The sequence below is a fragment of the Bradyrhizobium sp. USDA 4506 genome (genome assembly GCF_054058795.1).
Genome location: NZ_JBSSBM010000002.1, coordinates 2,119,788 through 2,234,311, shown reverse-complemented (window position 1 = coordinate 2,234,311; position 114,524 = coordinate 2,119,788). Strand labels below are relative to the sequence as shown.

The 114,524-nt window shown below is 62.7% G+C and carries 99 protein-coding genes and 7 pseudogenes (2 of these 106 cut by a window edge); 50 read left to right on the top strand and 56 right to left on the bottom strand.

All coding sequences use genetic code 11. The annotated features are described in order from the left end of the window. A protein-coding gene (locus ACVIHF_RS12525) for an SRPBCC family protein (protein WP_057019819.1) crosses the window boundary here: on the bottom strand, positions 1 to 301 show its 5' portion. It extends 158 nt beyond the left edge of the window; the window shows 301 of its 459 coding nt (coding positions 1–301); it begins with the start codon at positions 299 to 301; its stop codon lies off the left edge, out of view. 77 nt (positions 302 to 378) lie between these two features. Here ACVIHF_RS12525 and ACVIHF_RS12520 point away from each other — a divergent pair, with 77 nt between their 5' ends. Next, positions 379 to 1,470, top strand: coding sequence for an adenylate/guanylate cyclase domain-containing protein (locus tag ACVIHF_RS12520; protein WP_253608970.1), 1,092 nt, complete (start codon positions 379 to 381; stop codon positions 1,468 to 1,470). A gap of 5 nt (positions 1,471 to 1,475) precedes the next feature. Here the strand turns inward: ACVIHF_RS12520 and ACVIHF_RS12515 are convergent, their stop codons facing one another. After that, entirely contained in the window at positions 1,476 to 1,724 is a 249-nt protein-coding gene (locus ACVIHF_RS12515) for a hypothetical protein (RefSeq protein WP_051002888.1), read from the bottom strand. Between the two features lie 92 nt (positions 1,725 to 1,816). On the opposite strand from ACVIHF_RS12515, the gene ACVIHF_RS12510 reads away from it, so the two are divergent. Beyond that, a complete protein-coding gene (locus tag ACVIHF_RS12510; RefSeq protein ID WP_456780692.1) occupies positions 1,817 to 3,037 on the top strand; it encodes a helix-turn-helix domain-containing protein in 1,221 nt (406 codons plus the stop codon). A 133-nt stretch (positions 3,038 to 3,170) separates the two neighbouring features. Then, positions 3,171 to 3,818: a Vgb family protein gene (locus tag ACVIHF_RS12505; protein ID WP_253608972.1), complete on the top strand. Its 648-nt coding sequence runs from the start codon at positions 3,171 to 3,173 to the stop codon at positions 3,816 to 3,818. 28 nt (positions 3,819 to 3,846) lie between these two features. Here the strand turns inward: ACVIHF_RS12505 and ACVIHF_RS12500 are convergent, their stop codons facing one another. Both ACVIHF_RS12500 and ACVIHF_RS12495 read right to left on the bottom strand, forming a co-directional pair. Next, a complete protein-coding gene (locus ACVIHF_RS12500) occupies positions 3,847 to 5,064 on the bottom strand; it encodes an MFS transporter (RefSeq protein WP_253608973.1) in 1,218 nt (405 codons plus the stop codon). 135 nt (positions 5,065 to 5,199) lie between these two features. Continuing rightward, complete coding sequence (locus ACVIHF_RS12495; RefSeq protein WP_253608974.1) at positions 5,200 to 6,366, bottom strand: ABC transporter substrate-binding protein; 1,167 nt, start codon at positions 6,364 to 6,366, stop codon at positions 5,200 to 5,202. A gap of 213 nt (positions 6,367 to 6,579) precedes the next feature. Between ACVIHF_RS12495 and ACVIHF_RS12490 the strand changes: the two genes are divergently transcribed. Continuing rightward, on the top strand, positions 6,580 to 7,146 hold the full coding sequence (locus tag ACVIHF_RS12490) for an AAA family ATPase (RefSeq protein ID WP_456780693.1): 567 nt from the start codon (positions 6,580 to 6,582) through the stop codon (positions 7,144 to 7,146). Positions 7,147 to 7,154: 8 nt separating this feature from the next. On the opposite strand, the gene ACVIHF_RS12485 is transcribed toward ACVIHF_RS12490, so the two are convergent. Continuing rightward, entirely contained in the window at positions 7,155 to 7,706 is a 552-nt protein-coding gene (locus ACVIHF_RS12485) for a carboxymuconolactone decarboxylase family protein (protein ID WP_057019813.1), read from the bottom strand. A gap of 136 nt (positions 7,707 to 7,842) precedes the next feature. Continuing rightward, positions 7,843 to 10,353: an outer membrane protein assembly factor BamA gene (gene bamA, locus ACVIHF_RS12480; protein WP_456792155.1), complete on the bottom strand. Its 2,511-nt coding sequence runs from the start codon at positions 10,351 to 10,353 to the stop codon at positions 7,843 to 7,845. Positions 10,354 to 10,637: 284 nt separating this feature from the next. Between bamA and ACVIHF_RS12475 the strand changes: the two genes are divergently transcribed. Beyond that, positions 10,638 to 11,360 (top strand): response regulator, encoded by a 723-nt coding sequence (locus ACVIHF_RS12475; protein WP_253608978.1) that lies wholly within the window; start codon positions 10,638 to 10,640, stop codon positions 11,358 to 11,360. After that, positions 11,357 to 12,700 carry an ATP-binding protein gene (locus ACVIHF_RS12470; RefSeq protein ID WP_253608979.1) on the top strand — a complete coding sequence of 448 codons (1,344 nt, stop codon included), beginning with the start codon at positions 11,357 to 11,359 and terminating at the stop codon, positions 12,698 to 12,700. The genes ACVIHF_RS12475 and ACVIHF_RS12470 overlap by 4 nt, the downstream gene beginning before the upstream one ends. 190 nt (positions 12,701 to 12,890) lie before the next feature. Here ACVIHF_RS12470 and ACVIHF_RS12465 read toward each other — a convergent pair whose 3' ends face one another. Next, on the bottom strand, positions 12,891 to 13,358 hold the full coding sequence (locus ACVIHF_RS12465; protein ID WP_253608980.1) for a MarR family winged helix-turn-helix transcriptional regulator: 468 nt from the start codon (positions 13,356 to 13,358) through the stop codon (positions 12,891 to 12,893). Positions 13,359 to 13,504: 146 nt separating this feature from the next. Here ACVIHF_RS12465 and ACVIHF_RS12460 point away from each other — a divergent pair, with 146 nt between their 5' ends. Together ACVIHF_RS12460 and ACVIHF_RS12455 are read left to right on the top strand one after the other, a co-directional pair. Beyond that, positions 13,505 to 13,906, top strand: coding sequence for an Ohr family peroxiredoxin (locus tag ACVIHF_RS12460; RefSeq protein ID WP_253608981.1), 402 nt, complete (start codon positions 13,505 to 13,507; stop codon positions 13,904 to 13,906). A gap of 96 nt (positions 13,907 to 14,002) precedes the next feature. After that, entirely contained in the window at positions 14,003 to 14,407 is a 405-nt protein-coding gene (locus ACVIHF_RS12455) for a cupin domain-containing protein (protein WP_456794087.1), read from the top strand. A gap of 51 nt (positions 14,408 to 14,458) precedes the next feature. Here the strand turns inward: ACVIHF_RS12455 and ACVIHF_RS12450 are convergent, their stop codons facing one another. Beyond that, positions 14,459 to 15,976, bottom strand: a complete 1,518-nt coding sequence (locus ACVIHF_RS12450; RefSeq protein WP_456792154.1) for an MFS transporter — start codon at positions 15,974 to 15,976, stop codon at positions 14,459 to 14,461. A gap of 214 nt (positions 15,977 to 16,190) precedes the next feature. Here ACVIHF_RS12450 and ACVIHF_RS12445 point away from each other — a divergent pair. Then, positions 16,191 to 17,100, top strand: a pseudogene (locus ACVIHF_RS12445) (LysR family transcriptional regulator). 181 nt (positions 17,101 to 17,281) lie between these two features. Here the strand turns inward: ACVIHF_RS12445 and ACVIHF_RS12440 are convergent. Further along, a complete protein-coding gene (locus ACVIHF_RS12440; protein WP_456780697.1) occupies positions 17,282 to 18,193 on the bottom strand; it encodes a LysR family transcriptional regulator in 912 nt (303 codons plus the stop codon). Positions 18,194 to 18,317: 124 nt separating this feature from the next. Here ACVIHF_RS12440 and ACVIHF_RS12435 point away from each other — a divergent pair, with 124 nt between their 5' ends. Then, a complete protein-coding gene (locus tag ACVIHF_RS12435; protein WP_456792153.1) occupies positions 18,318 to 19,757 on the top strand; it encodes an MFS transporter in 1,440 nt (479 codons plus the stop codon). A gap of 20 nt (positions 19,758 to 19,777) precedes the next feature. On the opposite strand, the gene ACVIHF_RS12430 is transcribed toward ACVIHF_RS12435, so the two are convergent. From ACVIHF_RS12430 to ACVIHF_RS12420, 3 genes and pseudogenes are all read right to left on the bottom strand, one after another. Next, positions 19,778 to 20,968, bottom strand: coding sequence for an MFS transporter (locus tag ACVIHF_RS12430; RefSeq protein ID WP_253608986.1), 1,191 nt, complete (start codon positions 20,966 to 20,968; stop codon positions 19,778 to 19,780). After that, positions 20,965 to 21,548 (bottom strand): annotated as a pseudogene (locus ACVIHF_RS12425) (N-acetyltransferase family protein). Before ACVIHF_RS12425 ends, ACVIHF_RS12430 begins: the two are co-directional and overlap by 4 nt. A gap of 87 nt (positions 21,549 to 21,635) precedes the next feature. Beyond that, a pseudogene (locus ACVIHF_RS12420) lies at positions 21,636 to 21,752 on the bottom strand (GNAT family N-acetyltransferase); the annotation flags it as partial. Positions 21,753 to 21,855: 103 nt separating this feature from the next. Here ACVIHF_RS12420 and ACVIHF_RS12415 point away from each other — a divergent pair. Then, the gene (locus ACVIHF_RS12415) at positions 21,856 to 22,755 is read left to right on the top strand and encodes a LysR family transcriptional regulator (RefSeq protein WP_229159697.1); all 900 of its coding nucleotides are present in this window, start codon (positions 21,856 to 21,858) and stop codon (positions 22,753 to 22,755) included. A gap of 129 nt (positions 22,756 to 22,884) precedes the next feature. On the opposite strand, the gene ACVIHF_RS12410 is transcribed toward ACVIHF_RS12415, so the two are convergent. Beyond that, complete coding sequence (locus ACVIHF_RS12410; protein WP_456780700.1) at positions 22,885 to 23,682, bottom strand: DUF899 domain-containing protein; 798 nt, start codon at positions 23,680 to 23,682, stop codon at positions 22,885 to 22,887. 217 nt (positions 23,683 to 23,899) lie between these two features. Between ACVIHF_RS12410 and ACVIHF_RS12405 the strand changes: the two genes are divergently transcribed. The 6 genes from ACVIHF_RS12405 (at position 23,900) to ACVIHF_RS12380 (ending at position 29,693) form a co-directional block, all read left to right on the top strand. Beyond that, on the top strand, positions 23,900 to 24,409 hold the full coding sequence (locus ACVIHF_RS12405; protein WP_253608990.1) for a MarR family winged helix-turn-helix transcriptional regulator: 510 nt from the start codon (positions 23,900 to 23,902) through the stop codon (positions 24,407 to 24,409). Then, the gene (locus tag ACVIHF_RS12400; RefSeq protein ID WP_456780701.1) at positions 24,406 to 25,266 is read left to right on the top strand and encodes a DMT family transporter; all 861 of its coding nucleotides are present in this window, start codon (positions 24,406 to 24,408) and stop codon (positions 25,264 to 25,266) included. The genes ACVIHF_RS12405 and ACVIHF_RS12400 overlap by 4 nt, the downstream gene beginning before the upstream one ends. A gap of 165 nt (positions 25,267 to 25,431) precedes the next feature. Then, entirely contained in the window at positions 25,432 to 27,528 is a 2,097-nt protein-coding gene (locus ACVIHF_RS12395) for a YncE family protein (RefSeq protein WP_253608992.1), read from the top strand. 91 nt (positions 27,529 to 27,619) lie between these two features. Further along, the gene (locus ACVIHF_RS12390; RefSeq protein ID WP_456792152.1) at positions 27,620 to 28,087 is read left to right on the top strand and encodes a carboxymuconolactone decarboxylase family protein; all 468 of its coding nucleotides are present in this window, start codon (positions 27,620 to 27,622) and stop codon (positions 28,085 to 28,087) included. A 165-nt stretch (positions 28,088 to 28,252) separates the two neighbouring features. Further along, the gene (locus tag ACVIHF_RS12385) at positions 28,253 to 29,125 is read left to right on the top strand and encodes a bifunctional helix-turn-helix transcriptional regulator/GNAT family N-acetyltransferase (protein ID WP_141342111.1); all 873 of its coding nucleotides are present in this window, start codon (positions 28,253 to 28,255) and stop codon (positions 29,123 to 29,125) included. Between the two features lie 70 nt (positions 29,126 to 29,195). Then, positions 29,196 to 29,693 (top strand): peptide deformylase, encoded by a 498-nt coding sequence (locus ACVIHF_RS12380; protein ID WP_253608994.1) that lies wholly within the window; start codon positions 29,196 to 29,198, stop codon positions 29,691 to 29,693. A 125-nt stretch (positions 29,694 to 29,818) separates the two neighbouring features. Here ACVIHF_RS12380 and ACVIHF_RS12375 read toward each other — a convergent pair. Then, a pseudogene (locus ACVIHF_RS12375) lies at positions 29,819 to 31,082 on the bottom strand (serine hydrolase domain-containing protein). A 188-nt stretch (positions 31,083 to 31,270) separates the two neighbouring features. Next, positions 31,271 to 31,744 (bottom strand): VOC family protein, encoded by a 474-nt coding sequence (locus ACVIHF_RS12370; protein ID WP_253608996.1) that lies wholly within the window; start codon positions 31,742 to 31,744, stop codon positions 31,271 to 31,273. Between the two features lie 479 nt (positions 31,745 to 32,223). Here ACVIHF_RS12370 and ACVIHF_RS12365 point away from each other — a divergent pair, with 479 nt between their 5' ends. Both ACVIHF_RS12365 and ACVIHF_RS12360 read left to right on the top strand, forming a co-directional pair. After that, positions 32,224 to 33,060 carry an IS5 family transposase gene (locus ACVIHF_RS12365; RefSeq protein WP_253608194.1) on the top strand — a complete coding sequence of 279 codons (837 nt, stop codon included), beginning with the start codon at positions 32,224 to 32,226 and terminating at the stop codon, positions 33,058 to 33,060. A gap of 44 nt (positions 33,061 to 33,104) precedes the next feature. Next, the gene (locus ACVIHF_RS12360) at positions 33,105 to 33,758 is read left to right on the top strand and encodes a glutathione S-transferase family protein (RefSeq protein ID WP_253610030.1); all 654 of its coding nucleotides are present in this window, start codon (positions 33,105 to 33,107) and stop codon (positions 33,756 to 33,758) included. 80 nt (positions 33,759 to 33,838) lie between these two features. On the opposite strand, the gene ACVIHF_RS12355 is transcribed toward ACVIHF_RS12360, so the two are convergent. After that, the gene (locus ACVIHF_RS12355) at positions 33,839 to 35,026 is read right to left on the bottom strand and encodes a serine hydrolase domain-containing protein (protein WP_253608997.1); all 1,188 of its coding nucleotides are present in this window, start codon (positions 35,024 to 35,026) and stop codon (positions 33,839 to 33,841) included. Positions 35,027 to 35,399: 373 nt separating this feature from the next. Here ACVIHF_RS12355 and ACVIHF_RS12350 point away from each other — a divergent pair, with 373 nt between their 5' ends. Further along, positions 35,400 to 36,545 carry an NAD(P)/FAD-dependent oxidoreductase gene (locus ACVIHF_RS12350; RefSeq protein WP_253608998.1) on the top strand — a complete coding sequence of 382 codons (1,146 nt, stop codon included), beginning with the start codon at positions 35,400 to 35,402 and terminating at the stop codon, positions 36,543 to 36,545. Between the two features lie 375 nt (positions 36,546 to 36,920). Beyond that, entirely contained in the window at positions 36,921 to 37,157 is a 237-nt protein-coding gene (locus ACVIHF_RS12345) for a hypothetical protein (protein WP_253608999.1), read from the top strand. Between the two features lie 281 nt (positions 37,158 to 37,438). On the opposite strand, the gene ACVIHF_RS12340 is transcribed toward ACVIHF_RS12345, so the two are convergent. Next, a complete protein-coding gene (locus ACVIHF_RS12340; RefSeq protein WP_253609000.1) occupies positions 37,439 to 38,335 on the bottom strand; it encodes a LysR family transcriptional regulator in 897 nt (298 codons plus the stop codon). 316 nt (positions 38,336 to 38,651) lie between these two features. Between ACVIHF_RS12340 and ACVIHF_RS12335 the strand changes: the two genes are divergently transcribed. Continuing rightward, positions 38,652 to 39,386 carry an SDR family NAD(P)-dependent oxidoreductase gene (locus tag ACVIHF_RS12335; protein ID WP_253609001.1) on the top strand — a complete coding sequence of 245 codons (735 nt, stop codon included), beginning with the start codon at positions 38,652 to 38,654 and terminating at the stop codon, positions 39,384 to 39,386. Between the two features lie 30 nt (positions 39,387 to 39,416). After that, positions 39,417 to 40,016 (top strand): NADPH-dependent F420 reductase, encoded by a 600-nt coding sequence (locus tag ACVIHF_RS12330; protein WP_253609002.1) that lies wholly within the window; start codon positions 39,417 to 39,419, stop codon positions 40,014 to 40,016. A 191-nt stretch (positions 40,017 to 40,207) separates the two neighbouring features. On the opposite strand, the gene ACVIHF_RS12325 is transcribed toward ACVIHF_RS12330, so the two are convergent. Next, the gene (locus ACVIHF_RS12325; RefSeq protein WP_253609003.1) at positions 40,208 to 40,861 is read right to left on the bottom strand and encodes a glutathione S-transferase; all 654 of its coding nucleotides are present in this window, start codon (positions 40,859 to 40,861) and stop codon (positions 40,208 to 40,210) included. Positions 40,862 to 40,968: 107 nt separating this feature from the next. Here ACVIHF_RS12325 and ACVIHF_RS12320 point away from each other — a divergent pair, with 107 nt between their 5' ends. Beyond that, on the top strand, positions 40,969 to 41,532 hold the full coding sequence (locus ACVIHF_RS12320) for a TetR/AcrR family transcriptional regulator (protein WP_253609004.1): 564 nt from the start codon (positions 40,969 to 40,971) through the stop codon (positions 41,530 to 41,532). 137 nt (positions 41,533 to 41,669) lie between these two features. Here ACVIHF_RS12320 and ACVIHF_RS12315 read toward each other — a convergent pair whose 3' ends face one another. The 3 genes from ACVIHF_RS12315 to ACVIHF_RS12305 all read right to left on the bottom strand — a co-directional run bounded on the left by ACVIHF_RS12315 (position 41,670) and on the right by ACVIHF_RS12305 (position 46,960). After that, complete coding sequence (locus tag ACVIHF_RS12315) at positions 41,670 to 42,572, bottom strand: HNH endonuclease (RefSeq protein WP_456792151.1); 903 nt, start codon at positions 42,570 to 42,572, stop codon at positions 41,670 to 41,672. 549 nt (positions 42,573 to 43,121) lie between these two features. Beyond that, positions 43,122 to 46,328, bottom strand: coding sequence for an alpha/beta fold hydrolase (locus ACVIHF_RS12310; RefSeq protein ID WP_456792150.1), 3,207 nt, complete (start codon positions 46,326 to 46,328; stop codon positions 43,122 to 43,124). Positions 46,329 to 46,597: 269 nt separating this feature from the next. After that, positions 46,598 to 46,960, bottom strand: coding sequence for a hypothetical protein (locus ACVIHF_RS12305; RefSeq protein WP_456780704.1), 363 nt, complete (start codon positions 46,958 to 46,960; stop codon positions 46,598 to 46,600). Between the two features lie 614 nt (positions 46,961 to 47,574). Between ACVIHF_RS12305 and ACVIHF_RS12300 the strand changes: the two genes are divergently transcribed. Further along, positions 47,575 to 48,498 carry a glycosyltransferase family 2 protein gene (locus ACVIHF_RS12300; RefSeq protein WP_456792149.1) on the top strand — a complete coding sequence of 308 codons (924 nt, stop codon included), beginning with the start codon at positions 47,575 to 47,577 and terminating at the stop codon, positions 48,496 to 48,498. 145 nt (positions 48,499 to 48,643) lie between these two features. Here ACVIHF_RS12300 and ACVIHF_RS12295 read toward each other — a convergent pair whose 3' ends face one another. From ACVIHF_RS12295 to ACVIHF_RS12280, 4 genes and pseudogenes are all read right to left on the bottom strand, one after another. Further along, the gene (locus ACVIHF_RS12295) at positions 48,644 to 50,071 is read right to left on the bottom strand and encodes a hypothetical protein (RefSeq protein ID WP_456792148.1); all 1,428 of its coding nucleotides are present in this window, start codon (positions 50,069 to 50,071) and stop codon (positions 48,644 to 48,646) included. Between the two features lie 615 nt (positions 50,072 to 50,686). After that, complete coding sequence (locus ACVIHF_RS12290) at positions 50,687 to 51,340, bottom strand: hypothetical protein (protein ID WP_456780706.1); 654 nt, start codon at positions 51,338 to 51,340, stop codon at positions 50,687 to 50,689. A 519-nt stretch (positions 51,341 to 51,859) separates the two neighbouring features. Next, positions 51,860 to 52,059, bottom strand: a pseudogene (locus ACVIHF_RS12285) (glucose dehydrogenase); the annotation flags it as partial. An 11-nt stretch (positions 52,060 to 52,070) separates the two neighbouring features. Then, positions 52,071 to 53,546 carry an FAD-binding oxidoreductase gene (locus ACVIHF_RS12280; RefSeq protein WP_456780707.1) on the bottom strand — a complete coding sequence of 492 codons (1,476 nt, stop codon included), beginning with the start codon at positions 53,544 to 53,546 and terminating at the stop codon, positions 52,071 to 52,073. A gap of 103 nt (positions 53,547 to 53,649) precedes the next feature. Between ACVIHF_RS12280 and ACVIHF_RS12275 the strand changes: the two genes are divergently transcribed. Further along, positions 53,650 to 54,600 (top strand): oxygenase MpaB family protein, encoded by a 951-nt coding sequence (locus ACVIHF_RS12275; RefSeq protein WP_456792147.1) that lies wholly within the window; start codon positions 53,650 to 53,652, stop codon positions 54,598 to 54,600. A gap of 135 nt (positions 54,601 to 54,735) precedes the next feature. Then, positions 54,736 to 54,969, top strand: a pseudogene (groEL, locus tag ACVIHF_RS12270) (chaperonin GroEL); the annotation flags it as partial. Between the two features lie 302 nt (positions 54,970 to 55,271). Here groEL and ACVIHF_RS12265 read toward each other — a convergent pair. The 4 genes from ACVIHF_RS12265 to ACVIHF_RS12250 all read right to left on the bottom strand — a co-directional run bounded on the left by ACVIHF_RS12265 (position 55,272) and on the right by ACVIHF_RS12250 (position 59,687). Then, a complete protein-coding gene (locus tag ACVIHF_RS12265) occupies positions 55,272 to 56,324 on the bottom strand; it encodes an aminotransferase class V-fold PLP-dependent enzyme (RefSeq protein WP_456792146.1) in 1,053 nt (350 codons plus the stop codon). Then, positions 56,321 to 57,388 carry a tryptophan 2,3-dioxygenase family protein gene (locus ACVIHF_RS12260; RefSeq protein ID WP_456780710.1) on the bottom strand — a complete coding sequence of 356 codons (1,068 nt, stop codon included), beginning with the start codon at positions 57,386 to 57,388 and terminating at the stop codon, positions 56,321 to 56,323. The genes ACVIHF_RS12265 and ACVIHF_RS12260 overlap by 4 nt, the downstream gene beginning before the upstream one ends. A gap of 148 nt (positions 57,389 to 57,536) precedes the next feature. Continuing rightward, the gene (locus ACVIHF_RS12255) at positions 57,537 to 58,676 is read right to left on the bottom strand and encodes a CapA family protein (protein WP_456780711.1); all 1,140 of its coding nucleotides are present in this window, start codon (positions 58,674 to 58,676) and stop codon (positions 57,537 to 57,539) included. A gap of 3 nt (positions 58,677 to 58,679) precedes the next feature. After that, positions 58,680 to 59,687, bottom strand: coding sequence for a ribonuclease Z (locus ACVIHF_RS12250; protein WP_456780712.1), 1,008 nt, complete (start codon positions 59,685 to 59,687; stop codon positions 58,680 to 58,682). 222 nt (positions 59,688 to 59,909) lie between these two features. Between ACVIHF_RS12250 and ACVIHF_RS12245 the strand changes: the two genes are divergently transcribed. After that, positions 59,910 to 60,359: a YbhB/YbcL family Raf kinase inhibitor-like protein gene (locus ACVIHF_RS12245; protein ID WP_157341714.1), complete on the top strand. Its 450-nt coding sequence runs from the start codon at positions 59,910 to 59,912 to the stop codon at positions 60,357 to 60,359. A gap of 445 nt (positions 60,360 to 60,804) precedes the next feature. Here the strand turns inward: ACVIHF_RS12245 and ACVIHF_RS12240 are convergent, their stop codons facing one another. Then, positions 60,805 to 61,521, bottom strand: a complete 717-nt coding sequence (locus ACVIHF_RS12240) for an SAM hydrolase/SAM-dependent halogenase family protein (protein ID WP_456792144.1) — start codon at positions 61,519 to 61,521, stop codon at positions 60,805 to 60,807. A 238-nt stretch (positions 61,522 to 61,759) separates the two neighbouring features. On the opposite strand from ACVIHF_RS12240, the gene amrS reads away from it, so the two are divergent. The 4 genes from amrS to ACVIHF_RS12220 all read left to right on the top strand — a co-directional run bounded on the left by amrS (position 61,760) and on the right by ACVIHF_RS12220 (position 66,670). Next, complete coding sequence (gene amrS, locus ACVIHF_RS12235) at positions 61,760 to 62,881, top strand: AmmeMemoRadiSam system radical SAM enzyme (RefSeq protein ID WP_456792143.1); 1,122 nt, start codon at positions 61,760 to 61,762, stop codon at positions 62,879 to 62,881. A gap of 50 nt (positions 62,882 to 62,931) precedes the next feature. After that, entirely contained in the window at positions 62,932 to 63,288 is a 357-nt protein-coding gene (locus ACVIHF_RS12230) for an Mth938-like domain-containing protein (RefSeq protein ID WP_456780715.1), read from the top strand. Positions 63,289 to 63,881: 593 nt separating this feature from the next. Next, positions 63,882 to 64,334: a (2Fe-2S)-binding protein gene (locus tag ACVIHF_RS12225; RefSeq protein WP_157341720.1), complete on the top strand. Its 453-nt coding sequence runs from the start codon at positions 63,882 to 63,884 to the stop codon at positions 64,332 to 64,334. A gap of 2 nt (positions 64,335 to 64,336) precedes the next feature. Then, positions 64,337 to 66,670: a molybdopterin cofactor-binding domain-containing protein gene (locus ACVIHF_RS12220; protein WP_456794086.1), complete on the top strand. Its 2,334-nt coding sequence runs from the start codon at positions 64,337 to 64,339 to the stop codon at positions 66,668 to 66,670. A 175-nt stretch (positions 66,671 to 66,845) separates the two neighbouring features. On the opposite strand, the gene ACVIHF_RS12215 is transcribed toward ACVIHF_RS12220, so the two are convergent. The 3 genes from ACVIHF_RS12215 to ACVIHF_RS12205 all read right to left on the bottom strand — a co-directional run bounded on the left by ACVIHF_RS12215 (position 66,846) and on the right by ACVIHF_RS12205 (position 69,739). Then, positions 66,846 to 67,427, bottom strand: coding sequence for a QcrA and Rieske domain-containing protein (locus tag ACVIHF_RS12215; RefSeq protein ID WP_157341724.1), 582 nt, complete (start codon positions 67,425 to 67,427; stop codon positions 66,846 to 66,848). A 17-nt stretch (positions 67,428 to 67,444) separates the two neighbouring features. Further along, on the bottom strand, positions 67,445 to 67,900 hold the full coding sequence (locus ACVIHF_RS12210; RefSeq protein ID WP_456780716.1) for a hypothetical protein: 456 nt from the start codon (positions 67,898 to 67,900) through the stop codon (positions 67,445 to 67,447). 108 nt (positions 67,901 to 68,008) lie between these two features. Then, entirely contained in the window at positions 68,009 to 69,739 is a 1,731-nt protein-coding gene (locus ACVIHF_RS12205) for a PQQ-dependent dehydrogenase, methanol/ethanol family (protein ID WP_157341956.1), read from the bottom strand. Positions 69,740 to 71,069: 1,330 nt separating this feature from the next. Between ACVIHF_RS12205 and ACVIHF_RS12200 the strand changes: the two genes are divergently transcribed. From ACVIHF_RS12200 to ACVIHF_RS12155, 10 genes are all read left to right on the top strand, one after another. Beyond that, entirely contained in the window at positions 71,070 to 72,452 is a 1,383-nt protein-coding gene (locus tag ACVIHF_RS12200; protein ID WP_253609060.1) for an ABC transporter substrate-binding protein, read from the top strand. Between the two features lie 221 nt (positions 72,453 to 72,673). Beyond that, positions 72,674 to 74,959 carry a hypothetical protein gene (locus tag ACVIHF_RS12195; protein WP_456780717.1) on the top strand — a complete coding sequence of 762 codons (2,286 nt, stop codon included), beginning with the start codon at positions 72,674 to 72,676 and terminating at the stop codon, positions 74,957 to 74,959. After that, entirely contained in the window at positions 74,956 to 75,846 is an 891-nt protein-coding gene (locus tag ACVIHF_RS12190) for a branched-chain amino acid ABC transporter permease (protein WP_157341733.1), read from the top strand. The genes ACVIHF_RS12195 and ACVIHF_RS12190 overlap by 4 nt, the downstream gene beginning before the upstream one ends. Beyond that, the gene (locus ACVIHF_RS12185) at positions 75,843 to 76,853 is read left to right on the top strand and encodes a branched-chain amino acid ABC transporter permease (protein ID WP_253609062.1); all 1,011 of its coding nucleotides are present in this window, start codon (positions 75,843 to 75,845) and stop codon (positions 76,851 to 76,853) included. The genes ACVIHF_RS12190 and ACVIHF_RS12185 overlap by 4 nt, the downstream gene beginning before the upstream one ends. Next, a complete protein-coding gene (locus ACVIHF_RS12180) occupies positions 76,850 to 77,623 on the top strand; it encodes an ABC transporter ATP-binding protein (RefSeq protein ID WP_253609063.1) in 774 nt (257 codons plus the stop codon). The genes ACVIHF_RS12185 and ACVIHF_RS12180 overlap by 4 nt, the downstream gene beginning before the upstream one ends. 2 nt (positions 77,624 to 77,625) lie before the next feature. Continuing rightward, on the top strand, positions 77,626 to 78,345 hold the full coding sequence (locus ACVIHF_RS12175; protein ID WP_157341740.1) for an ATP-binding cassette domain-containing protein: 720 nt from the start codon (positions 77,626 to 77,628) through the stop codon (positions 78,343 to 78,345). Between the two features lie 54 nt (positions 78,346 to 78,399). Then, positions 78,400 to 79,539, top strand: coding sequence for a hypothetical protein (locus tag ACVIHF_RS12170; protein WP_456780718.1), 1,140 nt, complete (start codon positions 78,400 to 78,402; stop codon positions 79,537 to 79,539). Between the two features lie 54 nt (positions 79,540 to 79,593). After that, complete coding sequence (locus tag ACVIHF_RS12165) at positions 79,594 to 79,932, top strand: hypothetical protein (protein ID WP_456792142.1); 339 nt, start codon at positions 79,594 to 79,596, stop codon at positions 79,930 to 79,932. Between the two features lie 52 nt (positions 79,933 to 79,984). Further along, on the top strand, positions 79,985 to 82,585 hold the full coding sequence (locus tag ACVIHF_RS12160; RefSeq protein WP_456792141.1) for a hypothetical protein: 2,601 nt from the start codon (positions 79,985 to 79,987) through the stop codon (positions 82,583 to 82,585). 987 nt (positions 82,586 to 83,572) lie between these two features. Then, positions 83,573 to 84,190, top strand: a complete 618-nt coding sequence (locus tag ACVIHF_RS12155) for a class I SAM-dependent methyltransferase (protein ID WP_456780721.1) — start codon at positions 83,573 to 83,575, stop codon at positions 84,188 to 84,190. 9 nt (positions 84,191 to 84,199) lie between these two features. Here the strand turns inward: ACVIHF_RS12155 and ACVIHF_RS12150 are convergent, their stop codons facing one another. The 4 genes from ACVIHF_RS12150 to ACVIHF_RS12135 are packed head-to-tail and all read right to left on the bottom strand — an operon-like array spanning position 84,200 to position 87,031. Continuing rightward, entirely contained in the window at positions 84,200 to 84,694 is a 495-nt protein-coding gene (locus ACVIHF_RS12150) for an aminotransferase class V-fold PLP-dependent enzyme (RefSeq protein WP_456780722.1), read from the bottom strand. Beyond that, entirely contained in the window at positions 84,654 to 85,031 is a 378-nt protein-coding gene (locus ACVIHF_RS12145) for a GFA family protein (RefSeq protein ID WP_456780723.1), read from the bottom strand. The genes ACVIHF_RS12150 and ACVIHF_RS12145 overlap by 41 nt, the downstream gene beginning before the upstream one ends. Then, complete coding sequence (locus ACVIHF_RS12140; RefSeq protein WP_456780724.1) at positions 85,028 to 86,287, bottom strand: MFS transporter; 1,260 nt, start codon at positions 86,285 to 86,287, stop codon at positions 85,028 to 85,030. Before ACVIHF_RS12140 ends, ACVIHF_RS12145 begins: the two co-directional genes overlap by 4 nt. A 3-nt stretch (positions 86,288 to 86,290) precedes the next feature. Beyond that, a complete protein-coding gene (locus ACVIHF_RS12135; RefSeq protein WP_456792140.1) occupies positions 86,291 to 87,031 on the bottom strand; it encodes an MBL fold metallo-hydrolase in 741 nt (246 codons plus the stop codon). Between the two features lie 73 nt (positions 87,032 to 87,104). Here ACVIHF_RS12135 and ACVIHF_RS12130 point away from each other — a divergent pair, with 73 nt between their 5' ends. The 5 genes from ACVIHF_RS12130 (at position 87,105) to ACVIHF_RS12110 (ending at position 89,999) form a co-directional block, all read left to right on the top strand. After that, entirely contained in the window at positions 87,105 to 87,773 is a 669-nt protein-coding gene (locus ACVIHF_RS12130) for an ArsR/SmtB family transcription factor (RefSeq protein ID WP_253610460.1), read from the top strand. 20 nt (positions 87,774 to 87,793) lie between these two features. Next, positions 87,794 to 88,618, top strand: a complete 825-nt coding sequence (locus ACVIHF_RS12125) for a nucleoside phosphorylase (protein ID WP_456780726.1) — start codon at positions 87,794 to 87,796, stop codon at positions 88,616 to 88,618. 105 nt (positions 88,619 to 88,723) lie between these two features. Next, entirely contained in the window at positions 88,724 to 89,041 is a 318-nt protein-coding gene (locus ACVIHF_RS12120) for an ArsR/SmtB family transcription factor (protein WP_183231859.1), read from the top strand. Beyond that, positions 89,038 to 89,523: an SRPBCC family protein gene (locus ACVIHF_RS12115; protein ID WP_456780727.1), complete on the top strand. Its 486-nt coding sequence runs from the start codon at positions 89,038 to 89,040 to the stop codon at positions 89,521 to 89,523. Before ACVIHF_RS12120 ends, ACVIHF_RS12115 begins: the two co-directional genes overlap by 4 nt. Positions 89,524 to 89,561: 38 nt before the next feature. After that, positions 89,562 to 89,999 (top strand): MAPEG family protein, encoded by a 438-nt coding sequence (locus tag ACVIHF_RS12110; RefSeq protein ID WP_456780728.1) that lies wholly within the window; start codon positions 89,562 to 89,564, stop codon positions 89,997 to 89,999. A 769-nt stretch (positions 90,000 to 90,768) separates the two neighbouring features. Here the strand turns inward: ACVIHF_RS12110 and ACVIHF_RS12105 are convergent. From ACVIHF_RS12105 to ACVIHF_RS12080, 6 genes are read right to left on the bottom strand one after another with little or no spacing between them, the layout of a single operon-like run. After that, positions 90,769 to 91,149 (bottom strand): PaaI family thioesterase, encoded by a 381-nt coding sequence (locus tag ACVIHF_RS12105; protein WP_456780729.1) that lies wholly within the window; start codon positions 91,147 to 91,149, stop codon positions 90,769 to 90,771. Continuing rightward, complete coding sequence (locus ACVIHF_RS12100) at positions 91,149 to 92,342, bottom strand: CaiB/BaiF CoA transferase family protein (protein ID WP_456780730.1); 1,194 nt, start codon at positions 92,340 to 92,342, stop codon at positions 91,149 to 91,151. Before ACVIHF_RS12100 ends, ACVIHF_RS12105 begins: the two co-directional genes overlap by 1 nt. 2 nt (positions 92,343 to 92,344) lie before the next feature. After that, entirely contained in the window at positions 92,345 to 93,145 is an 801-nt protein-coding gene (locus ACVIHF_RS12095) for an enoyl-CoA hydratase/isomerase family protein (RefSeq protein ID WP_456780731.1), read from the bottom strand. 1 nt (position 93,146) lies between these two features. Beyond that, positions 93,147 to 93,971 carry an SDR family NAD(P)-dependent oxidoreductase gene (locus ACVIHF_RS12090; RefSeq protein WP_456792139.1) on the bottom strand — a complete coding sequence of 275 codons (825 nt, stop codon included), beginning with the start codon at positions 93,969 to 93,971 and terminating at the stop codon, positions 93,147 to 93,149. After that, the gene (locus ACVIHF_RS12085) at positions 93,905 to 95,056 is read right to left on the bottom strand and encodes a thiolase family protein (protein WP_456780733.1); all 1,152 of its coding nucleotides are present in this window, start codon (positions 95,054 to 95,056) and stop codon (positions 93,905 to 93,907) included. Before ACVIHF_RS12085 ends, ACVIHF_RS12090 begins: the two co-directional genes overlap by 67 nt. Further along, the gene (locus ACVIHF_RS12080; protein ID WP_456780734.1) at positions 95,053 to 95,454 is read right to left on the bottom strand and encodes a Zn-ribbon domain-containing OB-fold protein; all 402 of its coding nucleotides are present in this window, start codon (positions 95,452 to 95,454) and stop codon (positions 95,053 to 95,055) included. The genes ACVIHF_RS12085 and ACVIHF_RS12080 overlap by 4 nt, the downstream gene beginning before the upstream one ends. 139 nt (positions 95,455 to 95,593) lie before the next feature. On the opposite strand from ACVIHF_RS12080, the gene gcvA reads away from it, so the two are divergent. Beyond that, a complete protein-coding gene (gcvA, locus tag ACVIHF_RS12075; protein ID WP_456780735.1) occupies positions 95,594 to 96,532 on the top strand; it encodes a transcriptional regulator GcvA in 939 nt (312 codons plus the stop codon). Between the two features lie 41 nt (positions 96,533 to 96,573). Here gcvA and ACVIHF_RS12070 read toward each other — a convergent pair whose 3' ends face one another. The 4 genes from ACVIHF_RS12070 to ACVIHF_RS12055 all read right to left on the bottom strand — a co-directional run bounded on the left by ACVIHF_RS12070 (position 96,574) and on the right by ACVIHF_RS12055 (position 102,586). Then, a complete protein-coding gene (locus tag ACVIHF_RS12070) occupies positions 96,574 to 97,788 on the bottom strand; it encodes an iron-containing alcohol dehydrogenase (RefSeq protein WP_456780736.1) in 1,215 nt (404 codons plus the stop codon). Positions 97,789 to 97,852: 64 nt separating this feature from the next. Further along, positions 97,853 to 99,331 carry an aldehyde dehydrogenase gene (locus tag ACVIHF_RS12065; RefSeq protein WP_456780737.1) on the bottom strand — a complete coding sequence of 493 codons (1,479 nt, stop codon included), beginning with the start codon at positions 99,329 to 99,331 and terminating at the stop codon, positions 97,853 to 97,855. Between the two features lie 77 nt (positions 99,332 to 99,408). Then, positions 99,409 to 101,031: an MFS transporter gene (locus ACVIHF_RS12060; RefSeq protein WP_456794085.1), complete on the bottom strand. Its 1,623-nt coding sequence runs from the start codon at positions 101,029 to 101,031 to the stop codon at positions 99,409 to 99,411. A gap of 127 nt (positions 101,032 to 101,158) precedes the next feature. Beyond that, positions 101,159 to 102,586 (bottom strand): FAD-binding protein, encoded by a 1,428-nt coding sequence (locus ACVIHF_RS12055; RefSeq protein ID WP_456792138.1) that lies wholly within the window; start codon positions 102,584 to 102,586, stop codon positions 101,159 to 101,161. 346 nt (positions 102,587 to 102,932) lie between these two features. Here ACVIHF_RS12055 and ACVIHF_RS12050 point away from each other — a divergent pair, with 346 nt between their 5' ends. Then, positions 102,933 to 103,880 carry a D-2-hydroxyacid dehydrogenase family protein gene (locus tag ACVIHF_RS12050; RefSeq protein ID WP_456780740.1) on the top strand — a complete coding sequence of 316 codons (948 nt, stop codon included), beginning with the start codon at positions 102,933 to 102,935 and terminating at the stop codon, positions 103,878 to 103,880. A 56-nt stretch (positions 103,881 to 103,936) separates the two neighbouring features. Here the strand turns inward: ACVIHF_RS12050 and ACVIHF_RS12045 are convergent, their stop codons facing one another. After that, positions 103,937 to 104,329: an ArsR/SmtB family transcription factor gene (locus tag ACVIHF_RS12045; RefSeq protein WP_456780741.1), complete on the bottom strand. Its 393-nt coding sequence runs from the start codon at positions 104,327 to 104,329 to the stop codon at positions 103,937 to 103,939. Here ACVIHF_RS12045 and ACVIHF_RS12040 point away from each other — a divergent pair. Then, positions 104,289 to 105,656, top strand: a complete 1,368-nt coding sequence (locus ACVIHF_RS12040; RefSeq protein WP_456792137.1) for an MFS transporter — start codon at positions 104,289 to 104,291, stop codon at positions 105,654 to 105,656. The genes ACVIHF_RS12045 and ACVIHF_RS12040 overlap by 41 nt on opposite strands. A gap of 792 nt (positions 105,657 to 106,448) precedes the next feature. On the opposite strand, the gene ACVIHF_RS12035 is transcribed toward ACVIHF_RS12040, so the two are convergent. From ACVIHF_RS12035 to ACVIHF_RS12000, 8 genes and pseudogenes are all read right to left on the bottom strand, one after another. Continuing rightward, positions 106,449 to 108,152 (bottom strand): amidohydrolase, encoded by a 1,704-nt coding sequence (locus tag ACVIHF_RS12035; protein ID WP_456792136.1) that lies wholly within the window; start codon positions 108,150 to 108,152, stop codon positions 106,449 to 106,451. Between the two features lie 479 nt (positions 108,153 to 108,631). Then, positions 108,632 to 109,600 (bottom strand): AraC family transcriptional regulator, encoded by a 969-nt coding sequence (locus ACVIHF_RS12030; RefSeq protein ID WP_456792135.1) that lies wholly within the window; start codon positions 109,598 to 109,600, stop codon positions 108,632 to 108,634. 92 nt (positions 109,601 to 109,692) lie between these two features. Beyond that, positions 109,693 to 110,238 (bottom strand): carboxymuconolactone decarboxylase family protein, encoded by a 546-nt coding sequence (locus ACVIHF_RS12025; RefSeq protein WP_456780745.1) that lies wholly within the window; start codon positions 110,236 to 110,238, stop codon positions 109,693 to 109,695. A 38-nt stretch (positions 110,239 to 110,276) separates the two neighbouring features. Then, the gene (locus ACVIHF_RS12020; protein WP_456780746.1) at positions 110,277 to 110,951 is read right to left on the bottom strand and encodes a nitroreductase family protein; all 675 of its coding nucleotides are present in this window, start codon (positions 110,949 to 110,951) and stop codon (positions 110,277 to 110,279) included. Positions 110,952 to 111,236: 285 nt separating this feature from the next. After that, positions 111,237 to 111,877, bottom strand: a pseudogene (locus ACVIHF_RS12015) (nitroreductase family protein). A gap of 132 nt (positions 111,878 to 112,009) precedes the next feature. Beyond that, positions 112,010 to 112,549, bottom strand: a complete 540-nt coding sequence (locus ACVIHF_RS12010; RefSeq protein ID WP_456780747.1) for a carboxymuconolactone decarboxylase family protein — start codon at positions 112,547 to 112,549, stop codon at positions 112,010 to 112,012. Positions 112,550 to 112,731: 182 nt separating this feature from the next. Next, positions 112,732 to 113,727 (bottom strand): cupin domain-containing protein, encoded by a 996-nt coding sequence (locus tag ACVIHF_RS12005; RefSeq protein WP_456780748.1) that lies wholly within the window; start codon positions 113,725 to 113,727, stop codon positions 112,732 to 112,734. A gap of 74 nt (positions 113,728 to 113,801) precedes the next feature. Next, positions 113,802 to 114,524: the 3' portion of an NADP-dependent oxidoreductase gene (locus tag ACVIHF_RS12000; protein ID WP_456780749.1), read on the bottom strand. It continues 222 nt past the right edge of the window; 723 of the gene's 945 nt are visible here — the last part of the coding sequence; its start codon lies off the right edge, out of view; the stop codon is at positions 113,802 to 113,804.

Sequence of the window (114,524 nt, the reverse complement as noted above, 5' to 3'; positions counted from 1 at the left end):
CCTGCTCCATCAGGTCGATCTCGATCAGGCTCGATCCCGGCGGCACTTCCTCGCTGCCCTCCCAGCCGAAGCTGTAGGCCAGACGATGCACCGGCACGACCTCGCGGAACGCACCGCGCGCGGCGCGGCTGCGATCGCTGCCGAGCCCCTTGAGGAAGTAGAGGCCCCCGGGATGCGTCTCGGTCGCGGCTTCGAGCCCCATCCAGCTCACGATCTTCTGCGGATCGGTCAGAAAGGCGAACACGGTTGCAGCCGGGGCTGCGATCTGGATCTCGCGTTGAACGATGAAGGCTTCAGTCATCGATCCATGCTCCATTGACAGTCGGTGCTCAGGGATAATTCGTGACAAGAGTGGTGCGTCAACCCCATGATGGCGTAATGCAATTGTCCTCGACGTTGAGCTGGCTGGTCGACGCCGCCGCCGAGACCGCGGGCGCCAACCGGTTGTTGGCGGACCTCGGTAGCCACCTTATCACGGATGGCCTGCCGCTTGCCGGCGGCGCTCTGACGCTTGAGGTTCCGCACCCCCTGATTGCAAGACGAACCTGGCTGTGGCGTGCCGACAATGGCGAGGTCATCGAAGCGCTCGGATTCGCACCGGAACAACCTTTTGCGATGCCCGATATGGTGGGATCCGGCGACGCCGGCCGGCGCTGGCTCGGAACTCTCGCGCCCGGCCCGATCCACGAGGGCACGATTGGAACGCGGCCGGATGGCCCGACCCTCGGCTGGATCGGGACACGCGCGTTCACACCTGCCGAGGCGGATCAATTGCGCGAGGCGGCGCGGTTCACGGCCGCGCCGCTCGCCGCGCTCGCGGCGCGCGCGACACTGACGGCGGCGCTGGAGGCCTATCTCGGCCGGCGCAGCGCGGCGCGCGTGCTGGCATCGCCATTGCGGCGCAATACCGGCGAAACCATCCGGGCGGCACTGCTGTTTGCCGACCTTCGCGGCTTCACCTCGCTGTCGGAAAGCCATCCGCCTGCCGAGGTGATCGCGGCGCTCGATGCCTGGTTCGACCGCATCGCCGGCGCCATCCACGCCTTCGGCGGCGAGGTGCTGAAATTCATCGGCGACGGCCTGCTTGCGATCTTTCCGGTCACGACCAGCGCGCGCAGCGCATCCGAGGCGGCATTGCGCGCGGTGTCGGCGGCGCGCGTCGGCATGGCCCATCTCGATGCAGAGCGACGCAAGCAGGGCTTGCCGCCGTTGCCATTCGGCGCGGCGCTGCATCTCGGCGAGGTGCACTGGGGCAATATCGGCGCCGCCGACCGCCTCGACTTCACCGCGATCGGTGCCGCGGTCAATCTGGTGAGCCGGCTCGAAGGGCTGTGCAAGCCGCTGGAGCAGACCGTGCTGGTTTCGGGCGCCCTCGCCGCCGAGACCGAGACGCCGCTGGTCGCGCTCGGCAGTCATGAATTGCGCGGCATTGCGCGGCCATGCGCGGTCTTCACTTTGCCGGAGGGGTGAGCCGATCATCTGAACAGGCGCAGCCACGGCGCCAGATGAAATGCGCTCATCAGCGCGTACATCGGGACCATACCCTGCAATGACAGCGGTCCCTGCATCGCGCCGCAGATCATGTCGGCCGGCGCCATCGCGGCAATCAGCGCCATCACGGCGAAGGTCGGCGCCGCCGCCAGCGACAGAAAGCGCGCCACGATGGGCCCGCGTCCACTGAGCCGCCCCCTCACCCAATCTTCTCGTGTTTCAATACCGGCCATCGTTCGATCTCTCTGGAGATGATCCATGTCGTCATGTGCTAGGTTAGGACCGAGCCTCGGAGGGTGAGAGTGACAAGTGTGTCGGGATTCGAATGGACTCGCTGATAACGGCTGCGGCGCGCGCGCTCGCGGCGGGTGATCCCCTCGGCGCACTGAAACGGGTGGCCCTGCGCGACGATGCGCCGGCGCTGGCGCTGCGCGGCATCGCGATGGCCCGGCTCGGCGATTTCGTCCGCGCCAAGGAGCTGTTGCGGCGCGCAGGACGCGCCTTCGGCCCGCGCGAAGCGGTCGCGCGGGCGCGCTGCGTGGTGGCGGAGGCCGAGATCGCGCTGGTGTCGCGCGACCTTTCCTTTCCCGGCAAGAGCCTCGCCGCGGCGCGCGCAACGCTCGCAGCACGAGGCGATGCACTCAATGCCGCCCATGCCGGCTATCTCGAAATCCGCCGCCTGCTGCTGATCGGGAGCCTCGATGCGGCCGAGCGCATGCTTGATGGCCTCGACCCAGCACCGTTTCCGCCGGCGCTGCGGGTCGGCCATGAACTGGTCGTCGCCGGAATCGCGATGCGGCGGTTGCGGACCAAGCCGGCACGCGAAGCGCTGGCCCGCGCGAGGGAAGCCGCGCGCCGCGCCGGCATCGCCGAGCTCGCGGCCGAGGTCGAGAGCACCGCGCGCATGCTCGCCACACCCGCGGCGCGCCTGATTGCGCGCGGCAGCGAGCAGCCGCTGCTGCTCGAGGAGGTCGAAGCGCTGATGGCGTCGAAGGCGCTCGTCGTCGATGCCTGCCGCTATGTCGTGCGCGATATCGGCACGACGGTCTCGCTGACCCGACGGCCGGTGCTGTTCGCGCTCGCCCGCGCGCTGGGCGAAGCGTGGCCGCAGGACGTGTCCCGCGGCACGCTGATCGCGCGGGCGTTTCGCGGCAAGCACGCCGATGAATCACACCGGGCGCGGCTGCGGGTCGAGATCGGACGGCTGCGCCGGGCGCTGCGGCCGCTGGCCGATCTCAGCGCGACACCGGACGGCTTTGTGCTCCAGCCGCATGGCCGGCGCGAGGTGACCGTGCTGGCGCTGCCGGTCGAGGAGGAGCATGCCGCGGTGCTGGCTTTTCTCGCCGACGGCGAGGCCTGGTCGAGCTCGGCGCTGTCGGTCGCACTGGGGGCGAGCCAGCGCACCGTGCAGCGCGCGCTCGACGCGCTGGCCGCCACCGGTAAGGTGCAGTCGGTCGGCCGTGCCCGCGCCCGGCGCTGGATGACGCCGCCGGTGCCTGGATTCACGACGACGTTGTTACTCCCTGCCCCGCTGCCGAACGGCTAGCATCAGGACACAATTGGAAGCGTTTTCGAGCGAAGCGGATACCGGTTCGCGTGAAGAAAACGCGTCAAAACAGGATTCTGGAGCCTCGATTCTGATTCAATCAGAATTGAAGCTCCAGGCGACGGGAGCGCACATGAAAAAGGCCACGGCCGAGATCATCCGGGAATACGGCCCCTTCGACGGCGTCGAGAACGTCGGCGGCGTCAGCTTCGACGGCGAGCAGGTCTGGTTCGCGGCCGGCGATCGCCTGGTCGCCTTCGATCCCGACAGCGGCAACACCACCCGCACCCTCGATATCGCGGCTCATGCCGGCACCGCCTTCGACGGCAAGCACCTCTATCAGATCGCCGAGGACCGCATTCTGAAGATCGAGCCGAACAGCGGGCGCGTGATATCCACCATCCCCTCACCCGGCGGCGGCCGCGACTCGGGCCTCGCCTGGGCGGAGGGCTCGCTGTGGGTCGGCCAGTATCGCGACCGCACCATCGTTCAGATCGATCCGGAAACCGGCAAGGTTCTGCGCACCATCGAAAGCAACCGGTTCGTCACCGGCGTCTCCTGGGTCGATGGCGAACTCTGGCACGGCACCTGGGAAGGCGATGAAAGCGACGTGCGGCGGATCGACCCGCAGACCGGCGAAATCATGGAAAAGCTGGAGATGCCGCAGGGCGTGTTCGTCTCTGGCCTCGAGTCCGACGGCGCCGACCGCTTCTTCTGCGGCAGCGGTTCCGCCAACAACAAGGTGCGTGCCATCCGGCGACCGAAGCGCAGCCGCGCGTGAAGTGGATCGCTTCACGCGCGCACCGGCCTCATGCCGGCGCCGGCACCGCGGTGGGCCGCGCCGCCGGCATCGGGCGGAACGTCATCATGATCAGGAACGCGCCGATGCCGACCGCCCAGGAGCCGACATAGAGCCACGTGTAGCTCGCGAAGGTGTCGTAGATCAGCCCACCGGCGAGCGGTCCGGTCGCCATGCCGAGGCTGCCGGCCATCGCGGTGCCGCCGATCACCGTACCCATCATCCGCAGCGGAAAATTCTCGCGGATCAGCACGGAATACAGCGGCATGGTGCCGGCATAGATGAAGCCGAAGATCGCCGCGACCGCGTAGAATGCGGCGAGCTCGCGCACGAAGACGTAGCCGAGCGCGCCGAACGCCTGCGCCAGCAATCCGAGCACCAGCACGCGCTTGGCGCCGAAGCGGTCGCCGAGCAGGCCGAAGGCGATGCGGCCGCCCATCCCGGCGAGCCCTTCGACGCTGTAGATCGTCACCGCAGCAACCATCGGAATGCCGCAGGTGACCGCGTAACTCACGGTATGGATGATCGGGCCCGAATGGGTGGCGCAGCAGAAGAAATTGGTCGCGATCAGGATGATGAATTGCGGCGAGCGCAGCGCCTGCGCCAGCGACATCGGCGGTTCGCCGTTTTCGGAGATCGCTTCAGCGTGGTCGCCCTGCAGCGCCGGCGGGCGGCGCACCAGGAACGAGACCGGGATCATGATCGCGCCGACCACGCCCGAGACGATCAGCATCGCGGTGCGCCAGTCGTGGTGGGAGATCAGCCAGGCCGCAAGCGGCGACATCGTCATCGGCGCCATGCCCATGCCGGCCGACACCAGCGAAACGGCGAGGCTTCGATGGGTGTCGAACCAGCCGGTGACGCAGGCCATCATCGGCGCGAAGATCGCCGCCGTTGCCGCGCCGACCACCGCGCCGAACACGAACTGAAAGGCCAGCAGCGATGTTGTCTGGCTGGCCAGCGCGAGGCTTGCCGCCAGCACGACCGATCCGGTCAGCACCACCGGAAGCGGCCCGAAGCGGTCGGACAGCGTGCCCCAGATCATGCTGGTGAAGGCCATCGCGAGAAAGCCGATCGTCATCGCGCTGGAAATGCCGGTCACCGACCAGCCGGTCTCGCGCGCCATGGGCTGGAGGAACACCGGCAGCGAGAACATGCCGCCGATCGCGACACAGCCGAGCAGGCCGCCGGCCGCGACGATCACCCAGCGATAGGTCGAATTGCTCATTCCGGAACTCCCGTTCAGCTCATTCTGGCTGGAAGACGAGCGGGAGGACGCGAAACCGACAGCTGACGAGCGCGCCAGCTCACTTTTTTGCGAGCATCGCGGGCTCGAGCGCCGCTACCGAAATATTCCTCCTGGTCAGCGGCCAGCGGGACTGCACCCCGGCTCCGGCGCGATCTCGCCGAGTGCTCGCACCTGCACGAGTTCCGAACCCTGCGTCCTGGCAATGAACATGTTCATCGCCGCGTGATGATCCTGACCGAGCGCGACAGGGCCGGTCGGCGACGGAATGGCGAGGCCCGCCATCGCGTCGATGATCGCCTCCTTGTCGAGCTTGCCGGCCCTCTCGGCCGCCGCCTTGAGTGCGATCAGCGTGTTGTAATGCGTCATCACATAGTTCGACATCGCGACACCCGGCTCTGCGGCGGCGCGCGCCTTCGCCACGAACGCCTTGACGGCCGGATCCTCGCTCGCCGCGACCGCCGGCACCACTGTGACCATGTTCTGGCCCTTGCCGCGGAAGATGCCGAGGTCGACCTCGGACAGTCCGAGGAATGCCACGGTGATGTCCTTTAGCAATCCGGCCTCGTCGGCCTGCCGGATGAAATCCATCCCGTCGCCCTTCAGCGCGAACAACAGCACCTTGGCCTTGCTCGCCGCGACCTCCTTGATCAGCGGTGAAAAGTCGGTCTCCGTCCCCAGCGTGTATTTGGTCGCGACCACCTTGCCGCCGAGCTTCTCGATCAAGGGCTGCGCGATGTCGAACATCTGGTGCGGCCAGACCCGGTCGGCGCCGAGCAGGAAGTACGTGTTGCCGAAGGCTTGCGTCATGTAGGGCAGCAGCTGGCCGAGCTCCTGGTTCGGCACCGCGCCGAACGAAAACAGATAGCGGCTGCATTTGCCGCCCTCGTAATTGGTGGCATAGAGCAGCGGCGTCTTCGAGCTCTCGGCAAGCGGCACCAGCGCATTCAGGTTGCGCGAGGTGATCGGACCGACCACCGCCAGCACGCCGTCCTTGTCGACCAGCGAACGCATGGCGTCAGTGGCCGCCTCCGGCCGCGTCTTGTCGTCGGCATAGATGATTTCGACCGGCCGGCCGAGAATGCCGCCGGCCGCGTTGATGTCCTTGGCGGCGAGATCGAGCCCCAGCCGCGCCTGCTGGCCGTAGAGCTCGACACCGCCGGAAAATGGCAGCACCGCGCCGACGCGGATCGGTTCGCCGGATTCCGCGGCGCGCGAAGGCTGAAGCAGCGCACCGCAGAGCAGAAGCGCGAGCGTCGTGCAGATGATCGAGCGTGATGCCATATGTGTCGTCCCTTCAAGCTTGATACAACCATGCTTGATCGAGGTTATCGGCGTGGCACTGAAGAATTCGTCAAGCGCCCCCCATTTGCGTCACATTCGAGGCTATGCTCACTCCGCGCGTCGAGACATTTCCGCGCGCCTTCTTCCCCAAAATTTCTGGCCTATCCGGCAACCCGCATCCGCGGAGTGCCGGCCCACGCCTTGTCATGATCGATGAAAGGACACCCTTTGCAAAACCGCTTCGTCCTGATCTCCGGCTGCTCCGGCGCCGGAAAATCGACGCTGCTGGCCGATCTGCGTGCGCGCGGCTATCCGGTCGTCGAGGAGCCCGGCCGCCGTATCATCGCCCATGAGCTCGCGTCCGGCGGCAAGGCGCTGCCGTGGGTCGATGCGGCAGCATTCCTGCATCGCGCCATTGACGTCGCACTGAAAGATATGGAGATGGCCAAAGCCCATTCCGGATGGGTGTTCTTCGATCGCGGCCTCGTCGACGCGGCGTCGGCGCTCCAGGCGTTGACAGGCGAGCCGGTGCTGCACCCGAATTGCTCCATCCATCGCTACCACGGTCGTGTGTTCATGACGCCGCCATGGCCTGAGATTTACGTTACCGATTCGGAGCGGCGGCACGGCTTCGAAGCAGCCACGGCGGAGCATCGGCGGCTGATGGAGACGCTTCCGACGCTCGGCTACGACGTCATCAGCCTGCCGAAGCTATCGCCATCCGCGCGGGCCGATTTCGTGCTGGCGACGCTCGGCGGCGGCGTCCTACCTAAGGCCTGATCAGGCCGTCATTCCGCGGCCTCACGCTGCGGAACGCCCTGCTCGACATCGAGCTGCAAGATGTCGTTGAAGCGATTGAACGCGCCGCACAGCGCGATCCGCCATGTCAGCTCGACGATCTGCGCTTCCGAGAAATGTTCGCGCAGCCGTGCGAATATCTCGTCGCGGGTCTTGTTCCAGTTGTTGGTTACGGCGATCGCATATTCGACCACGAGCTTGTCGAGCGCATCGAGCTCGGGATGATCCTGATAGTCGAGCAGCCGTTCGGCGCCCGCTTCCGAAACTCCCTGGATCGCGAGCTTCGGCGCATGGTGCGACACGCAATAATCGCACTTGTTGAGCAGCGACACCGTCACCAGCGCGAGCTCGAGATGCCGCTTCGAGACCACCGCCTCGTCGGCGAGATCGACCAGCAGCGACCACATGTGCTTGAAGATCGGCGGGCGCTGCGCCATGACGCCGGCCTGGTTCTCGAACGCGCCATAGGTGGTCATCTTGTCCCACAGCGGCTTGAGCTCGCTCGGCAGGTCGTTCCTGGTCTTGATTGACACGCGTGACATGGATTGCCTCGGATCGGAAATTGAACCAATGCAGCCTGCCCCGCTTCGCCTGATACCGCAAGCCGCAGGGCGGCATGGCAGGCGTCACGCTGGCCGCAATCCGCGGCGCGGTCCGGCAAGCGGAGCGACTGTCGGTTCAGAACGACGTCCCGCCTCCGAACCGGAACTCCTGCACGATGTCGTACTTGCCCTTCGTGATCGGCACGGCGTAATCGAACCGCAGCGGGCCGAACGGCGAGGCCCAGATCAGGCCGACACCGACCGAGGTTCGCACCACGTTCCCATCGTCGTATTGAAGGCCGCATTTGCAAGCAGCCGTATTCACCTCGCCGGTTGCGGCCCACGACGTCGGGCCTTGATAACCCCAGAGCGAGCCGGCGTCCGCATAGACGGCCCCCTTCAGCCCAACCTCGGAGGGCAGGAACCAGAACGGCATCTGCAGCTCCATCGACGCGCCCCAATATTTGGTGCCGCCGAGCGCGTCTCCGACTGCGCCAAGGCTCGCATAGGTGATGTCGCGCGGGCCGATGCCGTTGGTGGCAAAGCCGCGCACCAGGTTCGGCCCCATCTGGAAATGGTCCAGCATGCGCAGATCATTGTCGCCGACCTTGGTGAGCAGGCCGCCCTGCAGGTGGATCAGTCCGATCAGGTCGGACACCAGCGGCGTGTAGTATTTCGCGTCGACCGCGCTCTTCAGATATGTCACGTCGCCGCCGACGCCGGCAAAGTCCTGCTTGAAGTCGATCAGCAGGCCGTCGGTCGGGTTCTTGTTGTTGTCGAGGGTGTTGTAGCTCAGGGTGTAGCCGATCTGCGAGGTCCAGGTCGCCCCTGCGGCCAGCTCCTTGCGCACCGGCAAGGTGGATTCTCCGTCGCCATAGCAGCCATACCCATAGAGCCCTGACGAGACCGAGTTCGTGGGATCGACGCCGCCAAGCACACTCTGGATGTAGGCAGGCGTCGGATTGAACGCGAGCGACGGGTTGGACGGATTGTTGTTGCAGTTCGCGTAGGCGCTATCGAGCGAGATTTCCTGCTGATAGAGCGAGTATCGCAACTGGAGGGTCAGGTCTTCGCGCAAGGCCAGGCCGAGCCGCGGCGAGAACCCGATCGTCTTCACGCCATAGGTCGTGTAGTCCGTCGGCAATTGCTCCTTGTAATACGCATCGAGCCCGAGCGCGACGCGATAGTCGAGCAAATACGGTTCGACAAAGGACAACGACAGGCCGCGCGAGTACTGGCCGTAGCTGACCGTTGCCTTGGCAAACAGGCCACGGCCGAGCAGATTTCGCTCCGAGATGCTGACCTCGGCGAGCGCGCCGTCCGTCGTGGAATAACCGCCAGACACGGAGAAGTCGCCGGTCGACTTTTCCTCCAGGTTGACGATCAGAACGACGCGATCGCTCGTCGAGCCGGGCTCGGTGGTGATCTTGACCGTCTTGAAATAGTCGAGATTCTTCAGCCGCCGCTCGGCGCGATCGACCAGCGCACGGTTATATGCATCGTCCTCGGAGAGATCGAACTCGCGCCGGATCACGTAGTCTCGGGTGCGGCCGTTGCCGCGAATGTCGATCCGCTCGATATAGGTGCGCGGCCCCTCCTCCACGCGAAACATGATCCCCACCGTGTGGGCCTCGAAATTCCGGGCGCCGTCCGGACGAACCACCGCGAAGGCGTAACCGCGGCGCGACGCCTCGATCTGCATGTCCTCGACCGATTTCTCGACCGCCTCGACATTGTAGAGCGAGCCTTCGCCGACGCGCGACAATGAACGCAGCGTCGTCGGATCGAAGCCCGCAATGTTCGAACGGAAACCGACCGTCGCAACGCGGTACTGCTGCCCCTCATCGATCTTGAACGTCACCTGAAAGCCCTTGCGCGCCGGATCATACTCGGCGAGCGCTGCCACGACCTGGACGTCCGCGTAGCCGTGCTTCAGATAGAAGCGGCGGATCAGGTCACGATCGGCCTCGACCCGATCCGGGTCATAGATGTCGGCGTTGCCGAGAAAGCTCAGGAAGTTCGTCTCATGGGTCTTGATCACGTCCTTCAGGCGCACCGCCGAAAAACTGTTGTTGCCCATGAACTCGATGGTCTTAATGCCGGTCTTCGCTCCCTCATCGACGGTGAAGACGAGATCGACGCGGTTGTTCGAGCGTTCGATGATCTCCGGCGTGACGTGCACGTCGTAGCGGCCTGAGCGCCGATAAATCTCGGCGATCCGCAGTGCATCCGACTGCACCATCGACCGCGACAGGGTGCCCCGCGGCTTGGACTGCATTTCGGCCGAGAGCTGCTCGTCCTTGATCTTTTTGTTGCCCTCGAACACGACGCGGTCGATCACCGGATTCTCGATCACGGAAACGACGATCCTGCCGCCCGCCTGATTGATCTTGACGTCCAGGAACAACCCCGTCCCGACCAGCTCCTTGAGCCCGTCGTCGATGGCAGCCTGATCGAGATGGCCGCCAGGTCCGGACCTGAAATAGGAGCGGATGGTCTCCGCCTCTACTCTCCGGTTGCCTTCCACCGTGATCGCGTCAACCGATTGGGCCGCCGCCGGAGTCAACAATGGCCATATCACGGGCGTCCCCGGGATCGAAAACCCCGACAGCACGATCGCCGCGACAAAGCCCCGCCACGTCTTCATTCCACACCTCGCGAACAACAAGCTCGTTGTGACGGGATGGTGATGGCTGCGGTGTGGCTGCCGGATTGCGGGATTATTTCCAGTGGTTTGGGACTGTGAGCGCGATGCGACGCGGCCAGCATCGCGGATTGCTTTGGGCTGCGAGCGACGCTTACAGTTCAGAAACATTATGCTTACGAAAAGGCGCAATGCCGCCCACAAGCGACGCGTATGCTGGTCAATTGGTGGCTGAGCGCGCTGGAACGCGCGCCAATGACGTTATGATGAGGACCCAGTCGCGGATCATGCTTGCACACACTCCGAAGATCCTGATCGTCGAGGACGATCTGCCGACCAGAGACTTGATCGCCCGCTACCTGCGCGACCAATCCTGCCTGGTGGCCACGGCCTCGAACGGCAGGGAAATGGATCGTTACCTTGCCGGGCATTCGCTCGATCTCGTCGTCCTCGATCTGATGCTGCCCGGAGAGGATGGACTGACCCTGTGTCGCCGCCTGCGCGGCGACTCGACGATCCCGATCATCATGCTCACGGCAAAGGGCGAAGACCTCGACCGGATCCTCGGGCTCGAGATGGGCGCGGATGATTATCTCGCCAAACCGTTCAATCCGCGCGAGCTGCTGGCGCGGATCAACGCGGTGCTGCGCCGCCAGGCCCAGGCCGGCCTTGCCGGGCGCTCGGGCCAGAGCGCCGCCCGCCTGCGCTTCCAGGACTGGACCATCGATCTTCGCCTGCGCGAATTGCGCGATCCCGACGGCGCCCAGGTCCCGTTGACCAGCGCGGAGTTCGACCTGCTGCAGGTGTTCTGCGAGCGGCCCGGCCGGATCCTGACGCGGGATGGCCTCTTGACCATGACGCGCAGCCGGCCGGCCAGTCCGTTCGGGCGCAGCATCGACGTCTTGGTCAGCCGGCTTCGCCGCAAGCTCGATACGAGCGAAGGATCGTCGGTGATCCGGACGGTGCGCACCGGCGGCTACATCTTCACGCCGCATGTGGAGGACGCATGAGCGGGACCCGCAGGATTGCCGCGCTTTTCAGCTTCCACCGGATCAGTGGCCAGATCGCCGCGCTGATCCTGCTTTCTCTGGTGCTCATCCATGCGCTGATCGGGCTTTATTTCGTCAGCCAGAAGCCGAGATCGTTCGCGGACAGGCCGATCCATCAGTTCCAGCTGGTTGCCAAGCTTCTGGCCGAGGCCCCTGCGGCCGATCGCGCAACGCTGTTGCGCGCGGCCGATCGAGCCTTTCCTCGCCTGCACCTCACATTGCGCGACGCAGGTCCGGGCTCGTCTGACGGTGCTTCGTCAGAGCCGCCCGGCGTCGACGATATCGACGAGTTTTCCTCGAAGACCGCGCCGGCGGCGGCTCGGTTGCCGGACGGAGTCCTGTTCGAAGCGACGATCGGCCCGACGAAAATGCCGCCGTTCTTCGGCGGATTCTGGGTCAGCACGTTCCTGTTCCTGTTCGTCAGCGTCACGCTGCTCGGCGTGTGGGCCGGCCGCGCGCTCAGCGCGCCGCTGTCCGCGTTCGCCCGCGCCGCCGAGAATTTCAGCATCAGCCAGGCGGACGCGCCGCTGCCGGAGACCGGCCCGGAGGAAATCCGCGCCGCAGCGGTCGCGCTCAATCGTATGCGCGAACGCATCACCACCTTGATGAATGACCGCACGCGCATGCTCGCCGCCATCAGTCACGACCTGCGCACACCGATCACCCGGCTGCGGCTCAGGTCCGAATATATCGAAAACGATGCCCAGCGTGCGGAGACCCTGCACGACCTCGACCAGATGCAGGCCATGCTGGAATCCGTGCTGTCATTCCTGAGCGGCGGCAGCGCGGCGAAGCCGACGCTTGTGAACGTCGCTGCGCTGCTGCAGACGATCTGCGAGCAATTCTCCGATTGCGGTCATGTCGTGCGCTACGAGGGCCCGACCAGGGCTTCGCTCCTGATCCGCCCGAGCGAGATCAGCCGCACCGTGACCAACCTGGTGGAGAACGCCCTGAGGTTCGGCAGCGAAGTCGATATCCGGCTGACCGCGTCAACCGATAGGGTCACTATCGATGTCTCGGACGACGGTCCGGGGATTCCAGAGCACCGCCGGGCCGAAATGCTGAAGCCGTTCGTCCGCGGCGACGAGGCCCGCACCATGGACGAGAAAAGCGGCTTCGGACTTGGTCTTTCGATCGCTCAGGCCATGGTGTGCGGGCATGGCGGCGAGCTGTCGCTGCACGACAACACGCAGCACGGCCTTCTTGTCCGCATCAAATTGCCGGGGCCCGTGCACCTCGGATCGGATCGAAGCGGGACGAGCGCGTCGCGACCCGTACTTCCTGAGCTCGTGTCCGGTTAAAGCAAGATTCAGAATCGCTTGCCCCTGCCACCCGGCCGCTTTTGATCAGACCCGGACTGCCGGCGTGACGCGGCAATCGCCGTTCTCCTCCGCGTCATCCCTGAAGCGGCGCGGAGTTGTCGGTCGCGCCGTGGCGAAAATGCGGAAGGGCGCGGCGCGGATACAGCGCGTTACAATCTGGCCCGCAGGATCAGCCCTTCTTCGGATCGGTGCGCGTGTTGCGCAGCAGATTGTCGCGCAGCCTCGCGACGGTCTTCTGCACGACGGGAAATTCGTCTCCGAGCCCGGTGGCTTCGACCAGGGACACATTGATGTCCTTGTCGAGCAGGCGCCGGCCCGCCGCCGTCAGGCTCACCCGAACCTGCCGCTCATCGGCGGGATCTCTGACGCGGCTGATATAGCCGCTCTGCTCGAGCTTCTTGAGGATCGGCGTCAGCGTGTTGGATTCCAGAAACAGCTTCTCGCCGAGCGCGCTGACGGTCTGCTCGTCCTCTTCCGACAGCGCCACCATGGCGATGTATTGGGTGTAGGTCAGGCCGACCGCATCCAGGATCGGCTTGTAGGCGCGGCCGAAGGCCAGATTGGCCGAATAGACCGCAAAGCACAGAAAATTCGAGAGTTTTCGGCCCTTGGTCTCGGCCTTGGAGGTGCGGGTCACGGACGTCTCCGGAGTTTGTGATGTCGCAGTCCATATAAATCGCATCCGATTAAATCGGAAGTGCTTGACACGATCAAGCCTGAAGCCTATTTCGACGCGCACACGATTAGATCGGATACGATCTATATTCACCAAAGGAGCTCGCCATGACCACCAATGCAAAGGTTCTCGTCACCGGAAAGACCCACGTCACCGCCGGCCCGAACGGCGCCGCCCGCTCGCGCGACGGCTTCCTCGACGTCAAGCTGCCGCAGCCGCACCCCGCCGCGGAAAACCTGTTCGCGGCCGCCTGGTCGGCCTGCTACATCGGCGCGATCCAGCTCGCCGCCGGTCAGCGCAAGGTCAAGCTCGCGAGCGAGCCCGAAGTCGACGCCGAGATCGATCTGAACCAGGCCGGCAGCGCCTTCTTCCTGAGCGCCCGCCTCAACGTCCACGTCCCCGGCGTCGAGCGCGAGGTCGCGCAGGAGCTGATCGAAGCCGCGCACGGCATCTGCCCCTACTCCAAGGCGGTCCACGGCAACATCGATGTCACGACCACCCTCGTCTGAAACGAGCACATGACGATCTCCGACGCGGGCCGGCCGCTTGCCGGCTCGCGGTCGGGCAAGTCCAGAAGACTGGAGTTCAAGATGACCAGCAAGCTGATGAAGGCAACGCGCCTGCTCGCAAGGACGGCCTTGTTCAACGCAAGCCTCCTGACCATACCGAGCGCACAGGCGCAGCAACCGACTGGTTTCACGCGAACCGACCTGCAGCGCCACGACCTCAGCGTCGGCGGGCATGAAGCCGTGCAGGTGCGGGTCGACATCGCGCCGGGCAAGGCCTTCGGCCGCCACACGCATCCGGGCGAAGAAATCATCTACGTGCTCGCCGGCACCCTCGAATACGACGTCGACGGCAGGCCGCCGGCGAGGCTGAAGGCCGGCGACGTGCTGTTCATTCCCGCCGGCACGGTCCATGCGGCGAGGAATGTCGGCGACGTCACCGCCAGCGAGCTTGCGACTTACATCGTCGAGAAGGACAAGCCGCTGCTGACCCTCGTGAAGTGACCGGTACCGCCTACCCGCCCCGGCGCCTGGGCAGGCACGGCGACATCGTGTTCACTTCGTGCCGTGAGCCTCGGCCTGCCGCACCGGCCACGCATTGAAGATCAGGAAGCTGAGCGCGGCCATGACCCACACCCCGATGCCGCCATAGAGCATCACCCAGCCGAAGCCGCTCGCGAGTGCCTGATGCACGACCGGGCCGGTCAGCTCCGGCGCGGCTGCGACGTCGCCGGCCGCGATCCGCTCGCCGATCGCGCGAAGTTGCGCGCCGTCCAGCGCCGGTAGCACCGCCTTCAGATGCGCCAGCACGCCGCTTGCCAGGATGAAGCCCATCAGCGCGATGTTGACCGAAAGCGAAACCATCCGCGCGCTCATGTCGATGCCCGAGGCCATGCCGGCGCGGTCGTTCGAGACCGAGCCGGTCGTCGTGTTGGTGACCGGCGTGTTGGTGATGCCGAGGCCAATTCCGGCGAGCAGGCAGCCGGGCAGCATCGTCAGCCAGTCCGGCTGCGCGGCGGCGCTGGCGAATTTCATCAGCATGAATCCGGCGCCGATCGTGAACAGCCCCACCGGAATGATCAGTCCGGGCTGATAGCGCAGCGACAGTCGTTCGGCGAACGGCGGCATCACCAGCGTCGGCAGCGTGTAGGCAAGCAAGGCAAGTCCCGCGGACACGCTGTCATAGCCGAGGCCTGCATGAAACCAGATCGGCAGATAGATCATGAAAGGCCAGTAGCTGAGGTTCATCGCCGCCGAGCCGACGATCGAACCGGAGAAAGCCGGGATCCGAAAGACAGAGAAGTCGAACATCGGCCGCCGGCTGATTCTCTCGGCAACCAGGAACGCGGCGAAGCTCGCCGCGGAGACGCCGAGGATCACAAGCCCCTTCAAGCTGACGAAGCCGAGATCCGGCCCCTGCGTGATGTAGAAGGCGAGGCAGAACACCGCGACCGACATCGTCACGATACCGGCGACGTCGAGGCTGCTGGCCTTTGGGTCCCTCGATTCATGCACACCGCCGATCGTGAGCACGAACGCCGCGGCCGCGAACAGCACGTGGACGAGGAACACCCACTCCCAGCTCAGCACCGCGACGACGGCGCCGCCGATGATCGGGCCGAAGCCGAGGCCGATGCCGAAGATGACGCCCCACCAGCCCCAGGCGACGGCGCGCACCCGGCCGCCCTGGAATTCGTGCGAGAGCACGGCGATCTGGCAGATCAAGAGCGCGCCGCCGCTGAGGCCCTGCAGGAACCGGGCGACAATCAGCGTTTCGACGCTCGAGGCGACGCCGCAGATCAGCGAGGTGATGCCGAATGCCGCGATCGCGACCAGGAAGATGCGCTTGCGGCCGTAGCGGTCCGCCACCGTCCCGATCGCCATCAGCACCGTGGTGACCGCGATCGTGTAGGCGTTCATGATCCATTGCAGCGCCTTGAAGTCGGCATGCAGCACCCGCTCCAGCGTCGGCAGGATCGCGGGGATGCTGGAAATCTCCAATCCGAACATCAGGCAGGCAAGGCATACGGCAGACAGCACGACAGCGCCGCGGCGGCTCAGTTCAGTAGACATGATCAGGCCTTTTGTTGTGGCAAGCCAACGGAGTACCGCACGCTGTTGCCAGGGTGCTGGCAGCAGCGTCGGTCGATCGACTCACGATGTATTGAGGCAGCAGCGGCAGGAATCGGGTGGCCACGGCGCTTCACAACGCAAAGCTAGTCATGGCTTGAGCAGTGGTGAATTGGATGACTAGATATTTCAGAGACAACAAATCCGGATGACTGACATGACCACGCTCGACGTCGACGCCGTGAGGACATTCGTGACCATCGCCGATCTCAAGAGCTTTACGCGCGCCGCTGAAACGCTCGGCACCACGCAGGGCGCGATCAGCGTCAAGTTGAAGCGGCTGGAAAGCCAGCTCGGCCACAGGCTGATCGAACGGACACCGCGCCTGGTGCGCCTGTCGGCGCAGGGCGCAGCTTTCCTCGCCCCGGCGCAGGAATTGCTCGCCGCGCATGATCGCGCCGTCGCGGCGTTGTCGCCCGTGCGCCCGCGTCGCTTCTCGCTCGGCATTGCCACCCATGTCGGAGGCGCGGAGGTTCCGACCTTGCTGACGCGGCTGCATGCGCACGACCCGGCGCTCACCATCGAAGTAAGGCTCGAGGATTCCCGCGACCTGCTCGACGCCTTCGACCGCGGCGAGATCGATGCCGCCATCATCCGCCGCGAGGACGACCGCCGCGACGGCGAGATGCTGGCGACGGACCACTATGGCTGGTTCGCCACGCCGGACTTCGTCCATCGCGCGGGCGAGCCGCTGCGGCTCGCCGCCTCCTCGCCGTCCTGCGGCGTGCTCAACATCGCGACGCGCGCGCTGGCGGCGGCGAACATCCCGTGGACGGAAAGCTTCCTGGGCTGTGGGTCCTTTTGCTGTCGCCGATGCGGTCGCCGCAGGCCTCGCTACGTCGGTGTTCTCCCGCCGGCTCGCCCCGGCCGGGACGATCGAGGTCAGCCGGCGGCTCGGCCTGCCTGCCCTGCCGCCGTCCGAGATCATGCTGCTGTCGGCGCTGTCAGATGCAAAATCACGCGCGGTCCTGAAGACGATCGTTGGTGCCTTTCGCGAGCATCATCGGATGCCTGCGAATCGCGCGGCAGAGGACATCCATACCGTCACGGAAGTTGTCGGCTCCTGAACGGTCTGCGCGCCGGCCGGCTAGTGTGCTGAATGCGAAGTTCGTGCGATTTCGCGGCAGCCACTTTCACGAACTTCGCATTCACAAAGCACACTAGAATCATAAGTTTGCTAGTGTCCTTATCGAATCCGAAGTTCGCTCCGAAGGTGCGGCAAATGATGCGAACTTCGGATTCGGGACACTAGCGGCGCGCCCTTCCGGCGCGCTTTCCCTCGAACAGCGCACGCTCCGAGGCGAGCGCCCTGGCGAGAAAATCGAGCGTCGCGCGGATGCGCGCGGTGCGCTTGAGATCGTCATGCGTCAATAACCACAGCGCCGAGCGCGGCTCCGCCAGTGCTTTCGGCGTCAGGCGGCGCAGCGTGGGCGCGAGATCGCCGACATAGCAGGGCAGCAAGGCAAGCCCCAATCCCGCCGCAGCAGCATCGCGCAGCGCCGGAAGCGCATCGACCCGGCAGGTGATCCGCACCGAACGCACGTTCTCGCGCATCCAGCCGGCGATGACGGTCCCCGCCAGCGCATCGTCGAGCCCGATCCAGTCGTGCACCGACAGATCCCCGTCGACGCGGCGGGCGAGATAGGCGCGCGATCCGTAGACCGCATGGGCAATATCGGCAATGCGCCGTCCGACCAGCAATTCGGATGGCGCCGGCGTCGGCCGGATCGCGATCTCGGCCTCGCGGCGCGTCAGGTTCGCCATCGCATTCGAGATGATGATCTCCGGCTGGATCTCCGGATGCGCGGCGCGCATCGCCGGCAGATGCCGCATCAGCACCGCGCCGAGCGTGTCCGTCGTCGTGATCCGCACCGGCCCCGACGGCCTGAGGTCCTGCCCCGCCAGCTTGCGCTCGAGCGCAAGCACTTCGTCCTCCAGCCGGGCTGCCGACGCCGCCGCGATCTCGCCCGCCGGCGTCGGCGCGTAGCCGTCGCGGAAGCGCTCGAACAGCCGCGTTCCGATCGCATCCTCGATCGTGGCGAGCCGGCGAAACACGGTGGAATGCGTGACGCCGAGCCGGCGCGCCGCCCCCGAGAGGCTGCCTTCCCGCGCAACCGCAAGGACAAGGCGAAGGTCATTCCAGTCAAGCGGGCTGTTCATTTTTGCAAACTCAATTGGCAGAGTTGGCGAATACCTTATCACGGACAAACAGGCCATCTTCCCGAAAAGTTCGGCCGACGGGCGCACCTCGTGTGCCGCGCTGGCAACGCAGAGGAGCTGGCAGGTGACAAGCGAGACTACCGAGACGTTGCAATTGCACGACACGCGGCCCTCGGCGATCGATCCGCGGCGATGGCTGGCGCTGCCGGTGCTGCTCACCGGCGCCTTCCTGCCGATCCTCGACTTCAACGTCGTCAACCTCGCACTGCCGGTCATTCGCGACAATCTCGGCGCCAGCCCGAGCGAGGTGCAGTTCGTGATCTCGGCCTATGCCGCGACCTATGCGGTCTTCCTGATCACCGGCGGCAGGCTCGGCGATCTCCTGGGGCGGCGGCGGATGTTCCTGACCGGCGTCGCCGGCTTCACGATCGCATCCGTGCTGTGCGGCATCGCGTGGTCACCGGCCATGCTGGTCGCCGGACGAATCCTGCAGGGCCTGACCGCGACCGTGATGGCGCCGCAGGTGCTCGCCTCGATCCGCGTGCTGTTTCCGGCGGCCGAACAGGGCCGCGCGCTCGGCTTCTATGGCGCTTCCTTCGGCCTTGCTAATATCTGCGGCCAGCTGCTGGGCGGCGTGCTCGTCTCGGCGCATCCGTTCGGACTGGCCTGGCAGGCGATCTTCCTGATCAACGTGCCGATCGGCCTCGCCGCCTTCGTCTGCGGCCTGCTGTTCTTGACCGACTCGCGCGCCGCGCACGCGCAGCGGCTCGACGTCGGCGGCGTCATCCTGCTGTCGCTCACGCTCGGCCTTCTGATCTATCCGCTGATCGAGGGCCGGGAATCCGGCTGGCCTATCTGGATCGTCGCGATGCTGTTGGCCTCTCCGCTGATGCTCGACGCTTTCGTCCGCTTCGAGGCGCGCCTCGAAGCCCGTGGCGGCGATCCGCTGGTCGCGCCGCATCTGCTGCGCAACAGCGATTTCGTGATCGGGCTGGTGATGGCGCTCGCCTTCTACATGCTGTCGTCGTTCTATTTGACCTTCGCGGTCTACCTGCAAAGTGGCCTGCACCAATCTCCGTTGGAGGCCGGCCTTGCCACCCTGCCCTTTGCCGCCGGCTTCTTCGTCAGCTCGCTGGTATCATCGCTGGTGATGCAATGGCTCGGTGCCCGCACGCTGACGCTGGGCTTTGCGCTCCAGGTCACAGGCTTCGGTGTCGTGATGCTGTCGGTCGGTGGCGCGCTTCCGCAAAGCCTCGAATTCGGCCTGATCTGCGGCGGGCTCGGCTTCGGCACCGTGATGCCCTCGGTGATCAAGGCTGTGATCGGCAGCATCGATCCACGCCATGCCGGGCTGGCATCGGGGATGATGATCTCGACCTTCCAGATCGGCGCCGCACTCGGCGTCGCGATTATCGGCGGCGTCTTCTACAGCCTGCTCGGGCCGCATCCGCAGGCCGACGACTACGCGCACGCCTTCACGATCGCGCTCGGCTGCAATGTCGCGCTGCTGGCGCTCGGCGGCTGGCTGTCGCTGTGGCTGCCGCGCGAGCCGGCGGCGGGTTGAGATCGACACCGCCGACGCGGCTATTGCTTCGCGGCCGCGAGCGGCGGCGGAAACAGCAGCTTGAGCAGGATGGCGGCAAGCAGCGTCACCAGGGCGAGACCGGTGGAGAGATAGAGCGCGCTCGCATCGCCGAACCGGTCGATCACGATTGCATAGATCAGCGGCGCCGCCGCCGGCAGGATGAAGCTCGGGACAATGAGCCGGCCGACCAGCGTGCCATAGCTGCGATGATCGAACAGGATGAGCGGCAGCGTTCCCCTGGTGATGGTCAGAATGCCGTTGCAGGCGCCGTAGAGCAGCGCAAACGCAATCCCCATCTCCCGCGCCGATCCGCTGAACAGGCCGGCGATGAAGGAGAGCGGCATGATCAGGCAGGCCATCAGGTTGAGCGCAAGCGGATCGATCCGGACGCCGAACAGGACTTCGCAGAGGCGCGCGGCGGATTGCCCGATCCCCCGCAGCGTTGCGATCCAGACCGCAACGGTGACGGTAAGCCCGAGGCCGGTGAGCACCGCAATCATGTGCGCGGACATGCCGGCGTTCAAAAAGTTCGCGCCGGTCATGGTCACGGCATAGAGCCCGCTCGCCGCTGCAAGCTGCCGCCGCCCCACCGCGCGCGGTTGCCTTGATGCCACCGCAGAGCCCGGCACGCCGGCAAATCGCTGGTTCGGAATCAGCAGATGCAGCGGGATCGTCAATAGCGCAATGCCGGCATAGACCAGCACCGCGATGCGCCAGCCGAAATGGTCCGAGAGCGCATGGCCGAGCGGCCAGAACACGGTGGCGGCCAAGCCACCAAGCAAGGTGATCCCGGACATCGCACGGCGCGCCTCCGGCCCGCCGATCCGGGCCAGCGCCGCGAAGGCGGCATCGTACAGCGTCAGCCGCATGCCGAGGCCAAGAACGATCCAGGATGCGAAATAGCTGCCGATCTGGTGCGAGACCGCGAGGCCGGCGCAGCCGAGCGCATTGATCGCGGCGCCCGCGACCATGACCTGCCGGCCGCCGCTTCTGTCCACCCACCTGCCCGCAAGGGGCGACGTCACGCCCATCACCAAGAGCGCCGCGGCAAATCCGCCGTAGACGATGTCGCGGCTCCAGCCGAGATCCGCGGCGATCTGCTCGCCGAACCCGCCGACCAGATAGTAGGTCGCGCCCCACGAGATCAGTTGAGCCAGCCCGAGGGCAATCACGACCCGGCGTGCGATCACCGGGCCGTTTCCCTGTCTGACGGAAGCGTGGAAGCGCCCGGCCCCAGCGGCCGCTGCGTCAGCACGGTGTCGACCCATTGCCCGAGCTTGAAGCCCACCGACCTCAACGTTCCGACCATCTCGAAGCCCATGCGACGGTGCAGCGCGATCGATCCGGCGTTGCCGCTGTTACCGATCACGGCGATCATTTGCCGCCACGGTCCCGCCTCCGACCGTTCGATCAGCGCCCGCAGCAGCGCCGCGCCGACGCGGCGGCCACGCAGGGCTTCCGACACGTAGACCGAGTCTTCAATGGTGTTGCGATAGGCCGGCCGCGGCCGGTACGCTGTCGCGTAGGAGTAGCCGGCCACCGGCCCCGTCCGTCGATATCGGCCACGATATATGGCAGCCCAGCGGCCAGCACGGCGGCACGGCGCCCGAGCATCTCGTCGAGTGTCGGCGGCACTTCCTCAAAGGTTGCCAGCCCGTTGAGCACGTGGTGCGCGTAGATGCGCTGCACCTCCGCCATGTCGACCTCTGTGGCGTCGCGGATCACGGTGTCTTCGTTGTCTCTCATCCTTGCCTCGTCTAGCGGCATCATGCCCGTGCTTCGACGGCGCGTCGGTGCACGTTGCGGGCACCACGGGCTCATCTCGACATCGCTGCGCGACAGTCCGACATCCGCAAGCAGGCGATCATCGAGCTCGCGCAGCGCCTGCCGGCGGCGGATGCGCGAATGCGGCGAGACCGCAAGATAGCGCCCTAGCTCGACGATGACACCGCCAATGGACTTGAGGCCGGACAATGCCTGCTCCCGGTCTGCCGAAGCCGTCGCTTGCCGGACTATGCGCCCCGCCGTTATATAAGTGAAGCTTTGACAGCTTATGCGCGGTATAAGAGATACTTTGATGAAGAACCTCAACCTCGATTATCTCGAAAGCTTCGCTGTCGTGATCGACTGCGGCAGCTTCTCGGCGGCGGCCGAGCGGTTGCAACTCACGCAGCCCGCGGTGAGCCTGCAGGTGCGCCAGCTCGAGCGCAGCCTGAATGCGACCTTGATCGAGCGGGTCGGACGCAAGGCCAGACCGACCGCCGCCGGCGTCGCGCTGCTCTCCCATGCGCATCAGATCAATGCGGCGGTGGCATCGGCGGTCGACGCCGTTGCACAGCAGACGACGGGAACGGCAGGCCGCGTGCGGCTCGGCACTGGTGCGACCGCGTGCATCTTCCTGCTGCCGCCGATCTTAAAAGAGTTACGGGCCGCGCTGCCCTCGCTGGAGATCACGGTCACGACCGGCAACACCGCGGAGATCGCAAGGGCGGTCGAGGAAAACACCATCGACATCGCGCTCGTCACGCTGCCGGTGTCGGGACGCAGCTTCGAGATCACGCCGGTCATGAACGACGAGTTCGTGCTGATCGCGCCCCGCGACATGCAACTGCCGGCGCGGATCACGCCGGAGGTGCTGGCGACCAGGCCGGTGCTGCTGTTCGAGCCGGGCGGCAACACCAGGCGCACCGCGGACGAGTGGCTGGCCCGCGGCGGCGTGTCGTTGAAGCCGTTGATGTCGCTCGGCAGCGTCGAGGCGATCAAGGAGATGGTGCGCGCCGGGCTGGGCTGTGCGGTGCTGCCCGGCATGGCCGTCCCCGCCAGGACCAAGCAGCGCGACCTGGTCGTCCGGTCGCTGTCACCAAAGCTCTACCGCCGGCTCGCGGTGGTGATCCGCCGCGACAAGCGCCTCGATCGCGGGCTGCGGCAGACCTTGTCGGCGCTGAAGGCACTCTCGGCCAAGGACAATGGCCGCTAGAGCGTCGAGCGAGGCGGACGCCGGTCCGCGTCAAGAAAGCAGGCATGACAAGGAGCGGGAGCTTCGGTTCTGATCCAATCAAAACCGAAGCCCTCGGAAGCACGCCGCGCGTTCTCCCCGTTCTACCCCTTACGTCGCTTTGCGCTCCTGCTCCGCGATCTTGCGGAACGCGGCCTCGCCGGCATCGGTCACCGCCGCCCATTTTGCGTTCGGCGTGGCCTCGGCGTCGTAATTGTCGTGCCAGTTCCACCATTTGTAGGTCGGGCTCTGCGGATAACCCTTCGGCGAGTCCTCCCAGAGTTCCTGGCGGCCGAGCGGCGTGATGTCGAGATAGCTCCACACCGTACCCATCGCCTCGTCGCCGCGGCTGTTGACGAAATAGGTGCGGAAGATCCGCTCGCCGTCGCGGATGAAGACGTTGTGGCCGTGCCACTCGGCAACGCCGAAGTCGGTGTCAAAACTGTCGGTGATCGTGTACCACGGCATGTCCCACTCCATCCGCGCCTTCAGCCGCGCGATGTCGGCCTGCGGCGCGCGCGAGGCGTAAGCCAGCGTGGTGTCGCGCTGGTTCAGATGGGAGAGGTGACTGACCTGATCGGCGCCGAGCGAACAGCCGCGGCAGCCATGGTCCGGCCAGCCGAACACGCCGGGCTCGAAGAAGGCGCGGTAGATGATCAGCTGCCGGCGGCCCTCGAACAGGTCGAGCAGGCTCGCCTTTCCGTTCGGTCCTTCGAAGACATACGGCTTCTCGACCGCCATCCAGGGCATCCGCCGCCGCTCCGCCGCAAGCGCGTCGCGTGCCCGCACCTGGGCCTTTTCCTTCACCAGCATCTCCAGGCGCGCCGCCTCCCACGCCTCCCGTGACACCACCGGCGGCGTCTGCATCGCTGCCAGTCCGCCGCGATCGTTTTCAGATGATTTATTCATGATGGTCTCTCCATCTCCGATTTGGACGAACTCCGCTCCCCGAGCGCGGTTCCAGCGCCGGCGGCCGTTCGTCATTGGCCATGCCGCAATCTGGCTCGGCAGTGCTGGCGAGCGGGAGTGACAAGTGTGTCGGGATTTTTCGCGCAGGTGGTCAGACCGCATCACCATGTTTGTGATATGCTTGCACTTTGCAATTAACTATGCGAGCCTCGCCGGCATGAAGCAAACCGCTGCCCCCGCGTTCGATGATGGCCTCAAGCTAAGCGCATGGCTGCCCTACCGCCTGTTCCTGGTCGCGGCGCAGGTCGCCCGCCCACTCGAGCGCTTCTACGGCGAGACGTTCGGATTGAGCCAGGCGGGCTGGCGCATCCTCGCCGTCATCGCCGAGCGCGACGCGGCCAACGCCTCCGAGATCGGCCGCGCCTGCGCGCTCGATCCGTTCGCGGTCAGCCGCGGCATCGGCCAGCTCACAGAGCTCGGCTTCGCGGTGCGACGCTCCGGCAAGTCCGACCGACGCTTCGCCGCCGTCAGCATCACCCGCAGCGGCCGGGCCGCGTTCAACCGGATCGCCGCACTCGGCAGCGCGATCGAGGCGCGGCTGCTGGCGCGGCTCTCGGAGAGCGAGCGAACAATACTCGACTCCGCCCTCACCCGGCTTGAGGGAGAAAGCGCGCGGATCGACGCCGACGGCTGGCGCGCACTGCGCGATGACGCCGGCGCGCCATGACGGCCCTGCTGTTCGCAGTGACCGCGCTGCTCTGGGGCGGCGGCGCGCTGGCAACGGCAATGCAGGCCGGCGTGACGCCCGCGCCGTGGTCGGTCGCGCTGCGCATGGTGCTCGCGGGCGTCATCCTGCTCGGCTACAGCCGGATGCGCGGCGTGCCGCTTGCGATCCCGCGCAAGGACCGGCCGGCGGTCGCGTTGCAGGGCCTGCTGTTCTTCGCCATTGCCTTCATCGCCTTCTATGAGGCGACCGCACGCATGCCGAGCGGGCTTGCGGCACTCGTGCTGTCGACATCGTCGCTGTTCGCGGCCGTGATCGCGCGTGCCGCACTCGGCGTGCCGATCTCTTCCGGATTCGTGTGGGGCGCGCTGTGCGGCATCCTCGGACTGGCGATCATCTTCCTGCCCGGTGCCGCCGCGCAGGGAGTCGCACCGCTTGCGGGATTCGCCTGGGCGCTCACCGCGGCCATCGCAACCGGCGCCGGGACAACGGTCGGTGCGCGCAACCAGCGCGCCGGACTGCCTGTCGCCTCCGTGCTCGGCTGGGGCGCGTTCGTCGGCGCGGCGGCGAGCGCGCTGTGGGCCGTCGCGACGGGCACGCCGTTTGTAGCCGACATTTCGCCCTCCTACGTGGCGAGCTTCCTCTATCTCGCGATCGCCGCGTCCTGCATCACCTTCATGCTCTATTTCGAGCTGGTGCGCCGGCTCGGTCCCGGCCGCGCGGCCTATACGCTCGTGCTGGTGCCGCTCGTCGCGCTCGTGCTGTCCGCGCTGTTCGAGCACCTTGCGCTGGGCTGGCCGGTGCTCGCCGGCGCCGCCGCGATCCTTGCCGGCAACGTGCTGGTGCTGGCGCGCGCTTGACCGGCTCGTCGGCGCACAGCCAGAGGCATGCGGCAAGTTGTCCCGCGCCGGCGATCGCCGGCCAGTCAACCTCTTATTTCCCGATCGCATTAATCGGACGTTGTCCGGCTCGCATATAAAGAAGCAACCCGGGACGACGAGGCGGCTTCGCAGGGTTACCCGATCGTGAATTCCATCCGCAGAATCGGCAACACCGAGTACTTCGCAATCCAGGTCGACGGCCAGGATGACTGGATCATGCGTCCTGCCCTCGGCCAGCGGCCCGCGCGGAATGCCGGGCTGCTGCCGGATGGCATCGCCTGGTTCTTCAACACCGACGCTGGATTCATCTTCTATGATCTCGCGCATCGCCAACTCGTCGATCGGCTGCAAACGCCCTGGGCCCGCGGCCACGACGGAAAGGACGCGCGCGACGATTATCTGAGTTACGGATTTCTCCAGAGCAAGGATGGCCGGTTCGTCTATCTCCTGCTTTATCACGCCGCGAACGCGACTGACCTGCATGTCATCGACCTCGAGCGCAGGGCGATCGTCCGCTCGGTTCTGGACATGCCGAGCGGCAACTCGCTGTGCCCGCCGGTTCTGGACCAGGCTGGCCGGATTCTGGTTTCGGCGTTCCGGCACGACAATGGAATTATCGCGCTGCTGCTGCGCATCGATCCTCAGACGGGCCATCACGAGGTGTCGAGCTGCGAGGGATCGCGGGCGAGGTCGTTCCTGATCCGCTCGAGCCCATGCGGCCGCTATTGGTTGCGCGCCGACAACTCCCGCCTTCCAATGCTCACCGAGGAGGCCTCACTCGTCTCGCGAATGCTGGGCAGAGACACCACAGCGCAGCGGGAGTATTTCAGCTTTGCCGTCGAGATCTGGCAGGCGTTTCCGCTGCGGCGGTTGCATTCCGTCGCGCCGATGTGGATGCAGGCGGAAGGGCTGCCCGACAACGGCCACATCGACTACGACCGGCGCAAGCAAGGATTGCCGCCGCAGCGCGGCGGGATCTACCGCACGGTGTCGCAGTTGCTGGATCAGGAGGGCTCGCTCACGACCAACCGGATCAGCGCGACATCGCATCCCGGTCTGTGGCCGGATCCGAACGGCCACTACGCCAATGTCAGCAGCAATCTGCGCGACTTCGAACTCTCCGAGCGCGACGTGATCGGCTGGCAAGGCGATGGCCAGGCCTTCTGGTTGAAGCGGCAAGACTTCGTCGCCTGTGTCGGCGTGGACGGTACGGTCTCGCCCAAGATCATGCTGGAACGGTTCGGGATGGACAGCCGCCCCTGGCTGGTCAACGCTCGCGGTTGGTCGGAGGCGACGCCCCTGCCGGACCGTCGCCTCGATATGCGGTTCACGGAGGGGATGGTGACGGTCTCCGGCGCGCCAGGCGATCCGGTACACCGCGTCCGGGCGGTGCCCGTAACCGAGGATCATTTCAGGCCCGCGCCTCCCGAGCCGCAAGACGAGGACAAGGATGCCGCGCTCGCCAAGAAGGCCGAGACGCTCGCCAAGCGGTTCAGCACCTACGCCGTCGATCTCGCCTCGATGAGCGAGCCCGATTGTATCGCGGCCATCGATGCGCTCACGGCGCAGATCGGTCCCGATATCAACGAGCGTCCCTACGACAACCACCTGCAGGCGGTGTTCCGTTGCGATGGCAAGCGGCTCAACGAGAAGAAGTTCTTCACGCATGTCGCGAAGCACTGCCCCGGCGCCGCGCCTGCGATCCGAAGGCTGATCGACGCGGTATGCACGCACATCGGACCGCATGCCAACGCCTGGTACGATCCTTACGGAGACGAGATTCCGACCGCGCTGTTCGGCTACGCCGCATGGTGCCTCGCGCGCCTGGACAAAACGAGCAACGATGTCCTGCTGCGCTACTACGGGCTGGTCGATACCGACCACGAGAACTTCTTTTTCGAGAAGATCGCTCCGTTGATGCTGGAGAACGCAGGCGACGCGAGTGCTCGCCTGGAGCTCGCGGAAGGGTTCTATTTCGGTGATCTCGGCAATGCCATCGATCACTCGGCGCTCTGGCGAATGGCGAAGATGGCCGAGCATGCGGCGAGCCTGATGACGGCGAAGCAATATGCGGCGCGATTGCTGGCGCGCGCAGCCGCGACCTCCGCCGCGCGATCGAAGTCGGAGTTCGGGTATTATTGTTTCGACAATCTCGCGCGGTTCCTGACGGATCCTTCGCAATGGGAAACAGAGCTGCTGCAAGAACTTCGGCAAGCGGCGAGCGATCTCGCGCCCCAATAGCGCCGCGGCAGATGAGAATATCGCGCCGGCATGTCACATTCGCCGTTCCTCGTTCGTCATGATGTCGTCAACCAACCCAGGGAAACCGACCATGACTGTCAGACTTGATCCGCTCGCCGCCGCCCCCAAGATCATGAAGATCTGGTTCGACGCGTCGGTTGCGATCTCCTCCAGCCTCGAGCCGAAGCTCGCCGAGCTCGTGAAGATCCGCGCCTCGGAGATCAACGGCTGCGCCAATTGCATCAATTTGCACACGACATTTGCCCGCGATGAGGGTGAGACCGAGCAGCGCATCTACCTGCTGTCGGCCTGGCGCGAAGCGCCCTGCTACGCCGATCGCGAGCGCGCCGCGCTCGGCTGGACCGAGGCCCTGACGCGGATCTGCGAGCAGCATACCCACGTCGCAGCCTACGAGACGCTGAAGGCGCATTTCACGCCGGAGGAGCAGGTCAAGGTGACCTTGCTGATCAACATCATCAACGGCTGGAACCGGATCGCGGTCGGCTTTGGCGGCTTCGTCGATCCGCACGTGATCAAGGCCAGGACGGCCGCGGCGTGACCGCGGAAACGGCACGAGACGACGCAGCGGCTGACTTCGCGCCGCTGCGTCCCAGGCTGATGCGCGTCGCCTATCGCATGGCCTCTGCACTAGGCGGCAGGGCTCCGTTCGGTCTGGATCGCCGGCCGATTGACGCGGCGACGATATCTGACTAAAGTCAGATATATGCTCGACCCCGTGTCCCGCGTCCGTCGCTTCAACCGTGCCGTGACCTCCGCCGTCGGCGCGCTCGACACCTCGTTCCTCGGGCGCGGCCGGCCGCTCGGCGCGGCGCGCGTGCTGAACGCGATCGGACACGGCCGCGCCGATGTCGGCGAGATCAGGGATTATCTCGGGCTCGATTCCGGCCTGATGAGCCGCCTGCTGCGCAGCCTCGAGGACGAAGGCCTGATCGAGACCACGGCGCATGGCGACGATGCGCGCCGCCGCATCGCACGGCTGACGGCGGCGGGTAGGCGCGAGTTCAACGCCTATGAGGCGATCTCCAACCGGCAGGCCAAGGACTTTCTCACCCACCACAGCCAACGCGAGGCGCTGCTGGCGGCGATGGACCTGATCGCATCGGCGCTCGGCCGCGACGGCACCGCCCTCGATGAGATGGATCCGCGCAGCGACGAGGCGCGCTACTGCCTCGGCGAATATTACGCCGAACTGGCGCGGCGATTCGAGAAAGGCTTTGACGTCAAGCTGTCGCGCGACCCTGAGGCCAAGGACATGGTGCGCCCACGCGGCAGCTTCATCGTGGCGATGTCGGACGGCCTGCCGATCGGCTGTGTCGGGCTGAAGGGCAGCGGCGGCGAGTTCGCCGAGATCAAGCGGCTCTGGGTCGCACCTGGCGCGCGCAGCCTCGGCCTTGGCCGCCGCCTGATGGACGCAGCCGAGCAGGCCGCACGCGAGCTCGGCATCGCGGTGTTGCGGCTCGACACCAACAGCGCGCTGCCGGAAGCCGGCCAGCTCTATCGCAGGACGGGCTGGACCGAGATCCCGCGCTTCAACGACGACCCCTACCCCGATCTGTTCTTCGAAAAGCATCTCTGAACGGCGCGCCGCACGCGGTGCCCGGGATCAGCATGTTGTCCGGCGCGATGCACTGGCCTAAGACACGGGCATGACCATTCGCCCCATCGTGCGCTATCCCGATCCGCGCCTTGCACTGCCGGCCGAGCCGGTGACCATGTTCGACGAGGCGCTGCGCGAACTGGCGCAGGACCTGCTCGAGACCATGCGCGCGGCGCCCGGCATCGGCATCACCGCGCCGCATATCGGCGTATCCCTGCGCGTCGTGGTGCTCGAGCTCGATGCCAGCGAGGGCGCGCGGACCTATGTCAATCCGGAGATCATCCGGACCTCGCCCGAGATAATCCTGCACAAGGAAGGCAGCGTCTCGATGCCCGGGGTCAACGACGAGGTCGAGCGTCACGCCCGCGTCCGCATCCGCTATCAGGATCTCGACGGCAACATGCAGACCGAGGAATCCGACGGCCTGCGCGCCGTGTGCCATCAGCACGAGATCGATCAGCTCGACGGCGTGTTCTGGATCAGGCGGCTGTCCCGCATCAAGCGGGAGCGCCTGATCAAGCGCTTCGACAAAATCTCGCGGACGTGATCGTAGCCCCGCATGAGCGAAGCGACATGCGGGACAAGCCGCGATCAGCAGACGGAAAGGCCCCGGATATCGCTGCGCTCATCCGGGCTACGCGTCTTGCGCGAGCGAACCAACCTGCCTTCGTCCTACCCTCCCGCCATCAGATCCTTGGCCAGCGCCATGTAGGCCGGCAGCGTCACAGGGTCGTTGGCCGCGTTGCCGGCGGCCGGGTGCGAAGCGTAGCGCGCGATCACCATCTCGGCCTTCGGATCGATATAGAGGCCCTGGCCATAAACGCCGCGCGCCATGAAGGCGCCGTGCGCATTGTGCGTCACCCACCATTGATTGCGGTAGGATGCCCCTGGCAGCGTGGTGTAGCCGGCAGGCTTGAATTTCCCGGGATCGCCGCCGCGCGCGATGTCCTCGACCACCTGAGACGGTACGATCTGGCGGCCGTTGAAGCGGCCGTGGTTGCGGATCGTCTCGCCGAACCGGGCAAGATCGCGCAGCGTCGTCGACAATCCGCCGCCACCGCTTTCGGTGCCGATGCGATCGACGTGATAATGCGCATCCTCCTCGGCGCCCATCGGGGCCCAGATCCGCTCGGAGAGCAGGTCCGATAAGGTCATGCCGCTGGCACGGCGGCAGATCCAGGCCAGCACGTCGGTGTTGACGGTCTTGTAGGCGAACGCCTTGCCGTGCTCACCCAGCTTCTGCTGCGCGCAGAGGAAATCGAAGATATTGGTCGCGCCCTCATAGCCCGGCTCGATCGGCGCCATGCCGTTGGCGCGCCGCAGCCCCCACACGTCGGAATTCTTGTCGGTATAGACCTCGGTGTATTTGAGGCCGGTGGTCATATCCATCGCCTCGTGCACGCGGGCATCGCCGAACGCGCTTGCCTTCAGCTCCGGCACGTAATCGGTGATCGGCGCCTGCGGATCGATCTTGCCCTCCGCAATCAGGATGCCGGCGAGCGTGCCGGTGAACGATTTGGTCACCGACATCGCGATGTGCGGCTTGTGCGACCTCAGGGCGCCGAAATAGCGCTCGTAGATCAGCTTGCCCCGGTGCAGCACGGCGATGCCGTCGGCATAGGTCTCCTCGAGCATGCGCGCGAAGGTCATCGGGCGGCCGTCCATCGTCACCGATGCCCGACGCGCCGATATCATGGTCTTCGCGCGGCAGCACCGACGCCGGCCCTGCCCCGCGCCAGACATTCACGGTCGGCACCAGCTGGCGGATGTTGCTCCAAGCCCAGCGCAATTCGGGGAAGCTGCGGAACGAGCCGTTCTGGAAGGTGATGGTCCTGTCCTGCGGCGGCGGAAAGCCCTGCATCCAGCCAAGCGTCTGCGGATCGGATTCGGCGGCGGTGAGATTTTGCTGTTGATTGGCGGCGGCTGCGACGGACATCAGGACTGGCTCCAGAGCTGCGAATGCGAATTTCGTATCACGCGACAGCACCAGGCACATCCCGCGTTTGCGCCGGGGTGATCGTCGCGGCGAGCGCACGCCGCAACGCAAATGGCCGCGCGCCGCACATACCGGCTCGATCGGACACCTGACTATCGAGCCCGGGCCAAATCATTCCACCACGCGGATTACCCCGCCGCCGCGCGCTCGATCGCGGCGATGTCGATGTTCTTCATCGTCATCATCGCCTCCATCGCGCGCTTGCCGGCGGCGCGGTCGGCGCTGTTGACGAGCTCAAGCAGCCGCCGCGGCGTGATCTGCCAGGCAAAGCCCCAGCGATCCCGGCACCAGCCGCATGGCAACTCCTTGCCGCCGTTGGAAGTGACCGCATTCCAGTAGCGGTCGGTCTCCTCCTGGCTGTCGGTGAGCACCATGAAACTGACCGCCTCGTTCGGCACGTAGTTCGAGCCGCCGTTCAGCCCCACGAAGCGGCGGCCGAGCACGGTGAACTCGACCGTCAGCTCCTCGCCCTGCCCGATGCCCGGTATCGGCGATTGATGGCCTGCGCCGACATGACTGTCGGGAAACGTCGCAGCATAAAACTCCGCCGCTTCGCGCGCCCGGCCCTGATCGAACCAGAGGCATGTAACGAGATCGGTCATGGCAGTCTCCTTGTTTGCGCGCAAAGGACGATTGGCGAAGACGGCAGCCGACATCGCGGCAACAGGCTGATGAAAAATATTTGCGGAACCTCGTTCGTCACAACACCCGCCTCTACACCCGATCGTCGTCCTGGCGAAAGGACCCATAACCACCGCAACTGATTGGGAACGGGATCACGGCCCCAGCGTCGCATAACAATTGAGATTTGGGGTAATGGGTCCTGGCTTTCGCCAGGACGACAGTGAGTGTGTGGCATGGCCTCCATCCCCAATCGTCGTCCCTGCGGGTTCTCGCCTTTGGCAGGACCGGTCCCGGATTTCGCTGCGCTTCATCCGGGCTAGGCTTGGCCAAAATATTCCGGAATCAGCTGTCGGGGCGCGCGCCGCCCGCTCGTCCTCAGAGCCTGACTGAAAAATGGGTGAGTGATCTCAGTGGGGTGTGATTCCATCGGATTTGCAAAGATTCGAGGGAGAGCACGATGCCCTGGACCAAGATCACTCGGGAGCAATATCGGCGGGACGATCTGCGTTATGCAAGCGATATGACCGATGCGGAGTGGGCGCTGATCAGACGCCTGTTGCCGCGAGCGAACCGGCGCGGCCGGCCGCGTAAGACGGAGCTGCGTCGTGTGATCGAAGCGATCCTCTATATCGTTTCGACCGGCTGCCAGTGGCGGGCGTTGCCGCAGGAGTTCCCGCCCTATTCGACGGTGCAGGGCTATTTTTATAGATGGCGGGATACAGGCCGGTGGCAGAGGATTGTCAGCGTGCTTGTCCGACGGGCGCGAAAAAAGCTTGGACGGACACCGAAGCCGACGGCAGCCGTGATCGACAGTCAAAGTGCGCCAACCACGCAAGCTGGCGGACCGCGCGGCTACGATGCAGGCAAGCGCATCTACGGCCGCAAGCGGCACATTGTGACGGATACCAATGGCCTCCTCCTCGGGGTTCATGTTCATCCCGCCAACGTTCAGGACTGCCATGGCGCCGTACCGCTGCTGAAGAACGTGCGGATGAACTTCCCCCGGCTGCGCCACGTCTTTGCCGACCGGGTCTACCGCGGAAATCAACTCCTCGACGCGCTCTCAGACTGCGGTCCATGGACTGTCGAGATCGTCGAGCGGCCTCAAGGCGTCAAAGGCTTCCAGCTTCTGCCGAGGCGGTGGGTGGTTGAACGCACATTCGCTTGGTTCGGCAGATGCCGCCGCCTCGCCAAGGACTTCGAGGCGACGGTGGCAACCGAAGCTGCCTGGCTGCTGATTGCACACATCAGGCTCCTGACCCGCAGACTCGCGGCTGCAGCTAAGGTTGGGTGATTTATGAGTCAGACTCTCAGGACGCAAGGACATGGAGAGAAACGATGACGCCCATCATTACCGCCTTCGAACGGTCGCCCGATGGCGGCAAGGGACTGGCGCGCGATACGCGCGTTCGCTGGGCGCTGGAAGAAACGGGCCAGCCTTACGAGGTTCGCCTTGTTTCGTTCCAGGCGATGAAGGAACCCGCGCATCTGGCGCTGCATCCCTTCGGCCAGATTCCGACCTATGAGGAAGGTGATCTGGCGCTGTTCGAGACAGGCTCGATCGTGCTCCATATCGCCGAGCGTCATGCCGGCCTGCTGCCCGGCGATGCCAATGCCCGCGCCCGCGCGATCACCTGGATGTTTGCCGCGGTCAACACGGTGGAACCGCCGATCCTCGAACTCATGACCGCCAGGATTCTGGAGAGCGACAAGCCCTGGACCAAAGACCGCCTGCCGCTGGTCATGGATCGCATCCGCGACCGGCTGACGCAACTCTCCCCCCGCCTCGGCAAGGCCGACTGGCTCGACGGCGCGTTCAGCGCGGGCGACCTGATGATGGTGTCGGTGCTGCTCAGGCTGAGAGCATCGGGCATTCTCGAAGAATATCCGGGCCTGTCCGCCTATGTCGCCCGCGGCGAAGCCCGGCCGGCTTACCAGCGCGCTTTCGAGGCTCAGTTGGCGGTTAACACGGGTAAACCACCGACCGGCTGAGGTTGGCGACAACAGGGACAGCGCTCTCGCGCAGACGACAAAGCCGCCGGACATCGGTGCACTCGTCCGGGCCAGGTTTGCTAGTCGAATGGATCGTGTTCTGGCAGCGGTTCGGTCAGTTCGAAGCCTGGATGAAGCTGCGAAATAATCTCCAGTGCGGTGCGGCCGGGTGCGATCCCCGCGGGGTGCACGCGGGACGCATCGAAATACTGGTTGCTCAGCACCGCGACACCGCATTGCAGTTCCGGCACGACGATCACGATCGCTTCGAATCCGCCTCTGCTCGTCGCGCCGTTCTTTGTGAAAACGGTATGGCCCTGCGCGTCCGTGGTGATCTGCCAGGCGAGGCCCATGGTGACGCTGGTCTTCTCCCCGCAGATGGGGAATGTCCCCTGGTTCTGCTGCGTCAGCGCGATTTGCGACCCGAGCGGCCCGTTCGGGGCCGCGATCTGCGCCGCGAGAAACCTGATCATATCGTCGCCGGTGGTCTTCAGATCAAAGGCCGTGCCGCCGGTCGGCGTGTTGCGGTCGAAGACGATCTGGTATGGCGGCTCGGAGCTCTTGCTCCAATGCCCGATACATCCCTGCGCGATCTTCCACGACGAATTGAGCACGGCTCCGGTCTGCTTCATGCCGAGTGGACCGGTGACGTATTCGGCCAAAATTTCGTTGTAGTTATGGCCCTTGTCTTTCGCAAACATCTGCGTGACCGCAAAGCCCAAGGTCACGAAGCCGATGTTGGAATACTGCCAGCAGCCTTGCGGCGGCGTATCATATTGATTCCACCAGTTGATGAGTTCACTGGAGGGCGGCTCGTCCGCAAACAGCTGCTCGCTGTAGCCAGTCAAGCCGTCCCCCGGCTGCTCCGGCATGCCGGAGGTATGGGTGGCGAATTGCACGAGCTGGATGGCGTCCAGCACCGGCGTTCCCACCGCGTTCGCGCTGAAGAGGTTCAGATAAGGGCCGATGGTATCGTCAAGAGTGGGCCCACCAGCCTTGACCGCCACCGCCAGCAATGTGCTGGTGAACACCTTGGTCACCGATCCGATCTCGAACACCGTGTCGGTCGTGACACTGAATGGCGCGGGCGAAGAGCCGGCCACGCCTGACAGTCCCTTGGGGTAGACGTAGCCCTTGGTGCCGAACGACTTTTCGTCATAGACCGCGATGCAGCAGCCAGGGGCGTTGCTGATGTCGAGATATTTTTTTGCCGCCTGTTGAACGATCTGTGCCGGACTTGTCGTCGCCTCGATCATCTGGTCGCTCATTTCGCCCTCCTGCCGGTGAAGATGCACCATGTTAACCCTTGGTTGCATCATCTCATATAACGCCGTTCAGCGCGAGTGAAATCACCGTGACTATTTGTTTCAAGTTCGCTCAGTGGAGCGTTCGCGCGGAAAAACAGCGTCGTCAGACGCCGGCTTGCGCCGACTTCCCGGCAGTCGCGAAGAGTCTCGCGGGAAATCGGGGCCGGGTTAGCCGAACGCGTAACCTGCTGCCTCGCGGCCGGCTTCAAGATGTGGCGGATTACGCTTCGCCGGTCCACCTGCGCGCTCAGCTGGATTATGCTTGCTGCCAGGGCATCGGAAATGACATGGTCGATCTCACACTGCCGATGCAGGCAGAGCGCAGGACTTCTTCGTGAGCCCCAATCAAGCGATCAAACTTGCGGTGATCGGACGCGGCCTGATCGGATCGGCAGCTGCGCGGCATCTGAGCAAGATGGGCCACGATGTTGCGCTGATCGGGCCCGATGAGCCGGCGGATTTTTCGCGCCATGGCGGCGTCTTCGGCAGCCACTATGACGAGGGCCGCATCACGCGGAGTTACGATCCGGGGCCGTTCTGGCGGCAAGCGAACCGCGCCGCGATTTCGCGCTACGGCGAGATTGCAGCGGAGAGCGGCGTGGAGTTCTATCGGGAAGCTGGAGCACTTCACATCGGCCGCAGCGAAACCAGCGATGTTGCTTCGATCGGCAGGATCTGTGCCGAAGACGGGATCCGGTGTGAAGCCTATCATGATGCGGGGCTCGCGGAGCGCTTTCCGTTTCTGAAATCGACGGCGGGAATGCAGGGTTATTTCGAGCCGCACAATGCCGGATACATCAGCCCGCGCCGCCTGGTCCGCGCGCAGACGATCGCGGCGGAACGCGCCGGCGCCCGGATCATCGACGAACCCGCGCTGGGGATTTCGGAAAGCGGCTCCGGCGTCACGATCCGGACGCGATCGGGGAGCGTCGAGGCCGAGCGCGTTCTGGTTGCGGCGGGCGGGCACACCCAATCGCTGCTCGGCCGCTCCCTGGGCTTTACGGTCTATGGGCGGACCGCGGCGCTGTTCCGGCTTGGTGCGGCGGAGGTTCAACGCCTGGCCGGAATGCCGTCGATGCGTTGTCTCGGGCCCAAGGGCGACAATCCCTACATCCTGCCTCCGATCCGCTATCCGGACGGCCAGACCTGGCTGAAGCTCGGCGGCGATCCGGTCGATCTTCCGCTCGGCAGCGAGGCCGATATCAAGAACTGGTTCCGCTCGGGCGGATCGATTGAGGTTGCCGATCGGCTTCAACAACAGATCCTTGACCGCATTCGCGACCTCGCTTTCGAGGAGCGCCGCGTCGTGCCTTGCATGACCACATTCGGCGACAGCGGCCTGCCCTGCATCGGACCACTTTCAGAGCGCGTCACAGTCGCCTTCTGCTGCTACGGCAAGAGCGCAAAATGTTCGGACGAACTGGGCCGGCTCGGCGGCATGGCGCTGCTCGGCGAGGTCCGAGCGGAGCTCGCGCCGTGACGGAGTTTTGTGCGGCGTTTGCGTCCGAAAGTTCCTAGGCACGGGTAGCCCGCACGAGCGCAGCGATATGCGGGACGCCACGACACGCCCCGGATATCGCTTCGCTCATCCGGGCTACGCTTGCTGAACCCGTAGGAGCGTCAACGCGCACGTAACGCACCCTCACGATCATCACGCGAAGACGTGATGGATTACGCTTCGTTCATCCGGCCTGTCGGTGATGGTCTGCATCGCGCGACACAACGGCGAGGATCGCATTGCTCACGCAGCGTTGAGCCGGCGTGAGTGATGATTGCATTCAAGTCCGCCGTCGCCGTGCACAAATATCTGACGAGGCCAGACTCCTCGGCCCCATAAACAAAACGGAGAAACTCCATGACCAACGTCAAACTCCTGTCGGCTTCCTTGATCGCGGTTGCCATGATCGCGTCGCCGGCAATGGCGCGTGAAACCCACGCGATGTCCCGCCACGTCGCGGAGGCGAGCGCCGCCGCGCCGACCGAGCCCGTCTATGTCGACGGTCGCGCCTGCATTCCGGCGCCGCGCGTCGGTTCATTCGCCACCGCGCCCTGGACCGGCAACAATGTCCCCTGCGAGCCGGGCCCATATTGATCGCTCAGCGCGCATCGATCGGTCGGGCGGCCTCCTAGCTGCTTGACCGCCGTGGTGTGCCATCGCGACGATGAAACAGCGAGTAGCCCGCATGAGCGCAGCGATATGCGGGGCACCACGCGACACACGGATAGAAATGCCCCGGATATCGCTTCGCTCATCCGGGCTACGCTTTGCTACCGTCAGCAGCGCAAGGGAATTGACCGCGATTTTCGCTTGGTGCAATCGCAGCTCGCCTCCGACCGGATTGCGGCAAGCGCCATCGGCGACCTGCCCGCGCGTCAGTCGCGTGATACGGACAGTCCGGCGAGAAGCGGCGCGTATGCGGTGAGCCTGCGGGATACGAACTCCGTGAAGAGCCGCACGCGCTTCGTCTTGCGTGTCTCCCCCTGTGTGAGAAGCCAGAGCGTTCCGTACATGTGCAAGTCGGTGCCCGGCACCCTCACCAGCAGCGGGTCGGCATCTCCGACGAAGCACGGCAGCGTCGTCATGCCGATCCCCTGCTGCACCGCGACGATCTGCGCCGCGGCATCTGTGGCCCTGAACGGAACCTCGGCGGCGCGAACCTCACCCTCGTGGGCCCAGTCCGGGATTCCGTGAATACTTATGACGATCCACCTGACGGGGTCAGGCGCGCCCGCGCGCCACGCGGCCAGTCGATCGCGGGATATGTAGATGCCTCCGAACAGCTCCGGTCCCTTCAAGCCGTGAAGATTGAGCGGCAGGGTTTTGCGGTCGTAGACGACGCGGATCGCTACATCGGCCTCCCGGTTGGTCAGATTTGCCAGCTCGCCGGACGACAAGATTTCCATCTCGATATCCGGATGCAGTCGCGCGAAATCGGAGAAGTCCGGCATGAGCAGGTGTGTCGCGAGGGGCGGCGCCAGCGTCACCCGCAGAAGCCCGCGCACGCCCTGGTCGCGGCCGAAGACGCGCGTCTCCAGCTGGTGCGACGAGGCCTCCATCTGGTCCGCGAGTTCGAGGACCTCCTCACCCGCAGCCGTCAGGCGGTAGCCCGAAGGCAGCTTCTCGAACATCTGCGCTCCGAGCCGCTCCTCCAGTTGGGCGACGCGTCGCAGCACGGTCGAGTGGTTCACCCCGAGGCGCTCGGCGGCAGCCCGCACCGAGCCTCCGCGCGCGACGGCAAGAAAGTAGCGAACGTCATCCCAGTCGATCATGGTGCAATCCAGCACCGCTGGGGTGCGCCTTCCAAAGCCCGTCTCCAGTACGTCGAACAGCATCTCGTATGTGGGTAGCACGGGCGATCATCATAGCCCAAGCCGAATAGCCACGCCGACAAACGCGCCCCAATTCCGAACGGCGGACACCAATCGTCGCGGCTGGCGTCAGTCATCCGGCCGGATCGATTTCGCACCACCGATGTGCGCGCTTCCGCACTCAACGCCTGACGCCGGCGGAGCTACGTCGAGGTTCTCGAGGGCCATCTGGCAAATGGGACCAGAGACGCTGTCCGGCACGACGAAAGGAGAAGTCATGGGAAAGCTTGAAGGTAAGGTTGCAGTCATCACGGGTGGATCGAGCGGCATGGCGCTGGCGAGCGCCAGGCGGTTCGTTGAAGAAGGCGCATATGTTTTCATCACGGGCCGAAGGCAGGAGGTGCTCGACGAGGCCGTCAGGCTGATCGGCCGGAACGTAACCGGCGTGCGCGGCGACGCGGCCAATCTCGACGACCTCGATCGTCTGTTCGACACGGTCAAGCGGGAAAAGGGCAGGATCGACGTCCTGTACGCGAGCGCCGGCATGGGCGAAGCCGTCCCTCTGGGCGAGATTACCGAGCGGCATTTCGATGCGACCTTCAACCTGAATACGCGCGGAACGCTGTTTGCGGTTCAGAAGGCGTTGCCGCTGTTCAACGATGGCGGATCGATCTTCATGACCGGGTCGGTCGCGTCGGTAAAGGGCTTTCCCGGTTACGGCGTGTATGCGGCAAGCAAGGCGGCGTTGCGCTCATTCGCGCGCACCTGGCTCAACGAACTGAAGGGCAGGAATATCCGGGTGAACGTGCTGAGCCCGGGGCCGATCGCCACACCGATGCAGGACCAGGTTCTCGACGAGGCGGCGAAGCGGATGTTCGAATCCCTGATCCCGCGCGGAAAGATGGGTCGTCCCGAGGAAATTGCGGCGGCCGCGCTGTTTCTTGCCTCAGACGATTCGAGCTTCGTGAATGGGGTGGATTTGTCTGTCGACGGCGGTTTTTCGGCCATCTGAAATCGAATCAACACGGATCGGAGAAGCACTATGAGCTACGCGATTGTAGGATTCGGTAAGATAGGCCAGGCCCTCGCCCACGCCTTCGCCCGTAAGAACATCGACGTGACCGTCGCGAGCCGCCGGCCGCCCGAGGCGTTGGCGCCGCAGGCTCGGGCGATTGGACCCACGGTCGTCGCCAAGTCGTTGCGGGAAGCGCTCGAGGCCGACACAATCATCCTGGCGGTCCCGTTCGGGGAGCATCGCGAGGTCGCGAAGGCCCTGCCGAGCTGGAAAGGCAAGACGGTGATCGACGCGATGAACGCGTTTCCAGTCCCTGAAGAGCTGGACGGCCTGCCGTCCTCCGCCTTCGTCGCGAAGGCGTTCACCGGCGCCAAGCTCGTCAAAGGGTTCAATCACCTGATTGCGGCCATCTTGGCTGCCGATCCGATCGTCGAGGGTGGGCACCGGGTGGTCTTGCTGTCTGGTGACGACGAGGACGCGGTCGCGCCTGTGGCGGCCTTGGCGAAGCAACTCGGGTTCGCACCCGTCAAGCTGGGAAGGCTCAACGAGGGTGGCGCGCTGGTGCACGCACGCGGCCGCACTTGGGGCCCGCTCATCTTCCAGGATTTGTTCAAGAAGGAGCAGTGATTGATCCCGGCCGTGTGATTTGACCGAGAAGTGAGTAGCCCGCATGAGCGCAGCGATATGCGGGGCACCCGCGACGCGCGGATAGAAAATGCCCCGGATGTCGCTGCGCTCATCCGGGCTACGCTTGCCATCCTGACGATCCGCCCTCGCGTAAGACTCGCGAGGGCGGTGTTCGCAAACGACGATCTTAATCAAGATGCCTCGATCGGCTCGGACATCGTTATCCGGTTCTTCACGCTGGGACGCTCCTGCATCACTGCATACCATGCCAAAAGAGCCTCGCACTCCATCGGCACCGGCACCTTCACCAGCCCCGCGAAGATCAAGCCGCCTATGAGGGTGATATCGGCCATCGTGAATGCCTCGCCGGCGACGAACGGCTGTCGTTTCAGAATGCCGTCAAAGTAGTGCATCCCCCTGAGGGCCTTGTCGCACTGACGGAATCCCCATTCGGGATTCTGATAGATCTCGACATGAGGCCCGAGACCCGGCGTGGCGTGGTGGAAATAGACGCTGATGGCATCGAGCAGTTCCAGTTCGGCGCGCTTGCTCATCATGTGGATCACACCCTTTTCGCGCGGCGTCCTGCCGGTCAGCGTCGGCGCGCCATTGAGCGCGTCAAGGTACTCGGTAATGGCCGTGCACTCGCCAATGAACGCCCCGTCGTCGAGTTCGAGCACCGGCAGCGTGCCGGAGTAGTTCTTGGCGAGGAATTCGGGCTTCTTGTGCTCGCCCTTGTAGAGATCGACCAATACGAACTCCACTTGCGACCTCAGGTTCTTCTCGGCCAAAGCGATGCGAACGCGGGCCGGATATGGGCCAGTTGGCCAATCGTAAATCTTCATTATGACTCCTGTCTACCTGTCACTTGGTAGGGTAAAATTAGCCTTCAAATCAGGCCGGCCAACGCCTATCTGTCACTTGGTAGATAACGAAGCAGTGAGGCAACGAAGTGAGTTCGAGCTCTCGGGAGGCCATCCTGGCGGCAGCAAAGCGGACCGCGCAGGCACGCGGCTATGGCGGCTTGATTTTCCGCGATCTCGCGGAGGAAGTCGGGATCAAGGCCGCCAGCATCTATCACCATTTTCCGAGCAAGGCCGATCTCGGCGTGGCCGTCGCGCGGCGCTACTGGGAGGACACCGCCGCCCAACTCGAGTCGATGCTGGCAGAAACGGCCGATCCTGTCCGCTGCCTGCGTCGATATCCCGATGTGTTTCGCAAAGCGCTCGAGAGCAACAACCGCATGTGCCTCTGCAGCTTCATGTCGGCAGAAGTCGACGACCTGCCGGACGTGGTGAAGAAGGAGGTCCAGACCTTTGCCGACGTCAACGTGGCGTGGCTGAGCAAGTTGTTGGTGGCCGCGGGCCTGGTCAGTTCGAGAAAGAGCGAACAGCGGGCCCGCGCCATCTTCGCCGCCGTCGCCGGCGCGCAGCTCGTCGCCAGAAGCCGCTCCGATATTTCGCTCTACGACGCGATGATCGACAATTATCGCGCCGCGGGTCTTTTGCCGGCATAGACGGTACGAACGTCAGGTCGAGGTGAGTAGCCCGCACGAGCGCAGCGATATGCGGGACACCACGACACGCGGATAGGACGTGGCCCGGATATCGCTTCGCTCATCCGGGCTACGCTTGCCGATGCATTGCTACGGACTCATTGCTTAAAGCAATGCTCGCGGTGCCACCTTAGAAAATGCGGATGCGGACGGTCAGACATGCGCTGAGGCGCAAGCGCCTGACCGGACTTGTTGATTATCGATCGTATCCCTTCCGGATCATTTGTCTGTCGCGAGATTAATATCTCCAAATCATCGGCCAAGCTGATCAAGCCCCGATCAAACATCCAATGCGCCGTGCCTGAAAGCGCGATCCCATTGCTGATAACATCAGGCCCGCTCGCTTCCACCGGCCGAATGTGTGCGGCAGCAACCTCCGCCCGGCCTCTTCCGTTGATGAGTTTCAGTCCCGTGATGGCGCACCGTTCATCATAGGCGCGCAGAACGACACGTCGGAAGACGCGATCGCGCAAAATCCTCGACATGGTAATACTAACGCGATCGCGCTGCTGGTCATATGTGAAAGGCACCTGCTCCTCTGCAAGAGACCGCAGCGGTATTTCATCGTCGAGCCGAGGCAGTAAAGGAGCCTTTTCCTCAAGGCCGAGTCCAACGATTCTACTGAAATCTTCAGGAGAGATTGGCCGCACCGCCGATTGAGCGCGTCCCGAAATCCGCCCCTCATCGTTGAGAACGCCTCGCTCTATCGGTCGCCCAGTTGGTTCGCTGAAAGGAACCGGATTCGCAAAGTCGAGATAGCTTCCCGGCTCAATCAGCGCGAGGTACATCCCAGGCGCCCCGGGGTCCGGAATAACTTGTTGAACCTTTGTAATCGCAAAGTAGCCCCGTGTTTCCGCGACCTTGCGCGGTTCGTAGTAAATTATCCAATCACCAACGCAGGCTTCTACGCGACGCAAATACTGGCTGGGAAATTGATATTGTTCGGCTGGACTGTCCTCATAGATCGAGTCCAGCCGATGAATGAATACTCCCAGTCCCATAGCTTGATCGGCAAAGCCTTTCCGTCTTGGTCTTCGAAGCTATTCTCCGAGAGATGGTAACTTGGACGGCCGCATGACGTCCGTCACTACTCCCACTCAATCATTTAGAACGACACTACGGCGTTGATTTGCAAGCACAAACTCTCAAAGCTGGCGGACAAATCCCGACGGTATGCCCGCCCTAACTTCTTGATGCTGAATTCACAGGAAAATTCGTTCTGGTCGGAAGAATGGCGACTTCGGCAAGTATCGGAGTCAATCGGCTAAGTGGCCGCACGTGGCTAGCCGGGACGGCTACCGCTCGTAGTCGCGCTGCATAGCTTTCAGTACCGTCAACGATCAGGAAAGCGCGGGTTCAGTTTGTACGATCATCGCTCGCACCGCTCACTCGACTCCGACGCCGATATACATGTCCGCTTTGCGCCAGAAGCTGCCCTCCCCGCCAAGTCGCAGTTTGACCGAATTGAGACATTTGCTGCGCGTCGGTGACGTTTGTATTCGGGCGCCGCTCATGCTCTGCGCGGCCAGGCAGTTGTTTGAGACCTTGGTTCACGCCGCCGCCGATCCTCGAAACGTTCTTTCCGCGCGTCCTGTCCGAATGAAATTGCGAAGCACATCGCAAAACTCGTCCGTAGCCGAGAACATCGGGTTGTGTCCCCTGCCGTCGAAGAGATAGAGCTGCGCGCCGACAATGCGAGACGCGATGAATACGCTGGCATCGCATGTGACGAGCCGGTCTTCCCGGCCGTGGGTAACGAGGGTTGGGACGGCGATCGATTCGAGCAGCGGCGCGATGTCCATGCCTGGGTCCGGATCGTAGAAGCTAAGGATCGTCTCAATCGGCAACCTGCACATGCGCTCGGAGGCCATCCGCCGTAGCTCGTCGGTATCTGGCTCGCTGTAGACATACCGTGTTTGCAAGCGAACTAGTTCCTCAACGGCGCCCCGCGCATAGGCGTCCTGACGAAGCGCTGTGTAATCCGGGTTAAAAACCGGACGCCCGTTCGGCAGCGTTCCAATCATCGGCGTGCCCACCGTCACGATCTTTCCGACGAGTTCCGGGTGCCTATGAGTAAGCTGGATGAGCAGGTTTGAGCCGCGCGAGATGTCAACGCCGATGATTGGGGCGGCGGCGACCGCGTGGATGATCGCGCGGAGGTCCTCCATGTGTTGGAGGGTTGAGTAAGGACGCACGAGAGGGTCGGATCGTCCGGCACCCCGGCAGTCGACCGTGATGACACGGAATTCCTGGCAAAGCTGCTCGAGAATCGGCTCAAAGGTCGCAAGCCCGTATACGATCGGATTTATGAAAACGACGGTCGGCTCGCCGCTGCCGTGCTCGTAGAAGACGAGGCGTGCACCCTCCCGTACTGCGTACTTGGCACGATGAATGCACTTGCGCGCGCGGTCGCGGTCAGCGTCGGTCTCGCCAAGCGCCATGGCGCGCTCGTAGTAGGCGTTCGCTCCATCAAGGTCGTCGTCGACGCCGGCCAAGTCACCGAGCATCAGGAGGCACTCGTGCTCGATGCGCCGGGCGGGCGGCGCTGCATCCCCTCGAGGACGGGTCGTAAGCTGCAGGCACGTTTCAAGTTGGGATACAGCTTCTTTGACAGCATGCCGCGCCTTTGCCAGCCGACCGGCGGCCATCAGATAAATTGCCCCCTGGTCGGGCAGTGCGCCTTCAATAAAATGATGGGCGACGATCTCGGGCTGGCCCACCGCGATCTCTGGCCGCAACCGCTCGATCGCTTGTGCGACGCGCGCATGCAGCTGCTGACGGGACGATTTGAGCAAGGTGGCGTAGGCCGCGTCGCAGACAAGCGCGTGCTTGAAGCTGTACGCATGATGGGGCGGCGTCCCACGTCGTTGGATGAGTCCCGCCTGGCAGAGCTGACCAAGCGCCGCCGCCAGCTGCGCCTCGGGATATCCGGCGACCGCCCTGACGACGTCCTCATCGAACTCCCGACCGATGCAGGCGGCGATCTGTGCTACCTCGCGTGCCGGAGCCAGGCGGTCGAGACGCGCCATGAGCGAATCCTGCAGCGTCGCCGGAATGGCCGGCGGCGGAAGTGGTCCGGCGAGCTCGAGATCGCTGCCGCCAGCCGTTGTCTTCCAGATCGCCGATTCGATGACCGCTTTCGTCAATTCCTCGACGAACAGAGGCACACCCTCCGTACGGGAGAGAATGGCTTCGATCACGATTGGCGGAAGCGACCGTTCACCCGCCGCCATCTGGATGAGCGTTCGGGATGCTGGCCGCCCGAGGCGGTTGAGACTGAGTAATGTGACGTGCGGAAAATTCGTCCAAGGCGTCGGCACGTCAGGCCGCAAGGTTGTGACGAGAAGGATTGGCAGAACCCGGATCCTGTCCACCATTCGCTCGAACAGCTCCGCCGACGTGGGATCTAGCCAATGCGCGTCCTCGAGGACGACAAGCATCGGCCGCTGCCGCGAAAGCCCCTCCATCTGTGCCAAGAGTATGCCAAAGAGCCGCGCCTTCTTCTCTTGCGGCGTCCCTCCTGGCGCCGCGTAGGGTCCATTGAGCGGCAGCCCCATCAGCTCGGCGAGCAACAGCGCCGCGTCCTCCCCGAACTCTCCGGCCGTGCCGAGAAGCCGCTCCAGCTTTTCGAGCTTCAATGAGGGTGCATCCTCACGGAGATACCCGGCCGCCCGCTGGAGCTGGGTGACTACAGGCCAGAGCGCGCTGTTCGCATGATGGGGCGAACAGTAATACCCGATCCGGAACCGAGGTTCGTTTCGGACACGCTCACGGAGTGCAAGGACAATCCGAGACTTGCCGATGCCGGCCTCGCCGGATAGCAGCACGACCTGACCCTCGCCGCTTTTGGCCATCTCCCAGCGATCGAGGAGGAGAGCGAGTTCGTGTTCGCGTCCGATCAGCGGGCCAACATCGGCGCGTCGCAAGGCCTCGAACCGACCCTCGGCTGCCGCTTCGCCCAGAACGCGGAACGCCGGTAGCGGGGCTTCGATCCCTCGGATCGGTTGGGGGCCCAGATCGGTGAGTGTGAACCAGCTGCCAAGGAGACGCCGTGTGCTTTCGGAGATCACCACAGCACCGGGTTCTGCGAGCTGCTCCAAACGCGCTGCGAGGTTGGGCGTGGCCCCGACAACTCCCTCTTCCTGGGCCGCCCCTTCCCCAATGAGGTCGCCAACGACGACCGGCCCGGTTGCGATCCCGACACGCGTGGAAAGAGCGACACCCGCTCGTTTGTCTAGCCTCTCTACGGCTTCCACGATTGCAAGCCCGGCGCGCACGGCGCGTTCGGCCTCGTCCTCATGTGCCTGCGGCCAGCCGAAATAGACGAGCACGCCGTCGCCCATAAGCTTGGCGATGTATCCCTCGAAGCGCGCCACCGCCGCTGCAACCGCTTGGTGGTAGGCCGCAAGGATCTCTCTCATGTCCTCGGGGTCCAGACGCACCGAGAGGGCAGTCGACCCGACAAGGTCGGCGAACATCACTGTCAGATGACGGCGCTCGGCGCGCTCCATTTTCCTCGAGGAACTGACTTCGGGCACCGGCAGCCCGCGATCGTCCTCCACCTCTCCGTCACGCGGCTGGGATAAGGCGGCGATCGCCGAGAGGAGCCTCTTGCGATGTCCCAATGACGTGACGCCGAGCTCACGCAAATCCTCTGCCGTCAAGCTGAGCAGCGTCTCCGTGTCCACGTCGTTGTCACGAAATGCGCTTTCGTACTGGTCTAACCCGAGGCGTCGCAGCCAATCCGCTATGTCCATATCGACCTCCCAGAGCAAGAGCGTCGATCCTTAGTCGGAGGAGTCTAGCGCCGCCTACGACCGTACACAATCGTGGTTCCCCACTTGCCGGCAAGGAACCGCCGTGGCGCCGCCCGGAGTGCCAGCGCAATCCCAGTCATCGTCCTGCCCAACCTATTGTGACCCCACCGGAGAGCCGCGCGCAATGTCAGCCTTTTGCCCTTTCAGAGACGTGCGGGTCCGGCAGAATGACCGCTTTGCACCAAGAGCTGCCTTCCTTGAACTGAGGGTTAGCGCCTGCACGGCGCCTTGAACTGCTCGCGCAGCAACGACACGGTCGTGAGATCCACCGCGCGTTTGCCGGCATTGTCCTTCAGCGAAGGATCAGCTCCGCGTTCAGTAGCCAGGCTGGTGCAATTGTCGTCTGCCGCCGAAAAAAGAGCGAGCGACACCTCGATGGCGCTCATCTGTGCTTTTTCAACGCGAAACCGATTGCCAAGCTCCTGACATCGTTCGGAGTCGGTAGCTCGAGCAACCATCGCGGTGCTCAGTATGGCGATTGCACCCGAGCATAGAAACAGAACATGTAGGTACAGGATGGAGTCCTCCTTGCGCAGCCTTTTTTCTGCAGGATGACGGAGCGGCATGGGCATGCCATGGTGTCCGGCCTGTCCAAGCCGCTCGTCCAACCTCAGAATCAGAACCGTATCACGAGCGAACCAGCTCCCGTTGATGGCCCTTCGCGGGCATGCGACGCGCGCTGAATGCCTGCCTTTGCGAGAAGCTGCCCTACCCGCGAAGTCGCGTTTTGACCACGGCGGGCAGCGGCGGCCAATCCTGCCGTGATGCAAAACGCTGCGCTCAATTCAGCGACGTGGTAGGGTGTAACGGGCGGCTGCGTCCCGAGGACCCATGGCGCTGTTAGTCGATCCGAGCAATCCCGCCGTTGCCGAGACCACAGCGAACCGGATGCTGGTGGGGATCCGCACGTGGGGGCTGGAGTTGCATTTGCTGAATGCCTCTAGGGCTTCGCGCCAGTTCCCGTCGCTAACACCGCCCGCCCGAGCATATCCAGCGGCCAAGGTGCACTCAGGACTGGATCAGACTTGCGGGCGGCAAGGTCAGGCTGAAGAAAATTGAGCTGAATGGCACGCACGCGACGAAGCAGCGTTCAACCCGAGCTGTATAGGAGAGTGCCTGCACTGGCCCGCGGAAGCTTCGGTTTACTGTCGGTTTGAGCACATACTGCAGGCTCTATGGTCCGGCTATGAAGCAACAAAGTGTGGCGGTAATCCTCCCTTGTCGCAATGAAGAGGCGGCCGTCGGCGCCTCGGTAACAGCATTTCGTGCGGCTTTGCCCGACGCTGCCATTTATGTCTTCGATAACAATTCGACTGACAATACCGTGAATGTGGCTCGTGCTGCTGGCGCGATAGTTCGAACCGAACTGACGCCAGGAAAGGGCAACGTCGTCCGCCGGAGTTTTGCGGACATTGATGCCGATGTCTATGTGATGGCCGACGGCGACGCGACCTATGACGCAGCGGCTGCACCGACGATGATACAGGAGTTGATCGAATGCCAGCTGGACATGGTGGTAGGTGTGCGAAGTGCGGCCGCTGACGCCGCCTTTAGGCCAGGTCATCGCCTCGGCAATGCGATCCTCACTGGAATGTTGTCGTATATCTTCGGTCGCTCGTTCAGCGATGTCCTGTCAGGTTATCGCGTATTCTCGCGCCGGTTCGTAAAAAGCTTCCCCGCTCTCTCGGAAGGTTTTGAGGTAGAGACGGAGATCAGCGTCCATGCTCTGGCGTTGCACATGCCAGTGGCCGAGATCGGGACTGCTTACAAAGTCCGGCCGGAAGGTTCGACGTCCAAGCTCTCCCCATTCCGCGACGGCTGGCGCATCCTGTTGACCGTCCTAACGCTGTTTCGAATTGAAAGACCGATGCTTTTTTTCGGCATAATTGGCACGTTACTCGGGTTCGTTTCGATCGTGATCGCGGTACCTCTTGCCGTCACGTATGCTGAGACCGGCTTAGTGCCGCGTTTGCCCACCGCGGTTCTTTCGACAGGACTTATGATACTCGCCTTCCTTAGCTTCTTCAGTGGAATAATCCTCGACACTGTCGTGCGTGGCCGCCGCGAGTTGCGGCGGCTTGCTTATTTGGCCCTGCGGCCTCCGGAATAAAAGATGTCACTCATTCGTCTTGAGCTTGCTCCGTAAGGACGGCTTTCTTCTAAAGACAGCTCCCAGGTTCAGGAGGCTGCCAACATTGCGGCGCTAGAGCGATGCGCTCGCATTTTCTGCGCACGAGAGCTCGCGAATGATGCGATTAGCCCCTCCGCAGGCATGCGAAAATTTCGGCTAGTTCGACGGCAAAAAGGGACAGCATGAGGCCGACCATCGGCACTGCGGGAATTAGGTATCGCCAGACGTCGAGGGTGTGGGCGCCGGCGGCGGTCCCGATCGAGGCCGCCCACATCACGATGACGATACCTCCGCGCGCTGAGAACTCGGGGCGCCAACGCCACACGGCGGTCACCGTCCAATATATTACGGCGATGACGAACGCGATGGACAAGGCCCTGCACAGATAGGCGGAGATGACTGGGAGATCGGACAGCAGGCCGATCCGAACTGGTCCGCCTTGCAGATCGATCGGCTGAGCCGCCCGGCCGTGCCGCGTCATGATGTCGGACACGTGCGGCACATCGTCGGTCGACACCGGTACGGCGGGGTCGAGTCCGTAAGCCGGCCATGCGACCGTGGCCCCATAGGCCATCTGACGGACGACCTTGCCCGCGTAGGCCAGCGGCCGGTCGCGCACGGCGGCCAGGAAGATGCGCCGATAGGCTCTCGCCGCGCCGACGGCATTCCCGGAATCGCTGGCTACGTCTCGATCCAGTGCGGTGTCGAAGAGGCACGCATCGCCGAAGAACCCGAGTGCCGGCCACCGACCCGGCTCCGCCGCGAAGTCGGCGGCAAGCCGCGCCATCGTGGCGTCGGCGCGGTCTCCGGCCGCCGACGCGATCTCGCGTCGCGCTGCATCGCTTGCGAGCACGATGTTCAGGTGATTGCAGAACAATGTCTTGGGGACGAACACGACGGAGGCTTGGTCGGAGTTGGAAGCCCCGAACCGGGAACCGGTGGCGAGGAGCCCCAGCGCTGCCGCGACGGACACGGCGATCACGGCGAGGCGCGCAGACGTGTCTGGGCGGGCGAGGCTTGCGCCCACCAGGACGGCGACGATCGGGACCAGGACTCCTTGCGATCTCAAGCACGCCGCGAGCGCCGCGCACAGGATAGCGGCAGCGACCGCGTAGCACCGCGCCGTTTTGTTGACGCAGGTGGCAACGAGCAATCCGGCCATTGCGAGATTGAGGAAGACCGCGAAGAGAAGCTCCGAGGTGACGACATTCCTGAACAGCAGCAGGCCCGGATACGTCGCCACGAGGATGATCGGCACAAGCCCACCGGCGTTGCGCGTCGTCGCCTGCGCGGTTGCTGCAAGCGCCAGGATCAGTATGGTCCACGCCGCCTGCTGCAGGCGCACCACCGTCCCGAGGTCGCCTCCGAACGCGAACGTCACGGCCAGCAACGCCGGGTAGCCTGGATCACGCCCACCCGCCACGGTCGGCTGTCCGGCCTCGAGCGTACGAAATGCAGATTCCACGAAGGATGGCGTGTCGCCCCAGATGACCGGGACTGCGGGCCTGAACGACGCGACGATCACCACCAGCAGCGCGGCCCACGCCAGCACGGTCCATGACCATGGGGACCCGACGCCGCCCAGGGAGGCCGCTCCGCCCGTTGTACGCGTCGGAGCTTCGCGCTCTGACCGCACCATCGCCTCCCACACGAGATAAAGCTCGAATTCTAACCCAGTCTCTAGCCAGACCAAAACGCTCTGCAAGACGATCGGCGAGCACGGCGTGCTCTCGGCGCCTTCGCTTTCCCGTCAGTGCGCGCGTCTGCGAGACATGATGGCCGACGCCTGCATGAAGGTGGCATCTGGGATCGAGGCCTTGGTCCAGGCTGGAGCGCCACTAGTTGAGATCGGTGATCCGTCAACTTGGACGGTCGCCGATCTCCTGTCGACGGTTGGCAGGCAGACCTTCACGTTCCTGCCAACGTTCGCTTTGCGCCAAAATTCGACCTCGCGTAAAGGGCAGCTCTTGGCGCAAACCAGACACATCTACGCTTGGGCCACGCACGCAGGCATCATCGACAATCGTCGAAGCCCCCACGAATAGTTGCTGGCGGGGCCGAGGCGGCGGATGACCTGCGTCAGGTCGGCCTCAATCGCGGTGTGAGCACCCGAACGCGCCGCCTGGCCCGTGGGCCAATTTACGAACGCAACCGGAGCGGCGACCTGCTACTTGCAGCCGCGGCAAATCGTGAGCTTGCCCTTTAGTTTGTCATCTTCCGTGGGATCGACCGATTGCTGCCCAGAGACACGATCCGCTTCTTGACCGCGCTTGGATTGCTTTGCCGGGCGCGACCTGACGGGTCGCGTCGTCCGGCTTGACGCGTCATTGTCGTCGACGATGCCGACGCTAAAGCCATCGTAATCGGTGGCCGGCTTGGCCAACGGCGGCAGCCTGTCGATCACCGGTGCTGGCGAAACATCGTCGGACGCCGACGGCGTGTCCTTGACAGTGGCAGATGGTGGGGCGCCCGCGCCGGATGCCGGTGGCGGCACATCTTTGGCGGCTCGGGGTGGAACCGAACCCTTGGCGGTCTCCGCCGGCGGCGGAACGTCATCCATCGCCGGTGACGACCCAACATTGCTCTTTGCTGATGACGTGGGACGTTTGCCAGCCGCCCGCGGTGGCGACACGCTCGGTGCCGCCATCGGCGGCCAAACGCTGTTGGTGGGGGCGGCGGCCGGAGGTGCCGCCCCCTGTTCACTCAACGGCGGCGGGGCAAGCGAAAGCGGCTGGGCCAGCGACGTCTGACATCTCGCGCTGTCGTGGAACAAAACACCAGCGGCCAACAAGCCAAGGGCAAACAGCGCAGCGTTTTTCATTGGCGTTCCGCAAATCGCTTTGACTGAAAGGAATGGATCCCGTGACTTCCCTGGCCACGCTTCGGCAAAAATATCCATGCCTGACATGGCGGTCAAAATTGACGGAAATGGGGAGTCATCGGCGGAAACAAGCGCACTTCGGTCCGCTTGTGGTCTTTCGGCAACCCTCGTTATCAGCCCCTTGGGGTCCCTCGGAAGTCCATGCGGGCCGATCGGATGTCCCTGTGGTCTCGCAGTCGTGACGATCAGCGCTTCCGGTGCGCAGCGCGCCGTATCTCCGGCGCAGACATCGTCAAACCTTCGTATAGCTCCTTTCATCCATTTTCATGGCCTGGGCTTACGCTCGTACAATTGAGCGACCGCGGGGGATTCTTATGCTTGCGGCGATCGTGGCCCGCAACTGCGAGGGTGCGCCTCCTCCCCGCGCCTTTCGAATGCGGATGCCCCTAAAGCGTGATGAGATTGGGATCAATCATCATCGCGCTTTAGCCTTTTGCTTGAGCATGATTTCCGCGAAAACTAGAGGTCGAAACTCGTGGGCAGCGTGACGACGTCGCGATGGTCATGCCGCGTGGCCGCGTCAGCATGAACATCACCACATCAGCCATCTCGCTGGCCCCGGGGACACTTCCGGAATCCTTGGCCTCCTTCAGCTTCTCGGGCTGCCAGTCCGCGAGCAGCGCGCTGATGGCGGGTCCGGGCGAGATCGACGTGCATCGACGGCACACGCCTAAGGATCGATCAGGACGCCCGGGTTGAGCACGCCGCGGGGATCCAGTTCGCGCTTGGCGGCCCGCAACGCGGCAGCAAAAAGCGGTGGCCGCTGCCGGTCGTACCAGGGTCGGTGATCGCGGCCAACTGCATGGTGATGCGTGATGGTGCCGCCTGCCGCGATCAGCGCGTCGCTCGCCGCGTCCTTGATGGCCTGCCACTGCGCGAGCAGCGCACCGTGCCGACCGCGCGCGTGGAAAGAGAAGTAGGGCGCGGGCCCGTCCGGGTAGACGTGGGTGAAGCGACAGGTGACTTCACCCTTGATCCCGGTCGCTTGCAGAATCGCGCGTTCGGTCTCCGCCTTGACCTGATCGTGAAAGCCTTCGAACCGATCCCAGGTGATGGCGGTCTCGAACGTATCGTTGATGATAGCAGCGGGCGTCAAGAATTCGCGCGCATAGGGCATGCGAATGAACGCGTTGCGCCAGATGCCCGCCGCGCCTTCGAGATGCGTGTCGCCGGCCTCTGCGGGCTCCGGTGTCCCGCAGTGGTCGGCGCAGCATTCGAGCGCACGCTTGAACCAGGCGTCCAGGGGATGATCGCCCGATTCGAATGCCAGCACCATGATGGCGGAGCTGCCGTCGGCCGCACCGGTGTTGAACGCCTCCTGCGGGTCGAGGATGCGGCAATTGGAGGGATAGAGGCCGGCTTGCGCGACCGCACGCACCGCGCGCGCGGCATCGAAGAAAGTGGGAAAGCGAACCGATGCGCCGGTGCGGAATTTTGGACGCGGCTGCAATCGCATCCATGCGCGCGAGATCACGCCCAAAATTCCTTCCGAGCCGATGAACATGCGGTCGGGGCTCGGCCCCGCACCCGAACCGGGAAGCCGGCGCGTCTCCACGACGCCAACCGGCGTCACGACACGCAGGCTTTCGACGAAATCGTCGATATGGGTGTAGAGACTGGCGAAGTGGCCGCCCGATCGCGTCGCGATCCAGCCGCCCAGGGTCGAATATTCAAAACTCTGCGGAAAATGCCGCGACGTGACGCCGTGCGGCTTGAGCTGGTTTTCCAGCGATGGACCATAGGTGCCGGCGTCGATCAATGCGGCGCGCGAGACCGGGTCGACTTCGACGACCCTGGAGAGATTGCGCAGGTCGAGCGTGACGGCCGCCTTGTGCCTGATACCATCGGCCTGCGGCTCGACGCCACCGCACACGCTCGATCCGCCTCCGAACGGCGTCAGCGAAGCGCCGACGGACCCCGCCCAGTCCATGACAGCCGATATCTCCGACTCGTTGCGTGGATAGGCCACGACATCAGGCGCGCAATCGTAATCGCCGAGCATGGCCCTGACGTAATCCGGATAGGACTTGCCGTAAGTGTGCGCGGCGCGGTCGTAGCGTTCGGTCGTGCAGAACGGCGCAAGCGAAGCTGGCGGCACCACGCGCGGCTGCACCCGCTCAGTCTTACCCGCATGGGGTACGACCAAATGCCAGGCCGCCATATTCCGCGCGGGTGGAGATCATGCGACAATTTCGAGAGAGCTTTTGCTTGCTGAAAGACCGGTGGAGTCTGCTTCGGAAGGTGCGCATTTGGTCTCCGAAAGTGACCTCGAGCTTGCTCTTGATTTCGTCCGGGCTCGGGCCGCCGGACCGGTCGAGGGCATTTTTGGGCCAGGCTCGATAACCTGGCGGATCGACCGGGAAGCCATCACTTTTTTGGGTGCCGGTCGCGCCTTGCTGCTTCAGCTGGCGCATCCCTGGGTCGCCGCCGCCGTGGTCGAGCACTCGCGGACCTTCGCCGATCCGATCGGTCGCTTCCATCGAACCTTTGACGTTGTGTTTACGATGGTGTTCGGCTCGCTCGATGCGGCGCTTACCGCTGCCCGGCACCTAGACCACCGCCATACCATGATCGTCGGCCGCCTGCCCGAAGCAATCGGTCCGTTCGAGAGCGGCTCGCCCTACCGCGCCAACGAGGTCGCAGCGTTGCGCTGGGTTCACGCGACCCTCGTCGACACCGCCCTGGCCGTCCACGACCTGATCCTGCCTCCGCTCTCGGTCGAAGAGCGCGAGCGCTATTGGGCCGAAAGCCGGTTGTTTGGGGCACTGTTCGGGCTAACGTCGAGCGACTTGCCGGCGGATTGGGATTCATTCGCGGCCTACACCGCGGCGATGATGCAATCGGATACATTGTCCGTCAGCACCGCCGCGCGCGCGGTGGCCCGACAGATCTTCGCCGGTGGACGACCATGGTTGCGGCCGCCGCGCTGGTATCAAACCCTGAGTGCCGAGCTGCTGCCGGACCGGCTGCGCACCGGCTTCGGATTTGCATTTGACGAACGCGACAGGAAGGTCGCAGAGCATGCCGTTGCGCGGATACGACGCATCTATCCCAAAATACCGACCCAGCTTCGCTACGTCGGCCCCTACCAGGAAGCTCAAGCGCGACTGCAGGGAGCGCCGCAGCTGGGCTGGACAACCCGATGCCTGAACAGGGCCTGGATAGGACGACCCCAGTTGGATGACCGCTGGAACAGGTGAAGCTATCCCGGACAGCCGCGGCCGTTCGGATGCGGCCGACTGCCGCCTGCCGCGATCCCAATCTCATCAGATCGAGAACAGACTCCTCGTCGGCGAGCCCCAATAGAGCTGGCGATCGCCCCGACGCTCGTAGCCGTGGTCGCAAGATTGCTCGAGAACGAGAACTACAATTGGGGCTTCAATGCCGCGACTGGCGAATATCAGGATCTGGTCAAGGCCGGCGTGATCGATCCCGCAAAGGTCGTCCGCACCGCGCTGCAGGATGGCGCCTGGATTGCTTCGCTTCTGGTCACGACCGAAGCCCTCGTCGCCGAAAAGCCAAAGAGGTCAGAAGCACAAGCGCCAGCCACGCCGCCGATGGATTTCTGATGAGCGCGCCCGGTCGCCCCGGCACCGGGCGTTCCATCATTGATGGTCGGCATATCGACGAGTAGGCCTGCTCCCGACGAAGCCGTTCAAACCCTCGCGGACGCGGGTGCTTCTGGCTGCAAGAACGCGCAGAACCGCAGACTGCGCACCATTGAGCGCCGGACGGGCCTTAGCTGCCAATCACACGTCGGATTCTCGCCAGCGCCTGATCGAGGTCCGCTGCATTCGTGCAAATCCCGAAACCGAAGCGAAGGCGGTCGCCGCGGTGATCGCAGTGCACGTGGACTTCGGCAAGTTTTGCCTCAATCTCGCCTGCACGCCGCGTCCGGAAGGTCAGAAAATTGCCGTGCTGGGCCCTTAGCGCCCCATGGCGTAATCAAATCTGCAAACCGCAGTCCCTCAATGTGCTGAAGCGCGAGCCCCTCGATGAATAACGTCATCAATGCCTGCGCGTGACGGTGGATTTGCTCAGCGGTCAAGCTCTCACGGGCAAGCCAATCGAATACGGCGACAAGCCGGTAGAGACCCGAGGGATCGAAGGTCGCACCCAGGAAACGGCCGGCATCCCGAGGATACCCGACTGATTTCCCCGGAGGCGCTGCAAGCGAGCCAAAATCGGCGAACCAGCCTGTGTCCCGGGGTCTTGGGCCGTAGCCAGGCGGGCAATGCAGGAAGCAGCATCCCTCCCCTGCCATCGCATATTTGTAACCACCTGCGAGATAAAAGGCGCGGCCCGCGATCTCAGACAGATCGGTTGGACGGGCCATAAAGCCGTGATAGCCGTCGATTACGATGAAAGTATCGCGCGAAGGTACCGCCTCGACCAGGGTCTTGAGATTTCCCGACGTTGCTGACGAGGTGAAAAACACTTGGCTTACAAAGACAAGGTCATGTTCGCCGGTCCCGCATGCCGCATGAAAGCGTTCAGCGAAGGTCTCGAATGGCTCGGCGGATATGCGCGTGACGGCAACCAATCCATCCTCCTCCAGGCGGTCGAGCTGACGCCGTGCGGTATGGAACTCGGCGTCGCTCGTCAGGATACGAATGGGCCGATCCGACGAAAAGCAGGACAACAACCTGCGCAGGAGTTCGTGCGTGTTGGGCGCGACGGCGATGCTCGATGGGTCGGGTAGTTGGAGGTGCTTGGCGATCCCGGCCTGGACCCGCGGGATCAGCTCACCGAACACCAAGCCCCATTTTTCGCCGGCGAGCCGCGCCGCATCGTGCCAGCACTGCTCTTGCGCGGCGAGTGTCACGTCGGGCCAGTCGTGGTGGCTGTGCGCCGCGAGGTTGATCCGCTCAGGCGCCGCGGCGCGAAACTTCGCAAAATGAGCGGTAAGATCGAGCATGGTCATGACGCGTACACGAACCTCATCTGCTCCTGGATCGGGGCCGGGAGTTCAGGCACGGCTGAACGCGGAATGAGGAAAGTGGACAGTCGGAACAGGTCAGAGAAAATGCGATGTCGCTCGGCCGTCATCCGAAGATAGGCGTGACCCGAGGAGCCACCGGTACCTATCTTCAAACCGATCATGCGCTCCACCATGAGTGCATGCCGATATCGCCATAGAGTCAGGGTTTCGTCGATGTCCATGAGCACACTCAAAAGACGGAATGCCGGTTGCACGGCAGGCTTATCACGATAGAGAGTGATGAAAAGAGCAGCCTGAACTGATTGCGGCAACAGCCGCCAACTACCTCCCTCATCTGTTTCCGAGAAAATTTCCGAGAACGACGCAATCGCTCGCTCTATATTCTTCAGTTCGCGATCGCGCTTTTCCGGCGGGATCGCAGCATCCGCGCGCACCAGCTCAGCATCGCGAGCTAGATGTTTTTCCACCGCAGCGCGATAGGCCTCGCGGAATGTCTCCCCTCCCCAGTCGAGAAATGGCGTTCGCGCAAGCCAACGATTGAGCAACTCAAATAACGATGGCCGAACGCCGACGGCTCGAAGAGCGTCCCGATCCGATTGGGAAAGACGCTCGTCGATCGCCTTTTCATCAAATGGAATGCGCGTTTCACGCGGCAAGCCAAGCCGCGTCTCGATTAGCCGGAACTGCAGCGACTGAAAACCAGAAGCCGGCATCAACAGGTCGCGAAAATCCAGGAAGTCAAATGGCGTCATGGTTTCCAGCACGTCAAGCTGGGCCACGACAAGCTTGAGGATTTCATGGACACGATTGAGCCCATGTACGATACGGGCCATGGCATCATCAGTGACTGGGATCGCGCCAAAGTCTGCCTCAACCCGATCGAGCTCATGCAGAATCTGCTTGAACCACAGCTCGTAGGCCTGGTGGACGATGATGAATAGCATCTCGTCATGAGCGTTGATGCCGATTCTGGCACTTTCCGGCTCTTGCGATGTCAAGAGGCGGTCGAGCCGCAGGTAATCGCCATAGTAGACCGGTACGCGCATCGCTGATCTCCATCGAAATGACGGACATCATCCTCTCAATGCGGGTCCGCAGCAAGTGCACACCCGAACGTCGCCGATCTGCGCTTGAAAACCGCTCGGTACTGCATGGCCATCCCGATCATTGGCCCAGACCCATATCGCTTTACATTCAGCCAGGCCCGGCAACTGCAAGCTGTCCTTCTGAACCAAGGATGAGTCTAGTTTCGAACTTTCGACACTCCCGATCCAGTGTCCGCTGGATCCATTCGATATCCCGCCGCGCCGGAATGGAGAGACGGAAGTTCCTGATCTGGAGCGGAATCAAGTTGAGCGCGTGAAGACAGCCATCGGTCGCATCGAGGTCGGCCAAATACATCAACACCAGGTCGTCCCGGTAGCGCTCGTAACCTCGAATCCCCTCATAGTCGTTCAGAAAATCACCGCAGCCATACAGTATGAGACGATCCCGATAGATTTCGATCGCTCTCGGATGGTGCGACGAATGCCCGTGGACGATCGACACATTCGCCTGGTCGATGAGTGTTCGGGCAAAGATCATCTGTTCGTCCGGAATGCAATATCCCCAATTGGACCCCCAATGGATCGAAACGACGATCAGATCATCCGGCCTCTTGAGCGCCACGATTCGATCGGCAATCTCTGAGGCGCTCGCTTCGGACAGGTCAGGAAGCAGGTTGACGCCTGGAGCGCTCTCGGTTGCGGCCCATTCCATGGGAATGCCGCTCGATGTCGAGCCGAACGAAAAGATCAGAAGCCGGGCATAGGCAAGATTGAGCACGGCCGGAGCGCTGGCTTCGCGATCGTTGCGCCCCGCGCCAGTCGCCCTGATGTCGAGCTTTTGTAAGGTTGCCAGCGTTTCCTCTAGGCCTGGGCGCCCATAATCAAGCACATGGTTGTTGGCCAGCACACAGCAGTCGATCTTGGCGGCCGCCAGACAATCTGCATTCTCGGGGCTCATGCAGTAGTTGACGGCCTTGCGCGCGCGGTCCTTGCTGCGGGTCACAGCCGTTTCGAGGTTGATGATCCGCGCGTCCGGCCGCATGCGCGCCAGCAGGTCCAGTGCTGCGCCCCAAACGTAGGACGGCCCATTACGCCGTGGAATGAGCCCGTTTTCCTGCTCGGCGAGCAGCACATATCTCTCCGCCGATCGCACGGATTGCTCGTGAATTTCGGGGCTGCACGGATGCGCCAACACCTGGTCGATGCCACGACCGCACATGACGTCTCCGCATAGAAAGAGACGGAGCGATTTTCGATATCCAGCGGGCAAATATATTTCCTCAGGCATGGTCTAGCAGTGAGCCCCCCTGAACGCCGCCATCACTTCAGCAAGCATCCGTTGCTGCTCCCCCACATAACGTGGAGAGAAGTGAAACGGCTCGACGCGACGCACATTGGCTTCTCGAGCAATTTCTCCAGCAGCTGTGGTCGTGAGATGGGCCCGGTGCCTCGCCAGCGCATCGTCCGCTCCTGCAAACGCCGCTTCGATGAAGAGGATATCCGCGTTCTGCACGAGCGCTACGATGGCGCCACGATTGGCCGGCGTATCGGCGACGTCGGTAACATAGCCAACTTTCTGTCCGACCGTGACGGTCAGGAGATCACGCAAGGCCCCAAGTGGAACGAGCCGATTGTCCGAAACTGCCGATCCATCGATCTTGATCAAATGATCGTCCGCGCGCCGTTCGACCACGGCCTGCTTGAGTGAGCGCAACCACGGACCAACGGGCAGCCCGCGCTCCAACAACCGGTTCTTCCAGACATTGACATGCGCCGCCTCCTGCAGCGCAAAGGCAAGGCAGGGCGTACCGTGTTCAAGGATCACGGCTGACACGCGATGGGTCGGTTCGTCGCAGATCACCCCGGCAACGGTTTTGCGAGAGACTGAGGCCTCTGCGACGAAAGCCTTCCTTAGCCCGAACCGCGTGCTCAAGATGGAATTCGCCGCTTCGAGTTCGTTCACGACGAAGACAAGATCGCTAGAATAGGTTTCGACCAGATTCCAGCGATAGGCCTGAAGCTTGTGAAAGACGCGCTCGGTAAAGCCGGACGGACCAAAGAGCTGCACGGACTTCTCGTGCCCGACAAGCAACCGAAGCAGGTGGTCGAATCCAACGAAATGATCGACATGCTCGTGCGAAACGAAGACTTGCTCGATGCGTCGCAACTTCCGCGGCGGCAACGAAAAAATCTCACCGATATCGAACAGCAGGCTGCGCCTCTCGAACAGCGTCTCCACATACACTGTCGGGTCGCCGTAGCGACCATTGACCAAGTTTGGATGAAAAAGCGGTCGCATGGCAAGCCATCCTACCGCAGCAGCCCGATGGGTCTTCCGATTTAAGCAGACTTTATGGATTTCGCACTCGCCAAAATCGAGCTATACCGCCGCGAGGCGCTCGCCAGCGAGGTTCCGCCGATCGGTCGGGCGAGGTCGCCCGTCTGCGGAGGAACTCGTCAATTCCGAGCCTAGCGAGCCTAAATCCGAGCCTATGTCTCCTGCAACCTGATGGAGGGAGCCATGAAACTCGTTTCAAGCGCCTTCACCGATGGAGCGCAAATTCCGAGACGGTTCACCTGCGACGGAGAAGACCTTTCGCCAGCCCTGCAATGGTCTGATGCACCAGGTGGAACGAAAAGTTTTGCCTTGCTCTGCGACGACCCAGATGCACCCGCTGGCACGTGGCACCATTGGGCGGCTTACGATCTTCCAGCAGTCCTAACGGAGCTCGCGGAGGGTGCCGCGCGGAACAAGAATGTGAAGCAGGCGGTCAATGATTTTCGGAAAGTAGGCTATGGTGGCCCGTGTCCGCCCTCCGGCCATGGGCCTCATCACTATCACTTCCGGCTGCTTGCCCTCTCGACCGACCAGCTTCAGGCAAAGGCCAACGCGTCCTGCCGCGACATCGAACGAGAGGCGCGAAAGTCCTTAATCGCGGAAGCGATCCTCGTCGGTTGGTATGAGAGATAGCGACAGCAGCCGGCGTTGGGGCCGTCCGACGATTCAGTTGTCATCAGCTCAGTTGTCATCAGCACAACCTTTGCCGCGCTTCCAGATACCGCCATCGCAGCACCGTGCCAGGCAATAGAATGCTGGGCCTCTTAGGCCGACTCCTATCGGGACTGCGGCGAGCACCGCAGCCACAGATTTATCCCATTGAAATAACGGAGAATTTTGGGCGAGATATCCGTACCTGAGTCGATCAGAGGACTGGGGTTCATAATGATCGCGATTACTGCACCCGATATTTGCTCGCATAGTGTCTGCCGAGAATCTTGCGGGTCTGATCGGCCAGTCGCTTGTTGCCAGTCGCCGGTGGCTTAGCGTGGCGCTTACGTGGCTTCGGCCAATCCGTTCTCGAGCTCTGCTTTCTTGGCATGCGCATATCCAGATCAAGGTTGTGAGGGGACCGCCTTCAAGAGACGATCTCGACCGGGATGCCGATCACGAGACCAAGATCGCAGTCCGCGCGTCCCTGGTTGACGGCGATTTCGGCGAGCCCGTTCGAATTCTCGTACCAAAAGGCTCCGCCTGGCAGCCGATCGCTGAAGGTCCTCTTGCGCTCGAATACTCGCCCCGCCGCGGCAAGCCTTGCGTCGGGCGTCAGCTTGGTCGCCCTCACCCCGGTCATGGCATTGCCGAAATGGTCGACGTAAACGATCTCGAAGAGGTCGTCCGGCCAATCTGCGCGGCGATCAGCGCAATCATCGCGCGGCTGGCCGGGTGGCGCCAGCATGGCTGCGACCGGTGCGAAGAGGTCGCGCCCGTGAAAGCTGGCCGAGAGGGACTCCAGCCTCCAGTCGATGTCCCAGCTGCGCGTCTTTGTGGCACGGCGCAGGACTAACTCGAACAAGCCGTTGCCGGGGCCGACGTACCACCGGCCGTCGGCCTGGAGCACAATAGCCGGGCATGTCCCGCCGACGCCGGGATCGACGATGCAGAGAAAGACGGTTCCCACCGGAAACCAGGCGGCATAGACCGCCAGGAGGTAAGCCGAAGCCTTGGGATTGCCCACGGGCGCATCGGCGAAGAGGTCGATAGCGGGAACGCCCGGCGCCATCTGGTGCAGCACCGCCCTCACCTGACCCGTATAGGGGCCGTGCAACCCGAAATCGGTGAACAGCACAATCATGTTGTCTTGCTCCCGTGGTTCCCCACGCCGCAACTTCACGGTGCGAGCACTCCTGGACATCAGCGGCCGATATCGCCGACGGTTCGGCCTACGATCTTCGCCCGACAGGGAGTAGAATAAGCTGACGCACACGGGCGCTCATACCCGCAGGCGGGCCCCGGCTGAACATCGTCGCGCAACTCTGTCACGCCGTTGGCCAAAAACTGGGGTTAGCCCAGTGATCGACACGACGAAATCTATGACCGAACCCGAGCGTTTGGAAGGCTTTCCTGGCCGCTACTGGCACCGGCTCGAAGACGGCCGTATCCAGTGTGACATCTGCCCGCGCTATTGCAGGCTTAACGAAGGTCAGCGCGGCCTGTGCTTCGCGCGCGGTCGGCAGGATGACCGGATCGTGCTCACGACGTACGGCCGCTCCTCAGGATTCTGTGTCGATCCAATCGAGAAGAAACCACTGAACCACTATTTGCCCGGAACTCCCGTGTTGTCCTTCGGGACCGCTGGGTGCAACCTGACGTTCAAATTCTGCCAGAACTGGGATATCTCCAAAGGGCGAGAGCTCGATCGCCTACAGGACGCAGCCTCACCTGAAGATATCGTGGAGGCTGCGATTGCGACGGGCTCGCGCTCCATCGCCTACACCTACAACGACCCCGTCATCCTCCTCGAATACGCCGTGGACGTTGCAAAGGCGGCGCGCCGGCGCGGGATCAAGAACGTGGTGGTCACGGCAGGCTACATTGACGCAGCGGCGCGCGAGGAGCTCTACGGCTTCATGGACGCCGCCAATGTCGACCTCAAGGCCTTCACCGAAGAGTTCTACAAGCGGCTATGCACCGGTCGTCTCGGCGCCGTCCTCGAGACGCTCGAATATCTCAGGCAAAGGGCCAAGGTTTGGTTTGAGATCACAACGCTGCTAATCCCAGGCCACAACGACAGCTCGGAAGAGGTGACGAAGCTAAGCGAATGGGTGATGACGAGGCTAGGACCTGACGTGCCCTTGCATTTCACCGCCTTCCATCCTGACTACAAGATGTCGGATCTGCCGCGTACGCCGGCCTTCACGCTGACGACGGCTCGCGATATCGCGCGCAAGGTCGGCTGCATTTCGTCTACACCGGGAATGTCTATGACGAGAGCGGTCAAAGCACGTATTGCCCTGGCTGCAGTGAGCGGGTCATCGGCCGAGATTGGTATGACATCACCAGCTGGCGGCTCACCGCGGATGGCTGTTGCAGTATTTGCTCCACCGCAATCCCTGGCTTGTTCGAGGCACGCCCGGGCAGCTGGGGGCGGCGGCGCGCCCCGATCCGGATCGGCCGACGGCAACTCGCTTGAGCGAGGATCATGCCAGCGCTGAGGCGCCTCACTGCTGCGTGTCGGAGCGGGAGACTGATTGAGGAGGTCACTATGACGATTGACAGCACCATATTCGGCGCGATTACGATTGACGGAAGAACCTATGAGCACGACGTTGTCGTTCGTCTTTCCGGCGAGGTTGTGAAGCGGAAAAAGAAGCTATCAAAGAGGCTCTACGGCACTTCGCACGTGCTTTCAGAAGACGAGGCAAGATTTCTCTTCGAGAAAGGGTGCGACCAGGTCGTCATTGGCTCGGGTCAGATGGGCAACGTGCACTTGTCACCGGAAGCTGAAGCCTATTTCGAAAGAAAAGGCTGCCTGGTTTTGTTGAAGCCGACACCCGAGGCGATCCAGATGTTCAACCGCTCGCGCGCAAGGAGGATCGGGCTCTTTCACGTGACCTGTTGACCCTCGCGAAGGCCAACAGGAAATATGATCCGAATGCCGTGCTGATGACCGGGACAAGGATGTTCGGCTGAAAGTAGTTCATCCGAACGACCCGTTGCGCGACGAGCGCTGCGGATCGAAAACCGGCGGGGTTCGTGACCACGAGCGCGGATTCGGATTGGAAATCCGATTCTGTTGGAGTGCATCGTGCTGGCGGTCCCACCATGCGGATCTGATCTGCTGTCCGCAGTTGCCGACCGAGGCGTTTTCTCGCCGCTGCCGCGGAGTCTCAGACCTCGTTCGCTCGAAAGTTAAAAAGCTTCGGCAATAGTTGCTCCCCTTCAAACAGGAAAAAAATAGCCAGCTCTACGTCAATTTCTGATAACATCCCAACCCGCGACGAAGGTCCGCCTGCACAACAACCAAGAATTCAATAGGAGCAGGAGGCATGCGCAAGAACAGACAACCGAACAGGTCCTGCAATGAGGTTTGTCAGCCTTCCTGACACGGTTGAACCGTGCGGGAAGTCGAGCGGTTGACGCAGGCAAATGGAAGCACGTTCCCGCTTGCGCCGAACTGGGCCTCAGCAGCTTAGGAAGAGCGGAGGGACGATCATGATAAAGTTGAAGATTAATGGCCAGGAACAGAGCTGGGATGGCGCCCCAGATCTACCGCTACTTTGGTTTCTACGCGATGAGGTGGGATTGACCGGGACCAAGTTTGGCTGCGGCCAAGCCCTCTGCGGCGCTTGCACCGTCCTCGTCGACAAGGAGGCCGCACGCGCGTGTATCACCTCGGTTTCCGACGTGGTCGGCCGGGAGGTCACGACGATCGAAGGGCTCCATCCGACGGGCGATCATCCGGTTCAGAAAGCATGGCGCGACCTCAACGTCCCGCAATGCGGCTATTGCCAGGCCGGTCAAATCATGCAGGCGGCTGCGCTGCTGATCCAAAATCCAAAACCATCTCGCGACCAGATACGCGAAGCGATGGCAGGCAACATCTGCCGCTGCGGCACGTACCAGCGTATCGAAAACGCCGTCCATCTCGCATCGACGGAGGTGTGACCATGAATATCCTGACCAATCCCAACAAACTCCGTGGCTTTGAACGACATATCAAGGTCGAGAAAGTCAAAGTCGAGAACGTTTCGCGTCGCAGCATCCTTAAGGGTCTCGGCATCGCCGGCGGCTTCGTGCTCGCCGCTCCCGTGATGTCACGCCCTGCTTTCGCGGCGTACAAGACCGGCGCGGGCGAGATGCCGCACGGTACCGTGGTCGACCCGCAGGTTTTCGTGTCGATCGCACCAGATGGAATCGTCACGATCGTCGCGCATCGCTCCGAGATGGGAACGGGCGTCCGAACCAGCCTGCCGTTGATCGTAGCCGAAGAAATGGGAGCCGACTGGTCGCGCGTCCGCGTCCAGCAGGCGCATGGCAACGAAGTCAAATATGGCAACCAGGACACTGACGGATCACGCAGCACGCGGCATTATCTGATACCGATGCGCCAGATCGGCGCTTCGGCGCGCACGATGCTGGAAGCCGCGGCGGCGAAACGCTGGGGCGTGCCGGCCGCCGAGGTGAAGGCCATCAATCACGAGGTGGTCCATGATGCGACCGGACGCCACATCGGATTTGGCGACTTGGCCGCCGATGCAGCGAAGCAGCCGGTGCCGAGCATCGAAGGTCTGAAACTCAAGGACCCGAAGGATTTCCGCTACCTCGGCAAAGGCGAGATCCGCATCGTAGACCTCCGCGATATTACGGTCGGCAAGGCGCAGTACGGCGCCGATGTCCGCCTGCCGGGCATGAAGTATGCCGTGATAGCCCGGCCGCCGGTAACCGGTGGCAAACTCGTTTCCTTCGACGGGGCCGAGGCCATGAAGGTTTCAGGCGTCGAAAAGGTCATGGAGGTCAAAGGATGGCCGTGGCCCTCCAAGTTCCAGCCGCTCGGCGGGGTGGCGGTGATCGCGCGCAACACCGGTTCCGCTATGAGGGGGCGCGACGCGCTGAAGATTGTCTGGGACGACGGACCCAACGGCAAATACGAGTCGGTCGCCTATCGGGCCCAGCTCGAGGAGGCCGCACGCAAGCCGGGGCTAATCGTGCGCAAGGAAGGGGATGTCGACGCAGCCCTAAAGGGCGCCGACAAGGTGATCGTGGGTGAATACTACCTGCCGCATCTTGCCCATGTCACCATGGAGCCGCCCACCGCGGTCGCAGACGTTAAGGGTGACAAGGCGGAGATCTGGGGACCCTTGCAAAGCCCGGGAGGAACGCGCGAAGACGTCGCGAAAACACTCGGCATTCCCGAAGAGAACGTGACCGTCAACGTCACGCTGCTCGGCGGCGGATTCGGGCGCAAGTCGAAGTGCGATTACGCGCTCGAAGCGGCCCTGCTTTCAAAAGAGCTCGGCGCGCCGGTGAAGGTGCAGTGGACGCGGGAAGACGACGTCCGTAACGGCTTCCTCCACACAGTGTCCGCGGAACGCATCGAGGCAGGCCTTGACAAGAACGGCAAGGTGATCGCATGGCGGCACCGCAGCGTTGCGCCGAGCATCGCCTCGACCTTTAAGGCCGATATGGTGCATGAGGCGCCCTTCGAGCTCGGCATGGGCCTTATCGACATGCCGTTCGAGATCGCCAACATCCAGTGCGAGAACCCGGAAGCAACGGCGCATACCCGCATCGGCTGGTTCCGTTCGGTGTCGAATATCCCGCACGCCTTTGCCGTGCAGTCCATGGTCGGCGAGCTTGCGCACGCCACCAATCGCGACCAGAAGGACATGCTGCTGGAGCTCATCGGCTCTCCACGGATCGTCAATCTCTCTTCCGTGAAGGACTACTGGAACAACGGCGAGCCCTACGACAGCTATCCCATCGATACCGCCCGACTTCGCAAGGTGGTCGAACTCGTCGCGGAAAAGGGCGGCTGGGGACGGTCCGTACCCAAAGGACACGGGCTCGGCATTGCCGTGCACCGGAGCTTCGTCAGCTACATCGCGACCATGGTCGAGGTGTCTGTTGACGACAAGGGCAAGCTCACGGTGCCCCGGGTCGACACCGCCATCGATTGCGGAACATACATCAACCCGGAGCGCATCCAGGCTCAGATCGAGGGCGCTGCCATCATGGGCCTGAGCCTCGCCAAGCATGGCGAGATCACCTTCAAGGACGGCAAGGTGCAACAGGGCAATTTTGACAATTTCCCTGTGGTCCGGATCGACGAGGCCCCGCTTGTAACCAACGTCCACATCGTGCCTCCCGGCCCCGATACCCCGCCGAGCGGCGTCGGCGAGCCGGGCGTGCCCCCGTTCGCGCCGGCGTTGATCAATGCCATCTTCGCAGCGACCGGCAAGCGCATCCGGGCGCTGCCGATCGGCAAGCAACTCGAGGCGTGAAGGTGGGTTAACCCAAAAGAATGCGGCGGACCGAAAGGTCCGCCGCAAGGAGCGGATTCCGTCGGCTTTAATCGAGAATTCTCGCCGAAGGGCCAACACATCGAGCGCGACATCGCCGAGATGAGCCTGTTCATCCTGCTCTCGGCGCTTCGACAGTCTCAATGTGAGGCGCGGATCAGCCTTGCGTGGCACCGACGCGCCCCGAAAAGGTCGAAGCGACCGTCACGACGCCGTCCTTGAGCTTCAGCCCGAGCGCCGCAAGTGGACGCGGAGCCGGCCCACCGATCACCTCGGCGGCGTTTCTGGGATCGAAGATGGAGGCGTGGCAGGAACAGACAAGCGCGTTGCGCTCCTTCGACCACGCGTTCACTGGGCAGCCTTGGTGCGTGCAGATCGCCGAATAGGCAACGACGCCGTCTGCGGCCCGCGCCCGCGTCTCATCGCTCAGTGCGGCGGGGTCGAACCTCGCCAGGATCACCAGATTGAGGCGGTTGTCGCTGCGCACCGTGCCGTCCGGAGCCATCGGATAGGCTTGCACCTGCGGACCGCCGAGCGCAAGGTCCTCCGCCCGCACCACTTCTCCCTTCTTCGGACCGGTCAGAAACGCGAAGCGATCGTCCGGCGCCGGGGGCTTGGCAGCCTCGCCCTCCTCGGCCGTGCACGCGGGACCGGCCAACATCAGCAGCGGCGCAAGCGCCAGCCCGAGGATCGTTCGACGCTTGTAGCAGCGACGGTGCAGCCAATCATCACAAGGCATGCGGCCCACTCCTTCGATTATTCGGTTCCATTGACGTTCGCGATCAGGCGCAGCGACACCATTGCCAGCTCGTCGGGGCCATGGATGTAGCCGACCCTAAAGTAGCCATTGATCGGGTGTCTGCCGGGCTTTGTGGCCCGCACGCCGATTGCGAAGTCGAGCCCGCCCTCCTGGACGGTGCCTCGCACCACACGACGCTCAAACGTCACCCCATCGTCAAACGACGAGAGCTCGATCACGCGATTGTTGTAACCCTGGAGAACGCGGTAGCCGTCGCGAATGCGCAACGTGGCGTGCAGCACGGCCGGTTCACCAACCTTGGCGGACAGCTCGGCCACCTCGACCGCGTAGGCGGGCGATTCATCGGCCCGCGCCCGTTCGCCCCCCAGCAATGCCGGAAAGGTCACCAACGCGGCGATCAGTGCTAAGGCAGAGGAGCGGATCAGCAGCGATCCAGCTCGAACATGGTGCATCGTCAGAATTCCTAAGAGGTGAGGCCCGACCAGGTTGCTTGGCAAGACAACGAAACCCAGCCGGACGAGAAGCCGACCGCCATTGCTGGCGGCCGGTCAACCATGGACTCACTTGGAGACGGCGAAGACCCAGACGACGCCGCCCTGCGGCACGTCCTTCTGCCAACCTACCAGCTCGCTCATCAGCCCCTGCTGGAAGGCCGCGTCGACCCCGTAGCCGGACTGCACCGCTACATACTGCACGCCATTGACCTCGTAGGTCGAAGGCGGCGCCATGATCCCGGAGTTGGTCCTGAAGTGCCAAAGCTGCTCGCCGGTCTTGGCATGGTAAGCGCGGAACTCCCGGTCGTTGGTGCCGCCGGTGAAGAGCAGGCCGCCGCCGGTGGTAAGTATCGAGCCCCACATCATTGAGGCCGGATACAGGTTGCGCCAAACCCGCTTGCCGCTGTCGACGTCGTACGCCTGAATCTCGCCGTAGAAGCTCGCCTTCGTGTCGACCGAGAAGTGCAGATCCGGGATGGCAACGCCCGTCCACCACTGTCCGGGAACGCGCTCCTCAACTTTGCCTTCCAGGTTGTTGCAGTGGTTCTCGTTGGACGGAATGTAGACCATTCCGGTCTTCGGGTTATAGGCCTCGTACGGCCAGTCCTTGCCGCCCCACAGGCCGGGGCAGAACTGGGCCGCCTTGCCGGTGGCCGGCTTGTGGGCCATGTCGACCTCAGGGCGCCCGGTCTTCGGATCGATGCTCTTGAAGACGTTCTGCGGCACGTAGGCCTGGGCGTTGATGTAGGAGATCCCGCCGTCCGGATTGCGCTTGAACCAGTACAGGTAGCCGTTGCGCGCCGTCTTCAGCAGGCCCTTGGTGGTGGCGCCGTCCTTTTGGAAATCCACCAGCATCGGGGGATTCATCTCATCCCAGTCCCACGACTCGTTCTGATGGTACTGGAAGTAGCTCTTGATTTTGCCGGTATCGCCATCGAGCGCGAGCGTTGAGGAGGTGTATAGGTTGTCGCCCGGCCGCTGATCGCCGAACCATGGCGAGGCATTGCCGGTCCCCCAATAGACCGTGTTGGACTCCGCGTCATAGGTACCGGTCATCCAGGTGGAGGCACCGCCGGTCTTCCAGGTGTCGGGCTTCTGCCAGGTGTCGCTTCCCGGCTCGCCGGGTGCCGGAACCGTATAGGTCTTCCACACCGGCTTGCCGGACTCGGCGTCGAATGCCTGCACGAAGCCGCGCACGCCGAACTCGCCACCCGCCACGCCGACCAGAATCTTGCCCTTCACCACCAGGGGCGCCATGGTCATGTAGTAGCCGGTCTTCCAATCCTCGACCTTCGCCTCCCAGACGACCTTGCCGGTCTTGGCGTCGAGCGCGACCAGCATGGCATCGAGCCCGGCGTGATAAACCTTGTCGCCGTACAGCGCCACGCCACGGTTGGTGTTGTGCAGGGCGCTGAACCCTTCGGGAAGCTTGGGCTTGAAGCGCCAGAGCAGATCGCCCGTGGCCGCATCCAGGGCTATCACCTGGCTGTACGGCGTCGAGACGAACATTACTCCGTTGTTCACGATCGGCGGCGCTTCGTGACCCGAATCCACACCAGTGGAGAAAGTCCACACCGGCGTCAGCGACTTCACGTTGCTGGTGTTGATCTGATCGAGCGAGCTGTAACTCCACCCCTTGTAGGTGCCGCGCGTCATCAACCAGTTGCCCGGCTCCGGATTTTCCAGCCGGGCTGCGGTCACCGGACTGTAATCCTCCATCGGACCGGCGACGAGCGGGGTTGAAGCGAGGGTTGCAAATGTGACAACGGACGATAGAAGCCATTGCTTTCTGGTCATGGACGCCATCTCCCTACGTTCTTCACCCACCCCATGGTGGGTGGTGCGATCGATTGGGCGCGGGAATCCATTACGACCGCGCCCCCTCATCCCGGTTGTGGACACCTACCTTTCCAACAAATGTTGCAGCGACGATAAGCGAGCCGTCTGGCGGCCCGCCGAGCGTCAGATCACTAGGCTTGATGCTTCAACCTGATGGTTCCCTTCGGAGAGAACAAGCAAGTCACCTTTTGCGGGTCGCTCATCACTGCCGGGCTGATGTTCCTGCGCCGCAGCGGACCTATCCGCCGCCAAGAACGCTCCGGTGGCAAGCGCCGTCAGAGGTATCCAGCGTCGCGTTTGCTTCGGACACTGCATTTGTCTTCTCAAGCTCCACCATGAACTTGGAATTCAGCCACATGCAGCTTCACCGCCCGCCTCTCCAAAAGGAGGCCAGCGAACAAATTGCTTCCTCTTTCGCTCGCTACTTCTCGCGGTTAAGCCAGCGTCGCCACAGGCCTTGCACAGTCGCGCCCTGGGTTTGAAGAGCAGAGTCGTGGGAAGCTGCAAACCAACACAAACATCCGCTGCTCGTTCCGTCGCCTGCCAAATTCATTACGGCATGCGATGATCCCCGAGAGCTTGGATCGTGTCCCCAAGGACAATTCGTCAGTTTGGTGCTGGCTTCCGGGGATGGAACAGCTCTTCGACCGACTGCTTCGGGTCCTTGATGCGAGAGCGATCCTTGCGATCGTTCTTCCGTGCTTCGAGCTTCTGCAGGAAACGGAAGCGCGGCGATTGGGGCGCGTGCCCCGATCGGCCGTGCTTGGTCATGCCGAAACCCTTTTGACCGCCATGAGTCATTTGATCCCGACGAAAGCTGTCTGGCTCATTTCTTGCGCCCGAGCTGGCACCGCGGGCCAAGCTTCATGCGGTTCGCCGAAAGCACTATTGGACGGAAAGGATAGCCCTGATCGTCAAGGGGCGCGAGGCCGGGGACGGTCGGTTTGCGAGAACCGAATGCTGCACTGCGGCGGACCGGAATGCGCAAGACATCGCCAGCCTGCGCACCACTTCAGTTCAGCGGACAGCGCCGCAATCAGGGCATCGCGTCCCGGCGCAGCCCCCAACAAGGTTCGATGCCCCCAGCACCCGCCTGGCATGCGGCGGCAATGGATCGGTCGGTGTGTTGGAGTCATGAAATCGCTGACGCCGAACGCGGTGTGCGTCAAAGAGACGTCTAAGACCTGTGGTTTGGCGCGATAGAATGGCCTAAAATGTAGCAATGAGCCCCCCATTAGGAGCTTGACGTGACGAGATCATCAATGTCCTCGACAAGGGAGGATAAACCATGGAGCAGAGAAACGTAGACCGCAGAAGCTTTCTCAATCAACTCGGTGTTGTGGTCGGCAGCGCCGCGGCGGCAACCGCAATACCCGCCGCGAACCCTGCATCGGCGCAAACTCCGGCGGCGCCGAAAGGGAACATTCCCGATAGGCCACTCAGATTTGGTCACATGACCTTCTTGACCGGCCCCGGAGCGGTGCTCGGCGAACCTTCACTCAAGGGCCACATCCTGGCTGCCGAGGAGATCAACGCGCAGGGCGGCATTCTCGGCAAACGCAAGATCGAGACAATCACCGCCGACGAGGCAGCCGGTACAGACGCCAACGTGAAAGAGCTTCGCCGCATGAAGCTCTCCGAAAAAATCGACCTGTTCACCGGAGTCATATCGAGTGGCAACACGCCGGCGCTCGGCCCGGTCGCCGAGGAGCTTGGCGCGCTGACGATTTTCGTCGACGGCTGCACCGATTTTCTGTGGGACAAGGCGGTGCCGAATCCGAAATTCGCGTTCCGCATTACCAACATCCAGTCAGCAGACGGTGTCACTTGCGCACTGGCGGCGGCGCAGACCTGGCCTGAGGCAAAGCGGATCGCGCATATTCACCCGGATTACAGCTATGGCCGCAATGCCTTTGACCATTTCAACATCGCGTTCGGCAAGCTTGTGCCGGGCACCCAGGTCGTCTCGGAGGGTTGGCCGAAGCTCGGCACCACCGACTTCACCGCTCACATCACCAAGGCGATGTCGTCGAATCCAGACCTGATCGTTTCGTCGGTCTGGGGCGGCGATTACGTGGCAATGTACAAGCAAGCCCTGCGTTACGGCATGTTCAACAGCGCGAAGTTTGCAAGCACGATCGCTTTTGGTGTTGCGCCGCATGCAATCGGCAAGGACCACCCGGAAGGCGTGATCGCGGGCGTGCACGCGAACTATTACTTCACCTTCCCGCCGGGAAATCGGTGGCCCGCCAACCAGAGGTTCGTCGAGAAGTACTATAAGCGCTGGAACGAATATCCGAACTTCCAATCGGATGGCGCCTATCACACGCTCTATATGTACAAGACGGCAGTCGAGAAAGCGAACAGACTTACGGGCGGCTGGCCGGAGGAAGAGGCGATCATCAGCCAGCTTGAAGGCATGTATTTCGAGACGGCGGCCGGTGATCTCTACATCCGTCCGGACAATCACCAGGGCTACAAGGACGCGGTGACGGGCTTCAGCAAGATCGTGCCCGAGTACCCGTTCCCAATTCTGGATCCGAATCGGATGGTCACCATTCCGATCCGCAATATCACGGCGCCCCCGCACTGGCCGAAACCGGGCAATGGTCACAATGATCCGACGGCCACTTTCAATTGGATCAAGGAGACCTGGCCGCAGGTCGCTTGAGCGCAGCTATCGAGTCGGACACGCCTTTTCTCGAAGGCGTGTCCGTGTTCTGGGACGGATTTTGATCGGGCGGCCGGCAACGCCACATCCGCGCTGTTCGACCGCAGGGGTCCTGTGCATGCCCTGCGGCGGTCTCGGTGGAGCGGAACATGTCTCTGCGAGCAGCTTCGCGTCGGGCGCAAACGGGTGGCTTGGTGTTGGGGCTGACATGGGCGGTTGTCATGGCGCCGCAATCGGCGCTGGGCGACCACGCGCTAGCTTATTTTCCCTCCTTTTACCCGCATGAAATCCGCATCGAGCCGCTTGATCCGGAGGGAGCGGCTCGCGAGTTCGTCAACAAGACCGATCCGCTTCACGTCTATGTCGGCACCGCACCCCGCTTTTCCGGCCAGATTCCCGAGCATCTCAAGTCGGTCGAGTCGCTGAAGTCGCTGATCACCATCAGCGTCAATCCGAGGTCATCGCGGCTTGAGAGCCGCGAGGCGCGTTGCCAAGCCATCGGACAGGCCGCGGCGGCGCTGGCAGCACCACCTGACGTCATTATTCATCCCTATCCGATCACGCCCTATCACGCCGATTATCTCGGCCACGCAGATCGGCTGGCTCCGGGCACCGCCACGCGCACGCCGACCGATGCGCCCGCGCCGACGTTTCGCGCCGGCGCCGATGCGTCCCTGCTCTCGCCGCAGGCCCGTGTCCAGGCCACCGACTGGGATGTGAGTCTCGATGAGACTTCGGTGAGTGCATTGCAGATCGACGCCGGCGCCGCCTTCAATGGCTGGCCAGCGCCACCCTGGACCAAGGAAGGATGGGTCCAGGCCTACACGTTGCTTCGCCCGGCCCTCAGCCAGGCGAGCGACCGAGAACAGGCGGATGAACTCTATGGGCGCCTCACTCATAACGAGTTCCGGGATCGAACTGAACAGTTCAACCTCGAGCGCGCGCTAGTGGCAGCATTGATCGGCAGTTGCGAGCGCGCCGTGATCGGCTATCGGCTGCGGCAGGAATTCTACACGGATGACTATTCCGACGGCATTGAAAACTTGGCCGTCGATTCGCAGTCCGGGCTGAACTCGGCCGTCTTTCTCAGGACGGTCAAGCTCAAGGATTTTCTCTGGAATGGCCGGCTGCGCGTTGGCATCCATCCACGCCCGAGCGCAGCCTGGAATCCAATCGCTGGCTTCACTGATGCAGCCGGTCGTTTGGTGTGGTCAACCGTCGGCGACAACGCCTTCCTGCCGATTCCCGTTAATAGCCGATGGGTCCAGAACCGCGCCGAAATCCGCATCACGGACGAGTCGAGTATCAAGCGGTCGGTTCGCGTTCCCGACGATGCGCTGATGCCGCAAACTATAACCGGGAGGCTTGCGCCGGTCGGGGCTGGCCATGGTGCAACAGCCAAGGTGCTGTATCGCCTCTCGGCCTCGAATTTCAGCGACGGTTCGGTGATGGAGACGGCCGATTTACTCTATCCGTATGCGCTCGCATTCCGCTGGGGCGCCGGCGGGCAGGATGTGGCGGCCCACGATCCCGAGATCGCCGCAGCCACGCGACTGATACGCGAACGGCTGCGCGGCGTGAAGCTCGTCCGCGTGGAAGAAACCGCGCGGCCGGTCGCCGATCAGACCTTCACCTATCGCACCCCGGTTATCGAGGTCTATCTCGATAACCTCACTTTCGACGAACAGCAGAATGCCCTCATCGCTCCGCCCTGGAGTTCGGTGCCCTGGCACGTGCTTGCGCTGATGGAGGCGACGGTCGAACGAGGCCTCGCAGCCTTCTCGCGCGGCGAAGCTGAGCGACGTCACCTGCCCTGGCTCGACCTCGTCCGCGATCCGGCCCAATTGAAGACATTGCGCGCGCTGATCAAGGAGTTTGCGCAAACCGGCTACCGGCCGGCAGCACTTGAATTGCTGGTCGGCCCGGAGACGGCGAAGGCGCGTTGGCAGCTTCTCGACCGGTTCGTTGAAGCCAACGGTCATTTGCTGGTGACCAATGGGCCCTATCGGCTGAAGGCCTGGTCGCCCGACGCGTTCGTTTTCGAAGTTGTACGGGACTTCACCTATCCCGTCGGTCTCGGCACGTTCAACGGCCTTGCCTATCCGGCACGCGCGCTCATCAGCGGAGTGGAGCGCGCAGGCGATCTCGTGCTGGTCAGCGCCGACGCCGAATTCGCTGTCAAGCAGCAACGCGACCATCGCATCGTCCGCGCGCCGCTGCGGCCCGACACGTTGCGCGGCACGCTGCAGCCTATTCGGCCGGAATCGCACTACGTTGCCGTTGGCCGGGACGGCCGGGTCGCTGCCACCGGAAGCTTGGTGCGACAACCGGACAGTCGCTTTGTTGTATCGCTACCGACCACTCTTCAGTCCGGCGACTTTACGTTGCTCGCGGCGATCTTTCTCGACGGGAATGCAATCAATCCGGCAATCGGACGCATCGAGCTGCGAAACAGCGCCAAGGCAGGGCGAGCCGGGAATGCGACGGACGCGGAGGGAGAACCATGACGATCTTCGTCATCCAGATTCTCAATTCGCTATTTTACGCGGCAGTCCTGTTCCTTATCGCTGCTGGCTTGAGCCTCATCTACGGCGTCATGCGCATCGTGAACCTGGCCCATGGGTCGCTCTATGCGCTCGGCGCCTATGTGTCTGCCTGGATTGTCGGCAGCGCAGTCGGCCACGCGCTGGAAGGAAATCTCGGCCTGGCCGGGATGCTTCTCCTCCTTCCGCTTGGCGCTATTGCCGTCGCGGCTGTCGGCGCGCTGATCGAGCCCACCCTGCTCCGCCCGCTCTATCGACGATCGGAAGAATATCACCTGCTGGTAACGTTCGGCCTGCTCATGATCCTCGAAGATCTCATGAAGCTTCTCTTCGGCCGCACCCCCCTATCGGCCGGCGCGATCATGGATCGGATGGGCAGCATACCCGTCGGTCGCCTGATGTACCCCACTTACAACCTGTTCGTTGTCGCAATCGGGCTTGCTGCTGCTATCGGACTGTGGGCGTTTATCTACCGCACCAAGTTTGGGGTCATCCTGCGCGCTACCTCACAGGACCGACGCATGGCTGCGGCGCTTGGTATCGACGTCAGTCGCGTCTATGTCCAGGCCTTCGCCATCGGCTGCTTCATGGCCGGCCTCGGCGGCGCAGTGGTGGTGCCGGCGCAGGCGGCGGTTCTTGGCCTAGGTATCGAGGTGCTAATTCTGGCTTTTGTGGTCGTCGTGATCGGCGGGCTCGGAAGCTTGCAAGGAGCGCTCGTCGGCGCGTTGATCGTCAGCTTCGTGCGCACCGCCGGTATTCAGTTCTTCCCCGAGATTGAACTCGCAGTTCTTTACCTGATTGCAGCCGCGGTCCTGCTCATCCGTCCCACCGGCTTATTCGGAAGGGCATGACGATGGCGATGACGGAAGGCACTGGGACCTCGATTTGGCGGATCACCATCGGCTCCGCAATCCTGCTCGTGATCCTCGCGTTCCTACCGCAGTTCGTCGAGCCCTATCAGACGGTGCTGCTGACCTACGGTCTTATCATGGCCATTGCCGCACTCGGCTTCAATTTACTGCTCGGCTACACAGGCCTTTTGTCATTCGGCCATTCCGCCTATTTCGGGTCCGGCGCCTATTTGGTGGCCTTCATCATGCGAGACCTCGGCGCGCACTCCATGGAGCTATGCATCGTCGGCGGGATGCTTGGCACGCTCATCATCGCGGCACTTTTCGGATTCGTCTGCGTGCGGCACACGCGCATTTTCTTCGGCATCCTGACGCTGGCGTTGTCGCAGGTTCTCTGGAGCCTTGCCTTCAAGTTCTTCTGGGTGACAGGCGGCACCGACGGCATTCGGGTTCCCTATGCCAATCTCACGCTGTTCGGCGGCCTGGTCGATTTCAAGGGGGCGGGTTCGTTTCAGCGTTTCATCTATGCTTATTATTACTATGTGCTCGTGCTGTTTGCCCTCTCCACGTTTATCATTTGGGTGATCGCGCATTCACCATTCGGGAAGGCCCTACAGGCGATCCGTGACAACGAAACGCGCGCGCAGTTCGTCGGCATCTCTGTACGGCGCTATCGCTGGATCGCTTTCATGATCTCCGGGACCTTTACGGGACTGGCAGGGATCCTGTGGGTCCCGCTCAACGGTCTCACCACGCCCGACATTCTCTATTGGCCATTCTCGGGCGAGATCGTGTTCATGAGCGTGCTGGGCGGATTCCGCTCCTTCACCGGTCCGATTGTCGGCGCCGTGGCGTTCAACTACCTGAAGACCTACGCGATCGCCAGCACCGAATATTGGCAGCTTCTCCTCGGCGTAGTGCTTGTCATCCTTGTCATGGCGCTACCCGCTGGCATCGTCGGAACGACCGCGCGGCTGACTGCAAAGCTCGGGAGATCGACGAAATGACTCTCCTGGAGACGGTCAATCTGAAGAAATATTTCGGCGACACGCACGCTGTCGATGATGTTAACCTGACCATCGCGGAAGGAGAGTTCATTTCCGTGGTCGGCCCCAACGGAGCCGGAAAGACTTCGCTTTGCAACGTCATCAGCGCCTATCTCGCTCCCGACTCCGGAAAAATTCTCTTCAGGGGTCGCGACGTGACCCATTCGTCCGTGATCGAGCGGGTACAAGCCGGCATCGCGCGCAGCTTCCAGCTGGTAAACTTGTTCGACGATCTGACGGCGTTCGACAACGTGGCGTTGGCGATCTTCTCGCGCGATCGCAAGATCCGGAACATGGCAGCGCTCGCCGACCGCGACCGCGGGGTAGCTATCGAAGCTGACACGATTCTCGATCAGTTTGGGCTCGTGAGCAAGCGCAACGAGCCCGCACGAGGTCTCGCGCAAGGCGAACGCAAATTGCTGGATGTCGCGCTGGCCTACGCGCTGCGCCCGAAGCTCCTGTTTCTCGATGAGCCGACTAGCGGGGTGAGCACTCGCGAGAAGGACAAGATCATGGATATCATCGCCTCGGTCGTGCGTGGCGAGGGTATCACCGCCGCGATCATTGAACACGACATGGATGTCGTGTTCAAGTATTCCAATCGAATTGTGGTGATGCACCAGGGAGAGATCCTCGCCCAGGGTACGCCGGACGCCATCAGAACCAATGACGACGTTGCGATGATCCTGCTCGGCTCCTCCGGGCCGAACGCATTTTCACGAAAGGAGTAGTCGTGCTGGAGGTCAAAGCGATCCACACCTATCGCGGCCCCGCCCACATCCTCAACGGCGTTTCCCTGCGCGTGGACAAGCAGGAGGTCGTGTGCCTAGTTGGTCGCAACGGAGCCGGCAAGACCACGACGATCGAGAGCATCATGGGCTTCCTGCCGCTGCAGGCGGGCCAGATTCTTTTTGCCAACGAGGACTTGACCAGGCTTGCCCCACATGAGCGCGCCAAGCGCGGAATCGGCTATTCGCCGGAGGATTGCGGCGTCTTCCCGGATCTGTCAGTCGACGAAAATTTGATGATCAGTCGCTGGCTCGGCGATGAGGTGTCGCGCCGGCGGGACGGGGCTGTGCGTCCAGACCCGCAGACGCAGGCTTTCGGAGTCTTTCCGGAAGTTCAGGATTTGCTGCAACGCCAAGGAATGCATCTAAGCGGCGGTCAACGCAAGATGGTCGCGATCGCACGCGCTATGATGTTGTCGCCGTCCCTTCTCCTGCTCGACGAGGCATTCGAGGGTCTCGCACCGGTCGTGGTCAATCGGTTCACGGAAGCCGTCATGAAGATCAAAGCGATGGGTGTCTCCATCCTGATGGCGGAATCGTATCTTGCCGCTGCGTCCCGTATCGGCGACCGGCTTTATGTGATCGATCGCGGCGAGATCATTTTCCAAGGTTCGCCGAAGGACGCTCGCGCAGATGAAAGGGTTATGAAGGCCTTGCGCGGATGATTGCGCATCGTGGCACTCGCGCGCTACGGACCGTCGGCTTGTTAGGACTGCACCATGAAGAGTCGCGTAACGTTTGGACTTCTGCTGTCAGCTCTAGCCGTAATCGGGCCGGCGCGAAGCGGCCACGAATCGGCGGTGTATCCGTCTTTTTATCCGCATGAGATCGAGATCAGGACCGTCGCCCCTGATGCCGCCAGGGCGCTGCTGCTCCAATCCAAGATCCACGCCTATCTGGGGAACGACGCCCACTTTTCAGATTCGGTGTCGGATTTAAGCAGCGTGAAATCACTTGGGTCCCTGGTGACCGTACGCATCAACCCACAATCGTCGTATGCAAAAGCGGATGCGACCGTCTGCGCCGTCGCGCGTGCGGTCGCTCGAAAAATTACCTCGGACAATCCGGATGTGATCCTGCATCCCTATCCGATCACACCGTTGCATGGAGATTATTTGTACCATGTCGATCTCGCCGAAGCGGCGAAGCGACGCCTGCTCTCCGACACGGAGGCTTCGCCAGCATTCCAGGAACTGAAGCTGAGGGCAGCCGACACTTCCACGAAACGGCTGCTCGGCACCGAGAAGGCGGCGTCGGCGTCCGATTGGGACGTTGAAATCAGGGAAATCAGCCTGTCGGAGCTCGTTAACTCGGCAACAACCGTGATCAACGGCTGGCTTGTCCCGCCACAGGCGAGGAGCGGATGGTACCAGGCCTATCTCGTTCTGCACCAGGCTATCGATGCCGGAGCAAAAGAGCGCGTGGAAGCCGACGTGCAACGAATCCAGTCAGGCGATTTCAACGACCCGGTCGATCGTATCAATCTGGAGCGGGCGGTCGTGACGGCGCTTGTCAGCGATTGCCATCAGGTCATTGTCGGCTACACCCTCAGGCGCGAATATTTCAATACCGAATTCTCGGCCGGAATCGAAAACATCGCGTTCGACTCTCTTATGGGCCTCAACGCACCGATTTTCCTCCGCACGGTCAAGCTGAAGGACTTTCCCTGGAATGGCTGGCTCCGCGTCGGAATCGATGCCCGACCGACGTCGGCCTGGAATCCGATCACAGGCTTTTCGGACCCATTCGGACGACTGATGTGGTCCGCTATCGCGGACCCGGCTCTGTTGCCGTCGCCCTACGACCAGGCCTGGATGGCCAATCGGATCTCGGAGATCCAGGCCACTCCACCGCGATGAGGAATTGCGACGATGCCTTGCAACACAGCTTTTCGCACATGTCTTGTCGGCGCGGTGCTCGCCTGGACAACCAGCACGACGATCATCGGAGCCGGCGCGGAGGAGTTCACATTCGACCTGCACATCGAACGTGGGCGGGTGTCAGAGAACATGTCAGTTATCCGGGTCAAGCAGGGAGATATCGTCAGGCTTCAATGGAGCACGGATCGATCAATCATCCTGCATCTGCACGGTTATGACATCGAAAGAAAGATCGAGCCCGGCGCCATCGGCGTGATGGAGTTCACCGCGCACGCCACCGGGCGATTTCCGGTAGAAGTCCATGGATCGCCCGAGGCCGGCGGCCACCCTCACGGGGACGCTCCACTTGTTCGCATCGAGGTCTACCCGTAGGAAAACTCGTCAGCAGTGCTCGATAACGGCTCGATGCTGGCTGTTCGCAGGCGTGGCCGTGCTCCTGAGCGTCACACCGGCCGGCGCGCACGGCTTCGGCCAGCGTTATGACCTCCCCCTGCCGTTGTCTCTTTATCTCTCCGGCGCCGCTGCCGCAGTCGTGTTCTCCTTCGTGATCGTCGGACTGTTCGTGCGCAGCGCACCGCCGACGCATGCCCATTCGCGCGTCGATCTGTTCGATTATCGGCCCGGAAGAGCCCTCGCGGCGTTTGGCGTTCCGCTCAAGCTAAGCGCTCTCGTTCTGTTTGCCGCGATGCTGCTGGCGGGTTTTCTCGGCGATCAAAATCCTTACCGCAACCTCGCGCCCACCCTCGTCTGGATCATTGCCTGGGTCGGCCTCGCCTATGTATCGGCCCTCGTCGGAGATATCTGGCCGCTCATCAATCCATGGCGGACTGTCTTCGACGCAGCGGAAACGGTCTACAGGCACATTTGCGGCCGCAATCTTGCGCTCGACAAAACCTATCCCCATGCACTCGGCATCTGGCCCGCCGTGCTCCTGCTGCTGGCCTTCTCCTGGACCGAACTCGTCTATCCGACGCCTGCCGTGCCGTCACACATAGCCTCCTTCGCACTTGGCTATTCAGTGCTGACCTGGGCCGGCATGTTCCTGTTCGGCGGCGAGACCTGGCTGCGCCACGGCGAGCTCTTCACCGTCATATTCGGCACCTTCGCCCGCTTGGCGCCGACGGAGATCCGCACCGCCCGGCCGAAACCCCAATTTCTGCTGCGACGATTTGGAACGGGCCTGACCGGTCGCGAGCAGGTTTCGCCATCGATGATGGCATTCGTACTGCTTCTCCTCTCGAGCGTTCTTTACGACGGCCTGATTGCGACTCCCGAATGGTCGGTCGCGGAATCCGCGATCATCGCGCGTTTATCTGATGTCGTCGAGCTCGGCTCAGTGGCACTGCGAAGCATCGGCCTGGTTGGGTTCTGGCTCCTGTTCCTATCAGCCTATTGGATGGTGAGCATCGTCATGAGCGCGGTGACGGAGCGGCATTTTTCATCACGGCAGATCGCCCAGACGTTCGCCCTCACGCTGATCCCGATCGCACTCGGCTATCACCTTGCGCATTACCTCGTATACTTTCTGGTCCAGGGGCAATACATCATTCCGCTGCTTTCCGATCCCTTCGGCTACGGCTGGAACCTGTTTGGGACCGCGAGTTACCGCCCCGACATTGCCATCGTGGGCGCCCGCTTCGCCTGGTACACGGCAGTCGCGGCCGTTCTGCTCGGGCACATCGCGGCCGTCTATCTCGCGCATGTGCAGGCGATGCAGATATTTGCCGCGCGCAAGCTCGCGTTGGCCTCGCAGATTCCGTTAACCGCGCTCATGGTGGTCTACACCTGCATCAGTCTGTCAATCCTAGCCGAGCCGATCGTCGAACGCAGCAGGCCCTCCGCGCAACCAACGGCCGTGGCAGAGAACATGGTGGCAATCCCCGCGGACGCGGTGCTGCCTGACCAGGACAGCGGCCGCCTCCAGGTCATCGGCCCCGGCAAATTCGCCAGGGCGAAACTGATCTATCGTCTGCTCGGCTCCGCGTTCCACGACGGGACGAAGATGACGGCAGCCGATCTGCTCTACCCCTACATCTTTGCATACCGCTGGGGCACTCGCGGCGACGGTCGTGAGACGCATTACGATCAATCAATCGATACAGCGACTGCGCCGATACGTCGCGAGCTTGCCGGATTGCGGGTCGTGGGCAGCGAAACCGCATCCAAATCAATCAGGGTCGGCGACGTCGACTTCCTCCGTGAAGTGTTCACGATCGAGGTCTATACGACCAGCGCACCGACGAGCCCGGAGCGAGAGGCGGTCCCGGCGCCGCCCTGGAGCACGCTGCCCTGGCATCTTCTCGTTCTGATGGAAGAAGCGGTCAGTGGGAACTGGGCGGCATTCTCGCAGACGGAAGCCACTCGCCGCGGCGTCGAATGGCTAGATCTCGTCCGCTCGCAAGCGCTGAACGCGCGGTTCGCGGCCTTGACCGAGAGCTTCGAGCGTGACGGTTTTCGGCCCGAAGCATTGCGCCCGCTCGTCGGCGTTGACGAGGCACGCAGGCGGTGGGCGGCGCTCTCGGCCTTCTACAAGGCCAATGGCCATTTTCTGGTGACCAACGGTCCCTACCAGCTCAAGAGTTGGTCGCAAGACAGCGCCGTGCTCTCTGCGTTCAGGGATTTGAGCTACCCGCTGGGCGTGGGCTCCTATGACTCTTACGCGATCCCGCGTCGCGGATTTATCACTGCCGTGGACTCAACCGACGATGGGGTCCGATTGTCGGGTGACGTCGAAATGATCGACAAGTTTCAGCGCAGGTACCGCCTTAAGCGCGTACCGCTCTCATCCATACCACCGGATGTGCTGAAACGAATGCCCCCGGAATGCCGGTTCGTAGTCGTCGACGATCAAAAGCGTGTGGTGCTCGCCGGCGCTGCCCCTCTTGGCGAAAGCTCCTCGTTCCAATTCGATTTCAAGAACCGGTTGCCGGTCGGCCGCTACACGATGTTCGCAGCCATTACGCTAAACGGCAATGTCATGAATGCCGATATTCGCCAGATACCGATCGTCGTTTCTTCCAACTAAACCGCGAAGAATCCCGGTCCGAGTAAGTGCCGCTTGGAACAGCGGCCGCGCCTGAACCGATCGCCGCGCCCCCATCGAACGAACGCTATCGTAGAAAATCGTAGGCTGGCGCACAAAATCGCAGACATGGTCGCGGGGGAGCGAGGCGCCCCCGACGCTACAGTTTATTATCTTCAGTTTGTTCAAAACGGCGCGCGCCCGGTCCCCTGCTTCGCCCAAGTCCGGCTCTCGCCTTTTCGCACGCTATAGTACGCCGCATTACTCCCTCGGCGGAACGTCTGTTGGACATCTGCTTCCCCGGAGTTAAGTCGAATAGGCAACAGGCCAGATCCATCGAGTACGCGAATGAACCTACTCCAATCTCGCCGATAACCGCTGGGAGCACTACTCCCACTCAATCGTTTCGAGCGACATTTCGCCGTTGATTTGCAAGCACACATTTTCAAGTACGACGGACTGATGCCGACGGTATACCCGCCGCAATGTTTTCGTCTTGAATTCACAGAAAAATTTTGTTCCCCACAAGCACTAGCAATTCCGCTACCTATCGGAGTCTATCGACTGAATGGCGCGCCGCATGCGCAATCGAGACTAACACAGCTCGCCTTGGCACAGAGCTTCAGATACTGTCAGAGATCAGGAAGACACATTCAGTCCTGGCGGCGCTCCTCCCACTGCTGTGCGCCAGCCATACAGGTCCGCTCCGCATTCAAAAGCCGCCCACCCCGCCAGTTCGGTTCGTGACCATCGCGGACCTGGCATTGGCGGATCGTAATCGCCGGCTAATGCTCGGAAAATGCCAACGCGGTGCTTTGCCCACTCCGCACGCAGCTAGCCGGTCGCGGGACGCATCGCCTCAGACGGCGTCCAACGCATTGATCTATGGCAGTGTTTTCAAAAACGATTAGCCGCATTTCAATTTCGGCGAGCCGCTTCTGCAGAGCTAAGGCATTCTGCTATGAGGATGTTGAGTCCAAGGGAAGGCAGATGCGACGTCCACAGTTCATCGCCGAACACGCGCGAAATGCGCGAGGCCTCTCGGGCCGGCTAATCGCCTTCATCATGGCGCGCGAAACCTGGAGCCAAAATCTTCGCGCGATGAATGCGCTCGGCATCGAACCGGCCGATCATGTGCTCGATATCGGATGCGGTCATGGCCGCAGCCTGACGGAATTAGCTGCGCGAGCTCCGCGGGGCCACATTGTAGGGCTGGATTCCTCTGAGCTGATGGTCGAGATCGCAAAGAAGCGGAACCGGCGGCTCATCGAATCCGCTCGCGTGGACGTCATCCATTCCGGCGCGGAATCGCTACCTTTTCCTGACAACATGTTCGACAAGGCCCAGTGCGTCCACGTGCTCTATTTCTGGAAGGATATCGAGACGTCGCTGCGCGAGATCGCTCGCGTGCTGAAGCCGGGTGGGCGCCTGGGATTGCTGTTCCGGACGAACGCAGACGCGAAAGCGATCGCGTCCTTCCCACCGGAAATCTACAGCTTCCCCGCGCTCGTCGATGTATCCGCAGCGCTCGAACGCGCCGGCATGGACATCCACCCTGCGGAGGATAGCGCGAATCGGCCGGCTCTTGTGCTGGCGACGAAGCGGTAGTTGAAGCCATCAGACCGCCGCGCTTGCGGCCAGGCGTGCGACGACTTGGTCGATCTCGTCGACTGTCGTTTGCCTTCCTAGGCTGAAGCGGATCGCCCCCATTCCGGTCCTCTCGGGCACGCGCATGGCCGCGAGAACCGGTGAGAGTTCGATCTGCCCCGAATGGCACGCCGAACCTGTCGACGCCGCGACATCGCGTAGCTGGGCAAGGATGTCCGCGCCTATTTTGCCAACGAACGACACGTTGAGAGTATTGGGCAAGCGATGCGTGGGGTGGCCGTTGAGCGCGACGCCTTCACCAAACCTGTCTTGCAGCGCCAGCCATAATCGATCGCGCAGGGCCTGGACGTGGTTCATGGGCGCAAGATCCGCGGCCAGTGCGCAGGCCGCCCCAAGCCCGACTACCAGCAGCGCGCTCTCGGTTCCTGCGCGTAGATCGGCTGCATAGTCGCGGTCACGTGCCTTACTCGGTGCGGTTAAGGTGCAACCAAGGCAGTTGCTCATTAGCAAAAAAATGTTTGCCCGGCTGCAACTCCGCCGCCCGGTCGAAGGCGCCGACGTGATAGTGCGTCTCCGTCGGAAAATACTCGGTAGCGCATGTCAGCGTCGAGCCGCAGCGGGAACAGAAGCCACGCGTGGTTCCCGGCGATGATTTGAACGTCGTGATGGTACCCTCGGTCACCGTGACGGCGTAGTTTTCGAATCCGACGAACACGCTGACTGGAGCGCCGGAATGACGACGGCAGCTATTGCAGTGACACCAGAAGATTCCTTTTGGTCGGCCACGCGCCTCGAAACGCACCGCCCCGCAGAGACAGCGTCCCAGGAAGGTTTCGCTCATTGTCGTGCTCCGGGTCTGCCCTCCATGGCGACAACGACGACCACCCCGGACAGGAAGGTGAGCGCGCCGATCGTTCCGATCGCCCAGGCCATGCCGAGCAGGTCGGCGATCAGGCCGGCCGACAGCGCCCCGATCGCGTAGCCGAGATCGCGCCAGAAGCGGTAAACGCTGAGCGATCGCGCGCGCCAGCTTGGATGCGATGCGTCGGACACGGCGGCGATCAGGCTCGGATAAACCATCGCCGTGCCAATTCCGAGCAGCAGGCTGGCGACGAGCCACCATTCGAAATGACTGGTTGCCGCCGTCAGGAACAACCCCGCGGCCTGGATCCACATGCCGCCTGCAATCAGGCCCTTGCGGCCCCAGCGGTCCGATAAAGGGCCCGTCGCGATCTGCAGGATGCCCCAGACCGCAGGATAGACCGCCTTCAATATGCCGATGCGTTCGACCGAGAGCCCAAAGGACACGAAGAACAGCGGGAAGATACCCCAGCTCATGCCGTCGTTGAGATTGTTGACGAGCCCAGCTTGGGAAGCCGCAAATAGGTTGCGATCCCTAAACGAGGTGAGGAGGAATATCTCCTTGAAGCTGATCGGAGCCGCTTGCCGGGCGTGTCCCGCCATCTCGAGCCGCACGTGCTCACGCGTGTCGCGCACGAGCAGGATCGAGATAGCAAAGCCGAGGATCGCGTAGGCAACACCGAGATAGATGGGTGCCGGCCGCAGCCCGTACTCCGACGCAATGTATCCGGTGAGATAGGCGGTGACGCCCACCGCAAGATAACCGGCGAATTCGTTCAGCCCCACCGCGAGACCGCGCGACTTCGGCCCAACCAGATCGATCTTCATGATCACGGTCATCGACCAGGCAAAACCCTGGTTGATGCCGAGAAGTGCGTTGGCGGCGATGACCCACGTCCAGCTTGGCGCCCACATGATCATGAACGGCACCGGCAGCCCGGCGAGCCAGCCCAGGATCAGAACGCGCTTGCGTCCCCAGGCGTCGGCGAGTTGACCGGATATCAGGTTGGCGCACGCCTTCACGACGCCGAAGCTCACGATGAAGGACATGACAAACGTGGTCGTCTCGACCCTGAATTCCTCGGCGCCGATCAGCGGCACGACGGTGCGCTCGATCCCGACCATGCCGCCGACGAAAGCGTTGATCAGGACGAGTAGCGCGAATTGCGGCCAGTTCTCCTTCAGTCCCAGCCTGACCGACGTGGCCGCTTGTGGCGCGGATAACGCGTCGCTCATGGATCAGGCCGCGGCGGCGGCCGCGCCTGAATTGGCAGCCCTGATCTTCGCGGCTTCCGGAGGAGCCGGCGGAATCTCGGCGACCATGAACCGAACGAACTCGGCTTCGTCCTCGATCATGAACGCCTGATTGTGCCGTTTCTCGAAGCCGATTGCGGACGATGGCTTGCCGCTTAGCCGCCGACCACAGACCGAGCCTGCATAGGCACCCGGCAGCACCTCGATGTAGTCAGGAAGCTCCTTCAGCCTTCGTACGCTCCTGAACAATTGCCTCGCACCTTCCTCAGCGCTCACGGCAAGTTCGGTACGGCCAAGATCGCCGACCATGAGGGTGTGTCCAGTGAAGACGAACCAAGGCTCGTCGGCGCGCGTTCGGTCTGTCACAAGGACGCAGATGTGCTCGGGCGTGTGACCCGGCGTGTGCATCACGGTTGCCGACACATTGCCGAGCGGAAGAACCTCGCCGTCACTCACGCCTTTGTACGGAAACGATACGCCGGCCTGAGCAGAAAGCACGTACTCGGCGCCCGCCGCGGCGGCGAGAGCCCGGCCCGCCGACAGGTGGTCGGCATGGACGTGCGTGTCGATGACGAAACGTATCCGCATGCCGGCATTGTCGGCGGCCTTCAGGTAGGGCTTGATGTCACCGACCGGGTCAACCACGGCGCCTGCGGCTTTGCCGCCGCAGCCGAAAAGGTAGGAGATACCGACTGGATCGCTATGCAAGAACTGGCGGAGAATCATGGACTTGCACTCCCTCGTGAGAAACGCTAGATACATTCAATCGATCTGCTGAATGATATATTGAAGGAGCGCCGTGTCAAGCTCGGGACCGAAACAGGCGATCTATGAAAACCTTGCCCAGGTGGCGCAGGCGCTCGGCCACGCTCACCGGCTTGAGCTCCTGGAGCACCTTGCGCAGGGGATACGCACTGTCGAGGAGCTGTCCGCTCGGGCACATCTGACGTTCGCCAACACGTCGCGGCACCTACAGATCCTGAGGCGCGCGCGTCTTGTCGAGACCGAGCGTCGCGGCAAACATATTCTCTATCGTCTCGCCGGCGATGCCGAAGTGGTCACGCTGATCAAAGCGCTGGGACGCGTAGGTGAACGGAATGTCGCCGAGATCGGTCGTGTTGTGACCGATTACTTCCAGGCCCGTGATGCGCTTGAGCCCGTCTCGCGTGACGACCTGGTCGCGCGGTTACGGGACGACCTGGTTACGTTGCTCGATGTGCGGCCCGAGGATGAGTTCGCGCTCGGCCATCTACCAGGTGCGCTCAACGTCCCGCTTGCCGAACTGGAACGACGCCTCGGCGAACTGCCAAAGGGCCGCGAGGTGATTGCCTACTGTCGCGGGCCCTATTGCGTTCTTTCGTTCGAAGCCGTGTCGGCGCTGAGAGCGCGCGGTTATCGCGTTCGCCGTCTTGAGGACGGTTACCCGGAATGGAAAGCCGCCGGCCTGCCGGTCGAATCCGCGGCTTGAGACAGATCGTCAGGTGCATCATGGATGATAAGCCGCATCGCGCGGAATCCGCGTGGCCGATCGTTGGCGTAAAGGATCACAAGGCGCCCTCGGTGTTCCGGCCTGAATCCCTGTTGAGGGAGGCGCGCCGGCAGAGACAGTTGCCGCTCGTCGCAGTGCCCGAAATCTGCGTGCTCGATCCGGACGGTGACGTCGTCCGTCACCTCAAGCGGACCGGTGCCGGCCGCGTCCACGAAGGTTGGGCCTGCTACCATACCGAGCTTCTTGCCTTCGATCTCGACGGCATCGGCGAGGTCGGGATCGTCGGCTGCGCCGTCGGCGCCCCCTTCGCCGTCCTGGTCGCCGAGCAGCTCTTCGCGTCGGGCTGCGGGTTGCTCGTCAGCGTCACCTCGGCGGGCCAGATCAATCCCATCGGACCGACTCCCTACTTCGTCCTGATCGACCGCGCGTTGCGCGACGAGGGGACGAGTTATCACTACCTGCCTGGCTCGGCTTTCGCCGCGGCACCCGACTTGTCGCTTCTGGATCGCGTCGAGCGGGCGGGCCGATCGCTGCCGGAGAAACTGCATCGGGGCTCGACCTGGACGACGGATGCTCCCTATCGCGAGACCGAAGCGGCGATCGCGCGAGCGCGCGATCTGGGGACGCTCGCCGTGGAGATGGAAGCTGCGGCCCTCTACGCTTTCGGCACAACGAGCGGCAACTCGATCGTCTGCTTCGCTCACGTCACGAACTCGATGGCGCAGACCGAAGGCGACTTCGAGAAGGGCGAGGCGGACGGTGCCAAGGCCACGCTCGCCGTCGTCGCCGCTGCGGCGCGGGGGTGGCGAAGTTCCGGGTCATGACCTGCCTGTGAACGGTATGCGAAAGTTTGGCTACATCTCCATTTGACGTAATCATCAGTTCACGCTAATCATTAGTCATAACTAATTATATGGCGTCGGACAGCCATGGCTAAAGACAGCGTGCAATTGGCCGCTCTGGGCGATTCCACTCGCAGACGAATTTTCGAACTGGTGGGCGCGCGGCCTCGCACCGTCGTTGAGCTCACTCGAGAGCTGACGGTCTCCCAGTCAGCCGTCTCCCAGCATCTGAAGGTGCTGCGCGAATCTCGTTTGGTTCGTGCCGAGCCAAAGGGGGCCAGCAACATTTATCACATCGATCCGGCGGGGCTCGGCCAGATGCGCGCCTGGCTTGACCGGTTCTGGAGCAGCACACTGGCAGCCTACAAAGTGGCCGTCGAAAAATCAGTGGAGGACCAGCAATGATTAAACGTGTATCGGCCGCGCCCATCAAACAATCTATCGTGGTCGAGGCGCCTATCGAGCGTGCGTTCAAGGTCTTCACTGAAGACTTCGGCAGCTTCAAGCCTCGCGAGCACAATCTGCTCTCCGTCCCCGTCGCAGAGACTGTGTTCGAACCCCGAGTTGGGGGGCACGTTTATGATCGGGGTGTCGATGGCAGCGAATGCCGCTGGGCGCGTGTGTTGGCTTTTGAGCCGCCGAATCGCGTCCTTCTGAGCTGGGACATCAGCCCGCGCTGGCAGATCGAAAGCGATCCCGACAAGACCAGTGAATGGGAGGTGCGATTCATTGCCGAGTCGCCGAGCCGGACTCGGTTGGAGCTTGAGCACCGTCACCTCGAACGTCATGGCGAAGGCTGGGAAGGCGTGCGCGACGGAGTCGAGGGCGATCAGGGCTGGCCGCTCTATCTGAAACGGTTCGTAGAGCGCATTGCCCGTGATGTGTGATGCTCGCGGCCGACGTCATGGTGATTGCGGAGGCCCACATGGCAGCCTACTCGCTTAGCATTGTCGGAGTGCTTGTTCTGTGCCTCTCGTCAATTTTGCTGGCGGTCTATTCAGGATCGTCCAAAGGCAGAGCGGGGGCACTCTCCGGACCTGTCCTTCCAGCGGATGACGACAATCTATTATACCGCATCGATCGCGTTCACATGAACACGGTGGAGGCATTGATGCCTTTTGCGGTTCCGGCTGTATTGGCTATGGTGACGGGGGTTGGACCCGCTACGCTTGCAACGCTCGTCTGGATCTATATCGCAATACGTCTGATCCATCTTGCGGTCTATTTGCGCGGCGGCAACGCCGCCAAAGGCGGCAGCATCAGAACCATTCTCTATGTTTCAGGTGCGCTCGTAACTATCGCTCTCATTGCCGTGACCACGGTGGCAGCTATTTCACTAGGGTATCAACACCGGGCCGTCTGACGATGGTTATCATTTCGGCTTTTGGACCTTCTGAGACATGCGGGACCGGCCGAGCGTCCGGTTTGCGCCAAGAGCTGCCTTCCTTCAACTGATGCTTGGGCCCACCAAACTCCGACCTTTCTGCACGCTGCAATGCGCCACAATACCCACCTCGCGAAAGCAGGATGAAGGTCCGACCGCGATCAGGTAAGTGGAAGTCACAACTTTGGACAGTGCCCGGCGATGAAAGGAAGTGGAGAACTGCCCCACCCAAACCTACGCAAAACCACCCGGTAGCAGCCGTTCCCCCTACTCCCACTCAATCATTTAGGACAACACTACCGCGTTGAGTTGCAAGCACAATCTCTCAAAACCGACCGACAAATCCCGACGGCATATCCGCCCTAACTTTTCGATCTTGAATTCACAGGAAAATTTCGGCGCCGCAGCCAAGCCGTCGTTCCAGCGACTATCGAAGTCGATTGGCCAGGCCCCAATATATGGGCCTGTGTGGTGTGCGGCTTTCGCTTGATCTCCGACTGCTGTGCCTTTCCCGATACCGTCAATTCGCGGAAAGCAAGTCAAGTTACCTCCCGCCGATGCATGCTGCCATGGTTCTTCGGCAACGTATTGGTGGCGTGGGGAACGGTACTGCCCACTCCCACATCAGTCAAAGACGCACGACCTCATCCAGTCTCGCGCACAGGTCGGTTGGAGCAACGTAGCTGCGCTCATGCAGATTAATATTAAAGAACTTCGGACTGCAGGTCTGGTGAGAGCGGCCACCGCCTTATTGGCTTCGCCGAAAAGTTCCTTGTGCGCTCGCTATAATCTTGTTCTCGGCAGTGAACACCTGACCCGAAGCGAAATACAGGCGTCTGCCCATGTGAGTTAATCGACCAGCTGCAAATATTCGTCCGCTATCGACTTTGGCGAGATAGCTGATCGTCAACATGACCGTCACCGCATGATCCTGGGCTCCCTCGGTTTCGGGAGTTAGTCCGGCATAGCCGCATGCAGCGTCGAGCAGGGTCGCGATTACACCGCCTTGAAGGCTGGCTTGTCGATTGAGATGACGCGGCTGAACATCGAGATAGAACCTGCAGCCTCCTGCAGTCCATTCGGATAAGCCAACTCCCAGATACTGCAGCAGCGGATTATGCAGATCCATCACCGGCTCTCGGCACCGGCGAAGCGGGCATCGCTTTGGCGGAGGAGATCGTTGTGTTCGCCCAAGGTTGGTGGCGGCATCCGAACGGCCAGGGCTGGACCACCGATCGCAAATCCCGGCATTTCAACCGCGCCGGCACGAGGATGGTCTACCGACGCGACAATGCGCGCGTCTGCAAAGCGCCGGGACGTCTGCACGTGCAGATAATCTGCGATCGGGCCACAGACGATATCGGCAGTTTCCAGGAGGTGAAGCCAGGACGCGCTGTCGTTCGAGCGGAACGTCAGTCCCAGTTCCCGGGTAAGCTCCTCGCGGTTCTCCATACGTCTTGGAAGCGTGGCGAACCGCTCATCATCTGCAAGCTCGTGGCGCCCAATCACGCGGCAAAGCTTTCGCCAATGCTCCTGCTGATAGGCAGCGACCATAATGTAGCCATCAGCCGTCTCATAAGCCTCGTTTGGTGTCGCATAGGGTGCGCCGCTTCCGCTGCGCCTGGGTAGCTCGCCCGAGATAAGAAACTCCGTCAGCGGCACCTGCTGAAGGAGCAGAGCTGAGGCATACAGACTGATATCCAGATGGGAGGGAACGGTGCCGATACCACGTTTGAGCAGGGCGGCGAGGATAGCAATCGTTGCATGATACCCGGTGACCATATCCACCACCGGGGCTTGAAGCTTTGTGGGCGGCTGTCCGTCAAGTCCTGTGATGCTCATCAGGCCCGAGACGGCCTGAAGGACGCCGTCGACACCAGGTTTCCCGGGCTCGGATTGGCCATAGGCAGATACAGAGCAATAGATCAGCTTGGCATTAAGCGCCCTCGCCTGCGCGTAACCGATGCCGAGCCTTGCAGCGACACCGGGGCGGAAGCTCTCCACGAGCACATCGGCGGTTGCTATGAGGTTGTGGGCTTCCGTCAGCCCTCGCTCGGACTTGAGATCCAACACGACGCTGCGCTTGTTACGATTGAGCGAAAGAAACGTGGTGCTCTCGCCGCCGACAAAATTCGGACCCAAGGTGCGACTGATATCGCCGCCCGGCGGCTCGATCTTCACAACGTCGGCCCCCATATCAGCCAGCAGCATGGTGCAGAGAGGGCCGGCGGCGATCTGCGAAAAGTCGACCAATCGGACACCGGAAAGAGCGCCTTCGAGCGGATGCGGCGGCGTTGGGCCGGATGTTTGAGGGCTGGTCATCATCATCGTCCATGAAAGCGTGGCGGGCGCTTCTCGGCGAAGGCATTGCGACCTTCGATCCGATCCGCCGTGTTTTTGATCATGCCGAAGACCATTTCGGTCATGTTGTGAAGCATTGAGCGCGACGAGGTCTCGGTTTCCCGGGCAAGGCGCTTGGTCGCGTAGAGCGACAAGGGTGCATTGCTGGCCACGGCTTGCGCCAGTTCGCTGGTGCGCTCGGCCAGCGACGCGGACGGCCAGACGTCGCTCACCAGACCGATACGAAGGGCCTCCGCGGCATCGATGCGCGCCCCGGTCAGCAGCATCTTCGAGGCTGATGCGGCGGGAATTGCACGCAGCAGCAGCGGTCCGCACACCCCGGCAACACTGCCCACCTTGACCTCCGGTAACGCAAAGCTGGCGGTATTCGCCGCGACACGCAAATCGCATTGCAGCGCAAGCTCGAGCCCGCCGCCGAGGCAATAGCCATTGATCGAAGCGATGATCGGCTTCCAGATCTCCAACCGGTCGATATTCATGAAGCGGACATAGGCGCCCCGCTCGGTTGCGACCTCGTCGCGAGCCGTCCAGGCCGCGACATAGGGATGTTCCGCGGGCGCCGTCCGCTTCAGGTCGGCCCCGACCGAGAAGGCGCGTTCGCCGGCGCCGGTCAGCACGATCACGCGAACCGCATCGTCGTCCCGGGCAACAATCAGCTCGTCGCGCAATCGCCTCTGGGTCTCGACATCCAGTGCATTCAGGGCGTCCTGCCGATCGATGGTGATCGTGGCGACGGCCCTGTCGCGCATTTGGTGGACAGCCATGTCAGACGCTCACGCTGGAGAGGCTGCGGCCGCCGCAGACATAGATCAGCTGTCCCGTGATATAGGAGCTTGCCTGCGCCGCGAAGAATTGCACGGCCTGGGCAATATCCTCCGGCAGCCCGATGCGCTGCATCGGAACGCTCTTTTTGAGCCGCTCCTGGACCTCCGCCTTGAAATCGCGGAACAAAGGCGTGTCGACGATCCCCGGAGCGATCGCGTTGACCGTGATGCCATTGGCCGCAAACTCGATGGCAAGGCTTCGAGTGAGGCTCACGACGCCGCCTTTGGCGGCCGAATAGTTCGCCTGACCGAAGCCTCCGAGCCATGCCCGCGACGAGATGTTGACGATGCGGCCGTAGCCTCGCTCGACCATCACCGGGAGCACGGCCCGTGACATCAGGAACTGCGATCTGAGGTTAGTCGATACGACGAGATCCCAATCGTCGTCGGACAAGTCGAGGAAGCGTCGATCACGAACGACACCCGCATTGTTGATGAGGATTTCGATGCCGCCGAAGGTCTGCTGCGTCATGCGAACCGCGGCTTCGATCTCGCCACGGTCGGTGACGTCCACGGGCACCGGCAGCAATTGCTGTCCGGTTTCGGTCTGCCGCAATTCCTTTACCGCCGACTCCAATGCCGCGGCGTCGCGATCGAAGAGAGCGACGTTATACCCGGCACTGCAAAGGCTCCGCGCAATACCGAGCCCGATACCTCGGGCGGCGCCGGTGACGATCGCGCTGTCTTGTTTCGTCATGACTACACTCCGAGCACGTGGACGGCCGACGCTGCATGATCGACGCCGGCGATGCCGCCGCCCGTACACTGGGTCAATCCGATCCGTGCCCCCTCGACTTGCCGCTTGCCGGCCCGGCTCTGGAGCTGCCAGGCAATCTCGACCATTTGCGCGACGCCGGTGGCGCCGAGAGGATGCCCCTTGGCGAGCAACCCGCCGCTCGGATTGACGGGCACGCGTCCGCCGAGAGCCGTGGCGCCGCGGCGGAGCAGCGCAGCCCCCTCGCCCGGCTCCGCGAGACCCAGCGCCTCGTAGTATAGCAGCTCGGCGATCGTGAAAGCATCGTGCAGCTCGACGACGTTGACGTCGCGCGGACCCAGACCCGCATTTTCGTAAGCCAGCCGCGCGGTCCGTGCGGTGATCTCGGCGTCGAGAATATCGTCGCAACCTTCCTCCAGCCGGCCGGATTGCACGGCCGAACCGAGGACGCGCACAGCAGGGCGCGCAGACGACGGACGAACCGTCGTCAGCACCACTGCCGCGGCGCCGTCGACCATGGACGGACAGCACTGCAGCAATGTCAGCGGCTCCGCGACCGGCCGGGACTGGAGCACTTCGTCGATCGACACGGCCTTGCGCTGCTGCGCCAGGGGATTGAGCTCGCCATGGGCCCGGTTCTTGACGGCGACGCGGGCCAGTATCTCGGGCTTTTCATTGCGCTCGTGCAGATAGCGGGTCCCGCGCATCGCGTAGACAGTTGGCAGCGTCATGCCCTGCGAAGCGTACAGCTCGGTCTTGTAGTCGTTCCGTTGCAGCGGGATCGTCCCGCCGCCGAACGACGTCAGCTTCTCGACGCCCCAGACGAGAACGGTGTCGTAGATGCCGAGCCGAAGCGCATGGCAAGCGAGGTGCACCGCCGTTGCCCCGCTCGCGCAGGCGTTCTCCACATTGTAGAGGGCCGGCCCCGTGATGCCGAGATCCCGCATGAGCACCTGGCCCAGCACCATGCCGCCGTATACATTGGCGTTGTACATCGCTTGAATGCGGTCGGCCGCAATTTCGGCGTCGGCAAGCGCACCGACCACCGCGGACTGCGCGAGGTCCTGCATGGAGAGGTCGTTGTGGCGGCCGAAGGCGGTCATCGCCGCACCGGCGACATAGACGGTCGTTGTCATGATCGGGCCCCCTCGCCGGGAACGAATGCGTAGGTCGTCGCGACGCCCTGCCCGGTGATCCGCGCTTCGACCGGCATCCCGACCAGCGGGCGCTGCTCCTGCGGCAGGAGCAGTCGTCCGAACGCGCGCGCGCCTTCCGGAAAGTCCGCGTAGATGACGACGAAAGGCTGTTCGCCGGTTTTCGGATTCGGGTGGATCACCGAAAAGCTGTAGAGCCGTGCAGTTCGCGACAGGGTCACCGGCTCATAGCGGTGCGCACTCGGCGATCGTGCCGGAACGGGAGGGAAGACACACTGGCCGGTTGCGCGGTCGCGGGATGCAAAAAGCCTCCCGGACCCTTGCGAGCCGATGGCGTCGCGATCTGTCGAGACCGTCTCGACGTTCGAAAGCTGGTTCATTGATCCTCCCGGGAAACCGAAGGCGTGCCGAGCAAGCCATTGACCGAGACGTTTAGGCGGATATCGCGCAGGCTCAGAACGAGAAACGCGGGGGCCATTGTTGACTAAAAGGCAACGATCGGCGCATAGTCGCGGCACGATGGACCGATTGCCTCCGCTCAATCCGCTGCGCGCCTTCGAAGCCGCCGCAAAGTTACGCAGCATCCGCGGTGCGGCGGAGCTTCTGTCCGTGACACCCGGCGCCGTGAGCCGGCAGGTGCAGATTCTCGAATCTCATCTCGGCGTGAAGCTGTTTCGCCGCGAGCCGCGCGCGGTGGCGTTGACCGCCGAGGGAGAGCAGTATCTCGAAGCCATCGCGCACCATCTCGACGGGATCCGTGACGCGACCCGCAAGCTGACGGGAGAACGCTCGGGCAATGTCCTCAAGATCAGGGCCTACACCACCTTCGCGATGAAATGGCTGGTGCCGCGCCTGTCGTCCTATCAGGCGATGAACCGGCTGAACGAGGTTCGCCTCACGACCTCGTTGGAAGAGGTCGATTTCCGGAACGAGGATGTCGACTGCGCGGTGCGCCTTGGCGACGGAAACTGGCCTGGACTGGGCGTGGACAGGCTCGTGGCAAACCATTTGATTCCCGTTTGCAGTCCCAAATATCGGCGGGAGTTCGAGCTGAAGCAGAAGGGCGATCTTCGCCGCGTGCCGCTGCTGCACTCGCTGGCACGGCCGGACGACTGGATGTTGTGGCTCAAGGCGGCGCAGCTCACCGAGATCGCCCCCTACGCGGGACCGAAATTCACGAGCTCCGTCCTCGCCTACCAGGCTGCGCTCGACAGCCAGGGCGTCGCGATCGCGCAGCGCGTGCTCGTCGCCGATGACCTGCGCGCAAGGCGCCTGGTTCAGCCCTTCGGCCCGACGCTCGATCGCGAGGGATTCACCTATTACCTGATCTATCCTCAGAAGAGCCTGCGCAAGCCAGCATTCCGGCAATTTCGAAGCTGGCTGGTCGAGCAGACCCAGGCTGAAGACGAACCGCCGGCGTCGCCGGCGGGTCGCAAATTGCGCAAGGCGATGGCCTGACCGGAGTTACACTCATCCGATCGGCCGCAAGCGCGTATGGTTCAGGCGATGCAGGCTGTGAAAATCGCGTCGGCCTGGCTGACCGTCATCTTCCTCGGCGCGAGGCTCTCGATCACCGTGTCGTCGGTGATCTTCATCGACTTGAACCGCTCGATCCCGGCCGTGCCAGCGTAAAGTCCAGGCACGGCGCGTTCGGCCATTTCCCGAACCTGCTGCTTCGGCAGGGCATCCCTTGCCCAGTGCATGGGGAAGCCGACGTCTTCGTAGAGCTGCCGCAACGCGGAAACAGCCAGGTCGGTGGCCTGTTGGGGCGAGCAGTCGTCATGCAGGCGGGCGCCGAGCGCCCGGGCCACATGTGGTGCTTTGGCCGGCAGCACCATCAGATTGAACGCCAGAACGTGGGGCATCAACACGCCCACGCCAAGCGTATGCGGCATGTCGACGAGACCTTCGAGCGGCAGCGACAGGGTGTGCGCATGCCCCAGGCGCGCGTTGCCGCACGCGATGTTGGCCATCGATGAAGCCAGAAGATTGTCCGCACGCGCATTGACGTCGTGGAGGCCGCAAATCGATGCGCGGAGCGAGGACGCCTGCAACCTGATCGCCTCGAGCGCGATCGCGTCGGTGAGCGGGGATGCGAGACTGCTGGTGTAGGCCTCCAGGGCATGGGTCATCGCGTCCACGCCAGTTGCCGCGGCAATGCGCGGCGGCAGCGACTCGAGCACGGTCGGATCCAGAATGGCGACATCGGGAAAGCTGAGCGGCCCTCCGCACACCAGCTTGGCATGGTTCTCGTCATCCTTGACCACGGTCCATTGCGACACCTCCGAGCCGGACCCGGCCGTGGTCGGGACCATCACCATCGGCAATGCGCGGCGTTCGAAATTGCCGACGCCCGTGCAGTCGCGGAGCGACTTCCCGTTGGCGCCGACGATCGCGATTCCCTTGCCGGCGCACATCACCGACCCGCCCCCAATGCTGATCACGGCACCGACCGACTGCTCGCGCACCCGTTTGCCCTGCGCGTCGATCTGTCTAACGCGCGCGTCGATCTCGCATTCTTCAAACCGCAGCACTGAAAATCCCGCGGCAACGAGCTGCTCGAGCGCGCGCTGATACCAGGATTGACGGGAGATGATCGGGTCGGAGACGAGCATCACGGATTTGACCGCGAAGCCCTTGACCGTTGATGCGAGCGATTCGAGCGCGCCGGTCCCGGAGATGATGCGGGTCGGCATATGATAGACATTGGACACGATTGGTGGCTCCGGGCTGACGGATCTCGGCAGGTTTGGCGCGGCTGGCTTTGGATGACGGCTCTCAACTGAGCACGAACGGGTTTGCGATGCCGGGCTTCGGATTGATGAACACGCTCTTTTCCTCGAGGTATTCGTAGATCGCGTTCAGGCCGTTCTCGCGGCCGATTCCTGACGCCTTGACGCCGCCGAAAGGAGCGAGATAGCTGACCAGCCGATAGGCGTTAACCCAGACCGTGCCCGCCTCGAGCCGTTTCGGAAGCAGCATGGCCCGCTGGAGATCGCGCGTCCAAACGCCGGCTGCCAGCCCATAAGGGCTGTCATTGGCGATCGCGACCGCTTCGTCATCGGTCCCGAATTTCAGCACAGCAAGGACGGGGCCGAACACCTCCTCTCGGGCGATGCGCATGCTGTTGGATACGCCGGTGAAGATCGTCGGCTCGACGAAAAGCCCCTCCTCGCAGCCCGGCCGACGCGAACGCTCGCCGCCAAGCACACATTCGGCCCCTTCCCTTCTGGCGATGTCAAAATAGGCGAGAACCTTCTCGAGTTGCGGCTGCGTGGACACCGGGGCGATATTCGTCTCGGGCTTTCGCGGGTCTCCGAGACGTGCCGTCTGCATGAACTTCACCAGACGCGCGACGAATTCGTCGTGGATCGAGGAATGCACCAGAAGGCGCGAGCCGGCCATGCAGGTCTGCCCCGTGGCCGCAAAGATGCCCGACACGACGCCCTTGACCGCGTCATCGAGATCCGCATCGCTGAACACGATGTTGGCCGATTTGCCGCCGAGTTCGAGCGAGACGCGCTTGATGTTTTCAGCGGCCGCCGCGTAGACATGCCGGCCGCCGTTCTCGCTTCCGGTGAACGCAATGCGCGCCACGAGCGGATGCTTGACCAGGGGTTCGCCGACCTCCGGTCCAAATCCGGTGATGACGTTGACCACGCCCGGCGGGAAGCCTGCCTCTTCGCACAGCCGGGCGAACGCAATTGTCGAGGCCGACGAAAACTCGGACGGCTTGATCACGATCGTATTGCCGGCGGCGAGCGCGGGAGCGATCTTCCACGCGGCGAGCAGCAGCGGAGAATTCCAGGGCGCGATCGCCGCGACGACGCCCAGCGGCTCGTGCAGCGTGTAATGAAAGACGCCCGGCTTGTCGATCGGCGTGACGCGGCCTTCGACCTTGTCCGCCAATCCGGCATAATAATAGAACCATTGCGGCAGGTATCGCATCTGGCCGAGCATTTCGGCCTTGAGCTTCCCGTTGTCGTTCACCTCGAGCTCTGCCAATTCCTCGGCGTGACGAGCAATGAGATCGCCGAGCCGGTGCAGCAGCAGTCCCCTTGCGCTGGCGGTCATCGACGGCCAGGGACCGCTCCGGAAGGCCCTAGACGCGGCCTGGACCGCCGCGTCGGCGTCTGCGGCCTTCCCCCGTGGCAGGCGAGCCCAGTCGCGCCCGGTATACGGGTCCATGCTCGTGAACCATTCGCCGTCTTCGGCCCGGCGCCATTCGGTGCCGATCCGCATCAAGAATTCCTGCATATCCAAACCTTTCATAGAAGCGACGGTGCGACGCACCGCCTAAACAATCCATGTCTCCCGCGCCGTTCCGGCGCGCATCACGCCCCGGAGATGTCGATCCCCTTCGTCTCCCTGGCGAGCACGAGCGCAATGACGAAGGCGACGCCGGCCACGATGCTGGGATAGAGCAGCCCGGCATAGATATCTCCCGTCGCCGCATTGATGGCGAAGGTGGTCGCGGGCAGGAATCCGCCGAACCATGCGGCCCCGAGATGATAGGGAAACGACATCGCCGTGTAGCGGATGCGTGACGGAAACAGCTCGATGAGCGCCGTGCAGCTCGGCGCGAAGGTCATCGTTCCAAAGCTGAGCAGAAGGACGAGGACGAGGATGATGCCGGGCCTGTTGATCGAGGCCGGATCGACCTGATCCAGCACGTACCCCCGCTTCTTCAGGGTCGCCGTCAAGGCTGCGTTGAATTCCTTCTCTCTGCTTCCGGCCCGATCACCCAGAGCGTCGAAGCCCTGGACAAGGTCGTCCCCGATTTTGACCTGAGCTACCGTGCCAGGCGATGCAGGGCTGCTCTGATAGCTGAGGCCGAGCCTGGCGACGGCTGCCCTGACGACGTCGCAGGATGACGTGAAGCGTGCGGTCCCGCTCGGGTTGAATTGCAGCGAACATTGCGCAGGGTCGGCAACGACGACGATCGGATTCTCGCGCTGAGCCTTGTCGAGATCCGGGTTGCCGAAATGCGCAAGCCCGTGAAACAACGGAATGATCAGGACGGCGCCGAGCAGATAGCCGGTCAGATAGACCGGCTTGCGGCCGATGCGATCCGACAGGGCACCGAAGAGAATGTAGAGCGGCGCCGTCACCACGGTTGCGGCAATGACGAGCTGATTGGCTGTTGTCCCGTCGATCTTCAGGACTTTCGTCAGGAAGAACAGCGAATAGAACTGGCCGGTGTACCAGATGACGGCTTGACCCGGGACGATGCCAAAGAGCGCGATGAGCACGAGCTTCAGGTACCGCCACTCACCAAACGTCTCGCCGATTGGCGCCTTGGACGCGCGCCCCTCCTCCTTCATCCGGCGGAATTCCGGCGTCTCATCGAGCTTCAGGCGGATCCAGAGGGAGACCGCGAGCAACAACACCGAAACGAGGAATGGAATGCGCCAGCCCCACACGGCAAAATCAGGTTCGCTCAGGACGAAGCGGAGCGGAATGATGACGCCGACCGCGAGGAGAAAGCCAAGTGCCGCGGTCAGAATGATCCACGCGGTCCACGCGCCGCGCCGATCGGCGGGAGCGTGCTCCGCGACATAGATCATTGCGCCGCCGAACTCGCCGCCCAGCGCAAGCCCCTGAAGCATGCGCATCGTGATGAAGAGAACGGGTGCCGCAATGCCGATACTGGCGTAGGTCGGCAACAGGCCGATGGAAAGGGTCGACAGCCCCATCAAGACGATCGTCACGAGAAACGTGTACTTTCGTCCGATCAGATCGCCGGCACGTCCGAACACGAGCGCGCCGAAAGGCCTGAGAAGGAAGCCTGCGGCAAAACCGAGCAAGGTGAAAATGAACCCGGCGGTCGGATTCACGCCGGAGAAGAACGCCTTGGTAATTTCCGTGGCGAGCAAGCCGATCAGAAAGAAATCGTAGATCTCGAACACGCTTCCTAGCGACGCGGCGAAGACGACGCGCTTTTCCTTCCGCGACATGGTCGCCGTATCGTTGGCCGCGATGGCTGCCGTCATATCCATAAATCCCTCACCCTCTATCAATCGTGACGTCCGGGCCCGGCTCGATCCCGGCCCGGACACTTGAAAATGTGAAATCGGAGACCGGTCAGGCGAAGGCGGCGACTTTCGATCCCACCACTTGCGCCGCCGCATGCGCGCCGGCGATGCGGCCGAACGTCAACGAGCGGAGCACGGACGTCGCCGGCGGATATTCGTGATAGAAGAGGCCTGTGACCTCCCCGGCCGCATAGAGATTCGGGATCGGAATGCCCGCCGGCGTCACGACTCGCGCGTGAAGATCGGTGCGAACACCCCCGTACGTGAAGGTAATCGCTGCCGTCAGCGGGATGCCGTAGAACGGCGCCGTGTCGAGCGGCACCGCCCAATTCGATTTGGGCGGAGTAAGACCGGTCGTGCTTCGGCCGTCCAGTCTTCCGGGTTCGAACTTCCCGGGGACAGCGGCGGCGTTGAATGTGGCGACCGTCTTTCCGAGTTTGGCCGGATCAAGCCCCAGCTTGCCGGCCAGCACTTCAACCGTATCCGCCTTCTCGGGCGGAAGATCGCTGAGCATGCCCATCTCGACGCCGGGTACCTGCATCGTCTTGGCGTCCGCGATCCAGAAGGCCTTCTGGTTCTGGTTGCGCCAGATCTCGTAGCCGATGTGTTCGAAGGTGTTGTCCCAGGTGTCCTTGCCTTCGTCGTAGAACCGCTCAGCCTCACCGTTAACGAAAATGCCGCCGGTGTAGGTGTAGATGACGGCGTCGGCCCTGGCGGTACGCGTGTCAATGGGCTCGGCGTGAACCATGTCGAACTGACCCGCGGTATCGGCGCCGAGTTCGAGCGCCATTCTCAAGCCGTCACCACGGTTGTTCGCAATTCCCGGCGCAATCAGTGGCAGGTCGCAAGCGCGCGCCCCGATGTACCGCGTCAGCATCTCGACATTGCCTTCGAAGCCGCCGGACGCCAGCACGACCGCGGCCGCCCCGATGCGTTTGAGTGTGCCGTCATTCCCGCGGACGATCAGACCGTCGATCGCGCCGGCATCGGACACCGACAGGCGAACTGCCTCGGTTTCATAGAGGATGTCGACGTTGGTGTGCTTCTCAAGCGCCTTGAACAATGCCGAGACGATCGCCGCGCCGCCGCCGACCGGAAGGCCAGGCGGAGTAACGCCGGCCTCGCCATTGAAGGTATGCGCGAACGGAAACTCCGGAAAGACGAGCTCGACACCCCTCTCCTCAATGAAGCGAAGGGTCGTCGGTGTCTCCTGTTCGAGCTTGCGGCAATATTCGTAGTCCGAACGCCCGCCGGAAACACGACGGACGCGATCAGGCCAATCGGCGTCGAGCTTCCGGCTCGCGTTGATCCGCAGGAAAGCTCCGGTCCACTGGGTCGCTCCGCCGCGCCCCTCTTTCTTTGCGCGTTCAAGCACGGCGATCCGGACCGGTCGCCCGACCGTGGCCTCGGCATAAGTGACGGCAGCCGACAAGCCTGCTGCGCCACAGCCGACAACGACAAAATCGTAGCTGCTCAATGTTTGCATTGTGGTCTCCTCCTGCCCGATTTCTCGTTGATTTCGCTGTGCCCGCGCGGGCTGGCATGGCACGCGGCGACCATAGGCAGGTCGTCCCAGCGACCAGCACGAGAAATTGGGAGGTCCTTGTTGACTAAAGAGCAACGATGAGACGGGCTTGGGCCGACCTGCCCGCAGAATGGCGCGTTAGGCACCAGCGATCGCGCGATGGGCGGGCTGTTGACCCCTGGACAACAATCGTCGAGAAAAACTCGGTTGTCTGGTTCGCTCCATCTGGCCTAGGCCCGCAGATGCAGCTTCGGGCCCTGGGCTGCCACGATCCCACAAGGGAGACGGGAGACATTTGATGCGCGTTGCCTTTCTCGACGATTTTCATTGCGCCTATCATGAGACGGCCGGCGTCCAGCGTCTGCGCGAACGGGCCGAGGTCGAGATTCTAACCAAGCCCTTTGGCGAAGCGGCTGCTCTCCGTGGTTTCGATGCGCTGGTGGCGACGCGCGAACGAACGCGATTCACGAAGGAACTTTTCGAGCAATTGCCGGATGTGAGGATCATCGCCCAGACGGGCAATCATGCCTATCACGTCGATCTGGCCGCGGCGGAGCAGCGCGGCATTCTGATCGGCAAGGCGACGGGAGGATTCTGCACCGCCGCCGGCGAGCTTGCCATCGGACTGATGATCGCGATCATGCGTCAGATCCCGTCCGTGGATCATGCCGTGAAGGCGGGAGGATGGCCGACGCCGATGACCCGGGTTCTGCGCGGCAAGACGCTCGGTATCGTGGGCCTCGGAAACATCGGCAAGTACGTAGCGCGGGTTGCGGGCGCGTTCGACATGAAGGTTCTGGCCTGGGGCAACCGGCTGACAGCCGAAGCCGCTGCGCAGCACGGCGCGGAGCGGCGCGAGCTCGACGACCTCATGCGCTGTTCGGACATCGTCTCGGTTCACGCAACGCTCAGCCCCAACTCGCGCGGCCTGATCGACGCGGCAAGGCTCGCGCTGATGAAGCCGACGGCCTATCTGGTCAACACAGCGCGCGGCCCCATCGTCGACGAGAAGGCTCTCTACCGCGCGCTTGCCGATGGTCGCATTGCCGGTGCCGCGCTCGACGTGTTCGACGAGGAGCCCCTGCCCGCGGCTCACCCGTTGCGGCAGCTCTCCAATGTTGTCCTCACGTCGCATCTCGGCTGGCCGACGGACGAAATGTACGGACAGTTTGCGGACGCCGCTGCCGACGTCCTTCTTGGCTACCTCGATGGGAAGGACGTTCCACGTTTCGTGCCGGGACACTAAACAAACTTTCGGCTCGGTCCGTTCGTGACTGGCCGAGTGAGCATGCCGATCCTCGGCTAGGACCGCTTTGCCCCGCCACTTTTCTGCGCGCTGGCCTTCTGACGCACACTGGCCCCGCCGGGCTTCCGCTCATCCCAGTTTCGAACCAAATCCAGAAGGCCGGGAAAGCACCGATTCAGGTCTTCCATACGCAGACGGCTGCGCCGCTCGAGACCGTATTGACGCTGCCGGATCAGGCCGGCTTCGCGCAGCGCCTTGAAATGATGTGTCAGCGAGGACTTTGGCCTGTCGAAGCCGAACCAGCCGCACGTGTGATCATACGCCTCCGATTCCAGCAGAAGCTTGCGCACGATCGTCAGACGGATCGGATCGGAGAGCGCGCCCATGATTGCCTCCAGCCGCATCTCCTTGGCGGCCGGCTCCGGCAGAGGCTCGGGAAGATCATCCACGGCTGCGCATTCCTATGCAGTTTTGACGAACCGATATGAGCGCTGTCTTACATCGCTGTACGAGATTTGTCGAACCATGTTAAGTACGATAAACTTCGTACAGGAGAATAGCATGACCACATGCGATATCGGTCGTCCTTCAGACACATCACGCAGCGAACCCCGCCCCTGGCGCATGTGGAGCGCGGCCTGGGTCGTCACAGCGGTGTTTGTGCTGTCGAATTCGGCAACGCCGCTCTACGTCTATTGGCAGCGGACGATCGGGTTCTCTTCCGGCACATTGACCGTGATCTTCGCAGCCTACATTCTGGGCCTGCTGGTGTCTCTGTCGCTCGCCGGTCAGCTCTCCGATCGCTACGGCCGACGACCAGTTCTGCTGCCCGGCCTTGCAGCGGCGATGTTGGCATGCGTGCTGTTTGCGACCGCGACGACGGTCGGCGCCCTGCTCGTCGCGCGCTTCCTGTCGGGCGTTGCGGTCGGCGTCGTGGTGTCAGCGGGCATGGCCTCCGTCGTCGATCAGGGCGGCCCGAACCGTCGCCGGCTGGCGTCACTGATCGCGTCGGTCGCCATGGTGCTTGGCGCGGGCCTCGGTCCGCTGTTTGCGGGCTCCGTTGCAGTTCAGCTCGCCGAGCCCGTCGTTTTGATCTTCACTACCGAGCTGATCGTGTTGGCGTGCACCGGCCTTCTGGTGCTTGCACTGCCGCAGCAGCGGCTCGATCGCAAGTCTGGCGATGGCTGGCGGCTGCGCGTGCCCAGCGTTCCGCGCGCAAATCGCCGGCAGGTCGCTTTCGGCGTCGCGATCTTCGGCCCCGGCATCACGGCAACCTCCTTCGTGCTGTCGCTCGGACCATCGCTGCTTTCAAAGCTGCTCCATGTCACAAGCCCTCTTGTTGCGGGAGGAACGGCCTGCGCCATGTTCCTGACGGCAACAGGCGTTCAGTTCGCGCTCAGGCAGCTTCCCATTCGAGCGATCATGTTGATCGGTGCGGCCGCCACCGTCATGTCCATGATCAGCATCGCGATTGCGGTCGACGCATCGCTGGCGGGTCTGTTGATCCTCGCCGCCTTGCTCGCTGGCGCGGGCCAGGGCTTTGGGCAGCTCGGCGGACTTTCGTTGATCGGCCTGCACGTTGCTGCCGAGCGCCGCGCAGAGGCAAACGCGGTCATGAACTTCGGCGGATACATCCCCGCTGGTCTGCTTCCAGTGCTGACCGGCTATCTGATCGACCTTGCGGGACTTGCCACCGGCGCGACCATTTTCGCCGCCGCGCTCGGCCTCGTTGCTGCGGCCGGTGCGTGCTTCGTCCAAATGAACCTTAGGGAATAGTTTGATCAGTCCGCTGCAGCAAGGAGGACAGATCGCGCGCCGGAGACAGCCGCGAGTACTGCAGCCATGGAGCGCGGATTATCGTTGAAAGAAGACGTAGGTGAGCTCACAGGGGTGTACCCGTTGTGGCAGGGGAGCGACTCGCGCCACGACATCGACATCCTTCAACCTCGCTGCTCGAACGACAGGACCCGCTCCGCGTACACAAGGAGCTGATTCACTCCGCTCCGCCGTCGTGCGACCCACTCCGCCTGCGCAACCTTTCCGCACGCTCCAACGCGCTTCGATACGCCCGCCAACGCAGATGAATGGATTGCCGAGCTCAATCAAGCTAAGTGGAGGTCCGTAACTCCATCCTCAATGGCAAGGAAAGGAAGTAGACACCCGCACCAGAACCTACGCAACACTGCGCAGTAGCAGCCAGCGACGCTACTCCCACTCTATCATTTTGAACGACGGCACGTCGTTGAGCTGTAAGCACAATTTTCTCGATCTGACGGACAAACGCCGACGGCATACCCGCCGTATTTTTTTGGTCTTGAATCCACAAGAAAAATTGCTCCTCATGGAATGCAGGCAATTCCGCTACCTATCGGAGTCTATCGATTGGATGGCGCGCCGCATGCGCAACCAACACTGACAGTGCCCGCACTGACACAAATCTTAAAATACCGTCAGATGTCAGGAGCATTCCTCCGCTCCCCGGACTGCCGTGCTCCGGCCTAGGCGCCCGGCGTCGACGAACTGGCGACGTCGATAGTGCGCGCTTCGGCGTTAGTCCTCTCCTTCGAGTCAACGTTGAAAGACGATTTTGCCGCCGACAAGCGTGATGTCCGCCTTGATGTCTTTAATTTGCTCTTCCGGAATGGCCATGTAGTCCGCGGAAAGGACCGAGAGGTCGGCAAGCTTGCCCGGCTGGATCGTACCCTTGCGTGCTTCGTCGAACATGTAGCGGGAAGCTGCCGACGTGTAGAGGCGGAGTGCCTGTTCGCGACTGATAGCTTCCGGCGCACCGTAGACGCTTCCGTTCGGATCCTTCCGCGTCACCATGATGTACATGTTGAGGAACGGGTTGATCGGGTTGACCGGGAAGTCGGTTCCGGCACCGAGATTGTCCAGCCCCATCTTCTCGATCAAGGTCTTTGTCGGCACGGCGCGATCGGCTGTTGGCCGCCCCAGGAAGCGCTCGACGGTCGCAGCCTTGTCCCACATGAAGACGTTCTGGAAATCGACCCTGACCCCCAACTTGTGGGCGCGCTCCATCTGCTCAGGTCTGATCAGGCTCGCGTGGATGAGAACAAAACGACGGCCGCTTATGGACCGTTTCTTGTCGGCCGCCTCGAAGGCGTCGAGCACCTGGTCGATGCCGAGATCACCTACGACGTGCACGCCAACACGCCAGCTGTAGCGATTGCAGATTGAGACGAGTTGCGTGAGCCGCTCGGGGGTCTGCTGGGCGATGCCGTGGTAGTTGTCGTGCGAATCCGGATAGACGTCGCGCATCAACGCCGTCTTCAAGGTCATGCCGCCATCGTAGAAGATCTTGATGCCGGCAAACCTGACCCAGTCGTCGCCGAAGCCGGACGAAGCGCCATTACCCGACATGATCGCTTCCCAGGCGCCTAGATCGGCGGGCGGCTCGGGTCTGTACATCAATCCCGTCCGCAGCGTCGCTTGTCCGGACGCCGCGAGCTTCTGCAGCGTACGGACGTCGCGCGCTTCCGTGGCGCCTTCGACCGCGCTCGTGATCCCAAAACTGTTCAGCGCGCCTTCCGCAAGTGTGAACTGCCTGATTTCATCCTCTTCGGTCCACAGCGGAACGGCCTTCTCGACCCGGTCGATCGCGGTCTCGACGAGGACGCCGGTCAGTTCGCCGGCCGCGTCGCGCTCGAAAGAGCCACCGTCCGGGTTTGCGGTGGTCTTATCGATGCCTGCCTTCTGCAACGCCATCGTGTTCGCCATCGAGAAATGCCCGACGGTGCGCAAGTAGACCGGATTGTTCGGAGCGACGCTGTCGATCTCCTGTCTCGTCAGGTAGCGCTTCTCGGCGAGTTGTGACGGCGGGTGCCACGCTCCCCCAACGATCCACTCGCCCGGCTTCTTCTTGGCGACGAAGGCCTTGATTGCCTCGAGCGCTTCCGCGACCGTCTTCGCCCGGCCCATGACGACGACATAGTCGCCAAGTCCAGCCGCCTTGAAGTGCGCATGCGTATCGATCAATCCGGGAACGACGGTCTTACCGGATACATCAAGCACCTGCGTGCGCGCTCCGGCGAGCGCCCGCATGGACGCGCTGCTTCCGACCGCGAGAATCTTTCCGTCCCGGACGGCGATCGCTTCGGTCACGCTGGATTGCTCGTCAAGGGTCAGGACCCTTCCGTTGACGAGAACGAGATCGGGCGAATTGACGTCCGCCGGCTGTGCTGTAGCGGGTGCTGCGGCTGCGAACAGAATTCCAGCACCGAGTATCGCGAGCACCGTCGACCTGCGGACCATTCAAACCTCCCGATTATCTTGTTCAATAGGCGAACATCTGGTCTTTCTTCGATGATAGCCGCGCGTATCGAAGCGGTCCAACAATCCGGCAGCCGCTCACGCCGCGACGGTGGCTCCCCCATCGACGACGACGGTCGAACCGGTCGAGAAGGGATTGCATGCGAGAAAGAGGACCGCGTTCGCGATGTTCGGCCAAAGCGGTCGGCGGAGAGGGTCTGGCGGAATACCAGAAAGGGACGCTGCTTCGTAATGCTGGTCGAGAGCTTTCCTATACGAGCGAGGATGTCGGTGAAGTTGCCCATCAGGCACCGAATATTTTCGCCAGCAGGTGGACGATTTCTGCGGTCGACACTTTCATGCCGAGATCCTTGCCGAGATCGACCAAACGAGTGCCCCAGCGCTTCAGCTTCCCAACATCCGACCGCGGGCAATTCATCTTCTCCCGGACGACTGATCCGATTGGCACAGCGAACGCGAACTTATTTGCTCGCTCTCTCGCGGGCCAAACGGCGCCACTGCGCTGGTGTCGTCCCCGTTCGGTCGATGAACACGCGCCGGAACGCCGCCACAGACTGATACCCGACCGATTCGGCCACGACCTCGATGCTGATCGTCGGCTTCTTCAGCTCGTTGGCGGCCAAGCTCATCCGGATATCCGTCAACAGATCGGCGGCCGAACGCCCCAGCTTGTCCTGAAAATGACGCGCGAAGGTAGCCCGCGACATGCCGCACAAGTCAGCGAGATCGATCAGATTCCAGTGTCGCGTCGGATCACCGAACATTCCTGCAATAGCCGGTGTAAGTCGCGAATAACTCGTCAGCGCCAGCAGTCCTTCTGGAGCTGACTCAGATTCGCTCGCTGCACGTAACACCAGCGTGAACAGCACCGAGGAAAGCCCGCGAAGGATGGCATCGCCTCCCGGTTTGTCGCTTGTTGCCTCCATCCGCATCAGCGCCACGAGATTGGCCAGATGGTTCGAAGCTGACCCAGTATCGTCCCCAGCAAGCCCCTCTATGGACCGCACTACCAGCTTCGTGGGGAGGCAGTTACGAATCAGGCGATCATGGGGCGCTCCAATGAAAAATCGCCCGCACAACATGTCTAGACGCTCACCCGGGCCACTATTCTTTTTGAAGGCCCACCCTCCAGAACCTTGCCGAACATCAGTCGGCCCCGCTGGAGCTCCACTGCCATCGTGCAGCACATAGGCCGACCCATGAGGCAACAGGATGATATCACCGCCTACCAGTTCTTTGGTCGTTTCAGTATCCGTCTCAAGAAACTCGATTACAGTCCGGCCATTGAGCACGATATGGTAAGGAATCTCATGTGCCGCACACTGAGACTTGGCCAAACGCCACGGCGCACCATACGAGCAGCAAATCTCTAGCTGCCCGGTGACGGTAATAATTTGCAGAAGCCGGCTCAGCCAATCGGCCTGGGGCACATTTCCTCCGGAAAATTAACTGCTCCCGCCTGGATGCGCTCTTAACGACTTTTCTTGAGGCGCATCCAGACTCGAACGTTACGCTCGCTAGCTCAGATCGACCCAGCCGGGCTTACGGGAGGGAAGTCTTTGTCTGGATCGAACACGTTGTTGAAGAAGTTCGTCAGGGAGTACATGGCCACCAGGGCGATGATCTCCATGATGTTCGCATCCGTGTAGCCAGCATCGCGCACGGTCTTCAGGTCGGTGTCGCTGACCTGTCCGCGCGACTGGATGACCTTGCGCGCGAACTGGAGGGCGGCGTCGCGCTTCGGATCGGAGGCATGACCCTGGCGCGCAAGGATGATGTCATTGGCCGGCAACTTGGCCATGTGCTCGGCCGTATAGCTGTGCACGGTCAGGCAGTAGTTGCAGCCATTCACCTCCGAGACCGCGAGACCGATGCTGTCACGGGTCTTCACGTCAAGCGTCTTGCTCAAGGAGCCGATTAGGTCGGCCCACGCGTTGAACGCAACCGGGCTCTGCGCGAAGCACGCCAGCATGTTGGGGGTGAATCCAATATTCTTGGTGAACGCATCGAGCGTCGGTTTCGAATCCGCCGGGACGTGTTCCGGCTTAGGGGTTGTAATTCTGGACATCGATAGCTCCGTATGTGTTGGTGCGCCCCGTTATGGGTTCAACGGAAGCTCAGGACGTCGAGCACGGGCCGGCGTGGCTTCGACGGCCAATTCCCATCACGCATCGGCCCGACCGCGAGAAGCATCACGGGGATCTCGTTGTTGGCGAGGCCGTATTCCTTTCTCGCCGCGGCGGGGTCAAAACCGATCATCGGGGTCGAGCCCCAGCCCATCGACCGGGCAGCGTAAATGATCGCGGCCGCGCCGAACGTTGCGCTGCGCATCGCCTCGTCTCGTTGCTGCTGCGGGTTATCGTCGTAAATACCGCGGGCACCCTTTTCCGCTTCAGGAAGCTGGTCCGCCGGCATGTAGCCCGCTTTCACCATCGGGCCAAAGACCGCGGGTACGGTGCTCGCATCAGCGAGCTGGCCGATGATGATGAATGTCACCGCCGCTTCGTAGCTAATCGCCTGGTTCCAGGCGATCGGGCGTAGCCGCTCCTTCGCCTCGGGTGAACGCACGGCAACGAAACGCCAGTTCTGGAAGTTGAACGAGGTCGGCGCCGAGGTCCCGATCTCCACTAGGGCGGTGATCTGTTCGTCAGTCAGAACAGCCTCCGGATCATAATACTTCGTAGCACTGCGGCTCAGCATGGTTTCGATGAATGCATTGGTCATGACGAGACCTACGTTAGCACTGCGAGTTTGAGCGTTTTCGGCGATGGCGGTGGTCATAGCGGTCCTTTGATCGACATGTTGGAGAGGTATAGATACGGCCACGCACTAGGTGGTTCGAGACGAACTCGGCTCAATTAAAGGCTCGATATGCTCATCTTTCTCCGAACCGACGATGCGCTCTCTCCCCCGTGTTGCATGGCGCAGTTGCAGACACGCGGTTCGCACCTCTGCCGTTACAGGGATCAACCTGATTGTCGTAAATGGAGCAGGACGGTGCGAGGCGCTGCCTGCTGGAACAGCATTGGCGTGCCTGGCGACATTCGGAATTGTTTTTAAAAATGGTTAGAGAAGATCAAGCACATCGGCCACCGGCATACGCGGCTTCTGCGGCCAGTTCCCAGCTCGCTCCGGTCCAACGGTCAACAACATGGCGGGCACTTCGTTTTCGCCGAGACCAAACTCGCGGTGCACCGCGTCGGCGTCAAAACCAATCATCGGTGTGGATCCCAGGCCAAAGGAGTGCGCGGCATAGATCATCGCCGCTGCGCCAAAGGTTGCGGTCCGCATAGCTTCATCACGCTGGCGCTGCGGTTGGTCGTCATAAAGACTGCGTGCGCGGCGTTCGCTCTTCGGCACCATATGTGCCGGCATGATCCCGGCTTCCACGACAGGTGCCAGGCGCTGTGGGAGAGTGTTCGCATCCGCCAACCTGCCAATGACGATGAAGGTGACTGCTGCATCCATGATCGCCGGCTGGCTCCAAGCGATCGGACTGAGGCGTGCCTTGGCTTCAGGCGTACGTAGGGCGATGAAACGCCAATTCTGCAATTGAAGGATGTGGGCGCGGTCGTACCGATGCGCACTAGCTCGCGAATCTGATCGTCGCTCAGAGTGGCGGCTGGATCGTAGAATTTGCTCGAGCGGCGGCTCAAGATACATTCGACGACGGGATTGACCTTGGTGATTGTGTTGTTCACGACTATCGCTACGGATGATGGGATAGATCGAGGTACACGGGTGCTTTCGCGCTATGCGGAATTGCTCTCACTCACCGCATGTAGAAGCAGCCAGAACAAACTTGGATGGGCGATGCCTTATCCGCCCGGCGGGGCGGTTTACTCGACGGACGGAAAGTCGACGTCGGTGCCGTTGATGCGGTTGAAGGTATTGGTGAAGATGCCGAGTGCAATGGTCAGCGAGATTTCCGCCAATTGGGTGTCGGTGTAGCCGGCCTCACGGATGGCATTGAACTCGTCGTCGCTGATCGTGCCGCTCGTGGCATGCAGGTAGGATACGAAACGCACCAAGGCATCACGCTTGGCATCGCCCGTGGGCTGCCCTGCGCGAATGGCATGCAGCGCATCGACCGGTAGACCCACCAGTTTGCCGACGAAGCTGTGCGCAGCCACGCAAACGTCGCAACCGGTCTTCTCACTGATTAGCAGTTTGATGGTTTCGTGCTCTTGCCGGCTCAGGTTGCCCGAATTCAATGTACCTTGGGCGTCGAGCACGGCAGCCAAAGACGCCGGTATAAGGTGGCCCAATGCGGCGTACGTATTGGGAACGCGACCGCCGGAAAGTTTTTTCACACGCGCATAAATATCGGCAGTGGCGCCGGTGGCGGACTCGACAGCGGGGATGGCGATGCGGCTCATGGTTCGGCTCTCTCGTCGCAGTTAAGACCTGCCGCTTTAAGCTCAGCCGATACCGAATTCGAGACTAGGTCTGCTCAATAAAAGACCTAAAAGTCTCAAGACAACGAGACGATCGATCCGCCCGGTTGCGGCGCGGGACGGCGGACGTTTTTTCGCCGAGTTGAGCTCGATATTCGGGTCTTTTATCCGGGATGTACACCGAGCGCGAACGCATCCTCGCCCTCGCCCTCGCGTGCCAAGCGCCGCCGCCATTGCCCCGGCCCCATCCCCACCTTGTCGGTGAAAACACGCCGGAATGCTGACACGGATTGATACCCGACTACATCGGCCACGAACTCGGTCGACATTCCCGGCTTCTTCAGTTCGTTGGCGGCTATGCTCATGCGGATGTCCGTCAGAAGATCGATAGGAGAACGGCCCAGCCTGTCTTGAAAGTGCCGCACGAGGGTTGCGCGAGACATGTTGCACAAGTCGGCCAGATCTTGAAGATTCCAGGGGCGCGCCGGATTGTCGAACATGGCTGAAATGGCTGGTGCCAATCGTGAATGGCCGGCAAGTGCCAATAGGCCTGCAGGCGCCTGTTCAGACTCACTTGCAGCGCGCAGTGCAAGTGTGAACAGCGTTAGCGTCAGTCCGTTGAGGATTGCGTGCCCTCCTGGTCTTTCGCCAGCGGACTCTATGCGCATCATGCTCACCAGACTGGCCAGGTGGTTCGAAGCTGACCCGATGCCCGCTTCACCACGACCGGCCATGGCGCGTACCATTAGAGCCCTGGGTAGATAATCGCGGATCAACCGATCATGGGGCGGTGCGACGAAAAATCGCCCGCACAACATGTCCAGATGCTCGCCTCCGCCATCGTTCTCGCTGAGCATCCATCCTGCGGAAACTTGGCGCTCGTAGGTTCGACCCGGTATACGTCCGCTGCCATCGTGCAAGGCGTGTGCCGACCCGTGAGGCAACAACACAATATCCCCGGCCAGCAATTCCGTCGCCGTCCCCGTTTCCGGATCCTCAATAATGGCACTGCCTTTTAGCACAACGTGGTAGGGAATTTCGTGTGCCGCGGACTGCGCGAAGTCCACAAGCCATGGTGATCCATAAACGCAGCGGGCCTCCACTTGGCCAGTGACCGTCATCATTTGCAGGAGATGGCTTAGCCAGTCGATTTGGGACATACGAGAAGTACCTTCACTAATCTCCACGTGCGAAAAGGCGGGAAGGTGAAGAATCGCCCTCCCTTCCCGAGTCCTCAGGGACGAACGCGAATGATCGTCTTCCCCGGCCGTCGCTCGGTCGGGTTGAAGGCAGCGACAGCATCGTCGAGGCTCGCGACAGTGCCAATGTTCGTTCGCAGTCGTCCGTCTCGCACTCGCTGGACGATCTCGCTCAGTTGGTCGCGATTGGCCTCGACAACGAAGTCAATCGTCCGGCCATCAGCGGGGCGCGCCTCTGTCGGGCCTGCGATTGTCACCAGCGTTCCCCCGGCTCGAACCGCGCTTGCAGACCGCTTCGCGATGTCGCCGCCGAGGACATCGAAAACCAGATGGACTCCGCCAACATCTTCCAGAGCGTCGTTATCGAGGTCGACGAACTCCTGCGCGCCGAAGTCGAGAGCCGTCTGGCGGCCGGCAGCGCGTCCCGTGCCGATGACATATGCCCCGGCCTCACGCGCGAGCTGGGTTGCCATCGAACCGACCACGCCAGCCGCACCGTGCACAAGGACGCTCTGCCCCGCACAAAGGCGGCCGTGCTCGAACATCCCCTGCCACGCGGTCAGGCCCGGCATCACGAGGGCCGCACCCACCGTGAAGTCAACGTCCCCGGGTAGCGCGGCGAGGTTGCGGGCCTCGACGACCACATACTCCGCCAGCGTGCCGTCGCGAGTCCAGTCTGTGAGGCCGAACACCCGCTGTCCCACCGATAGCCCCGTCGTTCCATAACTGAGGGCGGAGACCACTCCGGCCAGTTCGTG

Coding starts and splice junctions, on each gene's coding strand:
- ACVIHF_RS12520 (WP_253608970.1), top strand. CDS start 379: ATGCAATTGTCCTCGACGTTGAGCTGGCTGGTCGACGCCGCCGCCGAG.
- ACVIHF_RS12515 (WP_051002888.1), bottom strand. CDS start 1,724: ATGGCCGGTATTGAAACACGAGAAGATTGGGTGAGGGGGCGGCTCAGT.
- ACVIHF_RS12510 (WP_456780692.1), top strand. CDS start 1,817: ATGGACTCGCTGATAACGGCTGCGGCGCGCGCGCTCGCGGCGGGTGAT.
- ACVIHF_RS12505 (WP_253608972.1), top strand. CDS start 3,171: ATGAAAAAGGCCACGGCCGAGATCATCCGGGAATACGGCCCCTTCGAC.
- ACVIHF_RS12500 (WP_253608973.1), bottom strand. CDS start 5,064: ATGAGCAATTCGACCTATCGCTGGGTGATCGTCGCGGCCGGCGGCCTG.
- ACVIHF_RS12495 (WP_253608974.1), bottom strand. CDS start 6,366: ATGGCATCACGCTCGATCATCTGCACGACGCTCGCGCTTCTGCTCTGC.
- ACVIHF_RS12490 (WP_456780693.1), top strand. CDS start 6,580: ATGAAAGGACACCCTTTGCAAAACCGCTTCGTCCTGATCTCCGGCTGC.
- ACVIHF_RS12485 (WP_057019813.1), bottom strand. CDS start 7,706: ATGTCACGCGTGTCAATCAAGACCAGGAACGACCTGCCGAGCGAGCTC.
- bamA (WP_456792155.1), bottom strand. CDS start 10,353: ATGAAGACGTGGCGGGGCTTTGTCGCGGCGATCGTGCTGTCGGGGTTT.
- ACVIHF_RS12475 (WP_253608978.1), top strand. CDS start 10,638: ATGCTTGCACACACTCCGAAGATCCTGATCGTCGAGGACGATCTGCCG.
- ACVIHF_RS12470 (WP_253608979.1), top strand. CDS start 11,357: ATGAGCGGGACCCGCAGGATTGCCGCGCTTTTCAGCTTCCACCGGATC.
- ACVIHF_RS12460 (WP_253608981.1), top strand. CDS start 13,505: ATGACCACCAATGCAAAGGTTCTCGTCACCGGAAAGACCCACGTCACC.
- ACVIHF_RS12455 (WP_456794087.1), top strand. CDS start 14,003: ATGAAGGCAACGCGCCTGCTCGCAAGGACGGCCTTGTTCAACGCAAGC.
- ACVIHF_RS12450 (WP_456792154.1), bottom strand. CDS start 15,976: ATGTCTACTGAACTGAGCCGCCGCGGCGCTGTCGTGCTGTCTGCCGTA.
- ACVIHF_RS12440 (WP_456780697.1), bottom strand. CDS start 18,193: ATGAACAGCCCGCTTGACTGGAATGACCTTCGCCTTGTCCTTGCGGTT.
- ACVIHF_RS12415 (WP_229159697.1), top strand. CDS start 21,856: ATGAAGAACCTCAACCTCGATTATCTCGAAAGCTTCGCTGTCGTGATC.
- ACVIHF_RS12410 (WP_456780700.1), bottom strand. CDS start 23,682: ATGAATAAATCATCTGAAAACGATCGCGGCGGACTGGCAGCGATGCAG.
- ACVIHF_RS12405 (WP_253608990.1), top strand. CDS start 23,900: ATGAAGCAAACCGCTGCCCCCGCGTTCGATGATGGCCTCAAGCTAAGC.
- ACVIHF_RS12400 (WP_456780701.1), top strand. CDS start 24,406: ATGACGGCCCTGCTGTTCGCAGTGACCGCGCTGCTCTGGGGCGGCGGC.
- ACVIHF_RS12390 (WP_456792152.1), top strand. CDS start 27,620: ATGACTGTCAGACTTGATCCGCTCGCCGCCGCCCCCAAGATCATGAAG.
- ACVIHF_RS12385 (WP_141342111.1), top strand. CDS start 28,253: ATGCTCGACCCCGTGTCCCGCGTCCGTCGCTTCAACCGTGCCGTGACC.
- ACVIHF_RS12380 (WP_253608994.1), top strand. CDS start 29,196: ATGACCATTCGCCCCATCGTGCGCTATCCCGATCCGCGCCTTGCACTG.
- ACVIHF_RS12370 (WP_253608996.1), bottom strand. CDS start 31,744: ATGACCGATCTCGTTACATGCCTCTGGTTCGATCAGGGCCGGGCGCGC.
- ACVIHF_RS12365 (WP_253608194.1), top strand. CDS start 32,224: ATGCCCTGGACCAAGATCACTCGGGAGCAATATCGGCGGGACGATCTG.
- ACVIHF_RS12360 (WP_253610030.1), top strand. CDS start 33,105: ATGACGCCCATCATTACCGCCTTCGAACGGTCGCCCGATGGCGGCAAG.
- ACVIHF_RS12355 (WP_253608997.1), bottom strand. CDS start 35,026: ATGAGCGACCAGATGATCGAGGCGACGACAAGTCCGGCACAGATCGTT.
- ACVIHF_RS12345 (WP_253608999.1), top strand. CDS start 36,921: ATGACCAACGTCAAACTCCTGTCGGCTTCCTTGATCGCGGTTGCCATG.
- ACVIHF_RS12340 (WP_253609000.1), bottom strand. CDS start 38,335: ATGATCGACTGGGATGACGTTCGCTACTTTCTTGCCGTCGCGCGCGGA.
- ACVIHF_RS12335 (WP_253609001.1), top strand. CDS start 38,652: ATGGGAAAGCTTGAAGGTAAGGTTGCAGTCATCACGGGTGGATCGAGC.
- ACVIHF_RS12330 (WP_253609002.1), top strand. CDS start 39,417: ATGAGCTACGCGATTGTAGGATTCGGTAAGATAGGCCAGGCCCTCGCC.
- ACVIHF_RS12325 (WP_253609003.1), bottom strand. CDS start 40,861: ATGAAGATTTACGATTGGCCAACTGGCCCATATCCGGCCCGCGTTCGC.
- ACVIHF_RS12315 (WP_456792151.1), bottom strand. CDS start 42,572: ATGGGACTGGGAGTATTCATTCATCGGCTGGACTCGATCTATGAGGAC.
- ACVIHF_RS12310 (WP_456792150.1), bottom strand. CDS start 46,328: ATGGACATAGCGGATTGGCTGCGACGCCTCGGGTTAGACCAGTACGAA.
- ACVIHF_RS12305 (WP_456780704.1), bottom strand. CDS start 46,960: ATGCCCATGCCGCTCCGTCATCCTGCAGAAAAAAGGCTGCGCAAGGAG.
- ACVIHF_RS12300 (WP_456792149.1), top strand. CDS start 47,575: ATGAAGCAACAAAGTGTGGCGGTAATCCTCCCTTGTCGCAATGAAGAG.
- ACVIHF_RS12290 (WP_456780706.1), bottom strand. CDS start 51,340: ATGAAAAACGCTGCGCTGTTTGCCCTTGGCTTGTTGGCCGCTGGTGTT.
- ACVIHF_RS12265 (WP_456792146.1), bottom strand. CDS start 56,324: ATGACCATGCTCGATCTTACCGCTCATTTTGCGAAGTTTCGCGCCGCG.
- ACVIHF_RS12260 (WP_456780710.1), bottom strand. CDS start 57,388: ATGCGCGTACCGGTCTACTATGGCGATTACCTGCGGCTCGACCGCCTC.
- ACVIHF_RS12255 (WP_456780711.1), bottom strand. CDS start 58,676: ATGCCTGAGGAAATATATTTGCCCGCTGGATATCGAAAATCGCTCCGT.
- ACVIHF_RS12250 (WP_456780712.1), bottom strand. CDS start 59,687: ATGCGACCGCTTTTTCATCCAAACTTGGTCAATGGTCGCTACGGCGAC.
- ACVIHF_RS12245 (WP_157341714.1), top strand. CDS start 59,910: ATGAAACTCGTTTCAAGCGCCTTCACCGATGGAGCGCAAATTCCGAGA.
- ACVIHF_RS12240 (WP_456792144.1), bottom strand. CDS start 61,521: ATGATTGTGCTGTTCACCGATTTCGGGTTGCACGGCCCCTATACGGGT.
- amrS (WP_456792143.1), top strand. CDS start 61,760: ATGACCGAACCCGAGCGTTTGGAAGGCTTTCCTGGCCGCTACTGGCAC.
- ACVIHF_RS12230 (WP_456780715.1), top strand. CDS start 62,932: ATGACGATTGACAGCACCATATTCGGCGCGATTACGATTGACGGAAGA.
- ACVIHF_RS12225 (WP_157341720.1), top strand. CDS start 63,882: ATGATAAAGTTGAAGATTAATGGCCAGGAACAGAGCTGGGATGGCGCC.
- ACVIHF_RS12220 (WP_456794086.1), top strand. CDS start 64,337: ATGAATATCCTGACCAATCCCAACAAACTCCGTGGCTTTGAACGACAT.
- ACVIHF_RS12215 (WP_157341724.1), bottom strand. CDS start 67,427: ATGCCTTGTGATGATTGGCTGCACCGTCGCTGCTACAAGCGTCGAACG.
- ACVIHF_RS12210 (WP_456780716.1), bottom strand. CDS start 67,900: ATGCACCATGTTCGAGCTGGATCGCTGCTGATCCGCTCCTCTGCCTTA.
- ACVIHF_RS12205 (WP_157341956.1), bottom strand. CDS start 69,739: ATGACCAGAAAGCAATGGCTTCTATCGTCCGTTGTCACATTTGCAACC.
- ACVIHF_RS12200 (WP_253609060.1), top strand. CDS start 71,070: ATGGAGCAGAGAAACGTAGACCGCAGAAGCTTTCTCAATCAACTCGGT.
- ACVIHF_RS12195 (WP_456780717.1), top strand. CDS start 72,674: ATGGCGCCGCAATCGGCGCTGGGCGACCACGCGCTAGCTTATTTTCCC.
- ACVIHF_RS12190 (WP_157341733.1), top strand. CDS start 74,956: ATGACGATCTTCGTCATCCAGATTCTCAATTCGCTATTTTACGCGGCA.
- ACVIHF_RS12185 (WP_253609062.1), top strand. CDS start 75,843: ATGACGATGGCGATGACGGAAGGCACTGGGACCTCGATTTGGCGGATC.
- ACVIHF_RS12180 (WP_253609063.1), top strand. CDS start 76,850: ATGACTCTCCTGGAGACGGTCAATCTGAAGAAATATTTCGGCGACACG.
- ACVIHF_RS12170 (WP_456780718.1), top strand. CDS start 78,400: ATGAAGAGTCGCGTAACGTTTGGACTTCTGCTGTCAGCTCTAGCCGTA.
- ACVIHF_RS12155 (WP_456780721.1), top strand. CDS start 83,573: ATGCGACGTCCACAGTTCATCGCCGAACACGCGCGAAATGCGCGAGGC.
- ACVIHF_RS12150 (WP_456780722.1), bottom strand. CDS start 84,694: ATGAGCAACTGCCTTGGTTGCACCTTAACCGCACCGAGTAAGGCACGT.
- ACVIHF_RS12145 (WP_456780723.1), bottom strand. CDS start 85,031: ATGAGCGAAACCTTCCTGGGACGCTGTCTCTGCGGGGCGGTGCGTTTC.
- ACVIHF_RS12140 (WP_456780724.1), bottom strand. CDS start 86,287: ATGAGCGACGCGTTATCCGCGCCACAAGCGGCCACGTCGGTCAGGCTG.
- ACVIHF_RS12135 (WP_456792140.1), bottom strand. CDS start 87,031: ATGATTCTCCGCCAGTTCTTGCATAGCGATCCAGTCGGTATCTCCTAC.
- ACVIHF_RS12125 (WP_456780726.1), top strand. CDS start 87,794: ATGGATGATAAGCCGCATCGCGCGGAATCCGCGTGGCCGATCGTTGGC.
- ACVIHF_RS12120 (WP_183231859.1), top strand. CDS start 88,724: ATGGCTAAAGACAGCGTGCAATTGGCCGCTCTGGGCGATTCCACTCGC.
- ACVIHF_RS12115 (WP_456780727.1), top strand. CDS start 89,038: ATGATTAAACGTGTATCGGCCGCGCCCATCAAACAATCTATCGTGGTC.
- ACVIHF_RS12110 (WP_456780728.1), top strand. CDS start 89,562: ATGGCAGCCTACTCGCTTAGCATTGTCGGAGTGCTTGTTCTGTGCCTC.
- ACVIHF_RS12105 (WP_456780729.1), bottom strand. CDS start 91,149: ATGGATCTGCATAATCCGCTGCTGCAGTATCTGGGAGTTGGCTTATCC.
- ACVIHF_RS12100 (WP_456780730.1), bottom strand. CDS start 92,342: ATGACCAGCCCTCAAACATCCGGCCCAACGCCGCCGCATCCGCTCGAA.
- ACVIHF_RS12095 (WP_456780731.1), bottom strand. CDS start 93,145: ATGGCTGTCCACCAAATGCGCGACAGGGCCGTCGCCACGATCACCATC.
- ACVIHF_RS12085 (WP_456780733.1), bottom strand. CDS start 95,056: ATGACAACGACCGTCTATGTCGCCGGTGCGGCGATGACCGCCTTCGGC.
- ACVIHF_RS12080 (WP_456780734.1), bottom strand. CDS start 95,454: ATGAACCAGCTTTCGAACGTCGAGACGGTCTCGACAGATCGCGACGCC.
- gcvA (WP_456780735.1), top strand. CDS start 95,594: ATGGACCGATTGCCTCCGCTCAATCCGCTGCGCGCCTTCGAAGCCGCC.
- ACVIHF_RS12065 (WP_456780737.1), bottom strand. CDS start 99,331: ATGCAGGAATTCTTGATGCGGATCGGCACCGAATGGCGCCGGGCCGAA.
- ACVIHF_RS12060 (WP_456794085.1), bottom strand. CDS start 101,031: ATGTCGCGGAAGGAAAAGCGCGTCGTCTTCGCCGCGTCGCTAGGAAGC.
- ACVIHF_RS12050 (WP_456780740.1), top strand. CDS start 102,933: ATGCGCGTTGCCTTTCTCGACGATTTTCATTGCGCCTATCATGAGACG.
- ACVIHF_RS12035 (WP_456792136.1), bottom strand. CDS start 108,152: ATGGTCCGCAGGTCGACGGTGCTCGCGATACTCGGTGCTGGAATTCTG.
- ACVIHF_RS12025 (WP_456780745.1), bottom strand. CDS start 110,238: ATGTCCAGAATTACAACCCCTAAGCCGGAACACGTCCCGGCGGATTCG.
- ACVIHF_RS12020 (WP_456780746.1), bottom strand. CDS start 110,951: ATGACCACCGCCATCGCCGAAAACGCTCAAACTCGCAGTGCTAACGTA.
- ACVIHF_RS12010 (WP_456780747.1), bottom strand. CDS start 112,549: ATGAGCCGCATCGCCATCCCCGCTGTCGAGTCCGCCACCGGCGCCACT.
- ACVIHF_RS12005 (WP_456780748.1), bottom strand. CDS start 113,727: ATGTCCCAAATCGACTGGCTAAGCCATCTCCTGCAAATGATGACGGTC.